General features: G+C 59.1%; 100 protein-coding genes (2 of these 100 only partly in view). 57 read left to right on the plus strand and 43 right to left on the minus strand.

The genetic code is table 11. The features are described from left to right. From ACTIEN_RS05220 to ACTIEN_RS05245, 6 genes are all read right to left on the minus strand, one after another. Positions 1–665: the 5' portion of a polysaccharide biosynthesis/export family protein gene (locus tag ACTIEN_RS05220; protein WP_439522053.1), read on the minus strand. Its footprint begins 709 nt before the window's first position; the window shows 665 of its 1,374 coding nt (coding positions 1–665); the start codon lies at positions 663–665; its stop codon lies off the left edge, out of view. 47 nt (positions 666–712) lie between these two features. After that, complete coding sequence (locus tag ACTIEN_RS05225; protein WP_439522054.1) at positions 713–1,249, minus strand: YjbF family lipoprotein; 537 nt, start codon at positions 1,247–1,249, stop codon at positions 713–715. A gap of 53 nt (positions 1,250–1,302) precedes the next feature. Continuing rightward, positions 1,303–3,423: a YjbH domain-containing protein gene (locus ACTIEN_RS05230; protein ID WP_439522055.1), complete on the minus strand. Its 2,121-nt coding sequence runs from the start codon at positions 3,421–3,423 to the stop codon at positions 1,303–1,305. A 237-nt stretch (positions 3,424–3,660) separates the two neighbouring features. Further along, the gene (ggpS, locus tag ACTIEN_RS05235; RefSeq protein WP_439522056.1) at positions 3,661–5,148 is read right to left on the minus strand and encodes a glucosylglycerol-phosphate synthase; all 1,488 of its coding nucleotides are present in this window, start codon (positions 5,146–5,148) and stop codon (positions 3,661–3,663) included. Beyond that, positions 5,148–5,930, minus strand: coding sequence for an HAD family hydrolase (locus tag ACTIEN_RS05240; RefSeq protein WP_439522057.1), 783 nt, complete (start codon positions 5,928–5,930; stop codon positions 5,148–5,150). Before ACTIEN_RS05240 ends, ggpS begins: the two co-directional genes overlap by 1 nt. Then, positions 5,927–7,069: an NAD(P)H-dependent glycerol-3-phosphate dehydrogenase gene (locus tag ACTIEN_RS05245; protein WP_439522058.1), complete on the minus strand. Its 1,143-nt coding sequence runs from the start codon at positions 7,067–7,069 to the stop codon at positions 5,927–5,929. Before ACTIEN_RS05245 ends, ACTIEN_RS05240 begins: the two co-directional genes overlap by 4 nt. Before the next feature lie 153 nt (positions 7,070–7,222). Between ACTIEN_RS05245 and ACTIEN_RS05250 the strand changes: the two genes are divergently transcribed. Beyond that, a complete protein-coding gene (locus ACTIEN_RS05250; protein ID WP_439522059.1) occupies positions 7,223–8,119 on the plus strand; it encodes a UTP--glucose-1-phosphate uridylyltransferase in 897 nt (298 codons plus the stop codon). A 151-nt stretch (positions 8,120–8,270) separates the two neighbouring features. After that, positions 8,271–9,248 carry an aldo/keto reductase gene (locus ACTIEN_RS05255; RefSeq protein ID WP_439522155.1) on the plus strand — a complete coding sequence of 326 codons (978 nt, stop codon included), beginning with the start codon at positions 8,271–8,273 and terminating at the stop codon, positions 9,246–9,248. A gap of 39 nt (positions 9,249–9,287) precedes the next feature. Here ACTIEN_RS05255 and ACTIEN_RS05260 read toward each other — a convergent pair whose 3' ends face one another. Next, complete coding sequence (locus tag ACTIEN_RS05260; protein WP_439522060.1) at positions 9,288–11,573, minus strand: TRAP transporter permease; 2,286 nt, start codon at positions 11,571–11,573, stop codon at positions 9,288–9,290. Positions 11,574–11,722: 149 nt separating this feature from the next. Next, positions 11,723–12,706 carry a TAXI family TRAP transporter solute-binding subunit gene (locus ACTIEN_RS05265; RefSeq protein ID WP_439522061.1) on the minus strand — a complete coding sequence of 328 codons (984 nt, stop codon included), beginning with the start codon at positions 12,704–12,706 and terminating at the stop codon, positions 11,723–11,725. A 203-nt stretch (positions 12,707–12,909) separates the two neighbouring features. On the opposite strand from ACTIEN_RS05265, the gene ACTIEN_RS05270 reads away from it, so the two are divergent. The 5 genes from ACTIEN_RS05270 (at position 12,910) to ACTIEN_RS05290 (ending at position 20,482) form a co-directional block, all read left to right on the plus strand. Next, complete coding sequence (locus tag ACTIEN_RS05270) at positions 12,910–13,983, plus strand: tartrate dehydrogenase (protein WP_439522062.1); 1,074 nt, start codon at positions 12,910–12,912, stop codon at positions 13,981–13,983. Positions 13,984–14,088: 105 nt separating this feature from the next. Beyond that, positions 14,089–15,843, plus strand: a complete 1,755-nt coding sequence (locus ACTIEN_RS05275; protein ID WP_439522063.1) for a sensor histidine kinase — start codon at positions 14,089–14,091, stop codon at positions 15,841–15,843. Next, a complete protein-coding gene (locus tag ACTIEN_RS05280; RefSeq protein ID WP_439522064.1) occupies positions 15,836–17,173 on the plus strand; it encodes a sigma-54-dependent transcriptional regulator in 1,338 nt (445 codons plus the stop codon). The genes ACTIEN_RS05275 and ACTIEN_RS05280 overlap by 8 nt, the downstream gene beginning before the upstream one ends. A gap of 120 nt (positions 17,174–17,293) precedes the next feature. After that, positions 17,294–18,304: a TAXI family TRAP transporter solute-binding subunit gene (locus ACTIEN_RS05285; RefSeq protein ID WP_439522065.1), complete on the plus strand. Its 1,011-nt coding sequence runs from the start codon at positions 17,294–17,296 to the stop codon at positions 18,302–18,304. A gap of 63 nt (positions 18,305–18,367) precedes the next feature. Beyond that, entirely contained in the window at positions 18,368–20,482 is a 2,115-nt protein-coding gene (locus ACTIEN_RS05290) for a TRAP transporter permease (protein WP_439522066.1), read from the plus strand. Between the two features lie 27 nt (positions 20,483–20,509). On the opposite strand, the gene ACTIEN_RS05295 is transcribed toward ACTIEN_RS05290, so the two are convergent. Beyond that, the gene (locus tag ACTIEN_RS05295) at positions 20,510–21,283 is read right to left on the minus strand and encodes a hypothetical protein (RefSeq protein ID WP_439522067.1); all 774 of its coding nucleotides are present in this window, start codon (positions 21,281–21,283) and stop codon (positions 20,510–20,512) included. 182 nt (positions 21,284–21,465) lie between these two features. Here ACTIEN_RS05295 and ACTIEN_RS05300 point away from each other — a divergent pair, with 182 nt between their 5' ends. The 16 genes from ACTIEN_RS05300 to ACTIEN_RS05375 all read left to right on the plus strand — a co-directional run bounded on the left by ACTIEN_RS05300 (position 21,466) and on the right by ACTIEN_RS05375 (position 50,005). Continuing rightward, positions 21,466–22,707, plus strand: a complete 1,242-nt coding sequence (locus ACTIEN_RS05300) for an NAD(P)/FAD-dependent oxidoreductase (RefSeq protein ID WP_439522068.1) — start codon at positions 21,466–21,468, stop codon at positions 22,705–22,707. A 94-nt stretch (positions 22,708–22,801) separates the two neighbouring features. Beyond that, positions 22,802–23,605: a flagellar motor protein MotB gene (locus tag ACTIEN_RS05305; protein WP_439522069.1), complete on the plus strand. Its 804-nt coding sequence runs from the start codon at positions 22,802–22,804 to the stop codon at positions 23,603–23,605. Between the two features lie 103 nt (positions 23,606–23,708). Then, the gene (locus ACTIEN_RS05310; protein ID WP_439522070.1) at positions 23,709–25,010 is read left to right on the plus strand and encodes a flagellar hook protein FlgE; all 1,302 of its coding nucleotides are present in this window, start codon (positions 23,709–23,711) and stop codon (positions 25,008–25,010) included. Between the two features lie 27 nt (positions 25,011–25,037). Then, positions 25,038–26,486: a flagellar hook-associated protein FlgK gene (gene flgK, locus ACTIEN_RS05315; protein WP_439522071.1), complete on the plus strand. Its 1,449-nt coding sequence runs from the start codon at positions 25,038–25,040 to the stop codon at positions 26,484–26,486. 11 nt (positions 26,487–26,497) lie between these two features. Continuing rightward, complete coding sequence (locus tag ACTIEN_RS05320) at positions 26,498–27,502, plus strand: hypothetical protein (protein WP_439522072.1); 1,005 nt, start codon at positions 26,498–26,500, stop codon at positions 27,500–27,502. After that, entirely contained in the window at positions 27,499–28,599 is a 1,101-nt protein-coding gene (locus tag ACTIEN_RS05325; RefSeq protein WP_439522073.1) for a flagellar basal body P-ring protein FlgI, read from the plus strand. The genes ACTIEN_RS05320 and ACTIEN_RS05325 overlap by 4 nt, the downstream gene beginning before the upstream one ends. 33 nt (positions 28,600–28,632) lie before the next feature. Then, complete coding sequence (gene motA, locus ACTIEN_RS05330) at positions 28,633–29,499, plus strand: flagellar motor stator protein MotA (protein ID WP_439522074.1); 867 nt, start codon at positions 28,633–28,635, stop codon at positions 29,497–29,499. Next, entirely contained in the window at positions 29,492–31,252 is a 1,761-nt protein-coding gene (locus tag ACTIEN_RS05335) for a hypothetical protein (RefSeq protein WP_439522075.1), read from the plus strand. Before motA ends, ACTIEN_RS05335 begins: the two co-directional genes overlap by 8 nt. Positions 31,253–31,542: 290 nt before the next feature. Next, a complete protein-coding gene (locus ACTIEN_RS05340; RefSeq protein WP_439522076.1) occupies positions 31,543–33,015 on the plus strand; it encodes a hypothetical protein in 1,473 nt (490 codons plus the stop codon). Positions 33,016–33,111: 96 nt separating this feature from the next. Beyond that, positions 33,112–33,984 (plus strand): glycosyltransferase, encoded by an 873-nt coding sequence (locus tag ACTIEN_RS05345; RefSeq protein WP_439522077.1) that lies wholly within the window; start codon positions 33,112–33,114, stop codon positions 33,982–33,984. Then, a complete protein-coding gene (locus ACTIEN_RS05350) occupies positions 33,984–35,342 on the plus strand; it encodes an oligosaccharide flippase family protein (RefSeq protein WP_439522078.1) in 1,359 nt (452 codons plus the stop codon). The genes ACTIEN_RS05345 and ACTIEN_RS05350 overlap by 1 nt, the downstream gene beginning before the upstream one ends. Before the next feature lie 106 nt (positions 35,343–35,448). Beyond that, positions 35,449–41,925 (plus strand): SDR family NAD(P)-dependent oxidoreductase, encoded by a 6,477-nt coding sequence (locus ACTIEN_RS05355; RefSeq protein WP_439522079.1) that lies wholly within the window; start codon positions 35,449–35,451, stop codon positions 41,923–41,925. Positions 41,926–41,930: 5 nt separating this feature from the next. Next, positions 41,931–42,950: a glycosyltransferase family 2 protein gene (locus tag ACTIEN_RS05360; protein WP_439522080.1), complete on the plus strand. Its 1,020-nt coding sequence runs from the start codon at positions 41,931–41,933 to the stop codon at positions 42,948–42,950. A 3-nt stretch (positions 42,951–42,953) separates the two neighbouring features. Continuing rightward, positions 42,954–47,534, plus strand: a complete 4,581-nt coding sequence (locus ACTIEN_RS05365; RefSeq protein WP_439522081.1) for a MupA/Atu3671 family FMN-dependent luciferase-like monooxygenase — start codon at positions 42,954–42,956, stop codon at positions 47,532–47,534. Between the two features lie 5 nt (positions 47,535–47,539). Beyond that, positions 47,540–48,487 (plus strand): hypothetical protein, encoded by a 948-nt coding sequence (locus ACTIEN_RS05370; RefSeq protein WP_439522082.1) that lies wholly within the window; start codon positions 47,540–47,542, stop codon positions 48,485–48,487. Between the two features lie 183 nt (positions 48,488–48,670). Further along, positions 48,671–50,005, plus strand: a complete 1,335-nt coding sequence (locus ACTIEN_RS05375; RefSeq protein ID WP_439522083.1) for a GumC family protein — start codon at positions 48,671–48,673, stop codon at positions 50,003–50,005. A gap of 4 nt (positions 50,006–50,009) precedes the next feature. Here the strand turns inward: ACTIEN_RS05375 and ACTIEN_RS05380 are convergent, their stop codons facing one another. From ACTIEN_RS05380 to ACTIEN_RS05405, 6 genes are all read right to left on the minus strand, one after another. Then, positions 50,010–51,065, minus strand: coding sequence for a nucleotide-binding protein (locus tag ACTIEN_RS05380; protein WP_439522084.1), 1,056 nt, complete (start codon positions 51,063–51,065; stop codon positions 50,010–50,012). Between the two features lie 135 nt (positions 51,066–51,200). Beyond that, a complete protein-coding gene (locus ACTIEN_RS05385) occupies positions 51,201–53,309 on the minus strand; it encodes an NAD-dependent epimerase/dehydratase family protein (RefSeq protein ID WP_439522085.1) in 2,109 nt (702 codons plus the stop codon). Positions 53,310–53,322: 13 nt separating this feature from the next. Continuing rightward, entirely contained in the window at positions 53,323–54,291 is a 969-nt protein-coding gene (locus ACTIEN_RS05390; protein WP_439522086.1) for a glycosyltransferase, read from the minus strand. Further along, a complete protein-coding gene (locus tag ACTIEN_RS05395; protein WP_439522087.1) occupies positions 54,288–55,544 on the minus strand; it encodes a glycosyltransferase in 1,257 nt (418 codons plus the stop codon). The genes ACTIEN_RS05390 and ACTIEN_RS05395 overlap by 4 nt, the downstream gene beginning before the upstream one ends. Next, positions 55,541–56,479, minus strand: coding sequence for an NAD-dependent epimerase/dehydratase family protein (locus ACTIEN_RS05400; protein WP_439522088.1), 939 nt, complete (start codon positions 56,477–56,479; stop codon positions 55,541–55,543). The genes ACTIEN_RS05395 and ACTIEN_RS05400 overlap by 4 nt, the downstream gene beginning before the upstream one ends. Next, the gene (locus ACTIEN_RS05405; protein ID WP_439522089.1) at positions 56,467–57,594 is read right to left on the minus strand and encodes a Gfo/Idh/MocA family protein; all 1,128 of its coding nucleotides are present in this window, start codon (positions 57,592–57,594) and stop codon (positions 56,467–56,469) included. The genes ACTIEN_RS05400 and ACTIEN_RS05405 overlap by 13 nt, the downstream gene beginning before the upstream one ends. 265 nt (positions 57,595–57,859) lie before the next feature. Here ACTIEN_RS05405 and ACTIEN_RS05410 point away from each other — a divergent pair, with 265 nt between their 5' ends. Further along, positions 57,860–58,642, plus strand: coding sequence for a WecB/TagA/CpsF family glycosyltransferase (locus tag ACTIEN_RS05410; protein WP_439522090.1), 783 nt, complete (start codon positions 57,860–57,862; stop codon positions 58,640–58,642). Here ACTIEN_RS05410 and ACTIEN_RS05415 read toward each other — a convergent pair. The 3 genes from ACTIEN_RS05415 to ACTIEN_RS05425 form a co-directional block, all read right to left on the minus strand. Next, a complete protein-coding gene (locus ACTIEN_RS05415; RefSeq protein ID WP_439522091.1) occupies positions 58,613–59,287 on the minus strand; it encodes an ATP-binding cassette domain-containing protein in 675 nt (224 codons plus the stop codon). The two genes, ACTIEN_RS05410 and ACTIEN_RS05415, sit on opposite strands and share 30 nt — an antisense overlap. Then, positions 59,280–60,923 (minus strand): ABC transporter permease, encoded by a 1,644-nt coding sequence (locus ACTIEN_RS05420; protein WP_439522156.1) that lies wholly within the window; start codon positions 60,921–60,923, stop codon positions 59,280–59,282. Before ACTIEN_RS05420 ends, ACTIEN_RS05415 begins: the two co-directional genes overlap by 8 nt. Before the next feature lie 84 nt (positions 60,924–61,007). Further along, the gene (locus tag ACTIEN_RS05425) at positions 61,008–62,213 is read right to left on the minus strand and encodes an ABC transporter substrate-binding protein (protein ID WP_439522092.1); all 1,206 of its coding nucleotides are present in this window, start codon (positions 62,211–62,213) and stop codon (positions 61,008–61,010) included. Between the two features lie 165 nt (positions 62,214–62,378). On the opposite strand from ACTIEN_RS05425, the gene ACTIEN_RS05430 reads away from it, so the two are divergent. From ACTIEN_RS05430 to ACTIEN_RS05455, 6 genes are all read left to right on the plus strand, one after another. Further along, the gene (locus ACTIEN_RS05430) at positions 62,379–62,984 is read left to right on the plus strand and encodes a CDP-alcohol phosphatidyltransferase family protein (protein WP_439522093.1); all 606 of its coding nucleotides are present in this window, start codon (positions 62,379–62,381) and stop codon (positions 62,982–62,984) included. A gap of 167 nt (positions 62,985–63,151) precedes the next feature. Beyond that, positions 63,152–64,669, plus strand: a complete 1,518-nt coding sequence (gene gpmI / locus ACTIEN_RS05435) for a 2,3-bisphosphoglycerate-independent phosphoglycerate mutase (protein WP_439522094.1) — start codon at positions 63,152–63,154, stop codon at positions 64,667–64,669. After that, on the plus strand, positions 64,666–65,796 hold the full coding sequence (locus ACTIEN_RS05440) for a murein hydrolase activator EnvC family protein (RefSeq protein WP_439522095.1): 1,131 nt from the start codon (positions 64,666–64,668) through the stop codon (positions 65,794–65,796). The genes gpmI and ACTIEN_RS05440 overlap by 4 nt, the downstream gene beginning before the upstream one ends. Continuing rightward, positions 65,793–67,136: a S41 family peptidase gene (locus ACTIEN_RS05445; protein WP_439522096.1), complete on the plus strand. Its 1,344-nt coding sequence runs from the start codon at positions 65,793–65,795 to the stop codon at positions 67,134–67,136. The genes ACTIEN_RS05440 and ACTIEN_RS05445 overlap by 4 nt, the downstream gene beginning before the upstream one ends. Positions 67,137–67,190: 54 nt before the next feature. Beyond that, a complete protein-coding gene (locus ACTIEN_RS05450; RefSeq protein ID WP_439522097.1) occupies positions 67,191–67,673 on the plus strand; it encodes an RNA pyrophosphohydrolase in 483 nt (160 codons plus the stop codon). Further along, a complete protein-coding gene (locus ACTIEN_RS05455; RefSeq protein WP_439522098.1) occupies positions 67,673–68,152 on the plus strand; it encodes a hypothetical protein in 480 nt (159 codons plus the stop codon). Before ACTIEN_RS05450 ends, ACTIEN_RS05455 begins: the two co-directional genes overlap by 1 nt. 33 nt (positions 68,153–68,185) lie before the next feature. Here ACTIEN_RS05455 and ACTIEN_RS05460 read toward each other — a convergent pair whose 3' ends face one another. From ACTIEN_RS05460 to dapE, 6 genes are all read right to left on the minus strand, one after another. Beyond that, positions 68,186–68,962, minus strand: coding sequence for an NAD(P)H-dependent oxidoreductase (locus ACTIEN_RS05460; protein ID WP_439522099.1), 777 nt, complete (start codon positions 68,960–68,962; stop codon positions 68,186–68,188). A 61-nt stretch (positions 68,963–69,023) separates the two neighbouring features. Then, positions 69,024–70,367: a lytic murein transglycosylase gene (locus ACTIEN_RS05465; RefSeq protein WP_439522100.1), complete on the minus strand. Its 1,344-nt coding sequence runs from the start codon at positions 70,365–70,367 to the stop codon at positions 69,024–69,026. A 78-nt stretch (positions 70,368–70,445) separates the two neighbouring features. Then, positions 70,446–70,598 (minus strand): hypothetical protein, encoded by a 153-nt coding sequence (locus ACTIEN_RS05470; protein WP_439522101.1) that lies wholly within the window; start codon positions 70,596–70,598, stop codon positions 70,446–70,448. Between the two features lie 94 nt (positions 70,599–70,692). Further along, positions 70,693–72,981, minus strand: coding sequence for a ribonuclease R (gene rnr / locus ACTIEN_RS05475; RefSeq protein WP_439522102.1), 2,289 nt, complete (start codon positions 72,979–72,981; stop codon positions 70,693–70,695). Between the two features lie 48 nt (positions 72,982–73,029). After that, positions 73,030–73,458 carry a GNAT family N-acetyltransferase gene (locus ACTIEN_RS05480; RefSeq protein WP_439522103.1) on the minus strand — a complete coding sequence of 143 codons (429 nt, stop codon included), beginning with the start codon at positions 73,456–73,458 and terminating at the stop codon, positions 73,030–73,032. Continuing rightward, on the minus strand, positions 73,455–74,603 hold the full coding sequence (gene dapE / locus ACTIEN_RS05485) for a succinyl-diaminopimelate desuccinylase (RefSeq protein ID WP_439522104.1): 1,149 nt from the start codon (positions 74,601–74,603) through the stop codon (positions 73,455–73,457). Before dapE ends, ACTIEN_RS05480 begins: the two co-directional genes overlap by 4 nt. Before the next feature lie 271 nt (positions 74,604–74,874). Between dapE and ACTIEN_RS05490 the strand changes: the two genes are divergently transcribed. Together ACTIEN_RS05490 and ACTIEN_RS05495 are read left to right on the plus strand one after the other, a co-directional pair. Continuing rightward, the gene (locus tag ACTIEN_RS05490) at positions 74,875–76,467 is read left to right on the plus strand and encodes a Hint domain-containing protein (RefSeq protein ID WP_439522157.1); all 1,593 of its coding nucleotides are present in this window, start codon (positions 74,875–74,877) and stop codon (positions 76,465–76,467) included. Next, positions 76,464–77,543, plus strand: a complete 1,080-nt coding sequence (locus ACTIEN_RS05495; protein WP_439522105.1) for a Hint domain-containing protein — start codon at positions 76,464–76,466, stop codon at positions 77,541–77,543. The genes ACTIEN_RS05490 and ACTIEN_RS05495 overlap by 4 nt, the downstream gene beginning before the upstream one ends. On the opposite strand, the gene ACTIEN_RS05500 is transcribed toward ACTIEN_RS05495, so the two are convergent. Continuing rightward, positions 77,540–77,890, minus strand: a complete 351-nt coding sequence (locus ACTIEN_RS05500) for a hypothetical protein (protein ID WP_439522106.1) — start codon at positions 77,888–77,890, stop codon at positions 77,540–77,542. The genes ACTIEN_RS05495 and ACTIEN_RS05500 overlap by 4 nt on opposite strands. Before the next feature lie 111 nt (positions 77,891–78,001). Between ACTIEN_RS05500 and ACTIEN_RS05505 the strand changes: the two genes are divergently transcribed. Then, the gene (locus ACTIEN_RS05505; RefSeq protein ID WP_439522107.1) at positions 78,002–78,397 is read left to right on the plus strand and encodes a rhodanese-like domain-containing protein; all 396 of its coding nucleotides are present in this window, start codon (positions 78,002–78,004) and stop codon (positions 78,395–78,397) included. 27 nt (positions 78,398–78,424) lie between these two features. On the opposite strand, the gene dapD is transcribed toward ACTIEN_RS05505, so the two are convergent. Continuing rightward, a complete protein-coding gene (gene dapD / locus ACTIEN_RS05510) occupies positions 78,425–79,252 on the minus strand; it encodes a 2,3,4,5-tetrahydropyridine-2,6-dicarboxylate N-succinyltransferase (RefSeq protein WP_439522108.1) in 828 nt (275 codons plus the stop codon). 194 nt (positions 79,253–79,446) lie between these two features. On the opposite strand from dapD, the gene ACTIEN_RS05515 reads away from it, so the two are divergent. After that, positions 79,447–80,523, plus strand: a complete 1,077-nt coding sequence (locus ACTIEN_RS05515; protein ID WP_439522109.1) for a hypothetical protein — start codon at positions 79,447–79,449, stop codon at positions 80,521–80,523. A 21-nt stretch (positions 80,524–80,544) separates the two neighbouring features. On the opposite strand, the gene ACTIEN_RS05520 is transcribed toward ACTIEN_RS05515, so the two are convergent. Next, positions 80,545–81,462 carry a threonine/serine dehydratase gene (locus ACTIEN_RS05520; protein ID WP_439522110.1) on the minus strand — a complete coding sequence of 306 codons (918 nt, stop codon included), beginning with the start codon at positions 81,460–81,462 and terminating at the stop codon, positions 80,545–80,547. A 72-nt stretch (positions 81,463–81,534) separates the two neighbouring features. On the opposite strand from ACTIEN_RS05520, the gene ACTIEN_RS05525 reads away from it, so the two are divergent. Continuing rightward, complete coding sequence (locus ACTIEN_RS05525) at positions 81,535–82,377, plus strand: TIGR00730 family Rossman fold protein (protein ID WP_439522111.1); 843 nt, start codon at positions 81,535–81,537, stop codon at positions 82,375–82,377. A gap of 104 nt (positions 82,378–82,481) precedes the next feature. After that, the gene (locus tag ACTIEN_RS05530) at positions 82,482–83,504 is read left to right on the plus strand and encodes an aspartate-semialdehyde dehydrogenase (protein WP_439522112.1); all 1,023 of its coding nucleotides are present in this window, start codon (positions 82,482–82,484) and stop codon (positions 83,502–83,504) included. Between the two features lie 84 nt (positions 83,505–83,588). On the opposite strand, the gene ACTIEN_RS05535 is transcribed toward ACTIEN_RS05530, so the two are convergent. After that, the gene (locus ACTIEN_RS05535; RefSeq protein ID WP_439522113.1) at positions 83,589–84,737 is read right to left on the minus strand and encodes an exo-alpha-sialidase; all 1,149 of its coding nucleotides are present in this window, start codon (positions 84,735–84,737) and stop codon (positions 83,589–83,591) included. A 215-nt stretch (positions 84,738–84,952) separates the two neighbouring features. On the opposite strand from ACTIEN_RS05535, the gene ACTIEN_RS05540 reads away from it, so the two are divergent. After that, positions 84,953–85,279, plus strand: a complete 327-nt coding sequence (locus ACTIEN_RS05540) for a hypothetical protein (RefSeq protein ID WP_439522114.1) — start codon at positions 84,953–84,955, stop codon at positions 85,277–85,279. On the opposite strand, the gene ACTIEN_RS05545 is transcribed toward ACTIEN_RS05540, so the two are convergent. Next, positions 85,280–85,930 carry a carbonic anhydrase gene (locus ACTIEN_RS05545; RefSeq protein ID WP_439522158.1) on the minus strand — a complete coding sequence of 217 codons (651 nt, stop codon included), beginning with the start codon at positions 85,928–85,930 and terminating at the stop codon, positions 85,280–85,282. Positions 85,931–86,076: 146 nt separating this feature from the next. Between ACTIEN_RS05545 and ACTIEN_RS05550 the strand changes: the two genes are divergently transcribed. The 4 genes from ACTIEN_RS05550 to ACTIEN_RS05565 all read left to right on the plus strand — a co-directional run bounded on the left by ACTIEN_RS05550 (position 86,077) and on the right by ACTIEN_RS05565 (position 90,042). Beyond that, positions 86,077–86,460, plus strand: coding sequence for a hypothetical protein (locus ACTIEN_RS05550; RefSeq protein ID WP_439522115.1), 384 nt, complete (start codon positions 86,077–86,079; stop codon positions 86,458–86,460). Positions 86,461–86,521: 61 nt separating this feature from the next. Further along, positions 86,522–87,907 carry a leucyl aminopeptidase family protein gene (locus ACTIEN_RS05555; RefSeq protein WP_439522116.1) on the plus strand — a complete coding sequence of 462 codons (1,386 nt, stop codon included), beginning with the start codon at positions 86,522–86,524 and terminating at the stop codon, positions 87,905–87,907. Continuing rightward, positions 87,907–88,770: a C40 family peptidase gene (locus ACTIEN_RS05560; RefSeq protein ID WP_439522117.1), complete on the plus strand. Its 864-nt coding sequence runs from the start codon at positions 87,907–87,909 to the stop codon at positions 88,768–88,770. The genes ACTIEN_RS05555 and ACTIEN_RS05560 overlap by 1 nt, the downstream gene beginning before the upstream one ends. Positions 88,771–88,797: 27 nt before the next feature. Then, positions 88,798–90,042, plus strand: a complete 1,245-nt coding sequence (locus ACTIEN_RS05565) for an MFS transporter (RefSeq protein WP_439522118.1) — start codon at positions 88,798–88,800, stop codon at positions 90,040–90,042. A gap of 60 nt (positions 90,043–90,102) precedes the next feature. On the opposite strand, the gene ACTIEN_RS05570 is transcribed toward ACTIEN_RS05565, so the two are convergent. From ACTIEN_RS05570 to ACTIEN_RS05590, 5 genes are read right to left on the minus strand one after another with little or no spacing between them, the layout of a single operon-like run. Further along, positions 90,103–91,020: an ornithine cyclodeaminase family protein gene (locus tag ACTIEN_RS05570; RefSeq protein WP_439522119.1), complete on the minus strand. Its 918-nt coding sequence runs from the start codon at positions 91,018–91,020 to the stop codon at positions 90,103–90,105. Then, positions 91,017–91,619 carry an HAD family hydrolase gene (locus ACTIEN_RS05575; protein ID WP_439522120.1) on the minus strand — a complete coding sequence of 201 codons (603 nt, stop codon included), beginning with the start codon at positions 91,617–91,619 and terminating at the stop codon, positions 91,017–91,019. The genes ACTIEN_RS05570 and ACTIEN_RS05575 overlap by 4 nt, the downstream gene beginning before the upstream one ends. Beyond that, on the minus strand, positions 91,616–92,077 hold the full coding sequence (locus ACTIEN_RS05580) for a YaiI/YqxD family protein (protein ID WP_439522121.1): 462 nt from the start codon (positions 92,075–92,077) through the stop codon (positions 91,616–91,618). The genes ACTIEN_RS05575 and ACTIEN_RS05580 overlap by 4 nt, the downstream gene beginning before the upstream one ends. Next, positions 92,074–92,904, minus strand: a complete 831-nt coding sequence (gene fghA, locus ACTIEN_RS05585; RefSeq protein ID WP_439522122.1) for an S-formylglutathione hydrolase — start codon at positions 92,902–92,904, stop codon at positions 92,074–92,076. The genes ACTIEN_RS05580 and fghA overlap by 4 nt, the downstream gene beginning before the upstream one ends. A gap of 13 nt (positions 92,905–92,917) precedes the next feature. Continuing rightward, positions 92,918–93,844 carry an AEC family transporter gene (locus ACTIEN_RS05590; protein ID WP_439522123.1) on the minus strand — a complete coding sequence of 309 codons (927 nt, stop codon included), beginning with the start codon at positions 93,842–93,844 and terminating at the stop codon, positions 92,918–92,920. A gap of 322 nt (positions 93,845–94,166) precedes the next feature. Here ACTIEN_RS05590 and mutL point away from each other — a divergent pair, with 322 nt between their 5' ends. Together mutL and ACTIEN_RS05600 are read left to right on the plus strand one after the other, a co-directional pair. Continuing rightward, positions 94,167–96,011 carry a DNA mismatch repair endonuclease MutL gene (gene mutL / locus ACTIEN_RS05595; RefSeq protein WP_439522124.1) on the plus strand — a complete coding sequence of 615 codons (1,845 nt, stop codon included), beginning with the start codon at positions 94,167–94,169 and terminating at the stop codon, positions 96,009–96,011. Continuing rightward, positions 96,008–97,174 carry a DNA recombination protein RmuC gene (locus ACTIEN_RS05600; protein ID WP_439522125.1) on the plus strand — a complete coding sequence of 389 codons (1,167 nt, stop codon included), beginning with the start codon at positions 96,008–96,010 and terminating at the stop codon, positions 97,172–97,174. Before mutL ends, ACTIEN_RS05600 begins: the two co-directional genes overlap by 4 nt. Positions 97,175–97,311: 137 nt before the next feature. Here the strand turns inward: ACTIEN_RS05600 and ACTIEN_RS05605 are convergent, their stop codons facing one another. Next, positions 97,312–97,533: a DUF6356 family protein gene (locus ACTIEN_RS05605; RefSeq protein WP_439522126.1), complete on the minus strand. Its 222-nt coding sequence runs from the start codon at positions 97,531–97,533 to the stop codon at positions 97,312–97,314. Positions 97,534–97,646: 113 nt separating this feature from the next. Here ACTIEN_RS05605 and ACTIEN_RS05610 point away from each other — a divergent pair, with 113 nt between their 5' ends. The 4 genes from ACTIEN_RS05610 (at position 97,647) to ACTIEN_RS05625 (ending at position 99,450) form a co-directional block, all read left to right on the plus strand. Continuing rightward, positions 97,647–98,111, plus strand: a complete 465-nt coding sequence (locus ACTIEN_RS05610) for an Lrp/AsnC family transcriptional regulator (protein ID WP_439522127.1) — start codon at positions 97,647–97,649, stop codon at positions 98,109–98,111. 10 nt (positions 98,112–98,121) lie between these two features. Continuing rightward, positions 98,122–98,580 (plus strand): DUF6173 family protein, encoded by a 459-nt coding sequence (locus ACTIEN_RS05615; protein ID WP_439522128.1) that lies wholly within the window; start codon positions 98,122–98,124, stop codon positions 98,578–98,580. An 89-nt stretch (positions 98,581–98,669) separates the two neighbouring features. Next, positions 98,670–98,804 (plus strand): aa3-type cytochrome c oxidase subunit IV, encoded by a 135-nt coding sequence (locus tag ACTIEN_RS05620; RefSeq protein ID WP_439522129.1) that lies wholly within the window; start codon positions 98,670–98,672, stop codon positions 98,802–98,804. A 19-nt stretch (positions 98,805–98,823) separates the two neighbouring features. Beyond that, a complete protein-coding gene (locus ACTIEN_RS05625; RefSeq protein ID WP_439522130.1) occupies positions 98,824–99,450 on the plus strand; it encodes a hypothetical protein in 627 nt (208 codons plus the stop codon). A 6-nt stretch (positions 99,451–99,456) separates the two neighbouring features. On the opposite strand, the gene ACTIEN_RS05630 is transcribed toward ACTIEN_RS05625, so the two are convergent. Both ACTIEN_RS05630 and ACTIEN_RS05635 read right to left on the minus strand, forming a co-directional pair. Next, entirely contained in the window at positions 99,457–99,789 is a 333-nt protein-coding gene (locus ACTIEN_RS05630) for an AzlD domain-containing protein (protein ID WP_439522131.1), read from the minus strand. Further along, entirely contained in the window at positions 99,786–100,493 is a 708-nt protein-coding gene (locus ACTIEN_RS05635) for an AzlC family ABC transporter permease (protein ID WP_439522132.1), read from the minus strand. Before ACTIEN_RS05635 ends, ACTIEN_RS05630 begins: the two co-directional genes overlap by 4 nt. Positions 100,494–100,554: 61 nt before the next feature. Here ACTIEN_RS05635 and ACTIEN_RS05640 point away from each other — a divergent pair, with 61 nt between their 5' ends. Genes ACTIEN_RS05640 through ACTIEN_RS05655 form a run of 4 tightly spaced genes read left to right on the plus strand, consistent with a single transcriptional unit; the run spans position 100,555 to position 104,664 of the window. Next, positions 100,555–101,433: a formate dehydrogenase accessory sulfurtransferase FdhD gene (locus ACTIEN_RS05640; protein ID WP_439522133.1), complete on the plus strand. Its 879-nt coding sequence runs from the start codon at positions 100,555–100,557 to the stop codon at positions 101,431–101,433. Further along, positions 101,430–102,062, plus strand: a complete 633-nt coding sequence (gene mobA, locus ACTIEN_RS05645) for a molybdenum cofactor guanylyltransferase MobA (protein ID WP_439522134.1) — start codon at positions 101,430–101,432, stop codon at positions 102,060–102,062. Before ACTIEN_RS05640 ends, mobA begins: the two co-directional genes overlap by 4 nt. Beyond that, complete coding sequence (mobB, locus tag ACTIEN_RS05650; protein ID WP_439522135.1) at positions 102,059–102,550, plus strand: molybdopterin-guanine dinucleotide biosynthesis protein B; 492 nt, start codon at positions 102,059–102,061, stop codon at positions 102,548–102,550. Before mobA ends, mobB begins: the two co-directional genes overlap by 4 nt. After that, the gene (locus tag ACTIEN_RS05655) at positions 102,547–104,664 is read left to right on the plus strand and encodes a molybdopterin-binding protein (RefSeq protein ID WP_439522136.1); all 2,118 of its coding nucleotides are present in this window, start codon (positions 102,547–102,549) and stop codon (positions 104,662–104,664) included. Before mobB ends, ACTIEN_RS05655 begins: the two co-directional genes overlap by 4 nt. 101 nt (positions 104,665–104,765) lie before the next feature. On the opposite strand, the gene ACTIEN_RS05660 is transcribed toward ACTIEN_RS05655, so the two are convergent. Then, the gene (locus ACTIEN_RS05660) at positions 104,766–105,773 is read right to left on the minus strand and encodes a hypothetical protein (RefSeq protein WP_439522137.1); all 1,008 of its coding nucleotides are present in this window, start codon (positions 105,771–105,773) and stop codon (positions 104,766–104,768) included. 16 nt (positions 105,774–105,789) lie between these two features. Next, positions 105,790–106,260 carry a transcription elongation factor GreA gene (greA, locus tag ACTIEN_RS05665; protein ID WP_439522138.1) on the minus strand — a complete coding sequence of 157 codons (471 nt, stop codon included), beginning with the start codon at positions 106,258–106,260 and terminating at the stop codon, positions 105,790–105,792. A 274-nt stretch (positions 106,261–106,534) separates the two neighbouring features. On the opposite strand from greA, the gene ACTIEN_RS05670 reads away from it, so the two are divergent. The 3 genes from ACTIEN_RS05670 (at position 106,535) to ACTIEN_RS05680 (ending at position 110,862) form a co-directional block, all read left to right on the plus strand. After that, a complete protein-coding gene (locus tag ACTIEN_RS05670; RefSeq protein ID WP_439522139.1) occupies positions 106,535–108,184 on the plus strand; it encodes an electron transfer flavoprotein-ubiquinone oxidoreductase in 1,650 nt (549 codons plus the stop codon). A 100-nt stretch (positions 108,185–108,284) separates the two neighbouring features. Next, entirely contained in the window at positions 108,285–110,012 is a 1,728-nt protein-coding gene (locus tag ACTIEN_RS05675) for a tetratricopeptide repeat protein (protein ID WP_439522140.1), read from the plus strand. Then, positions 109,996–110,862, plus strand: a complete 867-nt coding sequence (locus ACTIEN_RS05680) for a 4-(cytidine 5'-diphospho)-2-C-methyl-D-erythritol kinase (RefSeq protein ID WP_439522141.1) — start codon at positions 109,996–109,998, stop codon at positions 110,860–110,862. The genes ACTIEN_RS05675 and ACTIEN_RS05680 overlap by 17 nt, the downstream gene beginning before the upstream one ends. A gap of 6 nt (positions 110,863–110,868) precedes the next feature. On the opposite strand, the gene ACTIEN_RS05685 is transcribed toward ACTIEN_RS05680, so the two are convergent. Continuing rightward, the gene (locus ACTIEN_RS05685; protein ID WP_439522142.1) at positions 110,869–111,867 is read right to left on the minus strand and encodes a polyprenyl synthetase family protein; all 999 of its coding nucleotides are present in this window, start codon (positions 111,865–111,867) and stop codon (positions 110,869–110,871) included. A 56-nt stretch (positions 111,868–111,923) separates the two neighbouring features. Here ACTIEN_RS05685 and ACTIEN_RS05690 point away from each other — a divergent pair, with 56 nt between their 5' ends. From ACTIEN_RS05690 to ACTIEN_RS05700, 3 genes are all read left to right on the plus strand, one after another. Then, positions 111,924–112,139: a putative signal transducing protein gene (locus tag ACTIEN_RS05690; RefSeq protein WP_439522159.1), complete on the plus strand. Its 216-nt coding sequence runs from the start codon at positions 111,924–111,926 to the stop codon at positions 112,137–112,139. After that, positions 112,129–112,929: a tRNA1(Val) (adenine(37)-N6)-methyltransferase gene (locus tag ACTIEN_RS05695; RefSeq protein ID WP_439522143.1), complete on the plus strand. Its 801-nt coding sequence runs from the start codon at positions 112,129–112,131 to the stop codon at positions 112,927–112,929. The genes ACTIEN_RS05690 and ACTIEN_RS05695 overlap by 11 nt, the downstream gene beginning before the upstream one ends. Positions 112,930–113,016: 87 nt before the next feature. Continuing rightward, positions 113,017–113,178, plus strand: a complete 162-nt coding sequence (locus ACTIEN_RS05700; protein WP_439522144.1) for a YdcH family protein — start codon at positions 113,017–113,019, stop codon at positions 113,176–113,178. Between the two features lie 33 nt (positions 113,179–113,211). Here the strand turns inward: ACTIEN_RS05700 and ACTIEN_RS05705 are convergent, their stop codons facing one another. The 3 genes from ACTIEN_RS05705 to yddG all read right to left on the minus strand — a co-directional run. Beyond that, positions 113,212–113,808 (minus strand): alpha/beta hydrolase, encoded by a 597-nt coding sequence (locus tag ACTIEN_RS05705; protein ID WP_439522145.1) that lies wholly within the window; start codon positions 113,806–113,808, stop codon positions 113,212–113,214. Next, a complete protein-coding gene (locus tag ACTIEN_RS05710; protein ID WP_439522146.1) occupies positions 113,801–114,733 on the minus strand; it encodes a VOC family protein in 933 nt (310 codons plus the stop codon). The genes ACTIEN_RS05705 and ACTIEN_RS05710 overlap by 8 nt, the downstream gene beginning before the upstream one ends. A 108-nt stretch (positions 114,734–114,841) precedes the next feature. Continuing rightward, positions 114,842–115,343 carry the 3' portion of an aromatic amino acid exporter YddG gene (yddG, locus tag ACTIEN_RS05715; protein ID WP_439522147.1) on the minus strand. The gene runs 362 nt beyond the window's last position, so 502 of the gene's 864 nt are visible here — the last part of the coding sequence; its start codon lies beyond the right edge, outside the window; the stop codon is at positions 114,842–114,844.

A 115,343-nucleotide genomic window follows, 5' to 3' on the forward strand; every position in this document is an offset into this window, starting at 1 on the left:
GCCTCTCCGAGAGTGAGGGGCTTCAAAGTGATCGGGATCAATGTCGAATTTCCGACAGCACCCCCAATTGCAACACGCTGTGAATTGAAGTCAGACACTTCAAGGCTGAATGCGGGGTCGATCTGATTGCGGACGAGCACCTCGAAGATGCGGGCTTCGGCCTCTTCGACCGTCAAACCGGCAATGTCGATCTGGCCGATTTCGGGAATGGCAATACGCCCATCATCGCGAACGGTGTATCCCTGACGACGGTTTTGCGCTGCAAGCAGACCACTCAGTTCCTCTACAGTGGAGCCGACGGACTTGGTCGCCAGAAGCACCACGTCGCCCACACCAATGCGGTAGGTCTGAGGCAAGATTTGGGGCGGCGGACGCAGTTGAAGCGCGCCGCGCGTCTCTTCTGGAACAAATGGTTCTTCCGGAAGAGGACCACCAAATCGCAAGGAACCTCCACCAGCCGTTTGATAAAACGCGGCTGGCAGGCGTTTTGGTGAATAGGCTGATTGGTTCGCGGCCAAAACGCTTTGCGCTGTTAGCGGAATTTCACGAACCGCAACACCAGCAGACGCCTCTTTGACGGAGGGACTATGATACGTGATGCCGCAGCCTGCTGTTACCAAAGCTGTGCTTAACAGGGCGATGCCCATATATTTGCGGCTTTTCATACTCGTCCCTCAATTACGATTCGGCATAGACCTGCGATGAGCAAAACCTAGCGGATCACCCGCTCCGTTTCCATGTAACCAACATTCGGCGACACCCATTGGCGTGATTTAAGCATCACTCCGTTGCCATTTCGCCAGTATACGTTCTCAATTTCCCGTTCGTCGTTCACGCAGGTTTCGGTGATGCGTGTCGCAGACAAAGCGCGATCCCCAATGGTAATGCGGTCTGTTTGCAAATCTGTCCGACGGCATTGGAAGGTAATGAAATAGCTTTGATATTCGCCGTTCATATAGCCATTGATGCGGGGGGCCCAGCTTGCCGCGCCACCTTGTGCCGCGAAAATAGAGTGCTCCGCGTCTGCACCCATTAGGTCGTCCCCCAGCCCTCTTGTCGATACGACAATGCCCTGATCAAACGAAAAGGAGGCATTGTCTGGCGTTCGCCAAGTCACAACATTTCCAATACGAGATGCCTGCACGGCATAGTTCTGTGCACGCAACGCCGGAACGGTGACCAACATCGCCTCTGTCTCTGCTGGCTCAACAAGGATCTGCGGACCGCCAAACCCCACCAGTGACGTCAATTGGGCGCATCCGGAAACCAGTGTTACCGCCAAGAGTGTGAGAACAACGCGCCTCATTTCCAGAAACGGCCCCAACCGTCATCAAGCTTGGGCGTGTGTAACTCCCGAACTGTTTCATACAGGCGATCCGACACGTTCAGTCGCGCACCGCCATCCCTCTGGACCGGACGCATGACATAGCCAAGTTTGTCTGTATTCGGCTGGCCAGTGACCGTGCTGATCGGGATTTCGAAACGCAAACCCTTGTCGAACGACCCTTCGCCAAAATCGTCGAAGCTGACATCGGTGAAGGTCGCAAAAGCACCGACTTTCCAGCCGTTCTTGAACTCGCGATCAAGTGTAAGAGTCGTGCCCCAGTCACCAGCAAGGTAACGTCCGACATCAACTTGGGAATGGAATCCATTGCCCATATCCCAATAGCCGGAGACATGTCCGGTCGCGACTTCGTAGTCGCGGAACCCGAAAAGCTGATCAAAGTCGCGTTGCTTGACGTAATTGAACTCGGCTCCAACTGCGAATTGGCTGTCGACAGGTTTCCAAAGCAATTCAGTCGAAATGCCGCCGAACATCGGTTCAAGATAACCGGCGGAAACACGTCCATAAAGGTCTTCGCCGGGTTTGAAGTAATAGGCACCAACCAACTCAGTGATCGCAGGATCGCCTTCGCGCTCGTATATGTTGAAATCCGACCGGACCTTTTCCAGCACCGAAGTCGATTCCCGCGTGCTTTCATCCAGATTGCCCAAGAGCTTCTTGCGCACTGCACCACGAATTTCAAATCCAGGAGCGGGTTGATACTGTGCGGCAAGCTCGAGTCCGACATCAATGCGGACCGGATCGTCCGGATCAAAAAGGCTGGGTGACAGATAGGGGCGCAGTTGCCAGTCAAACTGCGGGTAACGACCGGCAACAGGTGTCAGGGGACCTGAGTCAGACTCGAAAGTCGCACGTGCAAATGTACGCCAGCTGTTGTCATAGTCGTATTGCAATTCTTCCAGATCGCCCCGGTCAAGAGTGACCGCAGCCCCGGTAATGCCTTTGACAACAGGGACAATGGTGAAGGTATCGACACCAGTTGGAACTGAATTGGTCAGCGCGCGGGCCGTTCGACCGATCACTTGAGCGGTGTTCGGATACGTATTGTTTTCGACCTCAACCCGGACAGATCGACCAGAAGCCGAGAAACCATGCAAGGTCAATCCGGACTGTGCCAACGCCGCCTGCACCGAGTTCTGAACTCGGGTTTCACCGACGGATTCTACGCTCCAGCCAAGAGATTCGGCGCTTCTGCGCGGCAAGACCGGCATTGGAGCGCGATCATATCCAGGGCCTCCACGAGGTGATTTCGGGTTGGTGGCAAAGGTCGCCTGAACACCGATCTCTGATCCGTATAGGTAATGTGCGCCAAAAGTGATCCCGGGCCGATACTGGTATGAGACACCAAAATTGTAAGGCGATTTACGCTCGAACGCGCTGCCATCTTCATCCGGATACGCGTCGGACGAGTATTCCGCAGTAAACGCAAGCTTCTCGGTTGCCTGCCATTCGATCCCGCCAAAGAATGCGGCATCGCCTCTGAAGAACTGGTCCGTATCTACCGTACCGCCTAGACCGACGTCATTGCGTGGCCGCGTCTTCAAAGAGTCGCTGAAAACTCCCAACGGATTGTCAAAGCCGCCGACACCCGCGAGACGACCCCAGCCAAGACCGCCGGTGACCCGGACCCCGTTTCCGATTGTCTTGGTCGCAACGAGGTACTCAGAAGAGTAAATACCGGTCCCAAGGAAGTCGTTCAGACCGACAGCGACGGCCGGACGCCATGTGTCCGGGTTTTCATCAATCAGTCGATACTGAAGCGAAAAGCTGCGATCGAAGAGCTCTGAGCCCTCGCGACGAAAGTTGTTGATGTTGGAGTACCGAAAGCTACCGGACAGACGTGGTGTAACCTGAAATGTGATCGTATTGCGCGTCTGATTTTTGAAGTAGCTGGACGTGAACGCAAGCTCCGCGTCCGGCCTGCTGAGCGCCGACGGCATGTCGATCAGCCCAGGATAACCATAGGTATTATAGCTGGAAAAAGGGTCAGCCGATGACTGCCCCAAAAACAACCCGAGGGCTGAAACCCCGATTATGCTTTTTCTTATAACTCTCACGTCTGCCTCCGAAGAGACCATGATATTTTAGCGTTCATGTGCCTCTGCTAACCTGTTTACCCAAAACAGGCGGACAATCCATGATTTTTGAAAATGTTGCCATGACCGCTACGCTGCGTTGCATTGGGGTCACGGGTTCAACTTCAGATCGCTGCAATTGAAAGAAAAAGCGGGCGTTTTGAACAAGGATCAGGCTTTGATCCTCTGCGGCTTTACCACGTTCGGTTATGGCTCAAGCCGCAGATCGATTAAAGAAAGTCATGCTGCATCTTTGCGCGGTGGGTGCAACAATGCATCAATGGACTTGCCCCAGCTGGACAGATCGTATCGGCGTACAGCGGTTTGCATCGCCTTCATGCGATCCCGACGTTCGGTTTCAGACATGTCCAATGCCTGACCGATTGCGACGTCCATGGATCGCGCCGAGAACGGGTTGGTGGCAACCGCTGCACCCAGTTCGACGGCCGCGCCAGCGAACTCGGAAAGAACCAACGCCCCGTCGCCATCGACACGGGAGGCAATGAATTCCTTGGCGACGAGGTTCATGCCGTCTGCCAAAGGTGTGATCCACGCAACCGATGCGGCTTGGTAGTAGGCAATGAGATCCTTAAATGGAATCGCGCGAGATACGAGCGTGATGGGCTGCCAATCCAATGATCCGAAGCGACCGTTGATGCGACCTGCGGCCTCTTCGATGGCGGACTGGATTTCGCCATAGGCGGCCATGTCCCGATTTGCGCTGACCGATACGTGCATCAGTTGAACCTGACCGCGCAATTCAGGGCGTTCTTCAAGAACCCGTTCAAATGATTCCAGCTGTTCGATGCCGCCCTTTGTATAATCGGTGCGACCGACGGACAGGATCAGTTTTCGATCACCCAGATCGGTGCGCAATGCTTTGACGCGCTGCTGCGTGGCCTCTTCGCGCGCACGGGCTTGGATGTATTCGACATCCACACCAACTGGCGCGACGCTTAGATTAACGTCGCCGAACGGACCATTGAGGATTGTTGGAACACGCCTTTCCGTCAATGCGGTGCCTTCGGCGATCAAATCGTCTGGCACATTTGCGCGGTCGGTGACTTCGACATCCATCAGGCTTTGTACGACGGCAGCGAAATTCGTCGCATAGCGTGGAATGTGAAAGCCGACGCTGTCGCAGGCCATCAGACTTTCGATGATTTCCTTGCGCCACGGCAGCACGTTGAACATATCGGGTGCCGGAAACGGTGTGTGGTGGAAAAAGGCGATCTTCACGTCAGGTCGCATCTGACGGAGATAGCCCGGGACCAGCCAAAGGTTGTAATCATGCACCCAGACCAACGCACCGTCAGCGGCCTCGGCAGCCGCGGCTTCGGCAAAGCGCCAGTTCACTTCGCGGAAATTGGGCCAATCCACCGGGTCATAATTGTAGCGATCCTTGAAGCTGTGAAGGATCGGCCAGAATGCTTCTTTAGAGGTGACGTGATAAAACTCGTGGACCTGCCTCTGGGTCAGCGGCAATCGCGACACTGAATAACTGCCAAAACTGTCATCAACCTCGATTTGTCGGTCCCAACCGGGCTCGTTTGAATCGTCAGCCAGTTTCCAGGCGACCCATGCCCCATGGTCCACCTTGCCGAAAAAGCTCTTCAGAGTTGGCACAATGCCGTTCGGGCTTTTGTTCTCGCGCAGGACGGTTTTGCCATTCTCTTCTACCTCTTCGTACGGTTGACGGTGGTAAACGATCACAAGATCAGATGGCATCAGGAACTCCTTGGAGTTGGATGAAGGTTGAAGGCCATGATGGCCTCTAGAATGCCCGCAGCGCCTTCGCCGCGCGCGCGATGAATTTTGGGTGACTCGGGAAGATTGTCGTAAAGGGCTTGCTCTGATCCACCAACTGCGACCGCATGCAGATCTGCCGTCAACATCGACAAGTCATTGAGCGTATCGCCCGCGGTCAGGACGCGGTCGGGTGCGATTCCCAAAGTCTTGAGCAGGCGATGCAGGGTGGGGCCCTTCGAGACGCCTTGCGGCAAGACGTCCACGAACCGATTGTCGGACACGAGGACATCAACATCCAGTGCGCGCACCGGATCAAGGTCGGCGATATTGAAGCCGTCGATTGAGATGTTATAGCTTAACCGATGCCGGAACGGTGTGTCTTGGAGTGTCAGGCCATCCACTTTGGCCATCAGGTCACGAACCATCATGGCTTTGCCAACCCAAGCATTGGCGATATGCGCTTCCAACTCGGGAACCGGCAGGACCATTCCCGGGGAATAGACTTGTGCAATTGTGGTTCCGACATCAGCGATGACATATTCCGGCATCGGCACACCAAACGTATCGCAATGATCGTGGATGAATTCCGGGTGCCGCCCCGTCACAAAGATCAGGCCAATTGTTTCGCGATTGTCTTCGATCCAGTTATAAAGCTCTTCCCGCGCTTCGGCCGTGCCACCAAGGAATGTGCCGTCGAGATCAGTGGCAAGGACAAACGCTTTTTCTCCGATAGGCGGCTGAATTGGGGCATGAATGGTCATGTGACACCCTCCTTCGGCACGGGGGAATTGGCGGACGAGGTCGGGTGTTCAAAGGTCAACGACATGGCGCGGGGTTCGGATTCGATGGGCTCGGACCAGAATTGCGCGAAGGTTTCGGCGATCGGGTCGCCGTCATGCAGGATGCTGCGAACGGTCTCGCAAATCGGCATGGGCACTGACAGCTTGCGCGCAAGGTCCGTGACGGATTTGGCGTTTGCCTCACCCTCGACCACCGTGGGTTTTCCACCAAAACAGGCTTCACGGGAAAGACCGCTGCCAAGTTGAACACCAAGAGACATGTTGCGGGATGTGGTGCTGGAGCACGTCAAGGTCAAATCGCCAATGCCCGAAAGACCCGTCACGGTCTCACGTCGACCGCCCAGGGCTTCGGCCAATGCTTTCATTTCATCAAGGCCACGGGTGATCAGCGCGGCACGGGTGTTTTCGGCAAAGCCTGCGCCGCTCATCATGCCACAGGCGATGGCGATCACGTTCTTCACGGCACCACCGATTTCAACGCCGACCAGATCATCAGACAGATAGGTGCGGAACGCCGGAGTGGCGAGCGTGACAGCCATGCGCGCGGCTGCGCTATTCTCCGGGTCAAGCCGATCTGTTTGATCAAACGTGAATGCAAGTGTCGCCGCAGAAGGATGGCCAGCGGCAAGTTCCGTTGCAAATGTTGGCCCCGACAACGCCCCGACGGAATGGCCGGGCAATTCATCCTCTGCGATTTGCGACATCAGAAACCCGGTTTCTGCCTCGATGCCTTTGGCGCAAACTGTGATTGGAATGCCTGCCGGAGTCATGGGCTTCATCGCTCGGGCAACATCTCGCACGGCTCCGGATGGAACCACCAACAGTGCTGCATCGGCGTCACCAAGGGCCACGCGCAGATCAGTTGTTGCGCGGATTGAAGGCAAGAGTGAAATATCGGGAAGGTAGCGGTGATTGCGCGATGTTCGGTTGATGTCGTCCGCCACATCAGCGCGTCGCGCCCAAAGTGCAACCTCTGTCCCACCTTGGGCGGCAACATTTGCAAGCGCGGTTCCATAAGCCCCTGCACCGATAACGGCAATTCGCTTGAAGGGATGCGCGGAGCGCGGGAAGGGTTCACCGGAAAACCGGTCAATTCTCATGGGACGGCCCCTTTGAATTTATCTCCATTGGCTGACAACTATACATCCTGACAAAAAGTTCCGTGCACCTGCAGAAAAAATGCTGCAAGTGCGAAACCTTTTCCGTCTTTCGGCGTTAGACGATCATATTTTAAGCGAATGAGGACTTTGCCAATGACCCGTCATGTGCGTACAGCGATTTTTCCCGTAGCCGGACTTGGAACACGGTTCCTGCCTGCCACCAAGGCAACTCCGAAAGAGTTACTTCCGGTTCTGGACACGCCATTGATCCAGTACGCCGTTGATGAAGCACGACATGCCGGGATCGAACGGATGATCTTTGTCAGCCACCCGTCAAAAGCCGCGATTGAGCGGCATGTGATGGAAGACGCCCGGCTGACACGAGAATTGCGCGCGCGAGGGAAGGAAAATGCGGCCGAGGCTTTGTCCGAGGCGGCTCTGTGCCCGATCGAGGATGATGTGCGCTTTGTCATGCAGAACGAACCCAAAGGGCTTGGACACGCGGTGGGCTGTGCAAAGGATCACGTCCTTCCCGGTCCGGTCGCGGTCATTCTTCCGGATGATCTTATCCTTGGTCCTGTCGGATGCCTGACAGAGATGGTCAAGGCATATGAGGCTGGCAAGGCGGGGCATCTCGTGGCAACGATGGAAGTGTCCGAAGACCGCGTGCATCGGTACGGCGTTCTGTCCGTGACTGGTAAAGATGGGCCCATCGTTTTGGCTGATGGCATGGTGGAAAAGCCCAAGGCGGAAGACGCACCATCCCGTCAGGCCGTGGTCGGCCGGTACATCCTGGATGCGTCGATATTCGAAGCATTGGAGACACAGACATCCGGCGCCGGTGGAGAAATCCAACTGACCGATGCAATTGCGCGTGGTGCGACCAGCCTCGGTCTGGGCGGTTTTCAATTCTCTGGCACGCGGTTCGATTGTGGATCGAAAGCCGGAATGCTCGAGGCGACGCTTGAGTTGGCTATGGAAGATCCGGACTGCCTTGCTGTTCTCAAGGAACGCGGTTTGGTGGAACAGAGGCCCGCTGTTGCCGCCTGACGCGCTTGTCATGGGAACGCTCGCTCTTGCGTGGCCGTAACGATCAACACAAAGCCGCTTTCGTTTCTTGCCGACGCATGATGATATCGGCCAGTAAGCCGCGCTGGCGGCAATTTCATTGCGTGGAGGCCAATCCTTGAAACACCGACAATTGCTCCAATCAGGCAAAACAGTCTCCGAAGTTGGTCTGGGCTGCATGAGCTTCGCGGGCGCCTATGGCGCAACATCCGAGAAAGAGGCCCACAACACGCTGGCCAAGGCGTTGGATCTGGGGGTCGATTTTCTGGATACGTCGAATGTCTATGGGCTTGGTGTTTCCGAGAACATCATCGGGACGTTTGTGAAGGGTGATCCCACGAAATTCACGATCGCCACCAAGGCCGGCATCTGGCGGGACAAAGAGCATGGCACGCGTGGCTTCAACAACAAACCCGATCACCTGCGTTCGGAACTTGAAGGGTCATTGAAACGGATGGGTCTCGATCACGTTGATCTCTTTTATATCCACCGACGCGACCGTGAGATCGAGATCGAAGAAGTGATGGAGACGCTTCTTGCCTTGAAAGAGGAAGGCAAGATTGGTGGGATCGGCTTTTCCGAAATCGCTCCGGCATCGTTGCGGAGGGCCTGTGCCGTTGGCACGGTAGACGCTGTGCAAAGCGAGTATTCCCTTTGGTCGCGCCAACCGGACCTTGGTATCCTGCAGACTTGCCGCGACCTTGGCGTTGCTCTCGTGGCCTATTCCCCGTTGGCGCGTGGGATGCTTTCGGATGTCACGCCCGATCCCGACACGTTCCTGGACACCGATTTCCGCAAGAACACACCCCGCTTTGTCGCGCCGAATTTCGGGTTCAATCTGCCCTATATCGAAGCGTTTCGGGCCTATGCGGCAGACATTGGTACAACCCCTGCCGCTTTGGCGATTGCGTGGTGCCTTGCCCGCGCAGAGCATATCATTCCGATCCCCGGAACGCGAACCGCCACGCATCTGGAAGACTGTGCAACGGGTAGTGCGCTGAATCTTTCAGACAGCATGATGGCCGAGATCGAACAGATCCTGCCATCCGGTTGGGCGCATGGCGACCGGTATACAGCGGCGCAATGGGCTGGGCCGGAAAAGTATTGCTGAAAAGGTCAGACCACGTCAGGGCGCGGTCTGACGAGTGTCTTAGTCTGCGCCTCTGATCGAAATGCCTGCATCCGGGTCAGGCCGCAGAACCGTCTGCACAAAGAAGATCGCAGCGGCGAGTCCCACGCCAAGCAAATCGGTGATCCATCCACCTTCGATCATGAAGAGAGCTGCAAAAATCAGCATGATCCGAAGGAACCATGCTGACCGGCTCCCAAGGAACCAGCCCTGCACACCAGAGCTTAGAAGGAACACGCCGAAGGTCGCTGTCACACCGGCGCGGGCCACTTGAGGCCATGTGCCATCCATCAGGATCGCGCTGTTGTAGAAGAACATGTAAGGCACGATGAAGGCCGCAATGCCGATCTTGAACGACGCGACCGACGTCTCCATCGGGTTGGCCCCGGAAATCCCGGCGGCGGCATAGCTCGCCAAGGCCACAGGGGGTGTGATCGCCGACAGAACGGCAAAGTAGAAGACGAAGAAATGTGCGGTCAATGTCGGGATACCCAATTGGACAAGTCCGGGTGCCACAACAGATGCAGCGACGGCATAGGCAGCCGTTGTCGGCATACCCATGCCAAGCAGGATCGCGATACACATTGCAAAGAACAGCGCCAGAATCTGGCTCACACCTGCAAGGTCAAGCAGGACCGAAGAAAACCGCGCCCCGACACCGGTGAGGGAAATCACCCCCACGATGATCCCTGCACAGGCACAGACCGCAATGATCTGGATCGACATGATGCCCGCCAGCTCGAACGCCTTGAAGATCGAGCGTAGACCCATGCGATGTGGTGTGAACCATGAAACAACCGCTGCCGCGACAGTGGCAAGGGTGCCGGCGCGGATCACCGAATACCCCATGAAGAGCGCGGCAATCAGGATGATGATCGGAATGAACAGGTAGACCTGCTTTACCAGCTTGTTGAACTTCGGCAGTTCATCTTCCCGCATTCCGCGCATGCCAAGCTTGGCCGCCTCGAAATCCACCATGAAATAGATCGACACGAAATAAAGCACGGCCGGAATGATCGCGGCGATAGCGATCTCGGTATAGGGAATGCCCGTGATCTCGGCCATGATGAAGGCACCGGCCCCCATGATCGGCGGCATGATCTGGCCACCTGTCGACGCGGCGGCTTCAACCGCACCGGCGGTCTTTTTCTCGTAACCGACCTTCTTCATCAGCGGGATCGTAAGCGACCCGGTCGCAACCACGTTTCCTGCCGACGTGCCGTTGATCATGCCCATGAGGCCGGACGCGAAAATCGCCACCTTGGCAGGCCCACCGCGGGCACGGCCCGCAGTCGCAAAGGCAAAGTTGACAAAGTAGTCGCCTACCTTGGACGCCTGAAGAAACGCGGCAAAGATGATGAACAGGATGATGTAGGTCGAGGACACCGCGGTGGTCGGTCCAAGGATACCGGCATCGGAATACACATGGCCGAAGAAACGCTGCCACGAATAGGGGTTCTGAACCGTCAGGATGCCAGGCAGCATGTGGGCTGTGAAGGTATAAACCAGAAAGACTCCGGTGATGATCACCAACGCCAAACCCGCAACACGGCGGGTCAGTTCCAGGATCATCGCCGCGCCCGCAGTCGCGGCAAAGGCGACACCAACTGGCACAAATGGCGTTCCGACCGAATTTCGCGCGGCGGTTCCATAGATGGCGATCAGATAGATTGCGACCACGATACCGCACAGGGCAAGAACAATATCAGATGCCGCAAAAAGCTCTCTGCCACGGCGTTCAAACCAACTGATGACGATGGCACCAAAGGTCGCGATGAGAAGGGGTACACCAAACCACCAGACTTCACTGGCGTAGATTTCGGTGCCGGGAAAAGCGGCCCAAGTGGTCAGCCCGCCCATTTCCGGCAAAGTCCCGGAGGCAATCAGATTTCGAAATCCGATGGCACTGACACCCGCGATCATGGCGGGGATGATCAGCAGCACGGACAAGAGTGAAATCAGGCGTGTTTCCTTGTGCGGTGTGCCATCGTCGGAAAATGTGTGCGCCGAGAACAAGAGGAACCCAAGGCCCAGAGCGCCCGAGATGTGCACGATGCGGAAGTTCCACGTTTCAAGTGGAAACTGCGGCAGGAACGGAATTTCGAGTCCCGTCCAATCCGAAATGGAAACACCGTTGAGCGCGATCATGTGGAACGCAGCATAGATCGTCGAAAGACCAGCCATCAAAAGATAGGCGCGTCCCTGAAAAATGCGACGATTGCTTTCAACAGCCTCTTCATCGACCCCTTCGGCAAGGATCGGCGCATCAAGCTCCTGGTCAGTCGTCTCGGTCTTGGACCCCGTCATGGTGTTTCCCCCCGGATGATGGCTGCGGTACTCTGAACGATACGCTTCTTGCACCATCCTTTAAAAAAGACCGCGCTCACAAGTGGGGCGCGGTCCTGTTCGGCAAGTGTTTGCACGCCGAATGACAACGTGCAGATCAGGTCCGACGATTAGCCGCCGTGGATCATGTCCGCAGGAATGTCCGCACCTGCGTTTTCACTGAACCAACGTGCGGCACCCGGGTGCCACTTCATGACACTGTTCTTGTCCCAGTGTTCGGGCAAGGTGGCCGTTGCAGCGCGGTGAATGTTCACCATGCGCTCGTTGTCAGACATCACTACATCGACAGCCGCGTTGACGAAGCTTTCTGGCAGATCGCAGTTGGCAATCGCAAAGTTCCACATCGAAACCGAACGGGCCGGGGCTGTCAGGGTTTCATAGGCGTTTTCCGAAATCTCGAAGTTCGACACCGGGAAAGCTGCCTGAATTTTGGCCTGCTCTTCTTCGGTGAACTCGATGATGTTGATGTCGGTCTGAACCTCAAGCTGCGATACAGCCGGCACCGGAACACCGGCGGCGAACGCGATCACGTCCAGAAGACCATCCTGAAGCTGACCACCAAGGTCGGACCAGCCGCCGTTGCGACGTTCGAAATTGACGCCAAGCTCTTCCATCATGCGTGGAAAGTAGGTGTCCGAGGTCGAGCCCGCCGGGCCAAAGCCGATCCGAGCGCCATCGGGGATCTCAGAGATGTTGGTGATCCCGGAGGACGACAACGCAGTCACCGAGAAAGGTGTCTGATACATCGGGAACATCGCACAGGCATTGGTCATCTGAAGACCGGGTGCAATCGGGTTGGTCCCGGCCAGAGACTCTGCCGCCGGACCCATTGTGGTCATGCCGAACTGCGCGTCACCTGTGTGAACCAGCGCCATGTTCTGCATCGGTCCACCAGTGACTTCGCCACCGCCGGAAATGCCCAGCTCTTCCGCAACAAGGTTTGCCCATCCGGCGCCGTAAGCGAAATAAGTGCCGCCTTGCGAAGCGGTTCCGACGGTGAAGCTTTCTGGCCAGCCCTCACGATCCTGGGCCATGGACATTGTAGCCGTGATAGCAGCAACTACGAATGTTCCGGTCAAAGTCGTAAATTTCATGTATTCCTCCACAGTTTGCGCTCGTCGAGTGCTTTTCTAGCATCCCTTAGCGGATTGTCCCGCGGCGCACCTCCTAGGGTATAGGGGTCGATTTCATTGGTTCAAGGTAAATCGGTATGTTCAAACGGGGCAAACTGGTTCAGATTTCGCCGATCTGCGCATAGTCGAAACGGTCCAAGAGACTGCAATCAAAAGAGGAAACCATGCGAACATTCAAGATTGCCGCCATCCCCGCCGACGGTATCGGCCCAGAGGTGATCGCCGCAGGGCGCGAAGTTCTGTCCGTACTGGCGCAGCGGATGGGGGATCTGGAATTCCAATTCACTCAGTTCGATTGGGGGTCTGATTATTACAAGACACATGGGGTCATGATGCCTGATGATGGTCTTGAACAACTCAGGCCGTTCGATGCCATCTATTTCGGATCCGTGGGCGCACCGGACGTGCCCGACCATGTCACGCTCTGGGGATTGCGCCTGCCTATCTGTCAGGGCTTTGACCAATACGCCAATGTACGCCCGACCAAGATCCTCCCGGGCGTCACCTCGCCCCTGCGCGGGGTTGAGGTCGGCGATCTGGACTGGGTGATCGTGCGCGAAAACTCGGAAGGGGAATATTCCGGTCACGGTGGGCGGGCTCACAAGGGTATGCCCGAAGAGGTCGGGACCGAAGTGTCGATCTTTACCCGCGTCGGCGTGACCCGTATCATGCGGTACGCGTTTGCAATGGCTCAATCCAGGCCACGCAAGCTTCTGACCGTGGTGACCAAGTCGAACGCCCAGCGCTTTGGCATGGTGATGTGGGACGAGATCGCAGCGGAAGTGGCACAAGAGTTCCCGGACGTGACGTGGGACAAGATGCTGGTCGACGCGATGACCGTGCGCATGGTCAAGAACCCGCGCTCTTTGGACACCATCGTGGCGACCAATCTTCACGCGGACATCCTGTCTGACCTTGCCGGTGCTCTTGCTGGATCGCTTGGCGTCGCACCAACCGCGAACATCGACCCGGAACGGCGCTTCCCGTCGATGTTCGAACCGATCCATGGGTCGGCTTTTGACATTACCGGCAAAGGGATCGCCAACCCGGTTGCCACGTTCTGGACCGCAAGCCAGATGTTGGATCATCTGGGCGAAGCCAACGCATCGGCGCGCCTCATGCGGGCGGTCGAAAGGGTCTGTGCGGATGGCGTTTTGACCCCGGATGTCGGTGGCAACGCCACAACACAGGACGTGACTGACGCTGTTTGCATAGCGATCCGGGGCGAAAACACCTGACACGTTCCTCACCGGGCTGCCGGTCAGCGCGCCGCGCTGGCAGTGCCCAAGGATACGCATGATTGTCACTGACTTTTCAGGTCAACCTTCGGTATACAGCAAAGCATGACTGAAACGCTGACCAAATCCACGGGATATGCAGGCGAGCCTCTTCAGCGGCGGGGCTTTTATCTTGTGGCGGGGTTTGTCGGACTGTGTGTGATCGCGTTCGCCAGCTATCTGGCGCTGGCGTCCTATTTCCTGCGGACCGAAGCCGCGCAGACACCAGAGCGTGCGCAGTTCTTTGCGTCCTCCATAGACGACGCACTCACCCGGCTTGAACACCTTCCTTACGTTCTGTCGATTGACGAGACCACGCTTGCGGCGCTGGTCGGCGGCAACAGCGCCGACCTGAATCCAATTCTGGCAGACATCGCGACGCGGGCCGGCGCAGAGTTTGTCTATGTGCTCGACATCGACGGCAAGACGATTGCGTCGTCCAATTATCAGGACACAGACAGCCTTGTGGACAACTACTACACCTTCCGGCCGTATTTCCGGGATGCTTTATCCGGAGGGGCGGGGCGGTATTATGCCGTCGGTGTGACAACGGGCCGACCGGGGTATTTCATCGCTGAGCCGATACGGGACGCAGATGGCACGATCCATGGAGTGGTGACCGTCAAGATCGGGTTCGACGATCTGAGCCGCGCGCTGTCCGGCAATGGGGAATTGGTCCTTGTTGCAGATGAGCAGGGGGTCGTTCTTGCCAGTTCCAATCCCGAGCTGATCTACGGTTATCTGTCGCCGCTGTCGGATGTTGACCGCCGCACACTGGAAGAGCAGCAGCAATTTGGCGACCAAACGCTGTTTCCGCTTGATTGGTTGCCCGAAAGTGAACGCCGGGCGCGTCTGGATGGCACTGCCTATGTCTGGACAACAGCCTTTCTCGAACAGGAAGACTGGTCGCTGCATTTGTTGTCGGAGGTTCGGAATTCTAGGCGGCAGGCGCTATTGTACGTCGCTGGCGGCTTGATGACACTGCTTCTGTTGACCGTGGCAGCCTCTGTGTATCGTGCCGCCCAATTGCGCAATGCGCTGGCACTCTCGAACGCCGACCGAAATCGCCTGACCCGCGAAATTGAAGAGCGGCGTATCGCAGAGAAAAAACTTGAATCCGCCCGCAGCGAACTTGCCCAGAAAGAACAGCTTGCCGCCTTGGGCCAGTTGTCAGCTTCAATCACCCATGAGCTTGGGCAACCGATTTCGGCGATGCGCAACTACCTCGTTGCCGAGGAAATCGCGGCCGATGCCGAACCTAACAGGCTTTTCCCTCAGCTTTCGGGATTGGTTGACCGGATGCAGCGTATCGTTGACCAGTTGCGCTTGTTCGGGCGAACCTCGGCGTCGTCTGCAACTACCTTTCCGGTGCGGGACACGGTTCATGCAGCGGTGCAACTGGTTCAACACACGGCACGGGCTGCTGGAACACGCCTGGATGTCACGTTGGCCATAGAAGACGCTGCGGTCCGCGGACGACCCGAGCGGTTTGAACAGGTGATCGTGAACCTTCTTCGCAACGGAATTGATGCCACGCAGGGAATTGATGACGGCTTTGTCGCCTTGTCGATGGTGGAACAGGACGGGTTTATTGTTCTGAGCGTGGACGACAACGGGCCTGGGTTGGGTGATCTCAATATCGACGATTTGCGCGCACCGTTCTTCAGCACCAAACCTTCGGGGCAGGGTATGGGGCTGGGTCTTGCCATTTCGGGTCAGATCATCAACGAAATGGGTGGAACGCTTCATGCCGAGAACAAACCTGATGGCGGTGCCCTTTTCGTGATCAAACTTCCAAATCCGAACCCAACCGATGCCTGAGAAACTCCGGGTTCTGATTGTCGATGATGACACCGAGATGCGCCAGTCCCTGGCGGTCTTGCTTGAACGTTCTGGTTGGATCACGGACGCCGTTGGCAGCGCAGAAAGTGCCCTGACCCGACTTGAGGCCACGGCACCTGATGTAGTGCTGTCGGATGTCCGGATGCCCGGGAAGTCCGGTCTTGAATTGCTGGAAGAGATGTCAAAGCGACCCGCGCCGCCGCTTGTTCTTATCTCGGCGCATGGCGACATTCCCATGGCGGTGGATGCGATTCAGAACGGGGCCTATTCCTTTCTGGAAAAGCCCTTTGAACCTCGGCGACTATTGACTGTTCTCAAACACGCTGCCGAACAGCATCGCCTGTCGGACATGACCAGACGCATGCGTGAACAACTTGTGTCACTGTCGGGGCTGGATCGTGTGCTGCTGGGCAGCGATCTGCGCGTGGCAGAGTTGAAAGCTGAAGCGGTTGACCTTGCCATGGCTGACGGTCCGGTTCTGATTACCGGGGAAACCGGAACCGGCAAGGAACTGGTTGCGCGCGCGTTGCATCGTTTGGGGCCGCGCAGGGACAGGGAATTTGTTGCGGTCAATTGTGCAACACTCGCCCCAGAAAGGGTCGAGGAACAGGTGTTCGGGACGGCGCACACGCTTCTGGGAAGTTTTCGCAAGGCGGATGGTGGCACGTTGTTTCTGGATGAAGTGGCAGCATGCCCGGTCGAAGTGCAGACCAAGTTGCTCAGGGCGATTGAGACCGGTGTGATCCATCCCGTTGGAACGGATGACGAGGTCCAGACCGATGTGCGCATCGTCGCGGCCACCAACGAAGATCTTGGGCCGATGGTGGGTGCCGGCAAATTTCGCGCGGATTTCCTGTTTCGCCTGAACACGTTCGAACTGCGTCTGCCGAGATTGATGGATCGCGGGGACGACATTGTCATGCTGTACGAGCATTTTGTGTCGCAACTTTGCGAAACCTACGAAATCGGGCCAATCGACATGACGGCGGAAGATGTTGCGGCGCTGTTGGCGCATCAATGGCCGGGAAATGTCCGCGAACTACGCCACGTTGCGGAACGCCGCGTGCTGGCCGCGCGCCGCGGTGCTGGTTCGGTGGCTGATGCGCTCAAGACCGATGATTTGATTGATGACGTGCCCGCCACCTTGCGGGAAGCTGTGGCGCGGTTCGAAAAAACGTTGATCTCGCAGGCGATCTCGAACCATGGCGGGCGCATGGACGCTGTTGCCGAGGCGCTGGGTATTGGTCGTCGCACGCTCAACGATAAAATCGTCAAGCTGGGTTTGGAGAAATCCAAGTTGCTGGAGTGACCTCTGCGGAATTCCGCAGGCGGTGTTGTCGCTAACCTGCGGATTGTTTCCTACCCCTTTTGCGTTCCTTTGCGTAAGGTGACGTCAGCGCTGTTAAGGTGCACATACTGGGAGGACTTCATGAAATACTTCAAGACCGCCGCGCTTGCGGCGACAATCGCTCTATCTGGCGTCGCTGCTCATGCTCAGGATGAGGGCGGAAGCTATGTGTTGACCACGGCTTCGACAGGCGGGACCTACTATCCCGTGGGTGTTGCCTTGGCGACGCTGGTGAAAGTCAAACTCGAACCGAGCCAGAATATCGGCATGTCCGCGATCAGCTCTGCGGGATCGGGCGAAAACATTCGCCTTCTGCGCGAAGGCGAAGCGCAGTTTGGCATTTTGCAGGGTCTGTTCGGCTTCTACGCGGCGACAGGCACGGGCCCGATCGCAGAGGTCGGACCGCAGGAAAATCTGCGCTCTGTTTCGATGCTGTGGCAGAACGTGGAACATTTTGTTGTATCGTCCGACGTGGCGCCGACAGGCACGCTTGCAGACATGGTTGCTCTCAAGGGTGAAGGAATGGCGATGGGCGCGCAGAACTCTGGGACGATCGGATCGAACAGAACGATCCTGTCCGGTTTTGGCGTTGACATCGACACTGATTACGAACTGGTCTACGGCGGCTACGGTCCGGCCGCAGAAGCACTGCAAAACGGTCAGGTCAAGGGCATTGGAGCCCCTGGTGGTGTTCCAGTTGGTGCGATCAGCCAGCTGATGGCATCTGCCGGTGACAGCGTGACGCTGCTCAGTCTGACAGAAGAAGAAGTGGCGATGGCGGATTCGGATCGCGGACTCTGGACGCCTTACACCATTCCGGCAGGGTCATATCCGGGTCAGGACACGGATGTGCAGACTGTTGCACAGCCGAACTTCCTTGCCACAAATGCGGATTTGCCGGAAGAGCACGTCTATCAGCTCACCAAGGCGATTTACGAGAACCTGCCCTTTCTTCAGGCCATTCACCCCGCAACCAAGGTGATGAGCATCGACAGCGCAATTGCGGGGCTTCCGCTGCCGTTGCACCCCGGTGCGCTGCGCTATTACCAGGAAATCGGATTGGACGTTCCCGAGCGTCTGATCGCCAACTGATCCAAGCAATTTCGGCCAGCCCGCGTTTGACGTGGGCTGGTTCTCTGATGTTTGGGTGGAACCATGTCAAAGAATGAAGAAGACGAGGACGGAGGCCGCCTCCGTTCGTTCGATGGGCTTGCCGACAAGGCTGTGTCGACCATCTGTTTTGTGATCGCTGTCACGCATATCTATGTGGCCTTTGATCCGATTCTGTCGGAGCTTCAGCGTAATGCGTTTCACTTTGCAGGCTTCGCCCTTCTGGCCGCCCTGTTTTACCCGATGTGGCGCGGATCGTCCGGAAAAGCGGCACCACTCGCGATTGATCTGACATTGGGTGTGGCGGTTGCCCTTTCTGCTGTTTGGCTCGCCCAGGCCGAGAACGCGATCTATGACAGAGGTGTCAAGTTTTCCACGCCGGATTGGATTGCGGCCAGCATTTGTATCGTCGGTGCGATCGAACTGACACGTCGCGTGGCTGGTATCATCATTCCCATTCTGATCATTTCATCGCTCACCTATGTGGCCTATTGGGGGCGCTTCGTCGGCGGTGTGTTTTCGTTTCCCGGCCTCAGTGCGGAAACCGTCGCGTTTCGGTCGATCTATGGCGATGACGCCATGTTCGGGACGATAGCGCGCATCTCGTCGACCTATGTGTTCCTGTTCATAATTTTCGGTGCGTTCCTTCTGCGTTCGGGTGCCGGTGAATTCGTGATCAACATGGCCCGCGCCGTGGCGGGCAAGCTGGTGGGTGGGCCTGGCATCGTGGCCGTTATCGCGTCCGGTTTGACCGGTACGATCTCTGGCTCTGCCGTTGCCAACACAGCCTCAACCGGAGTGATCACCATACCGCTGATGAAGCGCGCAGGTTTTGCGCCGAAATTCGCGGGCGGAGTCGAGGCTGCGGCATCGACGGGAGGGCAATTGATGCCACCGATCATGGGCGCAGGTGCCTTTGTGATGGCCAGCTTTACACAGATCCCCTACGAAACGATTGTGGCCATCGCGGCCTTGCCGGCGCTGTTGTATTTCTTGTCTGTGGCGTTCTTCGTGCGTATCGAAGCCCGTCGCAACAATCTGCAACCGATTCCCGATGAAGGCCAAACGCTATGGTCTGCCTTCAAGGAAGGCGGCGCGAGTTTCTGCATTCCGATTGCCACGCTGATCACTCTTTTGGTCATCGGGTTTACCCCCACCTACGCGGCGGTGTTTGGTATTCTTGCCGTGATCGCCTCCAGCTGGCTGACCAAGAATCGCATGGGTCCAAAGGCCGTCGTCGAGGCGTTTGTGATGGGCTCCAAAGGCATGGTGCTGACGGCAGTTCTGCTGTGTTCCGTCGGGCTTGTCGTGAACGTCATCGCGACGGCTGGGATCGGCAACACCTTCAGCCTGATGATTACAAGCTGGGCTGGCGGCAACATTCTGATTGCCCTGATCCTTATCGCGCTGGCGAGCCTGGTTCTTGGCATGGGTCTGCCTGTGACAGCGGCCTATATCGTTCTTGCGACGCTGTCGGCCCCGGCGCTTTCGGGCATGATCAGCGATCAGTTCGTCATCACGCAACTGGCGGCAGGCACGCTGCCCGAAGCAGCCAAAGCTGTATTGTTGTTCGGGGTGCCGGATCAGATCGAGATGCTTAGTCGGGAACTGACCCATGCCGAAGCCGCCGGATTGATCAAAGGCCTGCCGATCGAGATTGCGGCGCCTTTGCGCGATCTGGTTGTGCCGCCCGCTGTTGCCACAAGCGCGATACTGTCGGCACATATGATCATCTTCTGGTTGTCACAGGACAGCAATGTGACACCACCAGTCGCGTTGGCTGCCTTTACTGCGGCGGCAATTGCCAAGGCGCCCGCCATGGCAACAGGTGTGGCCAGCTGGAAGCTTGCCAAAGGTCTTTACATCATCCCGGTCCTGTTCGCGTACACACCGTTCCTGTCCGGAGACTGGCCCGCCATGCTACAGGTCTTCTGTTTCGGCACTGTTGGGGTTTACGCCCTGGCAGGGGCGTTGCAGGGATGTATGGAAAAGCCCTTTGGTCTTGTCATGCGGGCGCTTTGCCTTGCTGCGGGACTTGCGTCTTTGTGGCCGGATCATTTTGTTCTGAACATTGCCGGGGCACTTGCCGTGTTTGCGTTGTTGTTCTCGAACATTCGATACGGAAAAACGCCGGTGACAACCGCGACTGTAGCGTCTTAGACCCTATCGCACGAAAGCCGGATCACTTCAGGAATAGGCACAGTCCGGTCCCCGATCCAACGGCGTATCGATTGTGATTTCGGTTGGACTCCAATCGAAAATCGCAAGCGCCTGACCACTGTCAAAGCCCACATAGAGCGTTCCGGTCTCAGGCTGGAGCGCAACCCCCTCGGCATCCGATCCGAAGTCCGAAAGCGGCGAGACGGAAAGAACCCGCCCATCTGGGGCCAGTTCAAACAGGCTGTTGCGGCCCTCGTTGTCATCAACCACAAGGATATTGCCGGAATAAGGGTCGCGGGTGACTCCTTGCGGTTCGGTCATGCGCGGATCGAAGGTGTCACCGAACAGTTCCATCAACACGGTGCCATCGGGCGCAATACGCATGAGCCGAGACGGGTCGTCTTCGACCACGAGGAAACTGCCATCCGCATCCTGATGCAGACCCTCGGTGTCATAAAGCGTATCGCTAAGGCGAAAGGGCGTGTCGATCGGTCGACCTTCGCGCGTCAAGCGACGGAATTCACCCCAGCCATTCGCGATCAGAATGCCCCCGTCTTCGACGGTAAGACTGCGCACGGACCGCATGCCTGCGTCAAACCGGCGAAGCTCTTTGCCAAAGGTGGATAACAGGACCACTTCGTTGCTTTCGTTGGCGACCCAGATGCCACAGACCAATGCGTCATAAGCAATGCTCACCGCGCGAAAATTCGCAATGGTTTCCCGGTGATAGATGTCCGCAATGGAAGGAGTGGCAACACAGGTGGCACCTGCGACGACCGCACTGGCCAGAAATTTCCGCATCCGTGACCTCCTGCTGATCCCTGAAACCTGTTTCAGCGCGCCGGGATTTCAAGGCAGACGCGCATTGTGTCATTGGTCTGCCAAGCATCTTGCGGAAACACACTGCTTGTTCCGTCCCGGACAACCATGCCATCTTTGCGCCCAGCCGCCGCAAGCTCTGTGGTACGAACGGGATGATCCAGATGAAAAAGCACGTCATCGTCATTGGCGCGGGCATCGTTGGTGTTTCCACGGCCATCTGGCTCAAACGCTTTGGCCAGGAAGTAACTGTCATTGATCGCGACGGTCCGGGCCAAGGTACGTCTTTTGGCAATGCGGGCCTGCTTGCCGCCTGCGCAATGGTGCCTGTGACGACTCCGGGTTTGATCAGCAAGGCGCCGAAAATGCTGCTTGATCGCAATTCACCGCTTTTCGCGCGCTGGTCCTATTTGCCGCGCATTACCCCATGGTTGGTGCGGTATCTCAAACATGCGAATGACCGCGACACGCGTCGCATTGCGGCTGATCTGAACGGCATTACGGCTGATACTGTTGCCCAGCACTTTGCCCTGACCGAAGGTCTTAAGGCGCGCGAATTCCTCAGGAAAAGCGACTACGCTTATGCCTATGCATCCCGTTCGGAATTCGAAGCCGACAGCTATTCCTGGGAACTGCGCCGCGAACACGGGTTCGAGCCGACTTTGATCGACGGGTCCGCGGTTCAGGAATTCGATCCGAATTTTGGTCCAAGCATCACATGTCTTGCCGTGGTCAAGGATCATGGTTTCGTCGTTGACCCCGGTGGCTATGTCGCTGGATTGGCACAGGAATTCCAAGACATGGGGGGGCGCGTACTTCAGGCCACCGTGCAGGACATCCAAACACGTGAAGGCATGGCGCCGCGGGTCATCACACCGGACGGTCCCATAGAGTGCGATAGCGTGGTTCTGGCGTCAGGCGCATGGTCAAAACCGCTGATGTCCAGCTTGGGCCTGAACATTCCTCTGGAAAGCGAACGCGGCTATCATATCGTGATGACCGATGCCTCTGGCGGCCCCCGCGCGCCGTCGATGATATCCTCCGGTAAATTTGTCGCCACACCTATGAAGGCAGGTCTGCGGTGCGCTGGAATTGTCGAACTTGGCGGCCTAGAGGCAGGACCGTCAGAGGCGCCTTTCGCGCTGTTGCGACGTCAGATCAAAGAGGCGTTTCCGTTACTCGAATTCGATCGGGAAGAGACATGGATGGGGCACCGGCCAGCCACAACTGACAGTTTGCCACTGATCGGACAAGTGCGGCAAACCGGGGTCTATACCGCGTTTGGTCATCAGCATGTCGGGCTGACTGCTGGCCCCAAGACCGGGCGAATGGTGGCAGGTCTGATTGCCAACCAGCCCACCAATCAGGATCTGACCCCGTTCGCGCCGCATCGCTTTGGACGCTGAGCATCTGTACTGCCAAACACCTCGATTTTTAAGTGTTAAGCTGGGATTTACATCCTCCTGCTATCCCAATCGCGGGGCGTAAGGAGTGTAGGGAATGGCGGTCGACAGAAATGTCGCGCCAGTCATTATCAAGCGTAAGAAAGTGATCGTTGCGGGCGGGCATCATGGCGGTGCCTGGAAGGTGGCCTATGCCGACTTCGTCACCGCAATGATGGCGTTCTTTATGCTGATGTGGCTGTTGAACGCGACGACGGAAAAACAACGAAAAGGGATCGCAGATTACTTTAGCCCGACCGCCCCGATCAGCCGCTTATCCAGTGGCTCGAACGGCATGTTCATGGGCGACAGCGTGTTTGCCGACGATGTACTGCCCCGGATGGGTGTTGGGGCCAGTTCCTTGCAGGAATCCACTGAAAACTCGGAAAATGAAGACGCGCAAGATCAGGCCTTCAAAGAGATGCAGGACATTCTTCTTGGTCTGGGGGGCGAAAGCATGGTCGAAGACCGGTGGCTTCGACATGTCGTCACACGGGTGACCGACGAAGGCCTTGTCCTCGAGTTCTTCGACGCCCCGGACGATCCATTGTTCACGGATGGTGCTGAACCAACCAAGCTGCTTCACGAGATTGTCTATGCTGTCCGCGAAGCCAGTAGACTTGTGAGCAATCAAATTGCAATCGAAGGCCATGTCGCCAAGGTACCTGTCGTGCGGATCGACGATCCAGTCTGGGATTGGTCAGCAGATCGCGCGTTCCGAATATCAGAGCTGTTGACGGGGTATGGGCTTGAACCAGATCGCCTGCGTCGGGTGACCGCCTACGGTGACCGCGAACCGATCGTCGACAACCTCATGGCTGATCGCAACAACCGGATTGAGGTCATTTACCTGCGATATTGATCCGATCCGATGAAGTAGATCGATTTTTATCCGTTAGGCCGCCGTTAAACCCATCGCCCTAATGGTGTGAGGACAACGTGTACCCACACCAGAAAGGCGTTTCATGTCGATTTCCTCTTCTCTCAGCGCGGGCGTCGTTGGCCTTGCGTCTCACGCAACCCGTCTGGCCACGATCTCTGACAACATCGCCAATTCGCAAACCCCCGGATACAAACGGGTCGAGGCCAATTTTCATTCAATGGTCGTGACGTCGGGTGGTGGCACCTATACCGCTGGCGGCGTGCGCACCACGACACAGCGCTACATCGACCAGAACAGTGCCATCGCAACAACGTCGAACGCCACGGATTTGGCGGTCAGTGGCCGGGGATTCCTTCCTGTTGCTCAGGCAACAGAGGTGTTGTCTGGTGTTGAGACTCCGCAAATGTTTCTGACGACAACCGGGTCGTTCAGAACGGATGCGAACGGGTATTTGCGTACTGCATCCGGTCAGGTACTTCTGGGATGGCCTGCCAATCTGGATGGGAGCATTCCCAACTATCCCCGCGCAACAAGTGAAGCGCTGGAACCTGTGCGTATCAACGTCAACCAGTTCAGCGGAGAACCAACCACGCGGATCGAATTGGGTATCAATCTCCCCGCGACCGAAACTGAAGAAGGCGGGTTGGGTGATCCGCTGACCCAATCGATCGAATATTACGACAACCTTGGTCGGGCCGAGACACTGGAGTTCACATTCACTCCGGTTGTCCCTGCAACCGGGACGTCCAATCAATGGACACTCGAAATTGTGGATAGCGCTGATCCTGCGACAATTATCGGCCAATACGATCTGGAATTCGACGATGCGAGGACACTTGGTGGAACCCTTCTGAGTGTCGGTGACGTCACTGGTGGCCCTTACGATGAAGACACCGGCATTCTGACGATCACGGCGCCCAGTGGTCCGATTGACATCAATATTGGTCGCCTCGGTTTGAACGAAGGCTTGTCGCAATTGTCGGATATTTTTGCACCGTTTAACATCAGCCGTGATGGCGCACCGGTTGGCAAGGTGACATCGGTGGAAGTGGACGAAACGGGTCTGGTCAACGCGTTCTACGATACGGGCACTACACGCACGCTGTATCAGGTTCCGCTGGTCGATATCCCCAACCCCAACGGAATGGCGGCCGCCGGAAGCCAATTATACATGCCAACACCTGAAAGCGGCAGCTTCTTCCTTTGGGATGCGGGCAACGGATCAACCGGGGACATCCTGTCCTTCGCGCTCGAAGAATCGGCAACCGATATCGCGAATGAACTGACCGAGTTGATCCGGACACAGCGAGCGTATTCCTCGAATGCCAAGGTCATCCAGACTGTCGATGAGATGTTGCAGGAAGCGACCAACATCAAACGCTGAAGCCCATAACCGAACAAGGACATCGTCATGAGTCTCTCCGGCGCACTTTCCAACGCGATGAGCGGCCTGACCGCGAACGCACGCGGCACAACGGTCATTTCTGCAAATATCGCGAACGCATTGAATGAAGGGTATGGCCGTCGGGAAATCAACCTAACAACGGATGTCAACCAAACCTCGGGTGGCGTGCGTGTGGCCCAGGTCACGCGTCAGTACGACCCCATTTTGGCCCATCAAAAACGCCTTGCCATGGCAGATTTTTCCGCAAATTCGGCCTTTGCGGCGTTTGGTACCGACCTGGAGCAATTGGTCGGAAGTGTCGATACGCTCGGCTCGGTTTCTGAAAAACTGACCAGGTTTGAAGCGGCACTTCTGTCGGCTGCGTCTGACCCATCTTCGGAAACGCGCTTGCGAAATATCTCTTTCGCGGCCGAGGGGTTCGCATCAGCACTTCGTGACGCCAGTGACGGGATTTCTGGTCTGCGGTCCCGTGCGGACCAGCAAATCGCTTCCGCAGTTGAAGAGTTGAACACCGGTCTTTCACGGCTCGAAAAACTGAATACGCAAATCATGACGGCAAAACATTTGGGGCAAGATGCGCATGCCCTGATGGATCAGCGGGACACCGTTCTAGATCATCTCTCGGAACTCGTACCGCTTCATGTGGTTGAACGCGACAGCGGTGTCATCGCCGTTTTCACCGCTCAGGGCCGCACCTTGTTGGACGAAAACGCGGTCGAGTTCGGATTTGACACACCGACGACTGTCTTGCCGCATATGACGGTTGGCAATGGCTTGCTGTCCAGATTGCAAATCAACGGACTAGCCGTCGATATTCCCGGATCCGGCATGATGTCGGGCGGGGTGCTCAGCGCACAATTCGAACTGCGCGACATCATTGCGCCACAAACTCAGACTCGTCTTGACGCAATCTCGCGCGATGCCATTGAACGCTTTGGCCCAGGTGGTCCTGATACAACCCTCGCCTTGGGTGATGCGGGTGTCTTTACTGACGCGGGTTCGGCCTTCACAACGGCAAATGAAACAGGCCTTGCAGGCAGGATTTCTCTGAACTCTGCACTTGGCAGTTCAAATGCGGATCCTTGGCGGTGGCGTGACGGGATCAATTCTCTTTCCGAAGGGGACGCTGGCCAAGCCGGACTTCTTCTTGCCTTGCAATCCCGGATGTCCCTGGCGCGTATTCCCGGATCGCCCGCATTGGGCACCTCACCCCAGTCGCTTGTCGGCCACCTTCAGGACCTGAGCAGTGACGTTGCATCCAACCGCGTCAGGTTACAGGACACGCGGGACTTTGCTTCGGCACATCTTGATGCTGTTCGTCAGTCGGTCGCGGCGGATGGCGTAAACACCGATCAGGAACTGCAAAAATTGATCGAATTGGAGAAATCCTACGCGGCCAATGCACGGGTTGTGCAGGTGGTCGATGACATGCTGTCAGAACTTCTCAGAATTTGAAGGAATATTCTATGCGCGCGATTGGTGATCTTGCCTCATACATGCTGTCCAGTCGGTTGCAGAGCGACCTGCGCAACAGCGCCGAAACCGCGGCAGAAGCTGCAACCACAGGTCTGGCAAAGGACAAGTCACGCCATCTTGGCGGTGCGACGATGGCGCTGTCACTTCTTGATCGCAAAGCTGTTCTGCTGGAACAACACCAACGCGGAATCGCAGAGGCGTCCCTGTTCGCCGGTGCCATGCAATCGACGCTGGGGCGAATTCAGGATCAGACCAGTCAGCTTGTTGCAAGCTTATCCTTGGTCTCTCAAGTGCAGCATTCGTCCGAACTGAAAACACTCTCCGAGACTACGGCAGGTGTCTTCGTGGATACCGTGAATGCAGTGAATTCCGAAATTGCCGGGCGGTCTCTTTTTTCCGGTTCAGCGACGCGGGCGCAACCGCTTCCCAACGGGCAGGCTTTGCTTGACATGTTGCGGACCGATGTCGCCGGTGCGGCTACGGCCGCAGATGTCTTGACAGCAATAGACACATGGTTCGACGCACCCGGAGGGACGTTCGAGACGGCAGTTTATCAAGGTTCGGATACAGGGTTCATGACGCTGCCCCTTAGCGCTGGTGACACGGCAACCTTTGGCCTGCGCGCGGACGGTGAAACCATGCGAGACCTGTTCAAGGCTCTGGCCAAAGGGGCATTGGCAGGCGATTCCGGTCTTGGGCTTGACCAGGGCGCGCAAACTCGCCTGCTTGACCAATCCCGCATTGACCTGTTGCGGTCGGACCGGTCCCTCACGGAAGAACGCAGCAGCCTCGGATTGACCGAAGCCATCGTCGAAGATGCCCGCGTGACAACTGATTCAGAACTGGCGCGTCTTGCCATCGATCGTCTGTCACTGATCGGTGTCGATCAGTTCGAAGCAGCGTCGGAATTCGAAGCCGCGCAACAGCAATTGGAAGTGTTCTATCGCATTGCAGCACGCCAAAGCCGAACTTCTCTGGCGGAGTATCTGAGATGAGAACCATGCTGAGTGCAATCATTATGCTGCTCTTGCCGGTAATGTCATTGGCGCAGGGTGTCCGCCTTAAAGACCTGGCGAATTTCGAAGGCGTGCGCGGCAATGATCTTGTTGGATACGGGCTTGTGGTCGGTTTGGACGGTACTGGCGACGGTTTGCGCAATTCACCGTTCACCGAAGACATGATGTCCAACATTCTGGAACGGCTTGGGGTCAATGTCACCGGAGAACAATTTCGCGCCAAAAACGTGGCGGCGGTAATCGTCACCAGCCAATTGCAACCTTTCGCGCGCGCCGGAAGCAAGATTGACGTCACCGTCTCGGCCATCGGTGACGCGTCAAGCTTGCGTGGCGGAACTCTTGTGATGACACCTCTAAATGCCGCCGACGGGCAGATTTACGCAGTGGCGCAAGGTTCGATCATTGCAGGTGGCGTTGTCGCCGAAGGTGACGCAGCGCGCACTGTTCAGGGTGTCCCAACTGCCGGAAGCATACCGTCTGGGGCGATTGTCGAACGGGAAGTTGCGTTTGACTTCGGCGAAATGCAATCATTGACCATCGCTCTGAAAAGCCCGGATTTTTCTACAGCATACAGGGTTGAGCGGGCCATAAACGTGGCCACCGGGGCATCAATTGCAAACATGTCCGATTCTGGAACAATTGCCGTGGATCTGAACGCATCCGGACAACGCTCTCCGGCGCATCTGTTGGCACAAATCGAAAATCTGCGGATCGAACCGGATACGCTTGCTCGGGTTGTTGTTGACCAGCGATCGGGTACCATTGTGATCAGCGAAAACGTCCGCGTGTCGCGTGTTGCGGTATCGAAGGGTAACCTGACCTTAACCGTGCAGGAACAACCTGTCGTTGTGCAACCCAACCCATTCGCGGAAGGCGAAACAGTCGTTGTTCCAAGAACGGGTGCGCAAATCGCAAATACACCAGCCGTGTCGTTGGCCGAAGTGCCGGGTGGAACGACACTGTCTGACGTGATCACCGGATTGAATGCGCTTGGTATCACGCCAAACGACCTGATCGATATTTTGAAAACGATCAAGGCAGCCGGTGCGTTGCATGCCGAATTTGTCGTGATGTGAACGCACTTTGCTCAGAGAAAAGGACATATTCAAATGATCGCACTGGCGGGCATTGCTTTCACATTTGTGATGGTTTTCGGCGGCTATCTGTTGGCGGGTGGTAAGCTTGGTATCATTCTGAAATCGCTCCCATTCGAGATGATGATGATTGGTGGCGCCGCTGTCGGGGCCTTCGCAGTGGGCAACACCTTTGCGTCGCTCAAACAAACTGGCAAAGACACAATGAAGGTGTTCAAAGGCAGTCAGTGGAAGGCCAACGATTACAACCAGTTGCTTCAGGTCCTGTATCAGCTGATCAATCTGGCGCGCAAGAATCCAGTCGGGCTTGAAGCGCATATCGAGAACCCAAAGGAATCGGACATTTTTTCGCAGTTTCCGAAGCTTTTGAAAGATCACACAGCGTTGGACATCATTTGTGACACGCTGCGGTCGGCCTCGATGAATTACGACGATCCGATGCAGGTGGAAGAGCTTCTGGACAAGAAGATCGATGAAACAAAACATCACCTTGAACAATCGGTTCATGGTTTGCAGTCAATTGCAGATGGCTTGCCTGCGCTGGGAATTGTGGCTGCGGTATTGGGTGTGATCAAGACCATGGGCTCCATTGACCAGCCACCTGAAGTCCTTGGAAAACTAATTGGTGGCGCTTTGGTGGGGACATTTCTTGGCGTGTTCCTGGCCTATTGTCTGGTGGCCCCTTTCGCGCTCAAGGTGAAGGCGGCGGCAGATGATGACATCAATTTCTATCGGACCATCAAGGAAGTCTTCGTGTCCCATCTTCACCAACACCCACCGAAGATCTGCCTCGAAGTTGCTCGTCAGGGCATCCCCCATCACTTCAGGCCGAACTTCGCCGCACTGGACGAAGCGTTGCGTTCGCTGAAAAGCCATGCTTAGAAACCTTCTGGCGGTTCTGCTCTTGATTTGGTGTCTGAGCCCACAAATCGCCGCCGCGAATACCGCAGTTGTGCGCGGCGGAGAACATGCGGAATTCACGCGTCTGACCATTTCGACGGAACGGCCAATCCTTGGCACTGAACTATTCGCGATTGGAGAACGGCAATATAACCTGCGCACGACTCCGGTGATTGACGTGCTCGATGTCAGCAAGATGTTTGATCGACTGAGCGCAAAGCGGGTTGATCGGCTTACCTTGACGGAGGGTGGATTGGAGTTGCTTTTGAATTGCGATTGCGAGCCTCAGTTGGACACCGAAAACGAACGCCTGATCGTGATAGATATCAAAAAACGGGCGGATGAAGCGGTTGTGTTGCTTCCGGAATTGCCTATTGCGCCCGGCGGTTTCCCCGACTCCTTGGTGACACATTCACGGCCGGTGAACGCGTCAGAGATATTCGATCTTGATTTCTCGGTTGTGGATAGACTGTCAAAAAGCATCGCCGCGCAAGTCAGCCAGAATTCTCATATCTCTGGATTTTCAGATGTCGGGACTCTTGCGAATGACGTGATTATGTCTCCTGAAAATCCAGTGACGAAAGCTCAATCTGACGACAGAGCCGGTAAGCCGGAAGAACCTTGCTTCTGGTCCGACTCAGTGTGGACTTTGATCGAAACGTCTTTCGAAGAAAGCGTGTCAGAGGAGGGTCGCGGTATTGATCACATTGAGGGTCGTGAGCTTCCGCTAATGGAGGGTGACCGGGCCGCGTTTCAGGATTGGGTTGTTGAATACCTTTCGCAGGGATTGTTCGACGAGGCTCAAAATGCCTTTGAAGCACTTCGTCCAACCCTGGAAGAGACCACGCGGTTCTCGAACTTCGTCAATGGACTTAGCGGACTTGATTCGCCGCGTCATACACGATTTGGACAATGTAATCCTTTGGCCGATCTTTTGGTTGCAACCTCATATGTCGGTTCTGATGTCCCCAAGGACCTCAAACTGGATTTGTTGCATAGCTTTGGCAAGCTGCCAGTTGGGCTTCAGATTGTTCTTTATCCAAGATTGGAATGGCTGTTGGAGGAGGCGTCTTCCGCACTTTTCCCTGCCTTGACTCTGCATCGAAACGCGGAACTGGCGCTTGCAGAACGCACGCCCAATTTGGCTGATAAGGTCGATATGGATATGGCTGATCCAGACAGGCTGGCAGCAGTGACGCTGGAGTTGCGCGGCACAGATCTTGAAAAAGAAAGCTGGTTGGCGACGTTCGCGTCGTATCTGGATCACCAGCGGTATTTCGATGCGATTGCAGACCTGACTTCCCAAAACCCCCTGTCCGATACCGAGCAGGCACATTCGGTTGCGGAACTTCTGGACCATCTTGTCACCCATGCAGATAGCGTGACTTTCGTCCAAATTGCCTTGGCAAATCTCTCGGATCTTACCCCACGGCCGTCCCCGACAGATCTGCAGCGGATTTCAGACCGCCTTGAGACAGAAGGATTTGGCGCTGAAGCCCGGCTGTTTTCGCGGACTTTTGCGACAAATCCATTGGAGTCGTCGTTGACGACAAGTCCACCTGTCAGTCGTGATAGCCGGGCGGTCGCCAACGACATTGAATCTTCCATGAACACGCCCAACAAGGTTGCGATCGAGCCAAAAGAGACCGATCCTTTGACTGTCGCAACTGCCCGGAAACAGCTTGAAACTGCAGGATCAGTTCGCAAGGCGCTGACCGAAAAATTTGGAAACTAGCCACGCTGTCAGAAAAAACATGGGAAAACTGATCCGGTCGCTGCTATCTGAAGAGGGAAATACAGAGAAAAGTAATAGGCCGCATGACCTTCAGGTTCGTTTCATCATTGCTGTTAGGGGTGTGGGTAACATTGGTCTCTGCCACCGCACACGCACAGAACCTCGGCACATCCAATCGCATCTCCTTTGGCTTGAATGGAATTTCCGACTGGTCAACCCAGCATCCGTTCATCGACTCGATGAAAACCGCGCGTCCCTGGATCGGTCACCTTCCCAACCAATGGGGTGGGATGGATTTCGAAAGCATGCTGAACGATGGCGTATTTGATCCGGACGGATGGCCCCAGGTCATTCCATCTGGTCTGACCAAACTCGAGACGTTGATCTTCACCGACCAACCCGAAGATGCGACACATCTGGCCGGGCGTTACCACCTCACTTTCGATGGCAAAGGAACGTTGTCGGTGACCGGTCGTGGGCGGGTCATTCAACGGGAAGACGGACTTCGGGTTTTCAGTTACTCGCCAGGACCCGGTGCTGTTGGTATCGCGATTAGTGCCACGGATGCGAGCGATCCGATCCGCAATATTCGTGTGATCAAGGAAGAGCATCTAGACGCGTTTGAGGCGGGTGCCGTTTTTAATCCAGACTGGCTTGATCGACTGGGTGAGGTCGACACCGTCCGGTTCATGGACTGGATGAACACCAATGATTCCAAGGTTCGGACTTGGGAGGATCTACCCGTTGCGACTGATTTCAGCTTTGCGTGGCGGGGTGTTCCGCTTTCGGTGATGATTGATCTTGCCAACCGGATGGATGCGGATCCGTGGTTTACGCTGCCGCATTTGGCAGACAATGATCTGGTCAAAAAGTTTGCGGAAACAGTGAAGGAAAGCCTTGATCCCGAGCGTACGGCACATGTCGAGTATTCGAACGAGGTGTGGAATTTCATCTTTGAACAGGCGCGATGGGCCGAACAAAAAGCTCAGGCACTTTGGGGCGAGGCAGGTGATGGCTGGATGCAGTATTACGGCATGCGGGCTGCGGAAGTCATGCAAGTCTGGACAGAGGTCTATGGCGCAGAGGCCGACCAAAGGATCCGGCGAGTGGTGTCTGTACACACGGGCTGGCCAGAACTGGAACAGGCTACCCTATTTGGAGATCACGCGCGGGACACGATTGGTTTTCCACCGGCAGAAATGTTCGATGCCTATGCTGTCACAGGCTATTTCGGATACGAACTGGGGGAGTCAGACACGCTGAAGTCCACGCTCGAAAAGGCAGAGTCGCTGGCCGCGTCTGATGGTCAGGCGAAAGGACTGTCGCGCGTCGCACTTCGAGAACATGTATTGAAAAACCGGTTCAAAGGTGTCGCAGACGACGCGGCAGAGCGGGTGCGGAACGGGTCATTGCGCGAATTGACACAAACGCTTTGGCCATACCATGCGAAGGCGGCAAGGACGGCTGGACTGGACCTGATCATGTACGAAGGCGGCACCCATGCCGTGCCAATCGGTATGGCGATCGAGGATGAACGGCTTGTTTCTTTCCTTGTTGAATTCAATTATTCTGAACAGATGGGGTCGCTTTACCGGGATGCATTGACCATTTGGGCTGGCCTGACAGACAGCCCATTCAACGCGTTTGTGGATGTCGCACCGCCAAGCCAATGGGGCAGTTGGGGTGCGTTGCGACACCTGAATGATGACAGCCCGCGCTGGTCCGCCTTGCGATCCGGAATGGCCAGCCTCACCGATGAATAACGTGCGTTTTTCCCACTATCCTTAAATTTGCCATCATCTTATGGAACTCGGGCACATCTCCAGCAGGTCCTGTGACACTTTAGGAATTGCCCCCTTATGCCGCCGAATTCTTGCGGTCACCAAACCGAACCCAAACCGGTTCTCAGTGTTCTGATCCCGTCCTCGAATGAAGAGGCATTGATCGGGCAGTGCCTGCGCGCGGTTCTGCAAAGTGATTGGGATCACTCAGGCGCGTTCGAGACGATCGTCATTTCCAACGGCAGCCACGACCGGACAGCGGAAACTGCGTTAGACGTGCAGCAGGCTTTTAAAGCCAAAGGATGGGATTTGCGCGTTCTGGATCGCAAGGAAGGCGGAAAGCTTGGCGCGCTGAACGCAGGTGACAAGATCGCGCGCAGTGCCATCCGTGTCTATCTGGACGCCGATGTCGAGGTGTCCAGACAGCTGTTGCGGGATCTGTATTCCGCCTTGAACACGGCGCAACCGCGATACGCCAGCGGCAGCCTGCGCTTGGTTGATCCGCAGACATGGGCGACCCGCGCCTATGCGCGCATCTATGCCAAGGTGCCATTCATGAGGCACGGTGTTCCAGGTGCCGGATTGTTTGCGGTCAACGCTGCGGGCCGGATGCGCTGGGGATCGTTCCCGGACATTATTTCTGACGACACATATGTCAGGCTGAATTTCCGCCCGGAAGAAAGGGTGGGCGTCGCGGCATCCTATTCATGGCCGCTGGTCGAAGGCTGGAACAATCTAGTCCGTGTGCGCAGACGCCAGGACGCCGGTGTGGACGAGATCAGGGAAAGGTTTCCCGACCTGCTTCGCAACGACGACAAACCTGAGTTTCCGCTTTTCGAAAAAGTGAAGCTGGCCCTGAAAGACCCGGTTGGGTTCGCCGTCTATTCTGGCGTTGCCCTTGCGGTGCGCGTGACCGACACAGGCAATAGAGACTGGAGCAGGGGGCGGTGATGGAAGCGTTGGTTTCCAGATTTCGCGGTGGTTCTCTGAACGCGCGTTTCATGCGCAGTTCGATCTTCACACTGGGCGGATACGGCATGGGGCAGGCCCTGCGGCTTGCGTCCAACCTGATCCTGACCCGTCTTCTTTTTCCCGAAGCGTTCGGCCTGATGGCGCTTGTTGCTGTCATCATGCAGGGGCTTGCGATGTTTTCCGACGTTGGTGTCAGTCCGGCGATCATGCAGTCCAAGCGTGGCGATGATCAGAAATTTCTCGACACTGCCTGGACCATTCAGGTCATGCGCGGTGTCATGCTTTGGGCCTTCGCGTGTATCATCGCGATCCCGGTCGCTGGCCTTTACCAAGAGCCGTTGCTGGCGTGGATCCTGCCCTGCGCCGGGATCAGCCTTTTGATCTCGGGTTTCAACCCGACGCGAATTGACACGGCCAACCGGCACCTGCTCTTGGGTCGCTTGACCGGGCTTGATCTGATCGCACAGGCTTCAGGGATCGTCATCGCGGTGATCCTCGCGTGGTATCTCCATTCGGTCTGGGCACTTGTGATCAGTGGCATCGCCTCATCGTCGATCCTTCTGGCGCTCTACAATCTCTACCTGCCGGGGCAAAGGAATAGCTTCCATTGGGAGCGCAAGTCGGCGGATGAGCTGATCGGCTTTGGAAAATGGATTTTCCTGAGCACGATCTGCGGCTTTCTCTACATGCAGGGTGACAAGCTCTTGCTTGGCAAATACCTGCCTCTGGATCAATTCGGCATCTATAATATCGGGTTTTTCCTTGCCAGCTTTCCGCTTCTGATGGGCGGTGTCATGACCCGAAAAGTCCTGATCCCGGTATACCGGGAGCGTCCTCCAACCGAGAGCGTTGAGAATTTCCGCAAACTTCAGAAAATGCGCTTTCTGCTGACCGCTGCAATGTTTGCGCTGACTGGAGCGGTATCACTGGCGGGGGTGGTCCTGATCAACCTGATGTATGATCCACGGTACGCGATGGCCGGTGCCGTTGTCGTGTTGATTGCCGCAATGCAGATCCCGCAAATGCTCGTTCTGACCTACGAACAGGCCGCGCTTGCCGCCGGCGATTCGCGGCGTTTCTTCGTTCTGTCCGCCGCCCGCGCCGTGTTGACCCTGGGCTGTCTTGTCGTAGGTTTGGCGCTTGGTGGTCTCTTTGGTGCGCTGATCGGTCAGGGGGTGGCCGGGCTCGCGGCCTATCCGTTTGTGGTCTGGATGGCCCGTCATGTCGGCGCGTGGGATCCCAAGCATGACTTGGTGTATGCGGCCGTCGGCGGAGGAATTATCGCGATTGCCCTTTGGGTCAATGCCAGCGACTTGGCCGAACTGGCTGCGCTTTAAATCGTAATATATCCAACGTCAGAAAGACTGGCCGAGACCGTTCGGAGTGCCCAATTTTGATCATATTTGTGAGATACTGCTGCTCGCAGGGGCCTAGGGTATGACTATGACGAATGAAGCAACCGCACCGATTCAGGTCGCGGATGGGGACATCGCCATCGTCGGTATGTCCGCCCATTTGCCGGGCGCGGCATCGCTGGCCGACTATTGGCGAAACCTGCGGGATGGTGTGTCTTCGATTCACCGTCTGACCGAGGATGAACTGACCGAGGCAGGTGTGCCGCCGGGTCTGCTGAGGCACCGTGATTATGTTCCCTACGCCGCGCGACTGGAAAAGTTCGATCACTTCGATGCGGACTTCTTTGGGCTCTCACCCAAAGATGCAGCAATCATGGATCCGCAGCACCGCCAATTTCTCGAATGTGCGTGGGAAGCGTTGGAAAACGCCGGTCACATGCCTGGACGCCATGATGGTCGGATCGGAGTGTTCGGTGGCTGTGGCATGGGCAGTTATTTCTACGTCAATCTGTGCTCGAATCCGGATCTTGTTGATTCGACTGGCATGTTCCTGTTGCGCCACACAGGAAACGACAAGGACTTCCTGACTACACGGGTCAGCCACATCTTTGATCTCGATGGTCCTTCGGTGAACGTCCAGACTGCGTGCTCCACGTCTCTTGTGGCGACGCATTACGCCTGCCAATCGCTGCTCAATGGCGAATGCGATATGGCACTTGCGGGTGGGGTCACCATCGAACTGCCGCAAGGGCAGGGATATCTTTACAAGGAGAACGAAATCCTGTCGCCGGATGGCCAATGCCACGCCTTTGACCATCGCGCGCAGGGGACCGTGTTTGGGTCCGGAGCCGGTGTTGTCGTGCTGCGCCGATTGTCTGATGCACTGGCTGATGGGGATCACATCTGGGCCGTCATCAAGGGCAGCGCGGTCAACAATGACGGGGCGGCCAAGGCTGGCTATCTGGCACCTTCTGTTGACGGTCAGGCAAACGCCATCGCCGAAGCGCAGGCCATCGCGGGTGTGACCGCTGACAGCATCGACTACGTCGAATGCCATGGCACCGGCACCTATTTGGGCGACCCCATCGAGGTGGCCGCACTCACCCAGGCTTTTCAGACCACCAGCGACAAGGTCGGGCATTGCAGGATCGGTTCGGTCAAGACGAATATTGGGCATCTTGATACCGCAGCAGGTGTCGCCAGCCTGATCAAGGCGTCGATGGCGCTGCATCATCACCAGATGCCTCCAAGCCTTGGATTTGAAAAACCGAACCCGACGATTGATTTCAAGACATCGCCGTTCCGCGTCAATGATCGTCTGACAGAATGGCAGCAGTCCGATCACCCGCGCCGGGCTGGCGTAAATTCCCTTGGGGTCGGTGGCACCAACGCCCATGTGGTCCTGCAAGAGGCACCCCCCGCCGCAGCTTCGGACCAAAGCGAGTGGCCCTTTCAGATCCTCACCGTTTCTGGCCGCAACAAGGCCGCGCTTGACACCAACGCAGCACAGCTTGCGGCACATCTTCGTGCCAATCCTGACCAGCCGTTTGCGGATGTCGCCTGGACCCTCAAGCAGGGTAGGCGGGCATTTGAGAAACGCCGCATCGTGATCGCGTCTGATCACCTCGAGGCCGCACGCCTGCTCGAACAGAATGACAACCGCCGCGTTCACACGCATGACGCGCTGTCCAAACCGGATGTCGTCTACCTGTTTCCGGGCGGAGGGGCTCAATATGTCTCAATGGGGCGTGACCTCTATGAGACAGAACCGGTCTTTGCAGAATGGATGGACCGTGGTCTTGATTATCTGGAAACACTGGAAAGCCGGGATATTCGCGCGCTTTGGTTGCCCGAGCCAGAGCAAGAAGCGCAGGCGTCCGAAGCATTGCGCAAGCCGTCTCTGCAACTGCCTCTGATCATGATCGTCGAATACGCCCTTGCACAGCTTTGGATCAGCTGGGGTGTTCAACCGACAGCGCTTGCTGGCCATTCCATGGGTGAAAACACGGCAGCTTGCGTGGCCGGGGTGATGTCATTCGAGGATTGCATCGGACTTGTTCACTTGCGCGGAAGCCTGTTCGACACCGTGGACAAAGGCGGCATGATCTCGGTTGCGCTCCCGCAGGATGAACTCGAACCGCTGTTGGGGGATGCGCTAGATCTGGGGGCGATCAATAGCCCCGGCCTAAGCGTGGCCTCTGGCCCAAGCGCCGCGTTGATGACCCTCGAGAAAGAGCTGAAAAGCCGGGACATCGATTTTCAGCGCATCCCGATCGACATTGCAGCGCATTCGCGCATGCTGGATCCGATCCTTGATCGTTTCCGTGCCTACCTTCAGGGGATCACCCTACACGCGCCGTCGATACCGATCACGTCCAACCGGACCGGTGCGATCATGACGGACGATCAGGCAACAAGCCCGGACTACTGGGTCTCGCACCTGCGGGGCACCGTGCATTTTGCGCAGTGTCTTGAGTCGCTCTCGGATAAATCCAACCGGATCTACCTTGAGGTCGGACCTGGAAAAGCGCTTTCTGCGCTTGCGCGTCAAAGCGATGGCATCAAGGCCAATCAGGTTCTGTCAAGCTTGCGTCATCCCGAGGAAGATGTCGAAGACGACCGCCACATGCTGGAAGTGCTGGGACGCATCTGGGCGCTTGGCGGCGATTTTGACTGGGACCAGATCTGGGGTGAGGCTCGCCGCAACCGGGTGCCCTTGCCCACATACGCCTTCCAAAGGTCGCGGTATTTTATCGAACCAGGCCAGCCGCAGAACCAATCGGTATCCAGCTTCCTCACCCGGATCGACGGGGTCGAAAACTGGGGATGGATTCCGACATGGCGACCAAGATATGCCGACACTCCTGTGGATGTTCGCACCGATCTTGAAAACGCCGATGCGCAAAGCTTTCTGGTCTTCATGGATGATGCGGGAATTGCAACCCGCGCGGTCAAACGTCTGCGCGCGGCTGGGCATTCCATTGTCGAAGTATGGCCCGGCGACAGCTTTGCGCGCATAGATGACACTACCTATGTGCTGGCTCCCGAACGTGGGCGTGAAGGATATGATCTGCTGTTCCGGGATATGCTGGCCCGTGGTCTTGTCCCCAGCCGCATCGCGCATTTCTGGGGCGTCACCAAGGATCAAAGCCACCGCCCCGGTTCCAGCTTTTTCCACCGCATGCAGGAACACGGGTTCTATTCCCTGATGTTCATCGCTCAGGCCATTGCCGACGACACACTCCCGAAACCAACCCAGATCACCGTCTTCACAAACGACGCCATGGCAGTTGGGAACGAAGTTCTGAAGACACCGGAAAAGGCCATAATGGCCGGGCCAGTCCGTGTTATTCCGCGTGAAATTCCGGGACTGACCGTGTCCTCCATCGACATTGCGGTGCCGGAAAAACCAGCCAGACATCTGTTCAGTCGCAAGATGGATCAAGTGGGTTTCACAAAAGCCTGGGACACACTGACCGATCAGGTCATTGAAGACATGATCGCTGATCCGGCCTCTACAGTTGCGGCCATTCGCGCTGGTCGCCGCTATGAACAGAGTCTCAAGAAGACGCCGCTCAAACATGCGCCCAAGGCCGTGATCCATGCAAAGGGCACCTATCTGATCACAGGCGGGTTTGGCGGGATTGGCCTGACCATCGCCAAATCGCTCGCAGAGCAAAACTGCACCTTGATCCTGACCTCGCGCGAGGCTTTGCCCGATCGAAATCTGTGGGGTCGCTATCTGCAGCGCCACGCGCCGCAAGACAAGATCGCCCACCGCATTCAGGCCGTGCAAGAGCTTGAGGCGCTGGGCGCAACCGTTTGGACCTATGCGGCTGACGTGTGCAATCTGGCCGACATGACCACGCTTGTGGAGGATTGTGTTGCGCGTAGCGCCCGGATCGACGGTGTTATCCACGCCGCCGGCCTGATGGATGATGCGCCGCTGCTTGCCAAAACCACAGCATCGGTTGAACAGGTGTTCTCGGCCAAGATCCACGGCACCAAGGTTCTGGATCAGCTCTTTGCAGACGGGTCTACCGATTTCATCGCGTTGTTCTCGTCGTCTTCGACCCAAACCGCGCCCGCGGGTCAGATCGACTATGTCGCAGCCAACGAATATCTAAATGCGTTTGCCCATGCGCGAAAAGGTGGCGCCACAAGGGTGGTGGCGATCAATTGGGGCGTCTGGTCCGAGGTCGGCATGGCAGCTGATGCACTGTCAGACCGGATCGGAGAGTCGGACTCGACCCCCTTTACCAAGGTTGATCTGCCTTTGCTCGACAAGACCGGCTTTGATCCCGCCGGTCACCGTCTGTTCGAGGCGCGGTATTCCACGCAGGACTGGTTCATAGACGAACATCGCACCAAGCAGGGCGATGCGCTCTTTCCTGGCGCGGGTTACCTGACGCTCGCTTCTCAGGCCTTGCGCGGACAAGGGGAAACCGAATGTTTTGCCATTCGCAACATGACTTTCCTGCGGCCGCTCTACGTTGCTGAAACTGGACACCGTGATATTCGCCTGCGCATGGCACGCCGTGATGATGGCTATCACATGGATGTGCTGGGCAGTTGCGCGCTTGATGGACGCAACGGCTTTGCCCCAACGGTCACCGCCGATCTGTCGCTGATCCCCGAAGCGCAGCCAAAAGCGCTCGACATCACAGCGATCCGTGCGCGCTGTGGCGCCGCACGCAGCGCAAGCAATGGCGACAAGATGAAAGCGGCGCAGGAAACCCAACTTTCCTTCGGTCCACGTTGGAAGGTTCTCGACGGCTGCGCCTATGGACAGGGCGAAGGCATTGCCGATCTGTCGCTCAACGCCACAGCACGCAATGACGAAGGATGGCATTTCCATCCTGCCCTTCTTGATATCGCAACGGGTTGGGCGATGGAACTGATCGACGGATACCGCGCTGATAAACTGTGGGTGCCGGTGTCCTATGATCTGGTGCAAGTCTACCACCGCCTGCCCGAACGTATCGTCAGTTGGGTTCGGTCCTCTGCGAGCAACCGAAATGACGATGAAACCGCGTCTTTCGATATCACTCTGGCGATGCCCGATGGTACCGTGTGCATCGAGATCGAAGGATTTTCGATCAAACGATTGGGCAATATGTCCGCGCTGACGGCACCACTCAAGCTGAGCAAAGCTGAATTCGAGCCCGCTGATTTCAGCAAGTCGACGCAGCCACTGTCCGCAGCCGAAGAACGATTCCAGCACAACCTGTCACAAGGGATTCTTCCGCAGGACGGCGCAGAGGCGTTTCGGCGTGCTTTGGACCGACCCGGCTCACAGATCATCGTGTCCTCGCTTGATATGAACGCGTTGATCGACCAGGCCGGAGTTTCTACTGATGCCGCGTCCGGGTCGCAGAAATTCGACCGCCCGCAGCTCGATGGCGATTATGTTGCGCCCGAGACCGAGGTGGAACGAACGCTTGTCGGGATCTGGGAAGACCTTCTGGGTGTGCAAAACGTCGGTGTGGAAGACAGCTTTTTTGACCTCGGTGGGCACAGCCTGATCGCGGTGCGTCTGTTTGCCAAGGTGCGCAAGACCTACAGTGTCGATTTCCCGATCTCGATCCTGTTCGAAGCCCCGACAATCCGTGCCTGTGCCTCCCTCATAAAAGAGCGCACGGGGATTTCCGACACCACCGAAACAACTGCCCGCCAACCCAAACCCAAGACGCGACGCTTCAAGCACCTCGTGGCGATGCATGATGGAGAAGGGTGCACGAAAACGCCGTTTTTCCTTGTCGCGGGCATGTTCGGGAACGTCCTGAACCTGCGCCATCTTGCGCAGCTTCTTGGACGGGATCGCCCATTCTATGGGCTTCAGGCCAAAGGGCTGTATGGCGATGAAACTCCGCACATGTCGATCAAAGATGCTGCGCGCGACTACATCGCCGAGATGAAACAGGTCCAACCCGATGGGCCCTATTTTGTGGGTGGTTTCTCGGGTGGCGGGATCACCGCATACGACATCGCGCATCAACTCAAGGCCATGGGCGACGAGGTTGCGCTGGTTGTCCTGCTGGACACACCTTTGCCTCAACGCCGACCGCTTGGTCGCAAGGACCGGTTGCTGATCCAGTGGCAGGAAACCCGGCGCAAAGGTGTCACATATCCCTTTGTCTGGCTGCGCAATCGAATCCAGTGGGAACTCGAAAAGCGCAAAGCCTCAGATGAAACCCGAACCGCGCACAGCTTCCACAATGCCGAGATTGAACAGGCCTTCCTGCAAGCCGTTGCGACCTATGACATGCAGCCCTGGGATGGGCGTGTTGCGCTTTTCCGGCCGCCGCTGGTGGGAACCTGGAAAGTGTCTGGGGATCGTTGGGTCAACCACGAACGCGCCTATCTCTTCGAAGACAACGACTGGGGCCAGTACACGCCGCTGATCGACGTATTCGAAGTACCGGGCGACCATGACAGTATGGTATTGGAACCCAACGTCCGGGTGCTGGCAAGCTACCTGCGCAACGTGGTGGCCACCACAGAAGCGGCGATAGACGGCAAGGGCAAAGTGTTGACGTTCAAGGCCACTCAGGCCGCGGAGTAAAGTGTATGACGGATATCGTCGTTGTTGTTCTGAACTATAAGACCCCCGGCCTGGCGGTTGTGGCGGCGCAATCGGCGGCCACTGCGATGGCCGGGTTCGGCGGAGCCATTGTTCTGGTCGACAACGACTCTCCGGACGATTCCTTCCATAGGATGCAGCAGGGCGTACAAGCGGCGTCATGGCCGGAACACCTTGAGGTGCAGGTCCTGCAATCCGGGCATAATGGTGGATTTGGGGCAGGCAACAATTTCGGCATCCGCGCCGGACTGGAAATCTGTCCCACGGCTGAATTCGTCTATATCCTCAATCCCGATGCACAGGTCGAGACCGGATCAATCGCGGCGCTCGTAACCTATCTGAAAACCCATCCCAAAGTGGCCATCGCGGGAAGCTGGATCTACGGCGAAGACGGCGCGGATCATTGCAGCGCGTTCCGCTTTCCCGGCCTTGCCTCTGAATTCGAAGCTTCCGTGCGGATGGGGCCATTCACAAAAGCGCTGAAACATTATGTGCTGCCGCTGCATGTCCCGGCTGCCTCTGGTCCCGTTGGCTGGATCGTTGGTGCTTCCATGCTGGCGCGCACCAATGTGCTGAATGACATCGGGCTGTTTGATGAAACCTTCTTTTTGTACTTCGAAGAAACCGATCTTTGCCTTCGGGCACAGCGTGTGGGTCACGAGGTGCATTTCGTGCGCGAAAGCCGTGTTTGCCATATCGGTTCAGTCTCGACCGGCATGGGCAGCTGGAAACGCACACCGTCCTATTGGTACGAAAGCCGATGGTACTATTACAGCAAGAATTATGGTCGCGCCTATGCCATTGCCGCCACCATGCTCAACGTGTGCGGCACATCGCTCTGGCGCCTGCGTCGACTGCTCGAACGTAAACCGAACACGGACGCGAACCGCTTTGTGCGTGACATGATTGTGCATGATGCCCGTGCGCTATTCCGCCCGACCCCGGACGCGTCGATCCGTGCCATTGGCACGCGCCCCGAAACCACCCTTCAGACCAGCGTGGACTGACTTATGACCCTATTTGACACCATCATCATCGGCGACGAAAGCCTGACGCAACATTGCGCGGAAACCCTTTTGGGGCAGGGTCATCGACTGACTGCATTTGTGACAGACAATCCCGACCTTGTGGAATGGGCGCATAGCCGCAACATCCGGGTCGAAGGGCATGGGGAAGACTTGGCTGCGCGGCTTGGCGACGTATCTGTTGACTGGTTGCTCAGCATCGCAAACCTGAAAATACTTCCGCCTGAAATTCTTGGTCTCGGCCGCAAGGGCGCGGTGAATTTTCATGATGGACCCTTACCGCGCCGTGCTGGTCTCAATGCGCCGATCTGGGCACTGATCGACGGGGAAGAAACGCATGGTATCACCTGGCATCTGATCGACGATGGCGTGGACACCGGCGATATCCTCGTTCAACGCGGGGTCGAAGTTTCGCCCGAAGACACGGCCCTGACGCTCAACACAAAATGTTACGAGGCTGGCCTGACCAGCTTTGCCGATCTGCTATCCGAATTGACCAATGGCTGTCCACACCGTCAGCCACAGGACATGACCCAGCGCAGCTATCACGCGCTGAGTGATCGGCCAGATGCCAACGGGTTGTTGCGCTTTGACCAATCGGCGGATGCCATGCTGCGCCTGATCCGGGCGTTGGATCATGGCACCTATTGGAACCCGATATGCGTGCCAAAGTTGCGCCTTGGCGATGTGATTGTTCACATCACTCAGGCCACCAAGACTGCCAGCAGCGCGGCCCCAGGCACTGTCATCGACATGGATGAAGAAACCTTGACGGTCGCCTTTGCCGATGCCGCGCTGCGGCTCTCTGGTCTGACCTTGGCCAATGGAAAGCGGGTTCACCCGACACAGCATGTGGCACTGGGTGATGTGCTTCCCACACTGTCTGACACGGATCGTGACACCATCACGAAGACGATGCGCGTTGTTGCAAAGCGCGAAGGGCATTGGCGTCGAACGCTTGCGGGTGCAGTTCCGCTGTCGCTGCCATTTTCGCTCTCGGGCGACACTGCAATCACGACTGTCCCCACCGAAATCAACGCCGATACCCTCGCGCGGGCTTTGGCGGTGCTGACCGATAGACTGGGCCCCCAGTGCGGAGCAGTTGTGGCGCTGACAAATGAACAGCTGATCCGCGCCGCGAAACATGGCCTTGTCAGCCCTTGGGTGCCGGTCACGGCAGAGGCCCTGCGCTTGGACATATCGGCTGTGCAGACAGGTTTCGCCATGGATCTTCCGCTGCGCGATCCTGGGCTGACTCCGCTTGAAGCGCCTGCCTTGGGTCTGTCGCTGGCCGCTGGACCGGTTCCCGGCGCTGCGATCACCTTTGATCTTGCTGATGCCGACGTGTCCGCACATATCGACCAAGGCCGTATCGCGCCCGACTTCGCCCAGATTCTGATCCGTCGTGTCCGATGGATTGCTGATCAATTGGCGGACGGAAAATCGCCCGAAGCCATTGACACGCTGCCTCCCGGTGAACGCCGGGATGTTCTTGAAACGCATAACAGCACGGCGCGGCACCTTGGCGGGCCGTTCACGATGCACGCGGCATTTGAGGCTTTGGCAGCTGCAACACCCGACGCCGTGGCGCTGGTGTTCGAAAACAGCGAAATCACCTTTGCGACCCTCAACGAACATGCCAATCGCGTGGCGCACACTCTGCGCCGCATGGGGGTTCAACCAGATACGATGGTGGGCTTGCACTGCCGTCGCAACGCAGACCTGATCGCCGGTGCCCTGGGTATCCTCAAGGCCGGTGGCGCCTACCTTCCGCTTGACCCGGAATACCCGCAGGATCGCCTTGCGCATTACCTGACCGACAGCGCGACATCCGTGGTCATCACCGAAAGCGCCCTACAAGCCGACCTGCCCGAAACCAAAGCCGATCTGCTGGTCATTGATCGCGATCCACGACTGGCTTCAGCCCCCATCGACAACCCGCCGCCGACGACAACCGCCGACAATCTGGCCTATGTCATCTACACCTCCGGATCGACCGGATTGCCCAAGGGTGTGATGGTCGAACACCGCAATGTCTTGAACTTCTATGCAGGTATGGATGCGGTTATCCCGGATCGTGAAAACGCATCATGGCTTGCCATCACCAGCCTAAGCTTCGACATTTCCGTGCTGGAACTGTTCTATACCATGGCGCGTGGCATCAAGGTTGTCCTGCCCAGTGCGAACCAGCGCGGCGTGATTTCGCGCGGAGCTGCGCGCAAGAGCGGCGATGGCATGGATTTTTCAATCTATTACTGGGGCAATGATGACGGTGCAGGTCCGGAAAAATACCGCCTGCTTCTGGAGGGGGCAAAATTTGCCGATGACAACGGCTTCTGTGCCGTTTGGACACCGGAACGCCACTTCCACGCCTTTGGCGGCCCTTACCCGAACCCATCCGTGACAGGCGCTGCCGTTGCTGCTGTCACCAAGAACATCGGTGTGCGCGCGGGCAGCTGTGTTGCCCCGCTTCATCATCCGGCCCGCATTGCCGAAGAATGGGCGGTGATCGACAATCTGACCAACGGTCGCGCAGGTATGGCGATTGCAAGCGGCTGGCAGCCCGATGATTTTGTCCTGCGCCCGGAGAACACACCGCCCGACAACAAACCGGCCATGTTCGAAGCCATCGACCAAGTGCGCAAGCTGTGGCGGGGCGAACCCGTCGCCTTCCCGCGCAAAGATGGTCAGATGCACGAGGTGGTCACCCAACCGCGCCCCGTGTCCAAAGAACTTCCCATCTGGGTTACAACCGCTGGAAACCCTGAAACATGGCGCGAGGCAGGGCGCAACGGGGCCAATGTCCTGACACACCTGCTGGGCCAATCCATTGATGAAGTTAAGGAAAAGATCGGCCTCTACCGCCATGCGCTGCGCGAGGCAGGGCACAATCCGGACGATTTCAGTGTCACACTGATGCTGCACACTTGTCTTGCCGCTAGCCGCGAAGAGGCGCGTGACATCGCGCGCGAACCGATGAAGGATTACCTGCGTTCTGCCGCTGGACTTATCAAGCAATACGCATGGGCCTTTCCGGCGTTCAAGAAACCCGAAGGTGTGAAGAACCCGTTCGAGCTGAACCTCGGGGATCTGAGCGAAGAAGATCTTGAAGGTATCCTTGATTTCGCATTCGAGCGGTACTTCAACGACTCCGGCCTTTTTGGCACCATCGAAGATGCGCTGACACGGGTTTCGCAACTCAGGCAGATCGGCGTGTCCGAAATTGCCTGCCTCATAGATTACGGTATTGCCACCGATCAGGTTCTTGAAGGTCTCAAACCGCTGGCCGAGGTGGTGCGCCAATCCACGCCGGCCGTGGATCATGAAGACTCCGATTTCTCGATTGCTGCGATGCTGGCACGTCACGGGGTCACCCACATGCAATGCACCCCGTCCATGGCGCGGATGATTGCAATGGATGATGACGCCTGCGCTCAATTGGGCGGTCTGAAACATCTCTTCCTCGGAGGCGAGGCTTTGCCCGGTGCGCTGGTCGCCGACCTTAACAAGGCCACGGGGGCGACCATCACGAACATGTACGGGCCGACCGAGACCACCATCTGGTCGTCGTCAGAAACCGCTACAACCAACGAGGCAACGGTCAATATCGGACGTCCCATCGCCAACACACAGCTTTTTGTTCTCAACGATGTGCTGGAACCGCTCGGATTCGGTGAAGAGGGCGAACTCTGGATCGGTGGCGATGGCGTGACGCGCGGCTACTGGAAGCGCGAAGACATGACCGCGGATCGGTTCCGCGCCAATCCTTTCGGGGACGGGCGGATCTATCGAACGGGTGACCTTGTCCAACGTCGTCCTGACGGTCGTCTCAACTTCTTGGGGCGCGCCGATCATCAGGTGAAACTGCGCGGATTCCGCATTGAACTGGGCGAGATCGAAAGCGCCATTCAGGATATCCAGGGCGTCACAAACGCCGTCGTTCTGGCACGCGAAGACACACCCGGCGATGTGCGGCTGGTGGCCTATCTGACCGCGACGACAGAGACCGACATCAAGACCCTGCGCAACACACTGGCTGCGCGGTTGCCGGACTACATGATCCCGGCGCATGTGGTGACGCTTGACGCCTTTCCGATCACGCCGAACAAGAAGATCGACCGCAACGCATTACCCGCGCCTACAGCAGCCACGGTGCGGCCCGCCAATCCAAAGATCACCCCGCCGCAAAACGGCGACGGTCTGGCCGATGATGCCTTGCGCGCGCGCATCGCGTCGATCTGGACCGAAGTACTTGGCGTTTCGACAATCCAGCCCGAGGATAATTTCTTCGATCTGGGAGGCCATTCTCTCTTGGCGGTGCAAACCCACCGCGCCCTGCGCGAGCGGTTGGATGTGGCAAAGCTTTCAATCACCGACATCTTCCAGTTTCCAACGCTGGGGGCCTTGGCCGACCGCGTAGCCAAACTTGGTGGTGGCACGTCACAATCCGCCGCAGGGGTTGCAACCGTCACCGCCATTCCACAACCCGCCGCATCCGACCGGGCGCAATCGCGTGCCGATGCCATGGCGCGCCGCCGCGAAATGCGGGCGCGCAGACAAGCCTGACCTTCATGGCGCAGCGTGTGATATTGGCGGGATTGGTCGCCATGCTCTGCGGAGCAGCGGTCTGGACCACGGTCCGAAAGCCAGACGCGCTGTCACCGCAAGACTTGGCCACGCTTTACGAAACGCCGCTGCCTGCCCCCGAAGGGCCGCTTACCGTGTTTCATCTTGGGCATTCACTTGTGGGACGTGACATGCCCGCCATGCTTGCGCAACTTGCGGGCCATGACCACGCATCCCAGTTGGGCTGGGGCACACCGCTCAAGGCGCATTGGGAACCGGATGAGCCGATTCAGGGGTTTGAAACCGAAAATGCCCACGACCAGTATCGCGATGCCAAAGAGGCGCTCGCCAGCGGTGAATTCGACACCTTTGTCCTCACGGAGATGGTCGAGATCGAAGCGGCCATAGAGTACTTTGATGCGCAGATCTATCTTGAAAAATGGGTCGCCGCCGCGCGCGATGGCAACCCTGAAATCCGCACGTTCTTATACGAATCATGGCATGACCTTGATGATCCAAACGGCTGGCTTGAGCGGCTTGACACGGACCCGGCACGCTACTGGGAAGGCGTGTTGCTGGCGCAGGCGATGGTCGATTGGCCTTCTTCCGACCCGATCTATGTGATTCCGGTAGGTCGGGTGATGGCGGAACTTGTCCGTCGCATCGAAAGTAGCGAAGGAATAGACGGTGTAAGATCACGCGAAGATTTTTTCGCCCGTTTCGAGGACGGATCGCTGGACCCTGTTCATGTGAACGATCTGGGGTCTTATCTCGTGGCCCTCACACATTACGCGGTCCTGTACCAGCGTTCGCCAGAAGGTCTGCCAGCCCAACTTGATCGTGCAGATGGCAGTTTGGCACAGGCGCCCGGACCCGATCTCACAGCGCTGATGCAACGCACGGTTTGGGATGTGGCGTCCCGATTGCCTGTCACGGGCATTCCGCAAGACTGATTTTCGACCATCCAAGTCCATCGTAGGAAACGCTGGAAAAGAAACGGGTTGTTTCCAAATTTGCTGCCCTTTGCTGTCGCAATCTTGCCTTCTTTTGTCTAAATTGTGCCTTGTCCAAGGCGCATGGTCTTAATTTGACCCAACATTGGGCAAGGCGGGGGCCTTGGTACTGGAGTTGATGGCGTGTTGTATTTTCAGTCGTTCGAAGAGGTCTTTTCCGCACTCAAGCGACGCAAGGGTCTGATTGCCCTGATCACTTTGATCGGGTGTGTGATCTCGGTTGTTGTCGCCCTGACGCGCACACCGGTCTATAACGCCATTGCAGTTGTGCAGATCGAAGACGCCCAGGTTGCAGGAACCAATTCGAGCGTTGGCTCGATGGTTGATAATCGTGCCAGTCTTGATGCGCGCCGGACTGTGAGCCTCATCGAACAGCGTGTCATGTCCCGCGGGTCTTTGGTCGAGATCATGGAAACTCATGATCTGTTCAACGAAGACCCCAGCATGACGCTGACGGAACGCCTGACCACCATGCGCGAATCCGTGACGATCCAGGCCATCCTGGCAGGCGAAGCGTGGCAGCCAAGTCAGTCGGTGTCTGGCATGGTTATCGACGTAAATCTCAGCGATGCCCAAAAGGCAGCTGATGTGGCCAACGACATTCTCGCCCGCGTCATGGAAGAAGCGCGCACCCGCAGTGTCGATCGGGCGCAGGTCGAACTGGAGTTCTTCAACACCGAAGAAGCCGGCATTCGCGACGAAATCCTCAAGGCAGAGGCCGAGATTGCCGATTTCAAGACCGCAAATGCCGAAGTGCTGCCGACCAACATCACCGTTTTGCAAAGCGAACTGACCACGTTGAATGCATCGCTGCTCACATTGCGCCAACAGATCCTGAGCCTCGAATCCAACAGTGGACGTGTGCGCCCTGAAGCGCTGGAGCGTCAGGTGAATGTACTGGAGGATCAGATTGCCCTGATCGAGTCTCGTACGTCTCAGATCAGCGCTCTGCTCACAGGCGCTCCTGTCGTTGAACGCGAATTGGCGTCTCTGGAGCGCGAACTGGCGCAGATGAATGAACAATTCACTGTCATTTCCCGTCGCAAAGCTGATGCCGAAATGAGTCAGAGCCTCGAAGAACAGCGACAGTTGGCGCGATTTGAAGTGTTGGAACCGGCGATTGTTCCGGTCTACCCGATTTCGCGCAGCAAACGGTCCATCGCAACGCTGGGCGGCGTGGCCAGTGTGATGATGGCAGTTGGTCTGGCGTTTGTGCTGGAAATGCTCAACCCGCCGATCCGCACCGCTGCCCAGATGGAGCGCGCCCTTGGCGTGCGCCCTGTGATCTCGGTCCCGCTCCTCGAAACGGCATCCTCGGTCCCGACGAGGAAGAAAAGCAACGGTTCGAAATTTGGTTTGGGGATTGCGGTCGCGCTTCTGCTTGGGTTGATCGGCTTGATTGCCAAACCGCTTGCAGAACTGACAGGGTTTTCGCTTTCACCGCGCAGCGCAGAGTAAGCGGTCAGTACGAATAATCGCCTGTCTCGGTCTGTTCGGCCTTGTTCAAAACGACGCCAAGCAGCGGGATATTGTCACCTAAGCGCCGTTCGGTTTCCTTGATATCGTTGGCCTTGGTCATTCCGCCGGCCGCCACGATCAGCAACGCGTCCACATGGGGGCGCATCGCGATCACATCATCGTTCAGCAAGGCGGGCGGCAGATCGAACAGCATCACATCGGGCTCAAACTGAGTCTCGATCTCGTGCAGCGCCTCTTTTGTGGAAGGGTCTTGCAGCAGTTCGGCGGCATAGGGTTCGACAATGCCATTGAACCCGATGGCCACATGAGACCCGGCAGACATCGAGTTTTGCGCAAAACCCTGCAAATGATGTTCCGGCGCAATTTTTCCGCGCAGCATGTCACCGATCGCCCCGGTATCGCTTACTCCGAAAATCTTGTGCAGACTCGGGCTTCGCATATCCAGGTCAAGCAGAACTGTCCTGCAATTCTCTTGGCGCGACAGGCTGATCGCGAGGTTCGCAGCGGTAAAGGTCTTGCCACAATCCTTGGTCGGAGAGGTGATCGCAACCCGCTTCCAACCGTTTTCGGCCAACGCCTGTAACATCCGGGTGCGCAGAATATCAAACCGTGTGTGCGCCGGATCACGGCGCAGCGCGGTGATCACGTTCCGGTCCGCAAGGCGCTGCGCATCAAGCGGAAACCGGTCAATGCTTTGCCAAATGGCTTCGTGATCGTGAACAGGGCGCGCCGCAGGGGTCCGTGGCGGAGCGCTTGCCAGAACCAATGGAGTCTTGGGTGCTGCCGCAGCCGCTTTTTTGGCCTCTTCCGCTTTTGCTTTGCGGGCGTCTTCTGCACGTTGCGCCACTTGTTCGGCGTCGCGTAGACGCTCTGCCTCAAGTTCTGCCTTGCGCTGAAGCAACGCTTCTTTCTCTTCAAGCAGCGCTTTCAACTCGGCAACGGATGGGTCTGGCCGGTTCGACTCAACCGCAACCGGCCGTTCCGCAGGCGTCACCGCCCCCCGCCGTTTCCGGCGTTGGAATTTGGGCTGTTCGGTCATGTCTCAGCCTCATTACGCGGCATTGTCACCTTCCGGTCTGCTCTGGCGCGGACAGTGCCGCACCCTCAGTCTCTGACAGGCCAATCTGTCAGGAATGCGTCCGATTTGAGGGGATTGTTGATCAATTGACTGCGATCAAAACCCAAAGAGGTTGGCGTCGCCAATCGCCTCTTTGATGAATTTGGTCTTGTCCGTTTCCGGTTTCCAGCCCAATTCCCGTTTCGGCTTTGTATTCACGAACGGGGACAGATGCGCGCGGCTTTTCCAGTCCGCCAGCGACGGGCGGATAAGACCCCGACGTCGGAGCGCATGGACCTTCAACACATGTTTGACCGCATCCGCCGCCCAGAACAGCGTCAGGTTGCCGGTGCTCACACGGATGCGCGCACCCAAAGATGAATGGATGGCATCGAAATACCCTTTGCCTGACAGCATCGGCTCGCCGATCAGGTTATAGCTTTGACCAACGGCGTCAGGGTGTTCGCCCATCAGGATCAGGCCTTCGGCAACGTCGTCGATCAGCACAAAGGGCAGAATGTTCAACCCGTTGCCCCAGATGCGCACCGCCCCGGCCCCGTGCCAGCGCCCGATGCCCCAATGTTGCAGCGGTCCACCGTGGCCGACAACGATGCCCGGTCGCGCAATGACCAAAGGCAATCCATCACGCCGATGCATCTCAATCAGGCGTTTTTCACATTCCGCCTTGGACCGGGCATACATGTTGCGGTCACGCATATCATCCGGGAAGGGCGTGTCTTCGGTGATCTTTTGCAACGGCGTCGACATGTCGTAGCTGGCAATTGTTCCAGTATAGACCAACCGTTTGACCCCTGCTTCCTGACAGGCTTCGGCAATGCGCACAGCGACGCCCACATCATGCTCAAGCGCGTCGTCCCATGTGCCTTCCAGCGACCGAGCAAGGTTGTAAACCACGTCAATGCCCTGCATCGCCTCGACCAGTGCCGCCTTGTCATACAGCGATACGCCAACGGTCTCGACCTCATCTGGCAGGTCGGGGAAGGGGCCAAATCGACCCCGGCTCAGAACGCGCACGTCCTGACCTTTGGCGACCAGCGCGCGGGTGAGGGCACGCCCGATGAACCCGGTCCCGCCGATCACCATTGCCGTCGGTTTCGGATCTCGCGTTCTGGCTTTGCGGGACGCGGCTTTCAACTGGTCCTCGGGAATCAACGCAAGCGCCTGATCCAACGCGGTCATCACCTTGACCGCACTCTCGCCCGAGAACCGCACATCTGGCGCAGTGTCCTTGCGCAAAGTGCCGTAGATCGCGGCATCCATCCCTTGAAAGCTAAGCGCATAGGGCGATTTTCGGTTCAAGGAGGCAACCTGCGTCACAGTGTTTCCAACGCCTTCCCACAAGTGCTGCCAGCCAAGATCCAACTGGCGGCGCAGCGGGTTCAACACGAGGTCCGACGCATTCTCGCGTTCCACAACCAAAGTGTCCGCTGCAAAATCCAACCGCGCCCGACCGGACGATCCGCGCAATGTCAGCGAGCGGTCATCAATCGTCTCGACCATCGAGATGGTCAGCGTCACATCCACATCACCGGCCTGAGCCATGATGCGCCACGCCTGGTAGCGTGTGTCCTCACCGGGCAGGTCAACCGGTTTGGAAAGCTGCACGGCCTGCATATCAGGCACCCCGAACAGATCCACGATGAATCCCATCAGGTGGGGCCCAAGTTCAAGCAACAGGTTTCTCGGGTCGCGCAGCAGCCAGATGCCAAAAGGCCCCGACCGCAGCGGTGCCAGCGGCAGGCACCAATGAACCTCGGCAACCGACACGCGGCCCAAATCACCTTTTGCCAGCATCCCTTTGAGCCGGTCATATGACGGCAATCCCATGAAGTTGTGCCCGGCATGGAAGCGAACGCCATGTTCCTGCGCAACCGCTTCGATCTCGGCGGTTTCTTCGGCGGATGTCGCAACCGGTTTTTCCACCAGCACATGCAAGCCGCCCTTCAAACACTGGATCGCCAAAGAGTGATGCAGATGCGGTGGCGTCAGGATATGCACCGCGTCACAGACACCTGCCTCGATCAGATCGCTAACGTCGCCAAACACGCGCACGCCCAGACCTTCCGCCAACGCCTTTGCGGCGGCCTCTGACGGATCGCAAACGGCGGTGATCTCAACCCCGTCTGTCGCGCGCAATGCGTCCGCATGCCAGCTTGCGATATATCCGGCCCCGATCAGACCAACACGAATTGTCGAAGACGCCATTCGTCTTTACCTCTTACTTGTATTCGATAATGCGCATCTGCGCGTGGCTCAGACGCCGCCAGTGATAGCGGATCATGCCCATGACATTCGGGAATTTGGACAAGGTCAGGAACACCGCATGACGCCGGGCCTCATCGCCGGGAAGGCCGCTTGTCTGAAGCCCTCGCGCCGTTCGCCAATAGGACAGGGCATATACTCCCAAAACCAGGACCGGCACGGCGGGCGAAGCCATTGCGCCGAGGATCGCCATGACCGGAAGGATCAACCCGTAGACCCAACCCCGTTGACGTTCGCGCGCAAAGTAGTCGGGGTGCATGTGACCCACCTGTGCAAACCCGTGCCCCGTGCGTTGGGCCCGTTTCCACCATTGGGAAAAGTGAAGGTGCCCGCCGTCATGCAGGGCCATTTTGTCCTGAATACGGACCAACCTCCAACCCGCCTTGCGCAGACGGGTGCAGAATTCGTCGTCCTCGGCGGCAATGACAGTGGCATCAAACCCGCCGGTTTCCTGAAAGGCACTGACCCGCACCATCATGTTGCCGCTACAGGCCTCGATATTGCCAGTGGGCCGTTTCCATTCAAAATCCGACAATTGGTTGTATACGGTGATGTCGCGTCGCAACTCTGCTTGCCGACCTGTCACAAGGCCCAGATCGTTGTCGGCCCTCATCTTCGCAAGCGCATTCGCCAGCCATCCTTCGGACATGATGCAATCACCATCAAAGAACTGCACCGTCTCGGGTGGATCATCATGTACCATGAGCGCGTCAAACCCTTCATTGCGCGCGCGTGCGGCGGTGAAGGGCACGGACATATCAAGGTTCACAACCTCGGCGCCAACCTGACGGGCATGGTCCACGCTGTTGTCGGTCGAGCCGCTGTCTACGTAGACCACCCGGCGCGCCTGCGGGATCACCGAGGCCAGCGATTTGACAAGGCGGTCCCCTTCGTTGCGACCGATGATAACGACATCCACGCTCATGATTTTGCACTTTCCTGGGGGCGAAGTCCGGGATTTGGACCATTGCCCGCATACACACCAAACAGGTCTGACAACCACTGCGCTTCCTGTGCTGCATCAAATGCGGCCACAACCCGTGCGCGCCCCGCCACGCCATAAGCTTTGCGCGTTTCGGGGGACGACAACATCTCGTCCAAAGCCTGTGCAAAAGCGTCGGTATCTCCGGGCGGAACCAACCGACCATTCACACCGTCCTCGACGAGTTCGGGCACACCGGCGATGCGGGTGGTCAGCACGGGCACCTGCGCCGCCATCGCTTCCATCAGAACAACGGGAACCCCTTCAGCAAAGCTGGGCAGGACAAACACGTCGGTCTGGGCCAATTCCTCTGCCACTTCGGCTTGTGACCGGTAACCAAGAAAAACGATCCGATCCTGCAAACCGCGCTTGGCCACTTCGGCCTCCAGCGCTGGGCGGTCCGGACCATCGCCGACAAGACGCAGCGTCAGATCAGGGTGTAACTTTGCCAGACGCTCAATCGCGGTGATCAGGATCGGCACACCTTTCACCCCCGCGAGACGCCCCACAAAGAGCGCCTGCAAACCGGTTCGAACCGGCTTGGGCGCATACCGCGACGGGTCCACACCGCAATGAACGATGTGCAGCTTGTGCCAATGTTGCGCGTCGGCAAAACACATGAGTTGCGCGCGACAGAAATGGCTGATGCACGCGACAAAGGCCGCTCGAGCGGCCTTTTCGTCAATCCTCCAATGGTGCGGCTCGAAAAAGATGTCAGGTCCATGGATGGTAAAACTCCAGCGAATACCCGACAGCGCACCGGTGAGCATCGCGACCGTACACGATGCTTTGGCAATGTGGTTGTGCAGGTGGGTGACACCCTCATCCGCCAATTTGTCGGCAAGCACCCCAGCCTCGATGAAATAGATCAGGTTGTAGATCCGACCCTTGATCCCTTTCGGCGACGTCTTCCAGGCAAGTCCCAACGCCGAGACGTATCGCCCCGGCGTCTTAAACCACCGCAGATGCGCCTTAATCGTCGTGACGGGGTTTCGAACCGCCTCCAGCACCTTGAACGTGCGCTTGTGTTCTTCACGCTGTTCCGGACCGACCAAGTGTTCCGCCCCGGTCGTGCGGATCGAACAGGTGATGACCTCATGGCCCAGTGCGCGCAGATTGGCGACCTCGCGCTGGATGAACGTATCGCTGGCGCGGGGGTATTCCCCGGTCAGGTAGGCCAACTTGGGAAGGGTCATGTTGCGCCTCCCCAGTTCGGGGAGGGATGTGGCAAGACATCCGCGCCAAAGGGGTCTTTCAGGCGATATTTCATTGGCAAGCCGCGCTGGCGCAGCACATCTTCGCGCAGAAGTCCGGGAAGTTTCGCGGTGACGGGACGCAAGAGGCGCGCGGCGGTCCACAGGATTTGCCAGGGCAGCGGCACCACCAGCTTCGGCCAACCAGAGGTCCGACGCAGGGTGGCGATGACCTGTCCTCGGGTGGGAAGTGTTGGGTCGAGAATGGCGAAGGTGCCGTTTGTCCTCTGCACGGTTGCATGAACCAAAGCGGCGGCACAGCGATCCAGATGACACATCGGCAGATGGTCGTCGCCTCCGATCCGGATCAGAACCGGTCCCGCACAAATCCCCAGATGGGCGTTCCAGAAATGGCCATCGTCATAGACGATCCCCGGGCGGAGGATGGCAAGACTTGCGAGTCTGGCGGCCTGCGCCAGTTTCTCCTGCCGGACCTTTGCGCCGGAATAGGCGTCGCGCGACATGCCTGGATTTTCTAGTGGGCAGTCATCGGTCAGATCACCACCGATGGGAACCTGACTGGTGTCGAACACGGCAATGGAACTGGCCAGGGTCAGCTGTCCGACACCTGCAAGCTGCATCGCCTCAAGCAGACGCTCCGTGCCGCCAATGGTAAGCCGCTTGTGGTCGTCCGGATCACCAGACAGTGCAGAGGCGAGGTGAATGATTGCATCACAGCCGCTCAGTGCATCGGCCAGAATCGATACCGCGTCCTGTACTGTCAGATCAGCTGAAACGTACGACACGCCCGTACGGTTGCGCCCAGGGGACCGCTGCACCGCGACAACCTCCAGACCGGCGTCCAGCGCCGCCGTCACGGTTGCGGTCCCGATGAACCCGGATGCGCCGGTCACGAGGACGCGTTTCACATCGCCCATGGCATTGGCTCCATCGGATCGCAGCGTGTGGTCATCGCCTGTGCGCCGGACTGTTCACCGGCATTCTGAATCGCAAGCGTGACCTCGGTCATGTGCAGGGCGAAATCATTGGACAGGCGCGAGCGGCGTCCAGTGCGGATCGCGTCCAGCATCTCGGCAGGGCCCAGCATGAAATTCATCGCGGCAGCCCCCCAGCGTTTGACCTTGGTGTGGGTCGGTTGAGCAAGTTTGAGCGTCTTGGGAAACGGCGACTCCATCAACCTGCGCCGGACCGTCATTCGTTTGGCGAAGGTCACCTTGGCCGAGTTGTCCCACGCGGCCTTGCAGGCCAGCACACCGCCATCCCCGACAACGCGGATCTGATGATCATGCGGCGCGACGATCGAACAGGTCAGGCGGGTCATTGGGCCGTTTTCGAAAAACAGCGTCGCAACCGAAACGTCCGGTGCGAAAGGCCCGGTGCCTTCCTTGTCCGGGATCGTTTCGGCAGATGCTGCAACCACGGTGCGCACCGATCCGAACCACGAAATCAGCCAACCCAGATAGTACCCGGCATGCTCAAGCGTGCAGCCCACCCGGAACTCATCCTCGAACGGCCACGGTGCCCCGGAGTCCGAAATCCATTTCTTGTAGGCTGCCTGCGGGACGAACCCGTCGTCCAGTTCGGCATAAATCACCCTGGGTGTCCCTGCGATGGAGTTGCGAAGTGCGTGCCCCATCGTTTGCGCTGCCTCGCCAAGAACGCTGCAGGGGGCGGAGGCCAGCATCAGGCCCGCCGCCTCGGCCTTCGCATGAAGCGCCTTTGCCTCGTTGACTGTCATCGCCAACGGTTTTTCGGAATAGGTGTGGCACCCGGCGGAAAGACAGGCCGAATTGATCTCAAAATGTGCTGACGGATTGGTCAGGTTCAACACGACGCCATCGCGTGGATGTTGGTCCAGCAGGGCGTCGAGTGACCCGATCGCGGGCACATTCCAATGGTCGCAGAACCTGGACAGACGTTCGGCGTTGTGGTCATGGACCCCAACAACGGTGAGTCCCTCCATAGCCTGCAAGGACCGCATGTACAGATCAGCCACAAACCCGCAGCCGATGATCGACACAGCCCCCGTCATTGCGCACCCTCAACAGGCGCGCTGCCCCGCGTCGCTGCGCGGAATAGTCGGATGTTCCAATCTGTCACGATCTGCTTTCGGTATCTGCTTGAACTCTCAGGGGGTTTTAGAACAATTAATAGTGGTCAGAATTCGACAAAACTGGATTTTCTCGCGGCAATGCAGCGTATTATTAATGCCATGTCTTGATTTTGCAGCGAAATCGCCCCGATTAGGCCCTATGGACGCAGTAGAGACACAGTCTGACAGGACAAGGGGCCCAAGCATGCGCTTTTGGGGTGACGATTTCGACGTGACCGTGAATGTGGCGGATTGGGTTGCGCTGGAGCAGCAGATTTCCGGTCGGCTGCGGGCCGGTGACGGGTTTACGCTCGCGACGATAAACCTCGATCATCTGGTCAAGCTGCGCGAAGATTCCAGATTTCGGGAAGCCTATGTTGTGCAGGATCTGGTGGTGGCCGATGGCAACCCGATTGTCTGGCTGTCAAAACTCGCGGGGCGCCCGGTCGATCTGGTTCCCGGATCAGATGCCATTCTTCCGCTGGTCCGGATTGCTGCGGCGCAGGACAAGACTCTGGCCCTGATCGGCAGCACGGACAAGACCCTGTCGAAAGCGAAGGCCTACCTTGAAAACGCTGTGCCGGGAACGCGGGTTGTTGCGACCATTGCCCCCGCGATGGGATTTGATCCGCTTGGCGGATCGGCGGACGAGGTTCTTGAGGCGCTTGAGGCATCCGGCGCAGATATCGCGTTTCTGGCGCTTGGCGCGCCCAAACAGGAGCTTTTTGCGGCTTATGGGCGGCAAAAGCTGTCCCATGTCGGTTTTGTCTCGATTGGGGCAGGCCTGGATTTCTTCTCCGGCGCGCAGGTGAGGGCCCCTGGATGGGTTCGGTTCGTCGCGATGGAATGGCTGTGGCGCACGGCGCTGCAACCGGGCCGGATGATTCCGCGTTATGCAAAATGTTTCTGGATTTTCCCGACAGAGATGGTCCATGCGCTCAAACTGCGCTGGATCGGATCAGAGACCAAGACCCTTCGACACCGCTGAAACGGTTTCGCCAAGGACGTGAACCCGGCCTTGAGCGGCCTTTGCATCGGCAATATCATGGGTGACCAGCAGCACGGGCAACCCCTTTGCGCGGGCCTGATCGAAAACCAGTGATCTGATCTGATCGCGCCTCTCTGTGTCAAGGCGGGAAAACGGTTCGTCCAGAAGCAGCGACCTGGGACCGGACAGCAGCATTCGCATCAACGCAACACGCGCTTTTTGTCCCCCGGACAGGGTTTCGGGATCCCGGTCCGCGAACCCGTCAAGCCCGATATCCTCAAGCGCGTCCTCGATCTGACGGATGCGCGCGGTTCGACCTTTGACAGAGGCACGCAGCCCAAAGGCAAGGTTTTCGCCGACCGACAGATGTGGGAACAGCAATTCGTCCTGAAACAGGATGCCCACATGGCGCTGTTCAGGTGCAAGTTCGGTGATGTCGGTTCCATTCAGGATCACGCGACCCTGTGCCGTAAATCCCGGATCAAGCGTTCCGATGATATAGGACAGCAACGTGGACTTGCCCGACCCGCTTGGCCCCATCACGGTCAGCACCTCGCCCGGCGCCACATGATCGTCAAGCTCGACCAGAGTGCGCGCGCCATTTCGGATGGTGATGCCTTGCAAGGCAAGTCCTGTATCAGCCATGACGCAACCCCTTTCGATTGCGCCAGACCACGGCAGGCACAAACACCGCAAGGGCGAATGGCAAAAAGGCAACGGCCGTTTGCGTCAGCGCGTAGATGGAAATCACCCGGCGATCTCCGCCCGACGCAAGCGCGACCGCTTCCGTGGTCAGGGTTTGCACCCGTCCCGCGCCGGCAAGCAATGTGGGCAGGAACTGCCCGATGGACACGGCAAACCCCACCGCCGCTGCCGTAAGGATCGGACGCAGCAGCATCGGCAGACGCACCCGCCATAGTACACCATCACAGGACGCGCCCAACGCCCGCGCGACATGCCCATAGCGCGCGTCCCATGCCCGGAACGGATCGGCCAGCGACAGAAAGACGTACGGCAGCACAAAGATGATATGCACCACGATCACGGCCGCCCGGTTGCCATCGATCCCGGTGAAGATCGCCAGCGTCTGCAACCCGGTCAGAAAGGCGATCTGCGGCACGATCAGCGGCACATAGAGCAGCCAGAGCGCGCGCGAGCTTGGTTTCAGTCCATGCCGTTCCTCGGCCTCAAGACAGGCCAGTGTCAGCAAAAGCGCAACCAGCGTGGCAATGCTCGCGATGATCAGGGTTTCGGTGATGATCGGCCAAATGCTCATGGCGTGGCGCATCCATGTGCCGATGGTAAAGCCATCTGGAAGCAGGTTGGGAAATCTCCAGAGCCCGGCGATGGACCAGACAAACAGGCCGAAAAGGCCAAAAACCACGGCGCTGGCGCTTAGCGTGGCGGCGGCAAGAGAGACCACCTTCAAGGGGGTTGTCGCGCCACCACGCTTGCCGGTCGCCACCCACCGACGGCCAAGACGCGCGATCACCAGTTCCCCCAACCGCCACAGGATCAACGCACCCACCACCAGCGCCAGTTGCCACACCGCCGCTGCCGAGGCGACGAAACGCAGGCTCAGGTCCGGGTCATTCATCCAGCGCAGGATCTGCACCGCCAATGTCGGCGGCGTGGTTGGCCCAAGGATGATGGCAACGTCGATCACCGTCATCGAAAACGCGAGAACGGCAAAGACCGGAAGCCTGATCTGGGCATAGACGCGGGGAAACACGGTCTTGAACCACGCCGTCACCGGCGCATAGCCAAGCGCCAAAGCCGTATCGCGAGCCTGCACTGTCCGGATCTGGCTCAGCGCCGCCAGTGTCATGAGAAGCAGAAAGGGCACCTCTTTGACCACCAGCCCGGCAATCAGCGACAGGCCATAAGGGTCTTGCAGGATCAGGATATCCGGCGGCCTGTCCCATCCGGTCAACCACGGCGAGGTGGCCCGCGCGATCCAGCCTGATGGCGCAATCAGAAACGCCAGCCCGAACGCAGCGGCGGCATGAGGCACCGACAGCAATGGCGACAAGGTACGCTCGATCAGCCGAAACGCGGCGGATCCGCTCCACGCCGCGCAGATCAGCGCGACCAGCAGCAGGGAAAGACCGGTGGCGGCAAAGCCGGTGGTCACACTCAGAACGCTGGCGCGGGAGATGCCGGGCCAGGCGAACATCATGCCAAAGGCGTTCAGATCAAGACCGGACTGACCCAGCGCCGGAAGATAGCCAAAGGCAGGGGCCAGCGTGCCCAGCACACCCGCCACCACCGGACCAACCATCACACCAAGCGTCAGGAGCGGCGCCCACGGAAGCAGCCGCGCGCGCCTTGATTGTGTATCGCAATATGCTGCCACCCACTGCGCCTACTGCGCGACGCCGAACCGCTCTGTCCAGTCTTCTTCCAGGCGCACCATCCAGCTAGGATGCGGTTCGGGCAATGTTGTGCCCAGTTCTTCGGGTGGCAATGTTGCGATGCCCAAATCCAAGGCATCGAACCGTGCCTTGTCTTCAGCAGACAGCTTGCCAAGGTCAAGCACGGTGCCGATCCCCCAAACGTTCGGATCCTGCATCTTTGCCTGTGCTTCGGGTGACATCATGAAATTGGCAACCACCATCGCGCCCGCTTTGGCATTTGCGTTGTAGGGAATCGCAACAAAGCTCGCGTTGCCGATGCTGCCAGCGTCCATCACATAAGACCGCACAGTGTTCTGCAATTGGGAATTCGCAATCGCGTTGCTGGCCTCATTGGGGTTAAAGCTGATCGCCAGATCAATCTCGCCGTCCGCCATCAACTGAATCTGGCGCGACTCGTTCTGCGGATAGGCGCGACCCGACCGCCAGAGGTTCGGCGTCAGCCCCTCCAGAAAGGTCCAGAAGTCAGCAGTGGCGGCATCGTAATCGGCCTCTTCAACCGGGGACTGCAACACAGACGCATCAGGCACAAATTCGATCAGGGCCTGTTTGAGAAAGGTCGATCCCAAAAAGTTTGGCGGCTGCGGATAGGTAAACCGTCCGGGATTGGCCGCGGCATAGGCGGCCAGTGCCTCCATCGACGTTGGCGGCGCATCGACCCGCGCGGTGTCATGGTAGAACACCACCTGAGCCATGCCCCAGGGCGCTTCCAAGCCATCCGTTGGCACCGTGAAATCCGAGATCACTGCAGGTTTGCCCGCCACATCCACATTGGCCCAGCTTGGCATCGCCTCGACCCAGGGCCCGAAGAGCAGGTCTTGCCGCTTCATGGCGGCAAAGTTTTCGCCGTTGATCCAGATCATGTCCACCGCGCCGCCGTCGTCTTTGCCAGCGGATTTTTCGGCCAACACGCGGCTCACGGCTTCGGCAGTGTCCGAAAGCTTCACATGTTCCAGAGTGACGCCATACTCCTGCGACACCCGCGACCCGATCCAGGCGATAAAGCTGTTGATCGTGTCCGATCCACCCCACGCATTCCAATACACTGTCTGCCCGCGCGCCTCTTCGGTCACAGCGTCCCAGTTCGAAGGGTCAGGTTCGGCTTGGGCAGCAAACGCTGTGAACGTGGCAAGTGTCGCGGCAAGTAGTCGGCGCATGAGAGGGGGTTCCTTTGTATGGTGAGGCATTCAGCCTGATCGCCAGTTTAAGAACAGCGTTACCCGCTACCGGTCAAATGACAAACAGGTGTGCAAGATTTCAGTGTACGCAGGCCAGCAGGCCCGTTAAGCCGGATCACGTCCCTGATCCTTGTTGGTGAAAAGATGATCGACGCCGTCCTCCTGCCGCTTGTCAAACGCGTGATCGCCCGCCCGGCGCGCGCGCTGGTCGCGCGTGGCGTCTCGGCGGATCAGATCACCCTGGTCGGGTTCTGGATTGGTCTTCTCGGCGTATTGGCGGTCTGGGTCGGTCTGTTCTGGACCGCGCTCATCTGCCTTGCGCTGAACCGTCTGGCCGACGGGCTGGACGGCGCAGTGGCACGTCTGACGACCCCTACGGATCGCGGCGCGTTCCTCGATATCGCGCTCGATTTCATGTTCTACGGTCTCTTCCCGCTTGGCTTTGCACTGCATGACCCTGCGACCAACGCCCTTCCTGCCGCTGTCCTTGTTTGCAGCTTCATCGGCACCGGCTCAAGTTTTCTCGCCTTCTCCATCATCGCGGAAAAACGCGGATTCAGGTCTGCGGACTATCCGACCAAGGGCATCTACTACCTCGGCGGTTTGACGGAAGGCACTGAAACCATCGCGCTTTTCGTGGCGATATGCTTGTTTCCGGGTGCCTTCCCTTGGCTTGCCTATGGCTTCGCCGCACTCTGCGCCGTGACGACACTGACGCGATGGCTGGCGGGGTGGCGGTTATTCCGCTAGTGCCCTGAACTTCTTTGGGCTCCAAATATCTCGGGGGTTTGGGGGCAGAGCCCCCAATTGGTCGGACCGCGCAAGCGGTTCGAAAAACGGCACAAGCGCCCCCTCCACATCCCGCATCGCCTCTGCTACACCGCGCTCGACACCGGGCGGCTCGGAGGGCAGCGCATATGACAACCCCGAAACCTGTCGTTCTGACCATCCTTGACGGCTGGGGCCTGCGCGACGATCCCACGGCGAACGCACCAAGGCTTGCCAACACGCCGACGATGGATCACCTGACGGCGACCTGTCCCCATGCGACGCTGGTCACACATGGTCCGGATGTCGGCTTGCCAAGCGGCCAGATGGGCAATTCCGAAGTCGGACACACCAATATCGGGGCCGGTCGCGTGGTCGCGATGGACCTGGGCCAGATCGACCTTGCCATCGAAGACGGCAGCTTTTTCCAGAATGCCGCGATCCTCGCTTTTGCGAAAGCCGTCAGAGACGCGAACGGCCGCGCACATGTGATGGGTGTGGTCTCGGATGGGGGGGTGCACGGGCATATCAGCCATATCAAGGCAGCGGTGAAACTGCTCACAGATCTCGGGCTCGAGGTTGTGCTTCATGCGATCACCGATGGCCGCGATGTCGCGCCGACCTCGGCCAAAAGCTTTGTCGAAGACCTGGGCAACAGCCTGCCGACCGGGGCCAGCATCGGCACGGTGATTGGCCGCTATTTTGCGATGGATCGTGACACCCGTTGGGACCGCGTGGAACGGGCATATAACGCCATGGTCAAGGGCCAGGGCGCGCCTGCCCAGACCGCTTTGGGGGCCGTTGAAGACGCTTATGCCCAAGGCCAGAATGACGAATTCATCGAACCCCGTGTGATCGCAGATTACGCAGGCTTTACAGAAGGTGACGGATTTTTCTGCCTCAACTTCCGCGCCGACCGCGCGCGAGAGATCCTTGGTGCGATCGGCGATCCCGGTTTCGACGGGTTCGAACGTGACAGGCCGCCGCTTTCGGGATTGCTCGGCATGGTGGATTATTCCAAGGCGCACACCGCCTACATGACCACGGCCTATCCGAAGCAAGAGATCAAGAATACACTGGGCGAATGGGTCGCCAAACACGGAAAAACGCAGTTTCGTCTCGCTGAAACAGAAAAATACCCGCATGTGACGTTCTTTCTGAATGGTGGTCAGGAAACCCCCGAAGAGGGCGAAGACCGCTTCATGCCCAAAAGCCCGAATGTCGCGACCTATGATCTGCAACCGGAAATGTCGGCGGATGAGGTGACTGCGAAATTCGTCGAAGCGGTACAAGCAGGGTATGACCTGATCGTGACCAATTACGCCAACCCCGACATGGTCGGCCACACAGGCGATCTGAACGCGGCGATTGCGGCCTGCGAGGCGGTGGATGCCGGATTGGGCAAGGTGCTCGATGCGGTCAAGACAGTGGGCGGCGTCATGATCGTGACTGCGGACCATGGCAATTGCGAAACCATGGTGGACCCTGAAACGGGTGGGCCACACACGGCGCACACCACCAATCTTGTGCCTGTGGTGCTTTTCGGCGGTCCCGAAGGCACCACGCTGGCGGATGGGCGACTGGCGGATTTGGCCCCGACCCTGCTGGCGCTGATGGACCTTCCGCAGCCTGACGAGATGACGGGGCAAAGCCTGATCCAAACATGAGATATCTGGTCCTGATCCTTTGCCTGCTCGGCTTGCCGCTGTCGGCCCAGACACGGGCAGAGGCGGCGCGCATTGCGATGGCGCAGCTTGAAGAGGCGACGCTCAAGCTTGATGCGGCGAACTCGGCCCGTGACCGTGTCCGCGCCCTGACCGAGACGGTTCAGGCGTTTGAAGCGGGGTTGGCGGCGATGCGCGACGGCTTGCGGGCGGCGTCGATCCGGGAAACCGAACTGCGCCACGATCTGGATGCGCGCGATGCGGAAGTGACCCGCCTTCTGGCAGGGCTGTCGGCTTTGGGCAGCTCTGCCGGACCGCAAAGCTTTGTACATCCCGATGGTCCCATCGGTGCAGCGCGCGCCGGGCTATTGATGGCGGCAGTCACACCCGCCCTGTCGGACGCGGCGTCGGGTTTGCGGGCTGATGTCGAAGAGGCAACAGCCCTGCGCCAATTGCAGCAGGATGCGGCCAACACGTTGCAAACCGGGCTGACCGACATCCAGACGGCCCGCACTGCGCTGAGCCAGGCGATTGCCGATCGCACCGACCTGCCACGCAAGTTCACGGAAGATGCGGTGCAGACCGCCGTCCTGATCGCTGCGACAGAAACCCTGGACGGTTTCGCCGCCGGGCTGAGCCAGATTTCGGAAGATGAGACCGATGTAGAACTGCCCGCCGCGCGTGACCGCAAGGGTTCCCTGCCGTTGCCGGTTGCCGGAGAGGTGTTGCGACGCGCGGGAGAAACGGACGCGGCCGGGATCACCCGACCGGGAATCCTGATCGCGACTCGCCCTCGCGCTCTTGTGACAACACCCACGGCTGCGACGATTCGCTACCGCGGGCCGCTTCTGGACTACGGGTTGGTCAGCATCCTTGAACCAGAACCCGATATCCTGTTTGTTTTGGCGGGGCTCGACACCGTATTTGGCGAAACCGGGCAGGTCCTCCCAGAGGGAAGTCCGGTCGGGTTGATGGGAGGTCTGGCAGGGGAATCCGGCGATATTCAATCACCATCCGGTGAAAGGGCTGGCGAAGCGCTGTCTGAAACGCTCTATATAGAAGTCAGGCTAGGCGATACGCCAGAGGACCCCCTTGGGTGGTTCACACAGGATAAGGGAATGACTGAATGAAAAAAGTAGTCATGGCGGCCATGGGCGGCACATTGGCAGGCATCGTGGCCACGACCCAGTTCGTCGGGCCGCTGGTCGCACAGGAAAGCGCCCGCACCACAAGCGTGTACGAGCAGCTTGATCTGTTCGGTGACATTTTCGAGCGTATCCGCTCGCAATATGTCGAAGAGGTGGATGAGGGCGATCTGATCGAAGCCGCCATCGATGGCATGCTGACCTCGCTTGATCCGCATTCCAGCTACCTGTCCCCCGATGATGCCGCCGACATGCGTGTGCAGACGCGCGGTGAATTCGGCGGTCTGGGCATCGAAGTCACGCAGGAGGACGGCTTTGTGAAAGTTGTCTCTCCGATTGATGGTACCCCGGCGGATGACGCGGGTATCGAAGCGGGTGACTTCATCACGCATGTGGACGGCGACTCGGTTCTTGGTCTGACGCTTGACTCGGCGGTCGACATGATGCGCGGTCCGGTCGGGTCTGAAATCATCATCACCGTTGTGCGCGAAGGCGAAGCGGAACCGTTCGACGTGTCGATCATCCGCGATACGATCAAACTCACCGCTGTCCGCACCCGCCTGCAGGGCGAAGCCGTGGTGCTGCGTGTGACCACATTCAACGATCAGACCTATTCCAACCTCGAGGAAGGTCTGGCCGAACAGATCGAAGCGGCTGGTGGCATGGACAGCGTCGAAGGTATCGTGCTTGACCTGCGCAACAACCCCGGTGGTCTTCTCAATCAGGCGATCCGCGTAAGCGACGCGTTCCTTGAAAAAGGCGAGATCGTCAGCACGCGGGGCCGCAATCCGGAAGACGGCGACCGCTACAACGCGACGCCCGGCGATCTGGCCAACGGGAAGCCGATTGTGGTTCTGATCAACGGCGGCTCTGCCTCGGCATCTGAAATTGTCGCCGGTGCCCTTCAGGATCATCGCCGCGCCATCGTCGTCGGCACCAAATCCTTCGGCAAAGGGTCTGTTCAGACTGTTATGCCATTGCGCGGCGACGGGGCCATGCGTTTGACGACCGCGCGGTATTACACACCGTCGGGCCGGTCGATTCAGGCACTGGGAGTGTCGCCGGACATCGTCGTGGCCCAGCCGCGTCGCCCGGCCGAAACCGAAGAGGATGAAGAAGAAGAATCGAACCTCTTCAACCGCTCCGAAGCCGATCTGCGCGGCAGTCTCGACAATGACAGCCTGAGCGAAGACGAGGTTCAGCAGATCGAAGCCGACCGCGCCAAGGCCGAAGCCGCTGCCGCGCTGCGGGAAGAGGATTATCAACTGGCCTATGCCATCGACATCCTCAAGGGTCTGACTGCGCTTACGCCGTCACAAGACTAAGACCATGACGCGGCACGGCTATCGTCGTGCCGCGCGTTCCCAAAGGCCTTTGACATGACTCCGGAAGAAATTGCACGTCTGCCATATCGCCCCTGCGTCGGGGTGATGCTGGTCAATCGGCAGGGCAACGTCTTTGTCGGCCAGCGGCTCGACAATCCGGGCCCGGCCTGGCAGATGCCGCAAGGTGGTGTCGACAAGGGCGAAGCGCCGCGCGACGCAGCCTTTCGCGAGCTTTGGGAAGAGACCGGCGTTACGTCGAACTTGGTCAAGGTCGAAGCCGAATCCAAGGATTGGATTCCCTATGACCTGCCGCATGATCTTGTCGGCAAGCTCTGGAAAGGGCGCTATCGCGGACAAGAGCAGAAGTGGTTCCTGATGCGGTTCAAAGGAACCGATGACCAGGTCGACATCGCGACCGAGCATCAGGAATTCAGCCGCTGGAAATGGATGGAGCCGGATCAGCTCATCAACAATATCGTGCCCTTCAAGCGCCATGTCTACGAACGGGTTCTTGCCGCGTTCAAAGGCCACCTGTGATGCGCTTTTACGCGATCATGTTGACTTGGCTGTTGCTGGCGCAACCTGTTTGGGCTCTGAGCTGCCTCACCCCTGACATTGCCCGCGACTATGCGCAGGTGGCCCAATCTGCAGAAACCTATATCGTGGTGCGCGGCGATCTGGTCTTTGATGAATCCAAGCTTCCGAACCGTGTTGATGAACGCGCATCGCGCCAACGTGACAGTATGGACATCCCGGCATGGCTTGTCGGCAATTCCCTGACCAAAGACGGCTTCACCCGCGCCTTTGAGCGCGATGTGATCCTGCGAGTGTCCTGCCTTGGCCCTTGGTGCGGCGGCGCGGTGAAGGGACCGCATCTGGCCTTTCTACGGCAGGAAAACCTGGATTGGGTCATGCAGGCGAGCCCTTGTCCCGGCCTGACCTATGCCAACCCGACACCCGTACAGGAACGCACCGTGATGGCCTGTTTCCAAGGCGACACTTGCGCAGAGCCATAACGCCAAGGCTGGGCAGTTCCCGGTTCAATCGCGCTATTTGTCGAACGAAGGCCTATGGCGGATAAACGGACCAAAGCTTGGCCGGTCGGTCCGCAATCGGCCCGTTTCGTCGAAATCCGCGTCAGCGTTGAACCGCATCCGGGGCCGCGTGTCGAAATCCGCCATCACAGCGTCCTGCGCCTGCAACGTGGCTTGCAACCGTGTGGTCAGCTTCGTCTTGCGGTCTCCGCGGTGATAGCCATGTACGCCATGCGCCACCACCGGCTCTAGAACGTCGAACCCCAGATAGCGCAGCGTGTAGGCGGTGGGCCAAAGCAACAGGCCGATATCGCCCTCCTTGCCGTTGTGGGCACTTTCGGCAGCACTTGATCCGGTTGTCACGCATATCAGCGCCGTCTTGCCCCGGAACAGACCCGTATCAAACCGTTTGTCCACATCATGCAGGGCGCCATGTTGAAACGCGCGGTCGAACCAGCCTTTCAGGATCGCCGGTGGGGAAAACCACCACATCGGAAAGTGTAGGACCAGCCGGTCGGCCTGCCGGAGTTTCCCGACCTCTGCCGCGACATCTGCTGGTGTGGTGTTCGTCTCCGCCGCGCTTTCCTGCGCCTTGAGCGGATCGAACGGGGTCTCTGTGGGCCAGTCCGTGTAATGCCCGGCCTGTTCGACTGCATCGAACCGCATCTGGCACAGGTCAGACCGAAGCACCGTGTCCCCTTGCGCGCGCGCCGCTGACTCGGTTGCGTCAGACCACGCCCCGTTGAACGACCGACGCTCCGGATGCGCCAGCGCGATTAATGTTGTCACCATCGTTATTATTTCCCAATCTATTGCGTCGCGGGGGTTTGAACCCACCGCTTTGCTCAGGACTCTAACGCAGTTTCTTGAGGATGTTCAAAGAGGCGTAGCCATCTGGAATATCCCCGATGGATGTCTGGAACGCCCGCACTGCGTTGATGGTCAATGGTCCGACTTTTCCATCAATTTTCTTGGTATCGAACCCTTTGGCCGTCAGCAATTGCTGCATCTCCATACGTTCGGCAAAGCTCAGCGCGCGATCCTCGCGGGGCCAGTTCGATCGGATCGGACCCGCGCCGGTGATCCGGTCGCTCAGATGGCCGACACCGATCACATAGGCATCGGCCGTGTTGTACGTCTCGATCACGTCGAAATTCTTGAAGATCAGGAACGCCGCCCCCTTGGCCCCTGCTGGCAAAAGCACGGACCCCTTTCCATGATCGCCGAACGGTTGTCCGTCCAGTGTCACAACACCCATCGCGGCCCAGTCCGCTGTTGTCTTCTTGATGTCCCGGTTCGCCAGCGTGTAGTCAAAGCCCTGCGGCAGTGTCACCTCAATCCCCCATGGCGCACCTTTGACCCAGCCGTTCCGGGCCAGGTAATTCGCCGTCGAGGCAAGCGCATCTGCCGGGTTGTCCGACCAGATGTCGCGTTTGCCATCACCGTCGAAATCAACCGCCAGCGACTGATACGAAGACGGTATGAACTGCGTGTGGCCCATCGCTCCGGCCCAGCTTCCGGTAAAATCCGCCGGTGTCACATCGCCGCTTTGCAGGATGCGAAGGGCGTCAATCAGTTGCGCCTCGAAAAATGCACTGCGTCTGGCATCATAGGCCAGTGTCGCCAGTGATCCGATAACCGGGTTTGACCCGCGAAACGTGCCATAGGCGGACTCCAGCCCCCAGATCGCCACGACGACGTCTTTGTCGACGCCGTATCGCGCCTCGATCTGATCAAGCAGAGCAGCATGTTTGCGCAACGCTGCCGTCCCGTTGCTGACCCGCGCGTCAGAGGCGGCGCTGTCAAGGTAATCCCAGATTGTCTTTGTGAATTCCGATTGGTTGCGGTCGCGGCGGATCACGTCGGCATCATAAGATACGCCCCGAAAGGCGCGGTCAAACACCGCCCCGGAAATCCCCTGCCGAAGCGCGCGTTCCCGGAACCTGGAAATCCAGTCCGCAAACCCGGCCTCGGTTGCGGCCGGAACAAGGGTTTCAGGCTCAGGCGACACGGCAGGGCGCAACGTGGGTCGCAAAGAATTCTGGGGCGCGATCATGGATATCAGGGACACCGCATTGCGGCTGACCACATCCTTTTCCGCGCTGCGGCTCATTGGTCTGAGCGATTGCTCCACCGACCCCGCCGCAGCCAGTGTTCCCGTCAGTGCCAAAATCGAAGCGATCACCTGAATGCGCATATCCGAATATCCTGCTGCCCGTGTCCGTTTGTCGAACTTGCCCGAATTCTAACGCGATTGCGTCCAATTGCGAAGCAATCAAAACGCAACCAAGCGGTCTCCTGCCGCCGCATTGAGGTTTTCCAGGTAGGTTTTCAGCAACGGAACGCGTCCAGAACGGAAGGATCGGTGCTGGGCAAAGATGATGCCGATTGCCTTTGGCAGCGTTCCGGCACCGATGCGTCGTGTCATCGTTGGCATGATGCGGCGGCAGGTGCGTGCGGGCCTCAAGGGACAAGGCTTTGCGCGCTTGTCAGAAGCGGTCGGGCCGCGCTTTATCCAAAGCTCAGCCGTTCCGCCGTTGCCGCGTGACCTTTCGTTTGGTCTTGGCGGATTTCTTTTTGGCCTTGGCGGCGGATCGTTTTGGTCCGCCTTTGCCCGTCGGACGTGTTCCGCGCCCCATGCGGCCTTTGCCTGTTCCGCTTGGCAATTCGGCGTCTTCCAGTGTCAGAAGTTCGAGCCCGATACCACCTGTCACGGGAGCCGCATCAATGAGCTTGACCGTCACCCGTTGCCCCAAGGTGATCAGCGTTCCCGTGTTCGACCCCATCAACGTCGCCGCGTCGGCATCGAAGTGGAAATATTCATTGCCCAGAGACCGGATCGGGATCAGCCCGTCCGCGCCGGTTTCGTCCAGTTTCACAAACACGCCAAAGCGGGCAATGCCGCTGATGCGACCACCGAATTCGGCACCGATCCGATCCGACAGAAACGCCGCCAGATAGCGGTCGGTGGTATCCCTTTCGGCCATCATCGACCGACGTTCCGTATCGCTGATGTGCTGGGCGGTGGCCTCCATGCGGTCGATATCGTGCGGCGACAGCCCGTCGTCACCCCAGCCGTGTGCCGTGATCAGCGCGCGATGCACGATCAGGTCGGAATAGCGCCGGATCGGCGACGTGAAATGTGCATAGTTCTGCAAGGCGAGGCCAAAATGCCCAAAGTTTTCGGGGTTGTAATAGGCCTGAGTCATCGACCGCAGCGTGGCGAGGTTGATCAACTCGGACTCGTCGGACCCGGCGGCATCGTGCAGGAGACGGTTCAATTGCGCCGTCTTGAGAACCTGACCCTTGGCCAGAGTCAGCCCCGCCGCCTCTGCCGTTTCACGCAGCGCTTCCAGCTTTTCGGGGGGAGGTTCTTCGTGGACCCGGAACAGAAGCGGCGTGCGTTTGGCGATCAGCGTTTCTGCGGCGGCCACATTGGCAAGGATCATGAACTCTTCGATCAGCCTATGGGCATCCAGACGGTCGGCAAAGTTGACCGATGTCACAGTTCCATCCTCGGCCAGGATGATCTTGCGTTCCGGCAGATCAAGATCAAGCGGTTGGCGCCGTTTGCGGGCCTCGGCCAGCGCGGCGTAGGCGGCATAAAGCGGGCGGATCACGTCGTCCATCAACGGCGCGACCTTGTCATTCGGGGTGCCATCCATCCCGTCCTGAACCGTGCGGTAGTCCAGCGACGCGCCCGAGCGCATCAACCCGCGCTGAAACCTGTGGCTCAGCTTGTTGCCATGGGCGTCGATCACCATGCGCACGGCGACGCAGGCACGCGGCACACCTTCGTGCAACGAACAAAGGTCACCGGACAGGCGGTCGGGAAGCATCGGCACGACGCGGTCTGGAAAATAGCTGGAATTGCCGCGCTTCCGCGCCTCGTCATCCAGTGCAGAGCCGGAGGTGACGTAGTGGGACACATCCGCGATGGCGACCCAGATCACATGGCCCCCGGCGTTCTTGGGATCATCGTCCGCATGGGCAAGACACGCATCGTCGCGGTCGCGCGCATCCACCGGGTCAATGGTGATCAGCGGCATGTCCCGCATATCGGTGCGCCCCGCGAGGCCTGCGGGTTTCATCGCGTCGGCCTCGGCGATAACGTCGTCCGGAAAACTGTCGGGAATGCCATGCTGGTGAATCGCGATCAGCGACACCGCGCGCGGTGCTGACGGATCGCCCAGACGTTCGGTGATCCGTGCGCGCGGCAGGCCCATGCGATCTTTCGGCCCGGCCTGTTCTGCCTCGACAAGTTCGCCATCCTTGGCCCCGCCGGTGGCATCGGCGGCAATGACCCACTCCTTGTCCGCGCCTTTGTCGATGGACTTGATGCGGCCACCGTCGGACCCCTTTTTGAAGATGCCGACCACCTTGCGCGGGTTGGTGCCAATTCGGCGGATCAGGCGCGCCTCGTAATTGTGGTCTTCTTCGTGGACAACCTGCATGCGGGCAAGGATGCGGTCCCCTTCGCCAAGGGCCGGATCACTGGCGCGCGGCACGATCAGGACAATCGGCTCCACGCCTTCGCCATGCCATTCCAGCGGGCGCGCAAAAAGATCACCGTCAGGTGTGGGTTGCTTGACCTGCAACACGCTCACTGGCGGAAGCCGATCCGGGTCGCGATAGGTTTTCTTGCGCTTTTCCAGATGACCTTCGGCCTCAAGCTCTTTGAGCAGGCGTTTCAGATCAATCCGCGCAGCCCCCTTGATGCCAAAGGCTTTGGCAATATCACGTTTCGCGGTGAGAGTCGGGTTCGCGGAGATCCATTCAAGGATATCGGCTTTGGTCGGCAGCTTGTTCATATCGCTGAGGTAGCACGCCGGCCGGGGCGCGTCATGGTGAAAGTCGCATTACGCGGCGAAGCGCAGTTCCATCATGCGGTGATCAATCCCGGCATCGTCAAAAACACCGCCATAGGCCGTGAACCCCAGCTTTTCGTAGAACCCAAGCGCGTCGATCTGGGCGCCAAGCGTGGCGCGGGAAATCCCCGGCATTTCCCGTAGAATGTCGAGCGCCTCGCGGATCAGGGCGGCGCCCAACCCGGTGCCGCGCGCAGGCCGCAAGACACAAACACGCCCGATCTTGCCGGTCTCACCGCCCAGCACGATGCGGGCTGCTCCCATGGGGGTTCCCGCGACCGTTGCAAGCAGGTGGATTGCAGTTGCATCCAGATCGTCGCGTTCAAGATCAGGCGGGACGTTCTGTTCCTCGACAAAAACCGTGTACCGCAATGTGTAGCAAGCTGTCGGGTCCGTGACCTGTGCAATCGTGACCGTCATTGTGCGAAATAGTCCTTCAGGATGCGGGCATAGATCGCCTTGAGTTGAACAACCTGATCAACCGCAACCCTTTCATCGACGGCGTGCATCGTTTGGCCAACCAGGCCGAATTCCACCACCGGGCAGTGATCCTTGACAAAGCGCGCATCGGATGTGCCTCCGCTTGTCGACAGTTCCGGGGCTATGCCTGTCTCGGCCTTGACCGCTTTGCCGATCAGGTCGGACAGCGGTCCCGGCGGGGTCAGAAACGCCTCGCCCGAAATCTTGATCTTCACATCCGTCCTGGTGCCGAACGCGGCATCGACCTTGGCCGCCTCATCGCGCAGCCAATAGGACAGGCCTTCCCCAGTGTGGATGTCATTGAAGCGGATATTGATACAGGCACGGGTTTCGGCAGGGATCACGTTTGTTGCTGAATTGCCCGTGTCGATGGTCACCACGGCAAGCGTGGACGTATCGAAATGGTCCGTCCCGCGGTCCAACTCATGCGACGCAAGCACATCCATCAACCGCGCCATGGCAGGCATCGGGTTGAGCGCGCGATGCGGGTATGCGGAATGGCCCTGTGTGCCGGTCACCTTGAACCACGCGTTCATCGACCCGCGCCGCCCGATCTTCATCATCTCGCCCATCCGGTCAGGGCAGGTGGGTTCGCCGACAAGACAGACGCTCATCTGTTCACCTTCGATCGCCATCCAGTCCAGCAAGGCAACAGTGCCGTCGATCGCGTCACCTTCCTCGTCTCCCGTGATGGTCAGGATCACCGCCCCATCCGGGGGCGTGTCGGTTACAAAGTCGATGGCGGCGGCGACAAAAGCCGCAACCCCGGACTTCATGTCTGTCGACCCTCGTCCATAAAGCATGCCGTCTTTGATCTTGGCCCCGAAAGGCGGCATCGACCAGTCGTCGGGATTGCCAAGCGGCACCACATCCGTATGCCCGTTGAACCCAAAGCTGCGGGCGTGTCCCTTGTCGCCCCAGCGCGCAAACAGGTTCGACACGCCGCCGCGATCCACACGGGTGCAGGCAAAACCGGCGTTTTCCAGCAGGGTCTGCAACACCGTCAAAGCACCGCCTTCCTCGGGAGTCACGGAGGGACAGCGCACAAGCGCGGCGGTCAGGTCAACGGGATCGGTCTGTGTCATGGCATGGCCCCCTTCGTCGGTGTTTTGCATTGGCTACCGCCAAGCGCGGTCAGAGGCAAATGTGGCGAAAAGGACGCAATTTGGGAAAGGCCACGGGCATTGCGCAGGATCACATAGATGACACTGGCACTATGGCTGTGTTAACGTTTGGTTAATAATAAATATAAGGCTTGAGGCAGAGCAGCAACCAGATGGCGGGCGCGATACGGTGAAAACACCGGTCGTGTTGGATGCGCCGCTGGCAAGTGCCTCGCGCCGATTTGAGGCGAAAATGGCAACAGCAGCAGAGCTTAGCTACACCACCAATGCAAGCGCCACGGCGATGGCCGAGACGATCTTTGGCACGGGTGTCACCGTGGTGAACGCCAGCTATTCCGGCGACAACCGATCGTCTGCCATTTACCAGAACGGTGATGCGCTTACTCCCGGAGTGACGCCGGGCGACACCGGGGTGATCCTGTCCACCGGACGGGCAGCCGACTTTACCCGCGCGCCTTCGCAGTGGTGGAATGGCGGAAACGACCCGAACGTCAGTGACTCCACCTCGACGAACACAAGCGGTCAGAACAACAATTCTTCCTTCAACGCGGCTGCCGGGACCAACACCTACGACGCCTCGTATCTGGACATTGATTTCATCCCGGATGAAAGCACGATGACCATGCGGTTTGTCTTCTCCTCCGAGGAATACCCCGAATTCACAGACTCGATTTACCAGGATTTCGTCGGCGTCTGGGTCAACGGTTCGCAGGTGAACATCATCGCCGGCAACGGGGACGTCGATCCTGCCAACCTGAACACGACGGCAAACGTGAACCTGTTCCGGGACAACACCGGAGACGATTACAACACAGAAATGGACGGGTTCACTGTCACGCTGACCTTGACCATGACGGTGGTTCCGGATGAAGTGAACTCGATCCGCATCGGCATCGCGGATGTTGCCGATTCAAGCTACGATTCCAACTTGCTGATTGCAGGTGACTCGATCCAGACGGCGTTGGTGGCCCGGTCCGACATCGTCAACATGTACACCGACCGCACCAAGACGCTGGACGTTCTGGACAACGACATCAACAACACCGGCAACGCGCTGACGATCACGCATATCAACGGTATCGCGGTCAATGTGGGCGACAGCGTCACGCTGAGTACGGGGCAGGTCGTGTCGCTGAACGCGGATGGGACACTGTCCGTCACGTCGGATTCAGATTTCGAAACCGTGAACTTCACCTACGAGGTCGAAAGCGCCAACGGCGAAACCGATGTTGGTTTCGTGACGATTGCGACCGTGCCCTGCTTTGTCGCCGGAACGCTAATTCAGACCGAGACCGGGCAAGTCGCTGTCGAGTCCCTGCGGCCGGACGATCTTGTCTGGACGATGGATCGGGGCTTGCAGCCTTTGCGCTGGATCGGTCAGCGGACGGTTGCCGCGACAGGATCATTTGCGCCGGTGCGGGTGAACGCGGGAACGTTTGGTGATCACGCGAACCTGATGCTGTCTCCGCAACACCGCATCCTTGTCCGCGACCCACTTGCGGATCTGGTCTTTGGCACTCCCGAGGTTCTCGTGGCGGCCAAGCATCTTGTGAACGGACGCACCGTGCAGACAGTCGAAGGTGGCAGTGTCACCTATGTACATCTGCTGTTCGATCAGCACGAGATTGTCATGGCCAATGGCCTTGCCACCGAAAGCTTTCTGCCCGGCCCGCAAACCGTGGATGCGTTCGAGGATGCCATCGTGGAAGAGATCGCCTCTCTGTTCCCGGATCTCGATCTTGAAACCGGCGAAGGCTATGGGGATGCCGCCCGCCAGATCCTGAAAAAGCACGAAGCCCGGATGTTGTTCGGGGCCGCTGCATGAACTGGTTTGCATTGCTGGACTGCGACACCCGCCGTCCCTGGGTGCGCGAGGATGTCGAGGATATTCTTGTCAAACGCCCCCGCGCCTGCGTGCCGCGTGGATCGGTCATGCTGGAAACCCGCCTGTCGCCGGATGCCCGTCCCCAGACCCTGATCAGCTACAAATGCGACGGTGCGACGCCAACCAGTTTTTCGCTCATGTCCACACCGCACGGCAGCCTCGTTCTTGTGATCGCGCTGGGCGATGACGTGGTTCACGAAGTGGTCGAGCGCGGGCGCGAGGCGCGCACCGACACGTTGCAGGTCACCATCAGTTGGGATCTGGCCAAAAAGGCAGGGCGCCTTGCGGTGGCGCGCCCGGAAACCGAGCATGTCCTGATCCGGCACTTCGCCATGACCCGTGCGCCGTTGCTGGCGGATATGGTGGCGCTGGCGCATCCGCAGGGCTTGACTGAAATTGACCCGGACGTGATCTTCGTCGCCCTCTCGACCGAGATTGAACCGGTTGGCCCGATGCCAACCCTGTCGCCCTCGGTTCCGCTTGAGACCGGGCAGGGTGTGCGCCTTGCGACCACGCTGAAACAGGGCGATGTCGTGCGCTCTGCCAATGGCAAGCTGGTTCCGGTCCTGCACATGGTCCACCGCAGCGTGCCAAGCCTTGGGTCGTTCCGCCCCGTCCGTCTGCGCGCGCCCTATTTCGGCCTGACGCAGGATGTCGTGGTGTCGCGTCACCAACGGCTCTTGGTCAGCGGAGCCGAGGTGGAATACCTGTTCGGGCGCGAAGAGGTTCTGATCCCGGCCTCTGCCCTGGTCAACGGCTATGCCGGTCACTATGAACCTGCGCCTCGTTTCGTGACCTATCACCAGCTGTTGCTGCCGCATCATGATGCCGTCCGTATCCCGGACGCGGCGCTGGAAACGTTGTATATCGGGCGGATGCGGCGCGATAAGGTGCAACTGGCGGCATCTGTGTTGGGCGATCTGCCACGCGCCCTTTTGCCGGAACATCACCGTGCCGGATATCAGGTCTTGCGCGCCTTCGAGGCGATTTCCCTGGCCGAGGCACGCGCCGCCTAACCTTTGTCGGTCTCGCCGAAATAGGGTGTCACCTGCGCGACGATCACCGCGTTTTCGTCCAGCGCCTTCTGCATCAGCTCGATTTCGTCCGCTTCGATCTCGTGACCCTGTTCCTTGCGCTCTTCCAGCGTTCCATAGCCCGTCACATCCAGCGGCGCCATATCCGCCTGCTTCAGGATCGCCACGGTTTCCCGCACCGCTTCGGCCTCATCGACACCGGACGCGTAGCACATCAAGCCAGCCCCCGTCGCCCCTTTGGGCAGGCCATCGCCGGTCTTGCGGCCAACCTCGACCACAAGCGTATAGACTGAATGGGGTTTCTTGGGCTTCTTGGGAGTGTCGCTCATGGTGCGGCCTGTATGTGGGGTGCGCTGCATGTGCCACGAAAGCCCGCGCGCGTCGAGGGTTGTTGCTGCCGCCCTGGTGCGCATACTGCGCGCAAATCAGGGAGAAGCGATATGAAATCCGTCAAAGACATGGTGGCCGCCGCAAACGACGTGGTCGATCACGCCCCGGCCTCCGAGGTGATGGGGCTACTCGGCCAGGACGGCGTGACCTTTGTCGACCTGCGCGACCCGCGCGAATTGGAACGCGAGGGCATGATCCCCGGCGCGTTTCACTGCCCGCGCGGGATGCTGGAATTCTGGATCGACCCTGACAGCCCATACGCCAAACCGCAGTTTCAAACAGGCAACCGGTTCGTGTTCTACTGTGCGTCAGGCTGGCGATCAGCGTTGTCGGCGCAGGTGGCGCAAGACATGGGGCTGGAGAATGTCAGCCACATCACCGATGGGTTCGGTGGCTGGAAAAAGGCGGGCGGCACGATAGGAGAGAAGCCCACCAAAAAGCCGTAGGGTGCGTGCTCGCACGCACCACCACGATCAATCGCGCAGCAACTCGTTGATGCCGGTCTTTGAACGTGTCCGCTCGTCCACCCGCTTTACGATGACCGCGCAATAGAGGTTGATCCCGTTCTTCGACGGCATCGACCCGGCCACCACAACCGAATAGGGCGGCACTTCGCCATACATCACGTCGCCGGTTTCGCGATCCACGATCTTGGTCGACTGGCCGATGAACACGCCCATCCCCAGAACCGACCCTTCGCGCACGATGCACCCTTCAACCACTTCCGACCGTGCACCGATAAAGCAATTGTCCTCGATGATGGTCGGCCCCGCCTGCATGGGCTCAAGCACACCACCGATCCCGACACCGCCCGAAAGGTGCACGTTCTTGCCGATCTGCGCGCAGGACCCGACGGTCGCCCAGGTGTCGACCATCGTGCCTTCGTCGACATAGGCCCCAAGGTTCACAAAAGACGGCATCAGCACCACACCCGGAGCGATGAAGGCCGATTTCCGCACGATGCAATTCGGCACCGCGCGAAAGCCCGCCGCGCGCCACTGGTTGTCGCCCCAGCCCTTGAACTTGCTGTCGACCTTGTCCCACCAGCCGCCGCCTTGTGGGCCGTTGTCGTGCTGTTCCATGTCCTTGATCCGGAAGCCAAGAAGCACGGCTTTCTTTGCCCACTGATTGACAAGCCAGTCGCCATTGTCCTGACGTTCGGCAACCCGCAATTGGCCGCTATCCAGCGCGTTCAGCGTATCCTCGATCGCTTCGCGGGTTTCGCCGCCTGTCGACGGGGTGATGGTATCGCGCGCGTCCCACGCGGCTTCGATGGCAGATTCCAGGCTGGTGGTGTTCATTGTGGTCTCCTCGGTGTCCGGTCGATGCTCCTTACGCAATCAGAACGTCAGGGGCAACGCCACATGGAAGGGGACCGGTTTCGATCCCGTCGCAGAGGGCCAAGAAAGACTTGCGGGATTTTGGAACGCGGATAAGCTGCTTTGGAAATTTATCAGACAAGCATTTTTTGTGGACCAATTCTTAAGGAACATTCATGACGCAGGAACACCTGACGTGCTCGGTTGGGTTGGGAGGTATCAATCTCTCCAAAGATCTGACTGAGGTTCGATTTCTTCTCGACATGCAGATTTACGGCAACTCCCGGTTTCGGGATGCCTGTTCCGGTGCCGGTCTGCTGAACGGGGACGGTCTTTCCCTAAAGCAGGATCCCGACCCGAACGCTGCTGCCTTTACGGGAAGTGCTGTCGTGCAATTTCAGCAGAAAGTCATGTGGTGGTCGCTTGATAGATGCGACGGACGTGTGGATCCAAGAGGCAAGACCTGGACCGCGTTGACAGCGGCGGTGGGCGCAGGTGGCATTGCGCCTGTTGATGTCACTCCAACGTTGCCCGCCATCGGCGATGCTTTGTCGAACGCTGGCTTCAAGGCTTACAATCAAGGGTCATACAAAACCCAGACCCTAGGATATCAGAATAAGGGAAAGGACGTGACGATTTCCCAAGAGGGTTGTTTCCTGTGTACGATGACCATGGCCGCAACAGGCATTGGAAGACCGACCTCCGTTTGGCCGGCCGGCGTTCTGGCGAAAGACCTGACACCGGTGCATGCCAATGATATCGCCAAGAACAACGCATGCTATACAACAGCCGGCCTGAACCCGTTTGCACTGGCGCCTCTGCTGGGAATGAAAATTTCGCGTTTCGGGCTCGAAAAAGGGGACAGCCCGCTTCCGGCCAATCCAGTGGCTCATGTCGATGGCCATATCGGTGCAGGTGGCGTTGTCGCGGCGCATGTTGATTACAAAGACAAGCACGAGGGCGACTTTACAAAGGGCGACCATTGGGTCTTGATCACCAACAAGGCGTCTGACTCGGGGTTTCGCGACTACGATGCGCTGGATCCGTCTGGCGGCGCGAAGATGGGTATGAGCAAGAACCTCGCAGTCAATCCACGCGAACTCGATTATTTCCTAAAATGGCTCAACGACTATTCGTTCCAGTATAAGAAAGGATATCTGTTCGGGATACCGTCTCCCAAATCCGGCATTGAACGACAGGAGTTCCAAAAGAACTACCGGATGGTGCGATATTGTCTGCTGTCCCGATCCTAGGGGGCCGTGCTCCCTGAACGGTCAAACGATCGTCGGATCCGGCGCGATATTGCCGCCGCAGACCAAGACCGCGACCCGTTCACCGGGTTCAGGTTTGTAGACCCCGGACATCAGCGCGGCCAGTGCCGTGGCTCCGGCGGGTTCGACCAATTGCCGATGCGCCTGCCAAAGGGCTTGCTGTGCCTCGATAATCGTCCCGTCGGACACGAGCACGCAGTCCGTGCCCGCAGCCTTGGCCAAATCGAAACAGATGCCACCGATGCGTCGCGCCCCAAGCGCGTTTGCCGCCACCCCGGACACGGCGACGTCAACCGGTGCGCCAGCCTCCAGTGCGGAATGCAGCGCGCACGAGGTCATCGGTTCCACCGCCACCACCTTGCGCCTGTCGCCCAGCCACGCCAGCGCCCCGGCAATCAGACCACCACCGCCAACCGCGATCAGCACCGTGTCGGCCTCAAGCCCCTGTTCTTCCCATTCGCGCATCAGCGTGCCTTGCCCGGCCACCGTCAGCGGCGCGTCATAGGCATGGATCTGCATCGCACCGCTTTCGGACGCCTCGCGCTCTGCCAGTTCAAGCGCGTTGGCGTATTCCCCGGGCACCACGGTCAAATGCGCGCCGGTCCGTTCGATCAGCGCGATCTTCGCCGGACCGGCAATCTCGGGTACAAAGATCTTCGCCCGATGGCCCAGCCTTTGCGCCGCGAAGGCCACCGCAGCCCCGTGATTGCCGCCGGACGCGGCCACGACACCGGCCTCCGGCACGTCCGAGGCCAACAGCGTGTTGAACGCACCGCGTGTCTTGAAGCTGCCCGTGTGCTGGGTCTGTTCCAGTTTCAAGTCAACCACATGTCCAAACGCGTCACTGCGCAAAACCGGAGTCTTGACGATATGCCCGGAAATCCGGTCTGCCGCTGTATTGATGGTGTCTTGCCACGTCACGGCGCTGCCTCTCTGGTGTCTTCTGATGTGACGCTATAGGTCTGTCGGAACAGGAACAAGGAACCGATCCACATGAACGATCACCGCAACAGCCCGTTCCGCGATGCTGGTCTGGACCGGAGCACGGCAAGCCACGTCCCGGATACGGAACAGACACGGTCTCCGGCGTATCGGTTGGCTTTTGCTGATGACGAATTCCTGTGCCGCGAGGAACTGCGCCCAGTGCGGTTGCAGCTGGAGCTGTTGAAACCGCAGTTGATGCTGGACGAACACCAGATTGAGAGCACGGTGGTGCTGTTCGGCGGCGCACGCATTCCGCGCCCGGCGGACGCTGACAAGGCACGCACCAAAACGCTGGCCGATCTGTCGCATTTCTATGACGAGGCGCGCGATTTCGCCCGGCTGATGACCCGCAAATCCATTTCGGCGCAGGGGCGCGAATTTGTCGTCGTCACCGGCGGTGGCCCCGGCGTCATGGAAGCAGGCAATCGCGGCGCGTCGGAAGAGGGCGGTAAATCCATCGGCCTGAACATCGTGCTGCCGCATGAACAGGCTCCGAACGCATTCGTCACGCCTGATCTGTGCTTCAACTTTCACTACTTCGCGATCCGCAAGATGCATTTCCTGATGCGCGCGCGTGCGATCTGCGTCTTTCCGGGCGGGTTCGGTACGCTGGATGAAATGTTCGAATCGCTGACCCTGATCCAGACGGGACGCATGGACCGGGTGCCGTTCCTGCTGTTCGGCCGGGCGTTCTGGGAAAAGATCATCAACTGGGAAGCGCTGGCAGACGCAGGTACAATCAGCCGGGAAGACCTTGATCTTTTCCGCTTTGTCGAAAACGCCCAAGAGGCGGCCGACATTATCGAGAACTGGGATCCCGCGCCGCCGCGCAGCGATATTCCGGGACGCTGAGCCAAGCGGGGTTCCCCCTTTCGCGTGCGCGGCATGTCCTGTATGAGCCACGCTCAGTCAGGCCCGAGACCGACCAGAGGGCTGGCAAGCGAAAGGAGAGCCAAATGGGCTACAGAGTCGTCGTTGCAGGCGCCACCGGAAATGTGGGCCGCGAAATGCTGAACATTCTGGCCGAGCGCCAGTTCCCCGTGGACGAGATCGCAGCACTTGCGTCGCGCCGGTCGCTGGGGACGGAGGTCAGCTTTGGCGACAAGACGCTGAAGACGCAGGATCTCGACACGTTCGATTTCACCGGCTGGGATTTCGCGCTGTTTGCCATCGGATCGGAAGCGACCAAGAAATACGCGCCGATCTCGGCCAAGGCGGGCTGCGTGGTGATCGATAACTCGTCGCTCTATCGCTACGATCCGGACGTTCCCTTGATCGTGCCGGAATGTAATGCCGATGCGATTCACGGCTATTCCAAGAAGAACATTATCGCCAATCCCAACTGCTCGACTGCGCAGATGGTTGTCGCGCTCAAGCCGCTGCACGACCGCGCGCGGATCAAGCGGGTTGTGGTCAGCACCTACCAGTCGGTGTCCGGTTCCGGCAAAGACGCAATCGACGAATTGTGGGACCAGACCAAGGCGGTTTACAACCCGACCGACAATTACCAGCGCAAGGTCTATCCCAAGGACATCGCCTTCAACGTCATTCCGCATATCGACGTGTTCCTCGAGGACGGATCGACCAAGGAAGAGTGGAAGATGGTCGCCGAGACGAAAAAGATCATTGATCCGTCGATCAAGGTCACTGCGACCTGCGTCCGTGTTCCTGTGTTTGTTGGCCATTCCGAAGCGATCAACATCGAATTCGAAGACCATCTCGACGAGGACGAAGCCCGCGACATCCTGCGGGAATCCCCCGGTATCATGGTGATCGACAAACGCGAGGATGGTGGCTACGTCACACCCAAGGAATGTGTCGGCGATTTCGCGACGTTCATCAGCCGCATCCGACAGGATTCGACCATCGACAATGGCATCAACCTCTGGTGCGTGTCCGACAACCTGCGCAAGGGCGCTGCCCTGAACGCGGTGCAGATTGCCGAAGTGCTGGGTCGGGAAGTCTTGAAAAAGGGATGAGCTTGAACCGATAAGCTGGGCAATATCTGTCCACTAAAACGAGGCTCTCCAATACAATTTGGAGAGCCTTTTTCATGGGAAAGCTCACCCCATCTCGACCGCTTCGACGGATAGGACCGTGGGAAGGTGTCGCGCCACTTCGTTCCATCGCGTGCCGCCATTGGTGCTGGCAAAGACCGACCCCGTATTTGTGCCAAAGTAGACCCCTGCCTGCTTGTGGCGGTCGGTGGTCATGGCCTGTCGCAGCACGGTGAAAAAGCAATGCTCCTGCGGAAGCCCGTCCCGCGTGGCCTCCCAGGTATCGCCACCGTCACGCGACATCCAGACGGCGGCTTTTGCATCGGGGGGATACCGTCCGGCGCTGTCCCCGTTCAGCGGCAGTGTCCAGATCACCTGCGGATCATTCGGATCCACCACAATTGGAAAACCAAAGGTCGAGGGCAGACCGGTGGTGATGTCATCCCAATGGCGACCGCCATCGTTGGACCGCCAGACCCCGTGATGGTTCTGCTGGTACAACAGGTCCGACCCCGGGGCGCGCACCATGTTGTGGACGCAATGGCCGGTTTGGCCGTCACGCGGCCCTGCGGGGTGGTCGTGGTGTTTGCAGGCCTCGGCATTCGACAACCGGTTCCGCCGTTCCCAGCTTTGCCCGCCATCCTCGGAGGCAAACACACCGGCAGCCGATATTCCAAGCCAGATCTTCCCCGGATCGTCCGGCGCGGTGACAATGGTGTGCAAGGTCAGACCCGCCCCGCCGGGACTCCAGTCTTCGCGCCCCTCGAAATCGGCCAAGGCGTCGTTCCTTTGCCAACTCAACCCGCCATCTGTGCTTTTCAGCAGCGTTCCCGGCTTTGCACCGGCCCAAAGCGCGCCATGCGCATGATGTAGCGCCCACACCGAATGGAGATCGTCAAACAACGCTGGCGTATCCTCCCATCCGATCATCGCCGCAAAGTCGGGATCATTGGCGGCCCATTCATCCATTTGGCCAGGCGACAGCTTGCAGAGTGTCCATGTTGCGCCGCCATCCGACGATCGCCAGACCCCCGCACCGTACCAGTCGCCCCCGCCGCCGGCCCAAAGCGTGCCGCTGTCGGGGTCGCCGGCCATGTGGTTGATCGTCCATCCGTTGCAGTGCGGTCCACTGACATCCCACACGTCCCGGTCTGTACTGGTCAGGATAAAGGCACCCTTGGTGGTGCCAACAAGCAGATGCACGGCGACAGTCATAACTGGCAGACCTCCAAAAGCGCGCAAGGATGGGGTCAGAGTGTCACCGAAGCCCGTTTTTCGCAACGGTCATGTTCTGGCATTGGTCCGTTCACGGAACCCTTCCATCTGTTGCGCGTTTTTCACACCATCGGGGCGCTCTTTTCGTTGCCCAATTCTTGCCGCAATTGGCTCGCACCGTGTTGAATGTGATTAAAAATGTATAGGTGCCCCCGATGGCCGTTCAGTCCGTTCCCCTTGAAGCCGATCAATCCAAAGGCCTGCCGCTGCCTCTTGACAGTGAAACGGCAATGTTGCTGAGAACGGTCCTTCTCCCGCATTTCGAACGCGCGACAAGCTGGGGCGATCTGTGCCATCGTCTGGCGACCAAAGGCTATGCCATCACCTTTCGGCGGGGACACCTGGTTCTGGAAGACGAAAGCGGCAGACCCGTCTGCACCGGTTCGATGATCGGATCGCCCTTGTCGCGACTGGCCGATCGGCTGGGGCGGCCGAAGCTGCGCACCGATTGCAGCGGCGCGACCGCCACACTTAGGAACTGATCAGACCGGCAGGAACGACCGGGTTTTCGGTTCGAAAAACTCCAGCCCGCCTTCCCCGATATCGGTCCACAATCCGTGCAGAGTCAGCAAATCCTGCTCAACTGCCTCGCGGATAAAGGGAAACGTCATCAGGTTCTCGAGCGAGACAATCACCGATTCCTTTTCCAGCGCGCGAATCTGGTCTTCATCCTTGTGCGCGGCCTTCACCCTCTCATAGCCCGGTCGCAGGATGTCCATCCAGCGCCCCACAAAGCTTGACTGTTCCTCGAGATGGGGCGCGTTGCCGGAACACATGTCGAGACAGCCCTGAACCCCCCCGCAATTCGAATGCCCAAGCACGATCAGATGCGCCACGTTCAGCGCGGTCACCGCATATTCCACCGCCGCCGACGTGCCGTGATGATCGCCGTCGGGTTCATATGGCGGCACGAGGTTCGCGATATTGCGGTGAATGAAGAACTCACCCTGATCGGCCCCAAAGATCGATGTCACATGCACACGGCTGTCACAGCAGGAAATCACCATCGCACGGGGACGCTGGCCTTCGTTTGCCAGACGCTTGTACCAGGCACGGTTGTCCGAATAGGTCGTGGCCTTCCAGCCCTGATATCTTTGGATAAGATATGCAGGCAGCGGCTTTGCAGCGTTCATGAAATCCTTCGCCTCCATGGTCGTGGCTCTTTGCGGGATACGTCGAAATTGATCGGAATTCGAGAGAAAAACAGTCGGGATCGTTACCTGATGGAAAGGCATGCCTGCGATAGAGGACATCGGGTTGGGGTGAGAAAGGAATTCACATGGTGGAGCAAATCTCGATTTTGCATCCGCGAGACACCGCGTATTTCGACGAAGACACCCTGAACGCGCTTAGCCGCGATCTGGGATCCAGTGTAGCCGAAAACATCCTGTGTCGCGCGCTCGAGGACATGGCCGAGCGGTTCTTGCAGATCCGCGATGACTATGGCGACGGGAATCTGCTTGGATTGCGCAAATCCGTTCATGCGCTCATCCCGATCGCCGAACAGATCGGCCTGCTGGGCCTGGCTCGGGTCGGACGGGACGTGCTGATCTGCATTGATCAGGGCGATGCCGTTGCCATCGCGGCGACCCTGTGCCGGATGCTGCGCTGCGGGGAAATGGCAATCTCCTGTGCCGAGATAGGAATGGACCTCTCTCTCTGATTCCGCTTGCAGCGACCGGTCAAGGGCGTACCTTTCCCGCATGTCTGAGAAGGGGAATTCCATGACCGTTGCACTTGCGCCCGCGGGCACTGATGCGTTGCCGCTTCATGTTCTGGGGGCCGATGACGTGGCGCTCTGGGCAGGCCAGCAAAGCGATCGTATCCGCACCTGGGTCGAGTCTAGCGGCTTCAAAGGGGCCATCGGTGCGGCGCTGATGATTCCCAACGATCTGGGCCAGCCAGAGGCGGCGTTGATCGGTTACGGAACCGAAGCGCTCCGCAATCGTGACCGTTTTGCGCTGGCGGCGGCCATGACCAAACTCGCTCCCGGCACCTACCGGATCGACAGCGGGATCGAACAGGATCACCTCGAACAAGAGGCGTTGGGCTGGTTGCTGGCCAGCTATGCCTTCGACCGATACCGCGACACCAAGGTCGAGCGTCCGACCCTTGTCACCCCGGACGGCGTTGACGGGGAAAGGGTCTCCATCATGGCCGAGGCAGAGTTTCTGACCCGCGACCTGATCAACACCCCGGCCTCTGACATGGGTCCGCAAGAGCTTGAAACCGCGGCGCGGGCTCTCGCGAAACGGCACAACGCGAAAATCACCGTCACAACAGGTGAGGCGCTTCTGGCCGACAATTTCCCGATGATCCACACGGTCGGCCGTGCCTCGGATCGCGCGCCGCGGCTGATCGACATGTCGCGCGGCAATCGCGGCCCCCGGATCACTCTGGTCGGAAAGGGTGTGTGTTTCGACACCGGTGGTCTCAACCTCAAGCCCGGCAGCTCGATGGGGCTAATGAAAAAGGACATGGGCGGGGCAGCCAACGTGCTGGGCCTTGCACACATGATCATGGCGTCGGGCCTTCAGGTCCGTCTGCGGGTGTTGATCCCGGCAGTGGAAAACTCCGTGAGCGCCAACAGCTTTCGCCCGCAGGACATCCTCACCTCGCGCAAGGGACTGACCGTCGAGATCAACAACACCGATGCAGAAGGCCGCCTTGTTCTGGCCGACGCGCTGACCTTCGCCGCCGAGGAAAAAACCGACCTGATCGTGTCGATGGCCACCCTGACCGGGGCAGCCCGCGTTGCCGTCGGTCCCGATCTTGCGCCCTATTTCACCGATGACGATGATGCGGCGACCGCGCTGGATCTGTCTGCGCGGCGCATGGCCGACCCGGTCTGGCGGCTGCCCTTCCACACCCCCTACGAACCGATGATCGAGCCCGGCATCGCAGACCTCGACAATGCGCCCAAAGGCGGCTTTGGCGGCGCGATCACCGCCGCACTGTTCCTGCGCCGTTTCGTCAAGGAAGACGACCGTTACATCCATTTCGACATCTATGGCTGGCAACCTACCGCTGCGCCCGGTCGCCCCAAAGGCGGCGCGTTGCAGGGCGCGCGGGCGCTGTTCGCGGCTTTGCCGGACCTGTTGGGCCTTTGATGGACCGACGCCAATTCAGGTCCAACGGCACGGTGGCACACAGCTCTCTCAAGGGGCAGGTCACGGCAGAGCGGTTTACCGACGGCCAGGTGCATCGCGTTGTCTGTCCGCCCAGGGCCGCGCTTTGCAAGTCGCCTTTCGGGGATCGCGACCGCGAACTGCTTTGGGGGCAATCCTTCAATGTGCTTGAGACCGTCAAGGGCTGGGCCTTTGGATATGCTCTGCACGACGGTTACACCGGCTATGTCGATGCCCGGATGCTGTCCCCCCTTGATGACCGCGCAACGCACCGCGTATCCGCCCGCCAGACCATGGCGCTCGCGGCTCCCGATTTCAAAGCCACCAGGGGTGAACATGTGCCGCTGTCCCTTGGATCAGAGGTCCGCGTCACGTCGACAGACGACAAATGGTCAACGATCACGGGCGTGCCGCATGATCTTTTTGTTCCGACCCGCCATCTGACCCCATTGGACGCCAATGACTCCGATCCGGTGACTGTTGCTGAAGGCTTGCTCGGCACGCCGTATGTCTGGGGCGGGAATTCCGCCTTCGGGATCGACTGCTCCGGCCTGGTGCAGATCGCCTGCCGCGCCTGCGGAATTTCCTGTCCCGGTGACAGCGATCAGCAAATGGCGCAGTTGGGAACAACGCTCGACCCCAAGACCCCGCCACAACGCGGAGATCTGCTGTACTGGAAAGGTCATGTCGGTTGGGTCTCCGACCCCGACACGCTCCTGCACGCGAATGCACATTCCATGTCGGTGACCTATGAACCGCTCCAAGGCGCGATCCGCAGGATTGCCGAACACGGTGACCCTGTCCTGCGCCACGCGCGCTTGACGCTGGGTCGAAAAGACGTCTAATCGCGACACCTTTTCCGGATCGGTCTCATGCAAGCGCGCGCCTCCATCTTCACACCAGTCCTGATCGGCGGCTGCATCATCATCATGGTGTCTTTCGCGATCCGGGCAAGCTTTGGCGTGTTCCAAATCCCCATCGCCGAGGAATTCGGCTGGCTGCGCAGCGAATTCTCTCTTGCCATCGCGATCCAGAATCTGGCTTGGGGAATTGGTCAGCCGCTCTTCGGCGCGCTTGCCGAAAAGATCGGGGACCGTAAGGCGATCGTCCTTGGCGCGCTGATCTATGCCGCAGGGCTGGTGCTGTCGTCTTTCGCTGTTACGCCCACCGCACATCAATTCTACGAAATCTTCGTGGGGTTCGGAGTCGCTGGAACAGGGTTCGGCGTCATTCTTGCTGTGGTAGGTCGGGCCAGTTCCAACGAAAACCGCTCCATGAGCCTTGCCATCGCAACGGCAGCTGGCAGCGGCGGTCAGGTTTTTGGCGCACCGATGGCCGAATGGATGTTGACGTTGATGAGCTGGCAAATGGTGTTCCTGTGGTTCGCCGCCATCATCCTTGCCGTGACGCTTGTTCTTCCCTTCATGCGCTCTCCCGTACCCATCGCCAGCAAGGCCGAACTCGAGGAAAGCATGGGCACCATTCTGGTGCGCGCCTTCCGCGATCCATCCTATGCGCTGATCTTCGTTGGCTTTTTCAGCTGCGGTTATCAGCTTGCCTTCGTCACCGCGCATTTTCCGGCCTTCGTGACCGAACTCTGTGGTCCGATCCAACCCGGTGGTGCGCTTTATGCCGTCGGCATCACGACGACCTCTGCGCTGGGCGCGGTGTCGATCTCGCTCATCGGGCTGATGAATATCGTCGGCACCCTGGCGGCAGGCTGGGCCGGGAACCGGTGGTCCAAGAAATATCTCCTCGCAGGCATCTACACGGCCCGCACCATCATTGCCGCGATGTTCATTATGTTCCCGATCACACCCACAACGGTGATCCTGTTCTCCGTCGCAATGGGGTCCCTCTGGCTTGCCACGGTGCCGCTTACCTCGGGCCTGATCGCGCATATTTACGGGCTGCGCTACATGGGCACGCTGTACGGGATCGTGTTCTTCAGCCACCAGCTTGGCAGCTTCATGGGCGTCTGGCTTGGAGGGCGGATGTATGACCTTTACGGCGATTACACGCTGGTCTGGTGGATCGGAGTCGGTGTCGGTGCGTTCAGCGCGATTGTCCACCTGCCGATCCGAGAGGAACGTCAGCCGACACCGCTCGCTGCCTGACAGGTGCGCGTTTCCGTTGACGGAAACGGCAAGATGCGTCGACGCATCTTGTTCCCGGCCTTACCGCGCCTGCCAGCGATCCAGAATGTAGCGACTGACCATCAGATCCAGATGCGCCCCGCCGCCATTCTTGAACAGCGTGATCTCGTCCTCTGATTGCCGTTTGAACGCCGTGAAATCGTAATATTCCGCGACGATATCGCTGGCTGCGATCACACCTCGCGCAATCGGCTCTTTCAGCTCACCGATATGTCCAACTGTGGTGTCCAGGGAATCCACGAACACCCGCGACCGCGTCAACGCAACGTCATCCGCCTCCCGCATGTCAGCCCGGTATGCCCCGATCAGGTCCAGATGTGTGCCGGGGCGCAGCCAATCGCCCCTTAGAACAGGCGTGGTCGACATGGTCGCACAGGACACGATGTCCGCCTGCGCAACCGCCTCCGCCAAATCCGGCGCCGCCGTCACATGCCCGAACCGTTCAGCCAAGGCCTGCGCCTTCTCGATTGTCCGGTTCCAGATCAGGAAACTGGCCTGCGGAAACGCGGCTGAATACGCGTCGATCAGGGACGTGGCCACTGTGCCCGCGCCAACAATCACGATGGTCTTGCTGTCAGGCCGCGCCAGCCGCCGTGCCGCCAAAAGACTGTCCCCGGCAGTTTTCCACTTGGTCACAAGGTGAAAGTCGATGATCGCCGACAGTGTCCCGTCGCCATCCGAATAAAGCGACACGCCACCGTTCACGACCGGATCTCCCTTGGCCCCGTTGCCTGGAAAGATCGTCGCGGATTTCACGGCGAGCCCAAGCCCGTCAATCCACGCCGCACGATTGAGAAGGGTGTCCTTGCCCCGGTACAGGAAACTGTCCGCGATCTTGGCTTTGGGCAAATCATGCCCCGCCGCAATTGCATCTGTCACGCCAAGCCAGTTCAACTGTGCCTCACCTTCGGCAAACGGAATCATCACGGGTGTCGTCATGGCAAAAGCCCCTCTTTCTGCAATCGGGCGCGGAACCCGGCGGCCCCTTCGAACAGGTGGGTCTGCCATCCGCGTGCATCGGCGGCCGCGATATTGTCGGCGCGATCATCGGTGAACAACAGCGCCTCGGGCGCAACGCCACAATCGTCTTCGACCCGTCGGAAAATCTCGGCCTCGGGTTTGTTCACACCCATATGGCCAGACAGGTAGGTGCGATCAAACTCCACGAGGAACGGATAGACCGGCAGCGCCATCTCGAACGTCCCGCGCCCGAAATTGGAAAGCGCAAAGACCGGCACATCGCGCGTTTTCAAGTCGCGCAGGATTGTCACGGACGGCGTGATTTCAGGCCCGACCAGATCAAGCCAGTGATCCCGCCACAACAGGATCTCTGCCGTCCAGTCCGGATTGGCCCGCGCGCAATCCTGCACGATTGTGGCAAGGTCTCCGCCACGGTCCACTGCCTCGTGCATCTGGTGCAAATCCACCTCTGCAAACAAGGCCTTGCGCCGTTCCGCGCCAAGCGTTGCGTCAAAGAACCGTTCCGGGTTCCATTCAATCAGGACATTGCCGATGTCGAACACCACCGCGCGGATCATTGCGGGGTCTCCCGCGCTGCCGCCCGCATCTCACGCTCCAAGGCCTCGAGGAACCGCGACCGGTCCGCCTTCGAAAACGCTTTGCCACCGCCCTGCCGAAACGGGTCCGCCGCCCGCAGGTCGGTCATCAGGTCGCGCGTCGCCAGCACCTGCCCGATATTGCGCGCATCGAGCCGCTCGCCATTGTGCTTGAGCACGCGCGCTCCGTTCTCGACACAGCGTGCCGCCAGCGGAATATCTCCGGTGATCACGACATCCCCACGCCCGGCTCGATCCGCGATCCACATATCGGCCACGTCCGGCCCATCGGGCACGACAACCACCTCGACATATGGATTTTCCGACAGTCGCAACCCGCCATTCGACACAAGATACATCTGTGCCTTGTGCCGCGTCGCCACGCGTTCCGCCTCCCCCTTCACCGGGCAGGCGTCGGCATCGACGAAAAGCCGGGTCACAGCCCAAGCGCGTCGGCGTGGAACGCGATGTGGTCGGGGATAAAGGTCGAGACAAAGAAATACGAATGATCGTAGCCCTTTTGCATCCGGAACACCCCGTCCTGACGCCGTGCTGCCATCGCATGAGACAGCACCTCGGGCTTCAGTAACTCTAGAAACTGATCCGATCCGCCCTGATCCACCAACACGGGCCCATCAAACCCGACCACCTGCATCTGAACCGTCGCATCATGTCTGGCCCATGCGCCTTCATCGGACCCCAGATACGCTGACAACTGCTTGCGACCCCAATCGCTTTGGCTCGGATTGGCAATCGGCGCAAAGGCCGATACCGACGCAAACCGCCCCGGAAGGGCCATCGCAAGCGTCAACGCGCCATGGCCACCCATCGAATGCCCGGTGATCGCCTGCCGATCCAGATCAATCGCGAACTCGGCTCCCAACAGCGCGGGCAACTCGGTTGCCACATAGTCCCACATTTGGAAATGCGGCGCCCAAGGGTCTTGTGTCGCGTTCACATAGAACCCCGCACCCTTGCCAAGATCATACGCCTCGTCATCTGCCACACCTTCACCGCGCGGCGACGTGTCGGGAAACACCACGGCCATGCCCGCCTCTGCGGCAAACCCCTGCGCCGCCGCCTTGGTCATCGCGTTTTCATGTGTGCAGGTCAGCCCCGACAGATACCACAGCACCGGAACCGGCCTGTCCTTGGCTGCTGGCGGCAGGTAAAGACCAAAGGTCATGTCACACCCGCAGGCCTCGGACGCATGGGAATACACACCCTGTACTCCCCCAAAGCACAAATTCTCTGAAACGGTTTCCATGGCGCTCCCTTTCTTAAACCAAAACCTTCGAGATCACGAACGACACTGTCACAATGCTCAGCGCGGTCGAGATCAGAATGGCCGCCGACACCCGTTGCGGGGCCACGTTGTAATGCTGCGCAAGGATGAACACGTTGCCCGCAACAGGCAAGGCGGCAGCGGCCACGACGACACCCGCCTTGTAGGGATCTGCCGGGAACAGGATATAGACCCCGACTGCCACCAGCGCCGGATGGACCACCAGTTTGCAGAAACTCAGCCAGCCCGCGATGTTCAGCCGCTCTGCCGATTTGCTGGCCAGTGATGCCCCGATGGCGAACAGCGCGCCGGGAGTGGCGGCCGCGCCGAGGATGGACAGGAACTGGTTCACCGGCTCGGGGATCGGCACGCCGGTGGACGACACCATGAACCCCGCCACAATCGCCACGATCATCGGGTTCTTGAGAAGGCCCACCCCAACGGTCTTGAAGATTGTCAAGGACATGCGCCCTTCGCGGGATCCGACGATCAGGATCACGATCAGCGACGAAAAAACAACAAGATCAATGGTCAGGGCCAATATGATCGGCCCAACCGCCTCTTGCCCCATCAGCAGCGCCAGCATCGGCACACCCAGAAAGCCGGTGTTGCCAATGGCCGCAACCTGCCCCTCGAAAGCGGCGGTTTCGGTGTTCATCCCCCGCAGGAACCCCACCGCCATACCGATGCCATAGACAAAGGCGGTGCCCCACAGATACCCCGCCGCGATCCGCCAGTCGAAAATCTCGGCAATCGACAGGTTGGCCGAAAACCGGAACAACATGGCCGACAGCGCGAAATAGAACACGAACTTGGTCAGGTAGGCCGTCGCTTCGGGCGTGAAAAACCCGGTCTTCCCCGCGCCGTAACCTACGGCGATCAGGGCAAAAAACGGCACAGTCTGAAGGAAAATATCCAGCATATGTGCTGTGTTATCACGCGGGGGGGCGGGGTCAATCTCGACAGGGTTCTGTTACCCACCTATATTTTCCGTAGGTGTAGAAATCTTGTCGGGACGCTTGGATGGTACTGCAAGAACAATCCATCGCCGACGACTAGATGCGCGCGGAAATCGCGAAACTTGTCGCGGAAACATCTGAAAACACCCAGAACATGAAGTATCGATTCTGGGTGTTAATGGCCGCATATGTCGGCGCGGTCGGTATTTTGTTCAAGTTTTTCTGACCGCAGCGCACCCGAAAACCCCGTAGAAGAATCGCAACCCGCATGCTACATCTCGTGGCATGAACTCCCACGCACCCAAGATACGCGCCTCAATTCAACCGCTTGAGGAAAGCGCCATCAACCGCATCGCAGCGGGCGAGGTGGTGGAACGCCCTGCCTCCGCCGTCAAGGAATTGGTGGAAAACGCCGTCGACGCCGGGGCCACACGGATCGACGTGGCCATTGCCGATGGCGGCAAGACCCTGATCCGCGTTACTGACGATGGCTGCGGCATCCCACCCGAAGAGCTCCCCTTGGCGCTGGCCCGCCATGCGACGTCCAAGATCGACGGGTCGGATTTGCTCAACATCCACAGCTTCGGCTTTCGCGGTGAAGCACTGGCCTCTCTGGGGGCGGTCGGACGCCTGACCCTGACGAGCCGGGCCGAGGGGTATGACGCCGCCGAACTGTCCGTCACAGGCGGCAAACCCGATCCGGTCAAACCGGCGGCCCTGTCCAAGGGTACTGTCGTCATCCTGCGCAACCTGTTCTTCGCGACGCCCGCGCGTCTGAAATTCCTCCGTTCGGATCGGGCCGAGATGCAGGCGATCTCGGATGTCCTGAAACGTCTTGCGATGGCCGAACCGTCGGTCAGCTTTACCCTGCGCGATGTGTCGGGCGGTGGCGAAGGTCGTGTGACCCTCCGCGCCGACGCGGTGAGCGGCGATCTGTTCGACGCGTTGCGCGGTCGCTTGGGGCAGGTCATGGGCCGCGAGTTCATCGACAACGCCGTCGCCATCGACGCCGAGCGCGAGGACATCCGCCTTACCGGGTTGGCCGGCTTGCCGACCTATTCGCGCGGTGCCGCCGTGGCGCAGTTCCTGTTCGTCAACGGACGACCCGTGCGCGACAAGCTTCTGATCGGCGCGCTGCGGGGGGCTTATGCCGACTTTCTCAGCCGAGACCGTCACCCGGCGGTGGCGCTGTTCATCGACTGCGATCCGCACAAGGTGGATGTGAACGTGCATCCCGCGAAATCCGAGGTGCGCTTCCGCGAACCGGGCCTTGTGCGCGGTCTGATCGTGTCTGCCCTGCGCCACGCCTTGGCCGAGGCAGGGCACCGGGCGTCCACCACCGTTGCAGGCGCAACGCTGGGCGCGATGCGTCCCGAGGCACCACAGGGTCAACCACGCATCTACCAGATGGACCGCCCGAGTTTCGCTGCGAAACAGTCCGCCTATCAGGCGCAGGCACCGGGCTTTGCCGACATGCAGTCCACCTATTCGGGTCGCGTGGTCGAGGTCGAAGAGGGTTCGCAAGAGACCGATGCGACGCCCCGCCAAGCCCTGCCGCTCGGTGCCGCGCGGGGTCAGGTGCATGAGAATTACATCATCGCCCAGACCGAGGATGGCATCGTGATCGTCGATCAACACGCGGCGCATGAACGTCTGGTCTATGAGAAACTCAAAACCCAGATGGCGCAGAACGGCGTGCCTGCACAGGCGCTTCTGATTCCCGATGTGGTCGAGATGAGTGAGAGCGACAGCGCGCGCTTGCTCGACATCGCGGACGACCTCACCCGCATGGGATTGACCATCGAACCCTTCGGCAACGGTGCAGTTGTCGTCCGCGAAACCCCTGCCATTTTGGGCGAAGTCAACGCCGATGCCCTGCTGCGCGACATCCTCGACGAGCTCGACGACCAAGGCCAAGCCCGCGCCGTGCAGGACCGGATCGAAGCGATCCTGTCCCGCGTCGCCTGTCATGGCTCCATCCGCTCGGGCCGCCAGATGCGCGCCGAAGAGATGAACGCCCTGCTCCGCGAGATGGAAGCGACGCCCTATTCCGGCCAGTGCAATCACGGCCGCCCCACTTATGTTGAACTCAAGTTGAGCGACATTGAACGACTGTTTGGCCGCACATGATCCAGATTGGCGACCTCATTCTTGACCTGAGCGATCCGGTCATCCTTCTCGCTTTGGTCTTGGGCGGGCTGGTGTTTGTGCTGCTTATCATGTCGCTCATGTCCGCCCGTCGCGCTGCGAAACTGAGTGAGCCGCTGGTGTACCAACTGGCGCAGGTGGGACAACGGGTGCAGAGCCTCAGCGATGGTCAGGAACGGCTGTCCGGTGGCCTGACCCATGTGTCCGAGGCACAGGCGCAAAGCCAGACCGCGATGCTGCAATTGATGGAGCGGAGGCTGGCGCAGGTGCAAAGCCAGATGAACGAGAACCTGCACGGCTCGGCGCGCAACACGGCGCAGTCGCTTGGAGAGTTGCAGCAAAGGCTCAAAAGCATCGACAAGGCGCAAGAGAACATCACCAAGCTGTCGGGCGACGTGCTGTCGCTTCAGGACATCCTGTCTAACAAGCAGACGCGCGGGGCCTTCGGGGAAATCCAGTTGACGGATATTGTCGGCAAGGCGCTGCCCAAGGACAGCTACACGCTGCAAGCGACCCTGTCGAACGGCAAAAGGGCGGATTGCCTGATCCACCTGCCGAACCCGCCGGGGCCAATCGCGATCGACAGCAAGTTTCCCTTGGAAGCCTACGAACAACTTCGCCGTGCCGAGACCCAGGAACAACTGAATCGCGCGGCGCAGCAGCTTCGGCTTTCGCTGCGAAAGCACATCAAGGACATCTCGGAACGCTACATCATCGAAGGCGAGACTGCCGATGGCGCGCTGATGTTCCTGCCCTCCGAGGCGGTTTATGCGGAACTGCACGCCAATTTCCCCGAAGTGGTGCGCGACGGCTTTGCGGCGCGGGTGTGGATCGTTTCGCCGACCACCTGCATGGCGACGCTGAACACGATGCGGGCGATCCTCAAGGACGCGCGGATGCAGGAACAGGCGGGGGCGATCCGCAAGGAACTGGGGTTGCTGTACGCGGATGTGGACCGTCTGGGCAGTCGGGTGGAAAATCTCGACCGGCATTTCGGGCAGGCGGCCAAGGACATCGCGGATATCAAGATCAGCGCGGACAAGGCAGGACGGCGGGCGCGGCGGCTGGACAATTTCGACTTCGAGGAATTGGCCAAGGACGACCCCACGCCGGTGGTGCGTCTGGCCAAGCCGCCAGGCGAATAGGTCAGCACAGTCCCCCTTTTGTTTCGCGTGCGAAACATTGGGTCCGCTTCGGCCCCTTTAACGCTTTATTGACAGTCGACATGGGCGACGATGCGTAGACGCATCGACATTCTCCGTTGACGGAGAATGGCCCGGTGTCAGTGGCGGCGCTCTATCTCAGCGTGCAGCTGCTTGAGAATGGTGCTGGCCGTCGTCTTGCACAGCGCCGGAACGACTGCATGGATCAGCGCGGCACTGGCGGCCACAGACAGCCAGAAGGCAAACCCGGCAGCAAAGCGCATGTGTTCGAAATAGGTTTCATCCACCGTTTCCGGGTGGGCCAGAAAGACTTTGTGCAGAAATGAACTTGTGTCAGCCATCGGTCCGGCCCTTTCGAAATTGCGTTCTGTAAGTGCAGTCAAAATGACAGCTAATACTGGCGCTTTCTTCCCAAATTTGTTACGCTCTACGCGGATTATTGGGAAAAATTCTCATGGATGCCGAAAGTCTTGATAGTTTTGACCGGGCCATCCTGCGGATTCTGCAACGGGATGCCAGCCTGAGCGTTGAGGCCATCGCGGATCAGGTCGCCTTGTCCCGGAACGCCTGCTGGCGGCGGATCAAGATGATGGAGCAGGCCGGAACCATCACGGGTCGGGTGGCGCTTGCGGATCCGGCCAAGCTTGGGTGTGGGCTTGAAGTCGTGGTGATGATCCGCGCCGGGCGGCATGATGCCGATTGGCTGGAGCGGTTCCACAAGGCGGTTCGGGACATGCCCGAAGTGGTGGGCGCCTATCGGATGACCGGCGATCTCGATTACCTGCTGCGGGTGCGGGTTGCGGATGTTCCGGCATATGATGCATTTTACAAACGCGTGATCGCGCGGATTCCGCTCTCGGATATTTCGGCCAGTTTCGTTATGGAGGAGATCAAGGAAACCACAGCCCTGCCGATCTGAGGGGATCATGATGACACAGGATATTCACACCACGGCGGAATATGCCGAGGCCGCTGTCCTGCCCCGGCAGGTCGAGTCGCATGCCGCAGGGTGCGGCGAGACTGGCGAGAAACGCCTGCCCGATGTGCTGACACGCAAATCCATGAAGCAGAAAAGTGCAGCGGAATGGGCCTATGAGCGGTTGATCCTTTATATCCAGAACTTTGAAGAGCAGCTGGACAATGAACACGAGGTCGCAATGGGGTTCGCGGGCAATGAAACCGGCGTCTTGCGGATCGAAGGGCTTGGATATTTCGATCCCGACATCGTGACGTTCTATGGCACCGATGACATGGGCGGGCGGATGCAGCTGATCCAGCACGTTTCACAGCTTAACGTGGCACTGCGGGCGATCCCGATTCCGAAAGAAGACATTGCCCCGCGCCGGATCGGCTTTCAACTTGCTGCCGAATTGGAACAGGTCTCGTAAACCGCGACACACTGCGCGCTTGGCATGGGTGACATGATCCGGCAAATCGGGTAGCGAGTGATCAAACATATATCTGAGGGACGTCAAAGATGGCTGAACACAAGCACGGCACAATGGACACCACCGCGCAGGAAAAGACCTTTGAGGGGTTTGTGCGCTGGTGCGTAAGGGTTGCGGTATTCTCGATCGCGGTTCTGATTTTCCTCGCGATCTTCAACTCGTAATTTCGAACACGAGGTTGATATGACCCTGTTTGCGCGCGCCCTGGCCGGACTTGCGATGCTGGCTCTGGCAGGGTGTGGCGCGGGTACGGATCTGCGTCCGGACGCGTCGCCCGAAGTGATCAGCAGCGCGTCCTATCGGCACGACGGGCCTTCGGCGCTGACGCTATACACGATGATCAACAACCGCTCGGGTGCAGGTGCCCACACGAGTCTGATGATCAACGGGACGCAGCGGATCATTTTTGATCCGGCGGGCACGGTCCGGTTGAGCGCGGTGCCGGAACGCGGTGACGTGCTTTACGGGATCACGCCGGGCGTCGCCGATTTCTATGCGCGGGCCCATGCGCGCGCGACGTATCACGTTGTGATGCAACGGGTTGAGGTGTCGCCAGAGGTGGCCGAACGTGCGCTGCGGCTGGCGGTCTCGAACGGGCCGGTTGCATCGGCGCAATGTGCGCTGAGCACGGCGGCGATTCTGCGGCAGCTTCCGGGGTTTGGGTCGGTCGGTTCCACCTGGTTCCCGAAAAATCTCATGGATGATTTCGGCAAGCTGCCGGGCGTCCAGACAACCCGCATTTACGAAAACGACGATGACGACAAGTCGGTGGCGATTGCACAGTTCGAACAGGTCGTTCTGAGTCAGTGACGCCTCTCAGAAAAGCGTGTTGAACGCGATCAGCACGGCTGCCCCGGTGCCCATCGCGGCAAAGACGTTCTTTGTGAGATACCCTATGGCAAAGGTCGCGGCAGCGGCGGCCAGTCGCGTGGGATCTGGTGTGCCACCCGTGGCTGTTGGCCAGACGACCAAAGGGGCGACCAACGCCGGGATCACGGCGACGGCGGTATAGCGCAGGTGGCGCAGAACCCATTCCGGCATCGCGCGATCCCCGACAAGGCCCAGAAAAGCAAAGCGCAGGCCAAAGCTGCCGATACCCAGCGCGATGATGATTCCCCAAAGTTCGGGTGTGCCGCTAATGCTGCTCATGGTGTCAGTCCCAATCGTGTTTCCGCCTGTGCGCCCGCAATCATCCCGCCAAGCCCTGCCACCAGCAGACCCATGTTGAACGGGATCCACGCAAAGGCCAGGGCAAGGATCACCGCCGTCAGCGCGGCGATCCGGTGCGCCGGGGTGCGCAGCATCGGGCCGATCATCGCGAGAAACGCAATCGGCAGCGCAAAGTCGAGCCCAAGGCTGGGGGGAATGGTTTCGCCAAGCACGGCACCGATGAAGGTGAACACATACCACGGCGGGCAGATCGGCGTCATGACCCCAAGGAAGTAGGCGAATTTCTGTGCCGTGGTCTGATCGGGGGTCTTTTCGTAATCAATGATCGACTGGGCATAGGTTTGATCGACAAGGAAATACGCCACGATCCCGCGTTTCCAGACCGGCAGCCGCCCGAGATGCGGCGTGATCGACGCGGAATACATCGCCATCCGCAGGTTCACCGCCAGTGCCGAGGCAATGACCACCAGAGTTGGCGCGTTCTCGTTGATCAGTTGGAGCGCGGTGAACTGTGCCGCGCCAGCGATGACCACGATGGAAAAGCCCATGGTTTCATGCACCGCCAGCCCGGCCTCGGTGGCCAACACGCCAAAGAGCATGGCAAAGGGGCCAACGACAACCAGAAATGGAAGCCCGTCGCGAAGGCCCCGCCAGTAGCTTGACATTGCGTGTCCTGCCGCCATCACTGTGCCTCTCTGCTGCGTTCGAACCGGACGTAGCCTTGGACGAAGGGAGATGCAATCAATGCCGGATGACGTGGTGCGCGACTATGTGATCGCCCCTGATCCGGGGGCTGAACGCCTTACGAGGCGTGTGATTGGCACCGATCACACCGGAGCCGAGACCGAGATCAGTGTTGTTGAAGAACGCCCGCTGACGATTTTTCTGAATGCGCAGGAAATCGTCACGGCGATGACGATCGGGGATTATCCCGAATACCTCGCCGTCGGTTTTTTGCGCAATCAGGGGATGCTGCTGGCCGATGATGTGGTGACGAAGGTCGAATATGACGAGGACCTCGAGGTTGTCGTGGTGCGGACCAAGCGACAGACGAGTTATGAAGAAAAGGTCAAGAAAAAGACACGCACCAGCGGCTGTGCCGTGGGAACGGTGTTCGGCGACATGATGGAGGGGCTGGACAAGGTTGTGCTGCCCCGGACCGAGCTGCGCACGTCGTGGCTTTACAAGCTCGCCCATCAGATCAACACGACGCCGTCACTTTACCTGGAGGCGGGGGCCATTCATGGCACGGTGCTTTGCCAGCAGGATCGCCCGCTGGTCTACATGGAAGACGTGGGCCGCCATAACGCTGTGGACAAGATCGCGGGCTGGATGTTTCAGGAAGGCGTCAGCGCCGGGGACAAGATGCTGTATACCACCGGGCGGCTGACCTCCGAGATGGTGATCAAGACCGCGTTGATGGGCATTCCGGTGCTGGCCTCGCGGTCCGGATTCACCGCCTGGGGGGTCGAGATCGCGCGTCAGGTGGGGCTGACCTGCATCGGACGGATGCGCGGCAAGCGGTTCGTGTGCCTGTCGGGCGAGGACCGTCTGCTGCGCGACGTGGACCCGGACACAGTGCCGGAGGAAAGCCGCAAAAGTCGTAGGAAGAGCGCGGAATGACCAGACCTTTGGGCGTTATTCTGGCCGGCGGATTGGCCACGCGCATGGGCGGCGGTGACAAGGCGTTGCTGACGGTTGGCGGGCAAACACTTTTGCATCGGGTGATCGACCGGCTGGAACCGCAGGTCGCGGACATGGCGCTTAACGCCAATGGCGACGCGGCGCGGTTTGACGCGTTCGGGTTGCCAGTGCTGCCAGACAGCATCGCAGGTTTCCCAGGTCCATTGGCCGGTGTTCTGGCAGGGCTGGACTGGGCGGCCGGGCAGGGCGCAGAGACCATCGTGACCGTTGCCGCCGACACGCCGTTCTTTCCCGAAACGCTTGTGGCCCATCTGACCGAGACCGCACAGGGCATGGCCCATCCGCTTGTTCTGGCCGCCACTCCGCGCGGCACCGAAAAAACCAAATCCATGAGCCGCTCCGGCCTGATCCGGCATCCGACTTTTGGCCTTTGGCCGGTCGCCCTGCGCGACGATCTGCGCGCGGCTGTTCAGGACGGGATCAAGAAGGTGGTGATCTGGACCGAAAGGCACGGCGGACGCGAGGCGGTGTTTCCGACTGACGCGGGCGATCCGTTCTTCAACGTGAACACACCTGACGATCTGAACACTGCCGAGGCACTGACATGAAACTTTACGGCGTCACGGGCTGGAAGAACGCTGGCAAGACCGGGCTGATGGAACGGCTGGTGACAGAGATCACGTCGCGCGGATTCACCGTGTCCACCGTGAAACACGCGCATCACACCTTTGACGTCGATCATCCCGGCAAGGACAGCCATCGCCACCGGATTGCGGGCGCGACCGAGGTGCTTTTGGCCTCGCGCAACAGGTTTGCCTTGATGCACGAGTTGCGCGATGAAGACGAACCGACGCTGGCCGCGCTGCTGTCCAAGCTGATGCCGGTCGATCTGGTGCTTGTTGAAGGCTACAAGCGTGACGGGCATCCCAAGATCGAGGCGCACAGGGCCGAGACGGGCAACGCCCTGATCGCGCCCGGCGATCCGACCATTCGCGCTGTTGCAAGCGACACGCCAATGGCGCTTGACCGGCCGGTGTTCGATTTGAACGATACGAAAGCAATTGCAGATTTTGTCCTTGCAGAGGTCCGGCTTTGAGCGGGTTTGACACAGTTGCGGTTGTTGATTGGTCAGCGGGAAAGCGCAAACCCGCGGCTCCCTCTAGGGATGCCATCTGGATCGGTGTTGTTCAGTCGGGGCAAGAGCAGGCACCGGTTTATTGCCGATCGCGGATCGAGGCCGAGGCGTGGCTGGCCGCGTTCATCGACAAAGAGGCAAAGGCGGGGCGGCGCACGTTGGTCGGGTTCGATTTCCCGTTCGGGTATCCAAAGGGATTTGCAGCGCATGTGACCGGGTCCAACGATCCTTTGGCGTTCTGGGACTGGCTTGCGGCGCGGATCACCGACGACGAGGCGGGTGAGAACAACCGCTTTGACGTGGCCTCTGAAATCAACCGCCTGTTTGATGGGCCGGGGCCCTTCTGGGGCAAACCGAATGACACTGCTTGGCCGGATGTGCCTTATCGCAAGGCGGGTATCGACTATGCGACCTGTGCCGAACGGCGCGCCTGTGATCTTGTGGCGAACGCATCGTCATCGTGTTTTCAACTCTTCTTTAATCCAACTGTGGGAAGTCAGGCTCTGATGGGTCTGCCCATGCTTGCGCGGTTGCGGCAGCGCGCAGGTGTGGCGGTCTGGCCGTTTCAGACCTGGACGGATGCGCAAACCGTGTTTGTTGAGGTTTGGCCGGGACTGATCGAAACCGCTGTGAAGGAGGTTGGACAGGACGAGATACGGGATTCCGTGCAGGTGCGCCTGCTGGCGCGGGCTTTGGCTGGGCTGCCTCCTGCGCGGTTGGAAGGGATGATGTCGGACACTGGTCCGGAGGCTGGGGAAGAAGCGTGGATTCTGGGCGCTGGGCATGGTGACGAACTGATTGAAGCCGCGCGTGGGCCGCAGGTTCTGACCCCACCGCCCTTGCGCAACGACTGTTTTGCGCTGCCCGCCGGTGTGGACTGGACGCCTGTGGATGATGCGTTGGCATTGTTGCGGGATCGCATGACGCCTGTGGTTGGCACTGAAACCGTGCCACTGATGCAGGCGACGGGACGGGTCCTGGCGGCCGATGTTGCGGCACGTCGATCCAACCCGCCGCATCCCAACTCGGCGGTGGACGGGTATGGCTTTGCCGGTGCCGCCATCGGATCGGGTGCGCAGGTATTGTCTTTGGTCGACGGGCGCGCCGCCGCAGGTGTGCCCGTCGACGCGTTTGTGCCCGAAGGGCATGCGATTCGTGTCCTGACCGGGGCCGATTTGCCCAAGGGCGTCGACACCGTGGTGCTGGACGAAGACGTGCGCACCGGGGACGGTCGGGTGGCGTTCAATGGACCTCTGAAGCGTGGGGCGAACACGCGCAAGGCCGGTGAGGACGTCGTAAGCGGAGAGATCGCGCTACACGAGGGTCGGGTTCTGACCCCTGCCGATCTGGCGCTGGCGGCGGCGGTGGGGCATGGCACGCTGGAGGTCCGCAAGCGGTTGCGCGTGGCGGTTCTGTCCACTGGTGATGAGATTGTGGAACCGGGGGCAGACGCCTCTGTCGGGCAGATTTTTGATGCCAACCGACCCATGTTGCTTAGCCTGTGCGCCGGGTTCGGATTCGATGTTGTGGACATGGGGCGCGCCGCGGATGACCGCGCGACGGTGCGCGCGTCGTTGGAGACCGCTGCGCAGCAGGCGAATGTTATCTTGACCTCTGGCGGGGCCTCTGCCGGGGATGAAGACCATATTTCGGCGCTGCTGCGCGACAGTGGCGCGATGCAGGAATGGCGGATCGCGCTAAAGCCCGGACGGCCTCTGGCGTTGGGGGTATGGCAGGGGGTTCCCGTCTTTGGCCTGCCCGGCAATCCGGTGGCGGCGTTGGTCTGCACCCTGATTTTCGCGCGTCCGGCGATGGCGGCGCTGTCAGGGGCCGGGTGGTTTGAACCGCAAGGATTCACGGTGCCCGCCGCGTTTGAAAAGCGCAAGAAGCCGGGGCGGCGGGAATACCTGCGTGCCCGGATTCGCGATGGCCGGGCCGAGGTGTTCAAGTCCGAAGGATCGGGCCGGATCAGCGGGCTTAGCTGGGCCGAAGGGCTGGTCGAACTGCAGGACGGTGCGGTACATGTGCGTCCGGGCGACCCTGTGCGCTATGTTCCGTTCGGGTCTTTTTCCTGAGCGGGTCCGGATACGTTGACGCATCCGGAGTTTCCGTTGACGGAACTGCCGGGCGCCAGGCAAAAAGGTACTGAGAAACCGGAGACGGCACAGGGGCGCGCCTAGTCAAACGTCCCGGTCACACGTCCAAGCAGCATGAAGGCGCGCGCGGTGCGGGTGCTGGCAAGTTCCGAGATTTCGGCATCGCTTGCCGTTTCCTCGAACCGGGCAAAGCCTTTGTCGAACAAGCGCAAGAAGTGATGAGCCGCGTCGCGAAAGATCGGGTCTTGCTTCATCCGGCCTGCCGCCAGTGCCAGCGATGACCGGTCCCGCACGCCGCCCAGTGCGGCAATCGTGCGACCGCGTTCGCCTTTGGCAAAGCGCCGCCAGAGTTCGGGGCGGGCCATGTCGGGGCGCAGATCATCCATGTAGATCCCGTCCTGACTCAGCAGGGTCAGCACATCCTGCGAGGCCTGAACCATTTGCGCCGAAGGCCGGTCTTTCAAGGCGCGGCGCAGCGCTGCAAAACCTTCCTGATCGTCGGCGGTTTCGGGGAAATGCAGCGCGCGGATGAAATCGGAGTTGGAGAGCGGCGGGTGCAGTGCTTCGGCCGGGGTGCCCAGGGCAAGCCTTGGCTGATCACCGGTTTCGGGGTCGGGCGATGCGGCATGCACCGCGATCTGCGCCGCGCGGGTCGAGGTGAACATCGCGAGCGTCGTTTCGGCCTTTTTCTGTGCGTCGGCGATCTCTTCCAGCTTTTTCACGATGGACGGATGCGGTTGCTGATCGCGTCCCCCCGCCTGACTCTGGGTGATGTAGGCGTGGCGGATTGCGTCGATGGCGGTTTGCAGGCGCGTGCTTTCCTCGCGCATGATCCGCGAGGAGCGCGCACTGACGGCGGCCACCCAGATCATGCCGACCGGAAAGAAGATCACCATCATGGTCAACAGAAAGCGCAGACCGTCCGCGCCTTCATTGCCGGAAAACAGGAAAAACGCCGCAGAAATGACCAGCCAAAGCACGCTGAGCGCGGCGGCGGTCAATTCGATCCCGCTGAGCCCGCCCGAAACGTCACCCGGACGAGGGGGGATCGTTGCCGGGCCGGGGCGGGCGTTTTTTTGCTGTGTCATGGCTGGGTCCGACCCATCAGATGTATTCGATTTTCAGCACTTCATAGGATTTGTCGCCGCCCGGTGTGCGCACCTCGACGCTGTCGCCTTCTTCTTTGCCGATCAGGGCGCGGGCGATGGGCGATTTGATGTTGAGCAGACCCTTTTCGATATTGGCCTCGTGTTCGCCCACGATCTGCCAGGTCTTTTCCTCATCCGTGTCTTCGTCCACCAGCGTCACGGTTGCACCGAACTTGATGGTGCCCGAAAGCTTCGTGGGGTCGATCACCTCGACAAGGCTGAGCACACCTTCGAGTTCCTTGATGCGGCCCTCGATAAAGCCCTGTTTTTCACGGGCGGAATGATATTCCGCGTTTTCCTTGAGGTCGCCCAATTCACGCGCCTCGGCGATCGCCTTGATCACGGAAGGACGCTCTTCGGATTTGAGCGTTTTCAATTCGGTTTCGAGCGCGGCATGGCCCGCGCGGGTCATTGGTAGCTTTTCCATGGGACAGTTCCCTCTTGGTCGGTCGAGCGTCGGCTCTGGCAGCGCCTTGCGTCAGCGCGGTCTAAACATGTCATTTACGTTGTGACAACAGTGACCTGACCCGTCGTCGAAACGCAAGGGGGCTTGCGTGCGATCGGCAGGGCGCGGCGCATGAAAAACCGGCAGTGACAGGGAAACCCCACCTGTAACGCGGTGTCGCAATTGACCGTTCGGGGTCCGCAGGTTACGTCACCTGTCAGGTTTTCGACACGTGATTTTCAGGAAAGAGCCCGACATGAGCGAACATGAACGCGAAGCGATGGAGTACGATGTTGTCATCGTAGGTGCAGGACCCGCAGGCCTTTCTGCCGCGATCCGTCTGAAACAGCTGGATGCCGATTTGAACGTGGTGGTCCTTGAAAAAGGCTCTGAAGTGGGCGCGCATATCCTGTCAGGCGCGGTGCTTGATCCCTGTGGGTTGAACGCGCTGATCCCGGACTGGAAGGAAAAAGGCGCGCCACTGAACGTGCCGGTCAAGGATGACAATTTCTACATGTTGGGTGAAGCGGGCAAGGTGCGTATCCCCAACTGGCCGATGCCGCCGCTGATGAACAACCACGGCAATTACATCGTGTCGATGGGCAATGTCTGCCGATGGATGGCTGAACAGGCCGAAGAACTGGGTGTCGAGGTGTTTCCCGGCATGTCCTGTTCCGAACTGGTCTACGGCGAGGATGGCAGCGTCAAAGGCGTGGTTGCCGGGGAGTTCGGCAAGAACGCCGATGGCACGCCGGGGCCGGGATATGAGCCGGGGATGGAACTGCACGGCAAGTATGTGTTCCTGGGCGAAGGTGTGCGCGGAAGCCTGTCGAAAGAGGCGATCGAAAAGTTCGACCTGTCCAAAGGCAAGGAGCCGCAGAAATACGGTCTTGGCATGAAGGAAATCTGGGAGATCGACCCCGCCAAGCACAAGGCAGGGTCGGTCACGCACACCATGGGCTGGCCGCTTGGGTCAAACGCCGGGGGTGGATCGTTCATCTATCACCTTGATAACAATCAGGTCTATGTCGGTTTTGTCGTTCATCTGAACTACGAGAATCCGCATCTTGCCCCCTACATGGAATTCCAGCGGTTCAAACACCATCCGATGGTGAAAGAGCTGCTCGAAGGTGGCAAGCGCGTGGCCTACGGCGCGCGCGCGATCAGCGAAGGCGGCTATCAGTCGATGCCCAAGATGGTGGCACCGGGTGTGGCGCTGCTGGGCTGTTCGGTCGGCATGGTCAACGTGCCGCGCATCAAGGGCAATCACAACGCGATGCTGTCTGGCAAGGCTGCCGCCGAGGCCGCGTATGCCGCGATTCAGGACGGGCGCGCATCGGATGAGTTGAGCGATTACGAAACCGACGTGCGAGAGGGTGCGATTGGTCAGGACCTGATGAAGGTGCGCAACGTCAAACCGCTTTGGTCCAAGCGCGGGTTGGTGGCGTCGTTGACCCTTGGCGGGTTCGACATGTGGACCAACACGCTTGGCTTTTCCCTGCTGGGCACGATTGGTCATGGCAAGACCGACGCTGCGGCGACCGGGGAGGCATCGAAATTCAAGCCCATCGACTATCCGAAGCCGGATGGCAAACTGTCCTTTGATCGCCTCACAAACCTGTCGTTTTCTGCGACCAACCACGAGGAAAGCCAGCCCGCACATCTCAAGCTCAAGGATGCGTCGATTCCCGTCTCGGTCAACCTGCCGAAATACGCGGGACTGTCTCAGCGGTACTGTCCTGCCGGGGTCTACGAATTCGTGAAGGACGACAAGGGCGAAGACAAATTCGTCATCAACTTCCAGAACTGCGTCCACTGTAAGACCTGCGATATCAAGGACCCAAGCCAGAATATCGTCTGGACGGTCCCGCAGGGTGGAGACGGTCCGAACTACCCGAATATGTAGAATTGAAGAGGCCGGGCAAACGTCCGGCCTTTTGCTTGAGTTGCGTGTGTTCCGGCACCGCGCTAGGCTTCGGAAAAATTCGCCTTTCAAGGAGAAATACATGGTTTGTTCGAGCATGAAGCGCCTTTTGGGAACGGCAGCAGTGGCACTGTGCCTGGTCACACCGGGGGGTGCCTTTGCCAACAGTCTCTCGGGGGATTACCTGGCCGGCCGTCAGGCAAGCTTTGATGGCGATATTCAGGCGGCGGCGACCTATTATGGACGCGCTGTGATGGGAGATCCCGAAAACCCCGTCATCCTTGAACGCGCTGCCCTGGCCGAGATTTCGCTGGGCGATCTGGAACGCGCTGCCGGGCTGGCGTCAAAGCTGGTCGGTGACGGCCATCGCAGCCAGGTTGCGCATCTGGCGCTTGTGGCGCAGCAGGCCAATTCTGAAGAGTACCAAGCCCTGATCAACCTGATCGAGGATGATCGCGGCGTCGGGCCGCTTGTCGATGGCCTGCTTACCGCATGGTCGCAGCTTGGTCTGGGCGATATGTCAGCCGCATTGGTGCAATTCGATGAACTGTCCGACCAGCAGGGACTGCGCAATTTTGCGCTGTATCACAAGGCTTTGGCCTTGGCCTCGGTCGGTGATTTCGAAAGTGCGGCGGCGATCCTCGAGGATGCTGGCACGGGTGGAATGCAACTGACCCGGCGCGGGGTCATGGCCCATGTCGAGATGCTGAGTCAGCTGGAACGCGACGAAGACGCGCTGACCCTGATCGACACCGCCTTCGGGCCCGACCTTGATCCGGGTCTGCGCGAGATGCGCATGGCGCTGGAAGATGGTGCGGCGCTGCCGTTTACGCATGTTCAGGGCGCGCGGGATGGTCTGGCCGAGGTGTTCTACACCCTTGCCGCAGCGCTTGCGAACGAAGCAAATGATGAATTCACGCTGCTGTACACACGCGTGGCGGAATACCTGCGCCCCGATCACATCGACGCCATTCTTTTGTCGGCCAGCCTGCTGGACGAAATGGGGCAGCCGGAACTGGCGGTGAAATCCTATGCCAAGGTGCCCGAAGATCACCCGGCCTACCATGCCGCAGAACTGGGCCGTGCCGCAGCGTTGAGTGACAGTGACAAGACGGATGCGGCGGTCGAAGTTCTTCAGAAATTGGCCAAGACCCATGGCGACCAGCCCATCGTTCTGTCGACTTTGGGCGACACGATGCGCCAGCTTGAACGCTATGATGAGGCAATTGCGGCCTATACCCAGGCGCTTGACCTGTTTGAGGAAGAGACCGTCAGCCAGTGGTTCCTGCACTATGCGCGGGCGATCTGCTATGAACGACTTGACCGTTGGGACGAGGCCGAGGCGGATTTCCGCGCGGCTTTGAACCTGAACCCCGAACAGCCGCAGGTGTTGAACTACCTTGGGTATTCGCTGGTCGAAAAGCAGGAAAAGCTGGACGAGGCGCTCAACATGATTGAACGCGCGGCGGCAGCCCGTCCCGAAAGCGGTTACATCATCGATTCACTCGGGTGGGTTCTGTACCGGCTTGGCCGCTATGAAGAAGCCGTGAGCCACATGGAACGCGCAACCGAACTGATGCCGGTCGATCCCATCGTGAACGACCATCTGGGGGACGTGTACTGGGCCGTTGGCCGCAAGACCGAAGCGCGGTTCCAATGGCGTCGGGCGCTGTCCTTTATCGTCTATGGCACAACCGCCGAAGAGGTGAACGCCGATCGTATCCGCGCCAAGCTGGATGTGGGTCTGGATCAGGTGCTTGCCGAAGAAGGCGCGCCGCCGCTTCAGGTGGCCAATGACAGCAGCGACTGAGGCGACTGCCCCGGCCAAGATCAACCTGTGCCTGCACCTGACCGGACTGCGAGACGACGGTTATCACCTGCTTGAATCGCTGGTGGTGTTCGCGGGGGTCGGCGACAGGTTGCGTGTTGTCCCTGCCAATGGGTTAAGCCTGACCGTCGATGGACCGTTTGCCGAAGGTGTGCCGACGGATCGTGCCAACCTTGTCCTGAAGGCGGCGGAGCGGTTGAAAGACCTTCGCGGTGTTTCTGCGGGGGCCGCCATCCACCTGACCAAGACCCTGCCCCACGGCGGCGGCATTGGTGGCGGGTCAAGTGACGCCGCCTGTGCGATCCGGCTGCTCGCCGATCTGTGGCAGGTGCCACCGCTTACCGCGACCGAGGCCTTGCCTTTGGGTGCGGATGTTCCAGTCTGTCTTTGCGCCCCCCACGCCACCGAAATGCGCGGCATCGGCGAACACCTGCAACGCGCCCCATATCAGCCCGAAGGGTGGCTGGTTCTGGTCAATCCGGGGGTGATGATTCCGACGGGCAAGGTCTTTACCCTGCATGACATGTTGCACCCGATCAGCCTGCAACGGATGGACCCGCTGGACGATGTGACAGACGCCGAAAGCTTTGCAGACTGGCTGTCGAAACAGCGCAACGACCTGACCAAGATCGCCAGCGATGACGCCATCGCACCGGTGATCACCGAGGTACTTCATGCGCTGCGCGAAGATGCGTTGGTGGCAAAGATGTCCGGTTCTGGCAGCACATGCTGGGGGTGGTACACAACGCAGGTCGCGGCGCAGAAAAGTGCCGACCGGATCGCAGCGGCGCACCCCGACTGGTGGGTCTCCGCCGTGCCGATCCTGCGCTGACAGGGTTCAGTTGACCCGCGCAACGACGTAATCGGCCAGATCATCCAGCATGTCGCGGATCGGATGCACGGGCAACGTCGCAAGCGCCCCGCGCGCCTTGGTGATCCAGTCATTTGCCTCGGCCCGAGTGGCCTCAAGTGTGCCGTGCTTGTTCAGAAGCGCGATCGCGTGCTCAAGATCGCCGTCTTCCTGACGTCCCTTTTCTATCGTCCGCTTCCAGAACGCGCGTTCGTCGTCGTCGCCCAAGGCAACCGCCTTGATCACCGGCAGGGTCAGCTTGCGCTCGCGGAAATCGTCACCCACGTTCTTGCCGGTGGCGTCCGATCCCCAGTAATCCAAAAGGTCGTCGACAATCTGAAACGCGATCCCCAAAGCATCGCCATAATCGAACAGCGCCTTGATCTGCGCCTCGTCCATGTCGGCAATCACGCCGCCCACTTCGGTTGCGGCTGAGAAAAGCGCCGCTGTCTTGCCGCGCACCACTTGCAGGTAAATCGCTTCGGTCGTGCGCAGATCCTGCGCCGCCGTCATCTGCAACACCTCGCCCTCGGCAATTGTCGCCGCCGCGTCCGACAGGATGCGCAATACGCGAATGTTGTTGGTCTCGGTCATCAACTGGAAAGACCGCGCAAACAGGTAATCCCCGACCAGAACGCTCGACTTGTTGTCCCAAAGCAGGTTCGCCGTCGGCCGCCCCCGCCGCTTTTCGCTTTCGTCCACAACGTCGTCATGCAGCAGCGTCGCGGTGTGGATGAATTCGACCGTCGCGGCCAGCTTCACATGATTGTCGCCTTCATAGCCGCACATCCGCGCCGCGGCGAGGGTCAGCATCGGCCGCAACCGCTTGCCGCCTGCCTCGACCAGATGCGCGGTCACTTCGGGAATGCGCGGTGCGTGTTCCGACGCCATGCGCGTTCGGATCAGCGTGTTCACCTCTGCCATGTCACCGGCCAGAACCTCTGCCAGCCGATCATGCGGTTTTTGACTTGGTGTATCCAACATCATCACCATTCCTTCAGGAAGGCTCGACAAAGCGGGCCGGGTGTTCCTACATCAAGGTCATGGAAGAGCTTTTGCGCACCAATGACATCACACTGATACCGCTCGCCCGAGCCGTGCTTGAGGACGAGGGTATAGACAGCTTTGAATTGGACGTAAACATGAGCGTCCTCGAAGGGTCCATCGGAATTTTGCCGCGCCGCCTCATGGTGCGCAGCGACGAACTAGACGACGCAAGACGTGTTCTGCACGAATACGGTGTCAAGTTTGAGGACTGACCCCTTTGCGGCGGAGGAGTTGACCCGCGATGATTTTCTGGGTGGGGCTGTGCGCCTGTGGCAACCGAAAGACGGCTATCGCGCCGGGCTGGACCCCGTTCTTCTGTCTGCATCAATCCCGGCCAAGGCGGGGGATAGCGTGCTTGAACTGGGCTGCGGCGCGGGGGCTGCATTGGCCTGCCTCGGTATCCGGGTTAGCGGGATCACCTGCATCGGGGTGGACATGCAGCCCGCCTATGCCGCGTTGGCGCAGCGCAATCTGGATGACAACGGGCTGACGGGGGTGGTGCATTGCGCAGACCTGTCCGCGCTGCCGCCAGAGGTCAAATCCCGGCGTTTTGATCATGTGATCGCCAACCCGCCCTATTTCGAGGATTTTCGCGCCGTCGCGTCACCATCGCAAGATCGCGCGATGTCCCGCTCTGGTGCGTTGCCGTTGGCCAAATGGGTCAGCGTGGCGTCCAAACGGCTCAAGCCCGGCGGGATGGCAACGTTTGTTCAAAGGGCAGACCGCCTTCCCGAACTGATGAGCGCGTTTTTCGCAACTCTGGGGGCGCTCGAGCTTTGGCCGATCCAGCCGCGCAGCGCCCGTCCGGCCCGTCTTGTCCTGTTGCGGGGGCGCAAAGAACGGCGGGCGGCGTTTGTGTCGCACCCTCCGCTGGTGCTGCACCGCGGCGAAATGCACGAGAAAGACGGCGATTCGTACACGGAAACCGTCTCTAAAGTGCTGCGTACGCCGCAATCGTTGCCCTTTCCTGATCAAAGACCCATCCAAACCCAGCGTGGTTAGCAGGAATATACCAATGATGCGGATGCAGCGTGACAGAATTGTAAAACTGTGGTGGACTGAAGATCCAATCAGTCACAGGAGGACTTCATGAGCTTGACTTCACATCTTCAGGAACTGAAGCGGAAGCACCAAAACCTCTCTGCCGAGGTCGAACAGGCGCAGCGCGCGCCCGGAGCGGACGACCTCACGATTGCCTCGCTGAAAAAGCAGAAACTTCGACTGAAGGAAGAGATCGAGCGTCTCTCATAAGTGATTGGCCCGGGCAAAACCCGGGCTTTTTCTTTATCTGACGAATGTGCTGATCGCGACAAGTTCGTCTTGCGCGATCTCATGCCCACCGGGGTGTTGATGTTCGCTCACATCTGCACCCTGTTCCGACAGATACCGCGACAAAGCTTGTGTCCGTTCAGGCGGGCAGATCGGATCGCGTCGTCCAGAGGTCAGCAACCACCGCGTTTTTGACAGACCCGGCTGTGGATCAGGGGTCCACGGGATCAACGGGTGCATCGCAATCACGTCCGTAAAAATGTCGGGATGGTCCAGCGCAACCGCAGTCGCGATATTCGCACCGTTCGAATACCCCAAAGCAATCACACGGCCCGCGCCGGTCATGGCGATCTTTTCGCGCAGGAAACGCGCCATGTTTTCGCGCCGTTGTGCAAGATCTTCCATGTCGTAGACGCCTTCGCCCGTCCGGCGAAAAAATCGCGCCATGCCCTGTTCGGACACGTCACCGCGCGGCGAGATGACATGTGCATTTGGCACAAGGTGCTGAGCAAGCTCATGAAACTGCGTTTCGTCGGCTCCGGTGCCATGAAAGGTGAAGACCAAAGGCGCGCCCGACGCCCCCTTGGTCTCAGCGTGGAAATACTCAGTCAATGATCGGCTCCAGGTATTTTTGTTCAAGGATGGCGCGCAAATGTTCATGCTGGGTCGGAAGCATGAGCGCCTCACCCAGATGCGCGGTGTCTTCGTCGCGGTCAAAGCCCGGTTCGTTGGTGGCCACTTCGAACAGAACACCGCCGGGCGTGCGGAAATAGATCGCGTAGAAATAATCGCGGTCGATCACCGGAGTCACCTGATATCCGGTGTCCATGAGCGCCTTGCGCACCTCAAGCTGCCTTTCACGGTTGTCGACCGAGAAGGCGATATGATGAACCGAACCCGCCCCCTGATGTGCGCTGGGCGCATTGACCTCGGTGATGTCGATCACGTTCGCCGCGGTGCCGCCGGGGATGTGAAAACGGGTGACATTGTCCTGTTGCTCAAGCTTTTCATACCCCATGAAACGCAGCAATTCCGCACTGGCCCCGACATCGCTCAGCCGTATGTCGGCGCTGTGAAACCCGCGAATCGCCACGTCTTCGCTGACACCGTTGTTGGTCCAGGGTGTGCGGGTGTCATCGTCGGTTTCCACCAGAACGAACCCGTCCCGATCCGGCCCGTCAAAGCGCAGGCGGTTCTGGCCAAAAGTTGTTTCGGATTTGATGTTTTTCACGTCAAACGTCGCCAGCCGATCCTGCCAATAGGGCAGGCTGCCTTCGGGCACCGCAAACCCCGTGATCCCGACCTCACCGGTGCCGGGATTGCCACGACGTGCGTTGGGGAAGGGGAAATAGGTCATCACGGTGCCAGGCGTCCCGGCGCCATCACCGTAGTAGAGGTGGTACACCTCGGGCGCGTCGAAATTAACGGTCTTCTTGATTCGCCGCAGGCCCAGCGTCTTGGTAAAGAAATCGTTGTTTGATTGCGCCCCGCTGGCCAGCGAGGTCACATGGTGCAGTCCATTGATCTGGTTCAACATGTCTGTTCTCCGAAATGGAAAGGGAAATAACCCGATTGGGTACAGATGTAGCTGCATTCAAACGCACATAAACACTCCTGCGCGCGCCTTTTTTGTGCAATTCCGCACCTAACGACGGCGCGATGTCCATGCCGCGATGCCTGCCCCAAGGGTGATCAAAACGGCCGCCGCGACCAATTGCCAGGACGCCTGCGCAAATCCTGCCACGATCAGGACCAGCGTGGACAACAACGGTGCCGCATAGCTTGCCACGCCCAAAAGCTGAATGTCCCCGCGTTTGACGCCGATATCCCAGACGTAAAAGGCAAGACCGACGGGACCAAGGCCAAGGGCCAACACCGAGAGCCACGCAAACCCCGTATCCGGCCAGATTGTCGTTTCAAACAGCAGATGCGCGGGTACAGACAAGACCGCCGTGAGGACACAATACACGGCAACGGCTTCGGTCGGGGTGGTGCCAAGCCTGCGTGACAGCACCGAATAGCTGCTCCATGTCAGGGCACAGACCCCGGCAAGGATCAGCCCCGGCGCCGCCGCCGCCTCAAAGCTGAACCCGCCACGGAGCACGATCAACGCCGCGCCCGCAAAGGACACGAGCGCACCAAAGATG

This window comes from Marivita sp. (assembly GCF_051859345.1).
Classification (GTDB): Bacteria; Pseudomonadota; Alphaproteobacteria; order Rhodobacterales; family Rhodobacteraceae; genus Marivita.

What these genes read in the sequence shown, in the direction of transcription:
- ACTIEN_RS05230 (WP_439522055.1), bottom strand. Translation starts at nt 3,423, where the DNA reads ATGGTCTCTTCGGAGGCAGACGTGAGAGTTATAAGAAAAAGCATAATC.
- ggpS (WP_439522056.1), bottom strand. Translation starts at nt 5,148, where the DNA reads ATGCCATCTGATCTTGTGATCGTTTACCACCGTCAACCGTACGAAGAG.
- ACTIEN_RS05240 (WP_439522057.1), bottom strand. Translation starts at nt 5,930, where the DNA reads ATGACCATTCATGCCCCAATTCAGCCGCCTATCGGAGAAAAAGCGTTT.
- ACTIEN_RS05245 (WP_439522058.1), bottom strand. Translation starts at nt 7,069, where the DNA reads ATGAGAATTGACCGGTTTTCCGGTGAACCCTTCCCGCGCTCCGCGCAT.
- ACTIEN_RS05250 (WP_439522059.1), top strand. Translation starts at nt 7,223, where the DNA reads ATGACCCGTCATGTGCGTACAGCGATTTTTCCCGTAGCCGGACTTGGA.
- ACTIEN_RS05260 (WP_439522060.1), bottom strand. Translation starts at nt 11,573, where the DNA reads ATGACGGGGTCCAAGACCGAGACGACTGACCAGGAGCTTGATGCGCCG.
- ACTIEN_RS05265 (WP_439522061.1), bottom strand. Translation starts at nt 12,706, where the DNA reads ATGAAATTTACGACTTTGACCGGAACATTCGTAGTTGCTGCTATCACG.
- ACTIEN_RS05270 (WP_439522062.1), top strand. Translation starts at nt 12,910, where the DNA reads ATGCGAACATTCAAGATTGCCGCCATCCCCGCCGACGGTATCGGCCCA.
- ACTIEN_RS05275 (WP_439522063.1), top strand. Translation starts at nt 14,089, where the DNA reads ATGACTGAAACGCTGACCAAATCCACGGGATATGCAGGCGAGCCTCTT.
- ACTIEN_RS05280 (WP_439522064.1), top strand. Translation starts at nt 15,836, where the DNA reads ATGCCTGAGAAACTCCGGGTTCTGATTGTCGATGATGACACCGAGATG.
- ACTIEN_RS05285 (WP_439522065.1), top strand. Translation starts at nt 17,294, where the DNA reads ATGAAATACTTCAAGACCGCCGCGCTTGCGGCGACAATCGCTCTATCT.
- ACTIEN_RS05290 (WP_439522066.1), top strand. Translation starts at nt 18,368, where the DNA reads ATGTCAAAGAATGAAGAAGACGAGGACGGAGGCCGCCTCCGTTCGTTC.
- ACTIEN_RS05295 (WP_439522067.1), bottom strand. Translation starts at nt 21,283, where the DNA reads ATGCGGAAATTTCTGGCCAGTGCGGTCGTCGCAGGTGCCACCTGTGTT.
- ACTIEN_RS05300 (WP_439522068.1), top strand. Translation starts at nt 21,466, where the DNA reads ATGAAAAAGCACGTCATCGTCATTGGCGCGGGCATCGTTGGTGTTTCC.
- ACTIEN_RS05305 (WP_439522069.1), top strand. Translation starts at nt 22,802, where the DNA reads ATGGCGGTCGACAGAAATGTCGCGCCAGTCATTATCAAGCGTAAGAAA.
- ACTIEN_RS05310 (WP_439522070.1), top strand. Translation starts at nt 23,709, where the DNA reads ATGTCGATTTCCTCTTCTCTCAGCGCGGGCGTCGTTGGCCTTGCGTCT.
- flgK (WP_439522071.1), top strand. Translation starts at nt 25,038, where the DNA reads ATGAGTCTCTCCGGCGCACTTTCCAACGCGATGAGCGGCCTGACCGCG.
- ACTIEN_RS05320 (WP_439522072.1), top strand. Translation starts at nt 26,498, where the DNA reads ATGCGCGCGATTGGTGATCTTGCCTCATACATGCTGTCCAGTCGGTTG.
- ACTIEN_RS05325 (WP_439522073.1), top strand. Translation starts at nt 27,499, where the DNA reads ATGAGAACCATGCTGAGTGCAATCATTATGCTGCTCTTGCCGGTAATG.
- motA (WP_439522074.1), top strand. Translation starts at nt 28,633, where the DNA reads ATGATCGCACTGGCGGGCATTGCTTTCACATTTGTGATGGTTTTCGGC.
- ACTIEN_RS05335 (WP_439522075.1), top strand. Translation starts at nt 29,492, where the DNA reads ATGCTTAGAAACCTTCTGGCGGTTCTGCTCTTGATTTGGTGTCTGAGC.
- ACTIEN_RS05340 (WP_439522076.1), top strand. Translation starts at nt 31,543, where the DNA reads ATGGATTTCGAAAGCATGCTGAACGATGGCGTATTTGATCCGGACGGA.
- ACTIEN_RS05345 (WP_439522077.1), top strand. Translation starts at nt 33,112, where the DNA reads ATGCCGCCGAATTCTTGCGGTCACCAAACCGAACCCAAACCGGTTCTC.
- ACTIEN_RS05350 (WP_439522078.1), top strand. Translation starts at nt 33,984, where the DNA reads ATGGAAGCGTTGGTTTCCAGATTTCGCGGTGGTTCTCTGAACGCGCGT.
- ACTIEN_RS05355 (WP_439522079.1), top strand. Translation starts at nt 35,449, where the DNA reads ATGACGAATGAAGCAACCGCACCGATTCAGGTCGCGGATGGGGACATC.
- ACTIEN_RS05360 (WP_439522080.1), top strand. Translation starts at nt 41,931, where the DNA reads ATGACGGATATCGTCGTTGTTGTTCTGAACTATAAGACCCCCGGCCTG.
- ACTIEN_RS05365 (WP_439522081.1), top strand. Translation starts at nt 42,954, where the DNA reads ATGACCCTATTTGACACCATCATCATCGGCGACGAAAGCCTGACGCAA.
- ACTIEN_RS05370 (WP_439522082.1), top strand. Translation starts at nt 47,540, where the DNA reads ATGGCGCAGCGTGTGATATTGGCGGGATTGGTCGCCATGCTCTGCGGA.
- ACTIEN_RS05380 (WP_439522084.1), bottom strand. Translation starts at nt 51,065, where the DNA reads ATGACCGAACAGCCCAAATTCCAACGCCGGAAACGGCGGGGGGCGGTG.
- ACTIEN_RS05385 (WP_439522085.1), bottom strand. Translation starts at nt 53,309, where the DNA reads ATGGCGTCTTCGACAATTCGTGTTGGTCTGATCGGGGCCGGATATATC.
- ACTIEN_RS05390 (WP_439522086.1), bottom strand. Translation starts at nt 54,291, where the DNA reads ATGAGCGTGGATGTCGTTATCATCGGTCGCAACGAAGGGGACCGCCTT.
- ACTIEN_RS05395 (WP_439522087.1), bottom strand. Translation starts at nt 55,544, where the DNA reads ATGACCCTTCCCAAGTTGGCCTACCTGACCGGGGAATACCCCCGCGCC.
- ACTIEN_RS05400 (WP_439522088.1), bottom strand. Translation starts at nt 56,479, where the DNA reads ATGGGCGATGTGAAACGCGTCCTCGTGACCGGCGCATCCGGGTTCATC.
- ACTIEN_RS05405 (WP_439522089.1), bottom strand. Translation starts at nt 57,594, where the DNA reads ATGACGGGGGCTGTGTCGATCATCGGCTGCGGGTTTGTGGCTGATCTG.
- ACTIEN_RS05410 (WP_439522090.1), top strand. Translation starts at nt 57,860, where the DNA reads ATGCGCTTTTGGGGTGACGATTTCGACGTGACCGTGAATGTGGCGGAT.
- ACTIEN_RS05415 (WP_439522091.1), bottom strand. Translation starts at nt 59,287, where the DNA reads ATGGCTGATACAGGACTTGCCTTGCAAGGCATCACCATCCGAAATGGC.
- ACTIEN_RS05420 (WP_439522156.1), bottom strand. Translation starts at nt 60,923, where the DNA reads ATGGTTGGTCCGGTGGTGGCGGGTGTGCTGGGCACGCTGGCCCCTGCC.
- ACTIEN_RS05425 (WP_439522092.1), bottom strand. Translation starts at nt 62,213, where the DNA reads ATGCGCCGACTACTTGCCGCGACACTTGCCACGTTCACAGCGTTTGCT.
- ACTIEN_RS05430 (WP_439522093.1), top strand. Translation starts at nt 62,379, where the DNA reads ATGATCGACGCCGTCCTCCTGCCGCTTGTCAAACGCGTGATCGCCCGC.
- gpmI (WP_439522094.1), top strand. Translation starts at nt 63,152, where the DNA reads ATGACAACCCCGAAACCTGTCGTTCTGACCATCCTTGACGGCTGGGGC.
- ACTIEN_RS05440 (WP_439522095.1), top strand. Translation starts at nt 64,666, where the DNA reads ATGAGATATCTGGTCCTGATCCTTTGCCTGCTCGGCTTGCCGCTGTCG.
- ACTIEN_RS05445 (WP_439522096.1), top strand. Translation starts at nt 65,793, where the DNA reads ATGAAAAAAGTAGTCATGGCGGCCATGGGCGGCACATTGGCAGGCATC.
- ACTIEN_RS05450 (WP_439522097.1), top strand. Translation starts at nt 67,191, where the DNA reads ATGACTCCGGAAGAAATTGCACGTCTGCCATATCGCCCCTGCGTCGGG.
- ACTIEN_RS05455 (WP_439522098.1), top strand. Translation starts at nt 67,673, where the DNA reads ATGCGCTTTTACGCGATCATGTTGACTTGGCTGTTGCTGGCGCAACCT.
- ACTIEN_RS05460 (WP_439522099.1), bottom strand. Translation starts at nt 68,962, where the DNA reads ATGGTGACAACATTAATCGCGCTGGCGCATCCGGAGCGTCGGTCGTTC.
- ACTIEN_RS05465 (WP_439522100.1), bottom strand. Translation starts at nt 70,367, where the DNA reads ATGCGCATTCAGGTGATCGCTTCGATTTTGGCACTGACGGGAACACTG.
- ACTIEN_RS05470 (WP_439522101.1), bottom strand. Translation starts at nt 70,598, where the DNA reads ATGACACGACGCATCGGTGCCGGAACGCTGCCAAAGGCAATCGGCATC.
- rnr (WP_439522102.1), bottom strand. Translation starts at nt 72,981, where the DNA reads ATGAACAAGCTGCCGACCAAAGCCGATATCCTTGAATGGATCTCCGCG.
- ACTIEN_RS05480 (WP_439522103.1), bottom strand. Translation starts at nt 73,458, where the DNA reads ATGACGGTCACGATTGCACAGGTCACGGACCCGACAGCTTGCTACACA.
- dapE (WP_439522104.1), bottom strand. Translation starts at nt 74,603, where the DNA reads ATGACACAGACCGATCCCGTTGACCTGACCGCCGCGCTTGTGCGCTGT.
- ACTIEN_RS05490 (WP_439522157.1), top strand. Translation starts at nt 74,875, where the DNA reads ATGGCAACAGCAGCAGAGCTTAGCTACACCACCAATGCAAGCGCCACG.
- ACTIEN_RS05495 (WP_439522105.1), top strand. Translation starts at nt 76,464, where the DNA reads ATGAACTGGTTTGCATTGCTGGACTGCGACACCCGCCGTCCCTGGGTG.
- ACTIEN_RS05500 (WP_439522106.1), bottom strand. Translation starts at nt 77,890, where the DNA reads ATGAGCGACACTCCCAAGAAGCCCAAGAAACCCCATTCAGTCTATACG.
- ACTIEN_RS05505 (WP_439522107.1), top strand. Translation starts at nt 78,002, where the DNA reads ATGAAATCCGTCAAAGACATGGTGGCCGCCGCAAACGACGTGGTCGAT.
- dapD (WP_439522108.1), bottom strand. Translation starts at nt 79,252, where the DNA reads ATGAACACCACCAGCCTGGAATCTGCCATCGAAGCCGCGTGGGACGCG.
- ACTIEN_RS05515 (WP_439522109.1), top strand. Translation starts at nt 79,447, where the DNA reads ATGACGCAGGAACACCTGACGTGCTCGGTTGGGTTGGGAGGTATCAAT.
- ACTIEN_RS05525 (WP_439522111.1), top strand. Translation starts at nt 81,535, where the DNA reads ATGAACGATCACCGCAACAGCCCGTTCCGCGATGCTGGTCTGGACCGG.
- ACTIEN_RS05530 (WP_439522112.1), top strand. Translation starts at nt 82,482, where the DNA reads ATGGGCTACAGAGTCGTCGTTGCAGGCGCCACCGGAAATGTGGGCCGC.
- ACTIEN_RS05535 (WP_439522113.1), bottom strand. Translation starts at nt 84,737, where the DNA reads ATGACTGTCGCCGTGCATCTGCTTGTTGGCACCACCAAGGGTGCCTTT.
- ACTIEN_RS05540 (WP_439522114.1), top strand. Translation starts at nt 84,953, where the DNA reads ATGGCCGTTCAGTCCGTTCCCCTTGAAGCCGATCAATCCAAAGGCCTG.
- ACTIEN_RS05545 (WP_439522158.1), bottom strand. Translation starts at nt 85,930, where the DNA reads ATGAACGCTGCAAAGCCGCTGCCTGCATATCTTATCCAAAGATATCAG.
- ACTIEN_RS05550 (WP_439522115.1), top strand. Translation starts at nt 86,077, where the DNA reads ATGGTGGAGCAAATCTCGATTTTGCATCCGCGAGACACCGCGTATTTC.
- ACTIEN_RS05555 (WP_439522116.1), top strand. Translation starts at nt 86,522, where the DNA reads ATGACCGTTGCACTTGCGCCCGCGGGCACTGATGCGTTGCCGCTTCAT.
- ACTIEN_RS05560 (WP_439522117.1), top strand. Translation starts at nt 87,907, where the DNA reads ATGGACCGACGCCAATTCAGGTCCAACGGCACGGTGGCACACAGCTCT.
- ACTIEN_RS05565 (WP_439522118.1), top strand. Translation starts at nt 88,798, where the DNA reads ATGCAAGCGCGCGCCTCCATCTTCACACCAGTCCTGATCGGCGGCTGC.
- ACTIEN_RS05570 (WP_439522119.1), bottom strand. Translation starts at nt 91,020, where the DNA reads ATGACGACACCCGTGATGATTCCGTTTGCCGAAGGTGAGGCACAGTTG.
- ACTIEN_RS05575 (WP_439522120.1), bottom strand. Translation starts at nt 91,619, where the DNA reads ATGATCCGCGCGGTGGTGTTCGACATCGGCAATGTCCTGATTGAATGG.
- fghA (WP_439522122.1), bottom strand. Translation starts at nt 92,904, where the DNA reads ATGGAAACCGTTTCAGAGAATTTGTGCTTTGGGGGAGTACAGGGTGTG.
- ACTIEN_RS05590 (WP_439522123.1), bottom strand. Translation starts at nt 93,844, where the DNA reads ATGCTGGATATTTTCCTTCAGACTGTGCCGTTTTTTGCCCTGATCGCC.
- mutL (WP_439522124.1), top strand. Translation starts at nt 94,167, where the DNA reads ATGAACTCCCACGCACCCAAGATACGCGCCTCAATTCAACCGCTTGAG.
- ACTIEN_RS05600 (WP_439522125.1), top strand. Translation starts at nt 96,008, where the DNA reads ATGATCCAGATTGGCGACCTCATTCTTGACCTGAGCGATCCGGTCATC.
- ACTIEN_RS05605 (WP_439522126.1), bottom strand. Translation starts at nt 97,533, where the DNA reads ATGGCTGACACAAGTTCATTTCTGCACAAAGTCTTTCTGGCCCACCCG.
- ACTIEN_RS05610 (WP_439522127.1), top strand. Translation starts at nt 97,647, where the DNA reads ATGGATGCCGAAAGTCTTGATAGTTTTGACCGGGCCATCCTGCGGATT.
- ACTIEN_RS05615 (WP_439522128.1), top strand. Translation starts at nt 98,122, where the DNA reads ATGACACAGGATATTCACACCACGGCGGAATATGCCGAGGCCGCTGTC.
- ACTIEN_RS05620 (WP_439522129.1), top strand. Translation starts at nt 98,670, where the DNA reads ATGGCTGAACACAAGCACGGCACAATGGACACCACCGCGCAGGAAAAG.
- ACTIEN_RS05625 (WP_439522130.1), top strand. Translation starts at nt 98,824, where the DNA reads ATGACCCTGTTTGCGCGCGCCCTGGCCGGACTTGCGATGCTGGCTCTG.
- ACTIEN_RS05630 (WP_439522131.1), bottom strand. Translation starts at nt 99,789, where the DNA reads ATGAGCAGCATTAGCGGCACACCCGAACTTTGGGGAATCATCATCGCG.
- ACTIEN_RS05635 (WP_439522132.1), bottom strand. Translation starts at nt 100,493, where the DNA reads ATGGCGGCAGGACACGCAATGTCAAGCTACTGGCGGGGCCTTCGCGAC.
- ACTIEN_RS05640 (WP_439522133.1), top strand. Translation starts at nt 100,555, where the DNA reads ATGCCGGATGACGTGGTGCGCGACTATGTGATCGCCCCTGATCCGGGG.
- mobA (WP_439522134.1), top strand. Translation starts at nt 101,430, where the DNA reads ATGACCAGACCTTTGGGCGTTATTCTGGCCGGCGGATTGGCCACGCGC.
- mobB (WP_439522135.1), top strand. Translation starts at nt 102,059, where the DNA reads ATGAAACTTTACGGCGTCACGGGCTGGAAGAACGCTGGCAAGACCGGG.
- ACTIEN_RS05660 (WP_439522137.1), bottom strand. Translation starts at nt 105,773, where the DNA reads ATGACACAGCAAAAAAACGCCCGCCCCGGCCCGGCAACGATCCCCCCT.
- greA (WP_439522138.1), bottom strand. Translation starts at nt 106,260, where the DNA reads ATGGAAAAGCTACCAATGACCCGCGCGGGCCATGCCGCGCTCGAAACC.
- ACTIEN_RS05670 (WP_439522139.1), top strand. Translation starts at nt 106,535, where the DNA reads ATGAGCGAACATGAACGCGAAGCGATGGAGTACGATGTTGTCATCGTA.
- ACTIEN_RS05675 (WP_439522140.1), top strand. Translation starts at nt 108,285, where the DNA reads ATGGTTTGTTCGAGCATGAAGCGCCTTTTGGGAACGGCAGCAGTGGCA.
- ACTIEN_RS05680 (WP_439522141.1), top strand. Translation starts at nt 109,996, where the DNA reads ATGACAGCAGCGACTGAGGCGACTGCCCCGGCCAAGATCAACCTGTGC.
- ACTIEN_RS05685 (WP_439522142.1), bottom strand. Translation starts at nt 111,867, where the DNA reads ATGATGTTGGATACACCAAGTCAAAAACCGCATGATCGGCTGGCAGAG.
- ACTIEN_RS05690 (WP_439522159.1), top strand. Translation starts at nt 111,924, where the DNA reads ATGGAAGAGCTTTTGCGCACCAATGACATCACACTGATACCGCTCGCC.
- ACTIEN_RS05700 (WP_439522144.1), top strand. Translation starts at nt 113,017, where the DNA reads ATGAGCTTGACTTCACATCTTCAGGAACTGAAGCGGAAGCACCAAAAC.
- ACTIEN_RS05710 (WP_439522146.1), bottom strand. Translation starts at nt 114,733, where the DNA reads ATGTTGAACCAGATCAATGGACTGCACCATGTGACCTCGCTGGCCAGC.